The sequence below is a fragment of the Streptomyces sp. NPDC102514 genome (assembly GCF_055584525.1).
Window position 1 is genome coordinate 1 of sequence record NZ_JBVJLW010000021.1, and the last position, 115,343, is coordinate 115,343.

Consider the following 115,343-nt stretch of genomic DNA (forward strand, 5'->3'; position numbering starts at 1 on the left):
CGCTCCCACTCGGCATCACTCAGATCACCCCGCCCCATGTCCACAGCAACGACCCGGACATGAAGCGGTCACATGATCGGCCGGACGAGTCCTAGCCGAAAAGCATTGCGCACAGGCCCTCTTGATGCGGCGTCAGGCGGATCGTACTCTGCTTCCCGGCATCGTCGACCAGGGGAGCGGGGTTGGTCATGGGACCGCCGGATCCACCCGAAACCGCTGGATCATCCAATCCGTCCGACGAAGAAGTGCTTCAGGCGGTCGAGCTCCATCTCGGCGGGAGCGGTGAAGCCGCCCGGCTGATTGCGCCCGGTACGGCGGAGCTGTCGGCGCGGCCGTTGCTCAACTTTCGTATCGATCGGCGATACGAGAAGCGGCGTGAGGGAATTCAGCGGAGTGCGCCGGGAAAGAGGCTGAAGCACATTTCCAAGCAGCCGTCCTATATTCACCTTGCCACCCATCATGTCCCGGTGCCCTCGGGCTTCGCCCCCACGCAGCCGGTGGAGCTGGTGTTGCAGGGCTCGGTCGCTGAGGTTGTGTGCGCGGAGTGCAAGGGCGGCAGACAGAGTTGCGGGGTGTGTGGCGGCAGCGGCACGCAGACCTGCGCGGAGAACGTGAAGTGCAAAGCCTGTGGCGGTGGCAGCGACGCGTGCTGGTCATGCGCAGGCACAGGAAAGCGGGGCAGCCGACGGCCGTCCGGGAACGCTCAGGGCAAGTCGCGGACCGACTGGTGCAGGCGTTGCGGGGCGCACGACGTGGCCTGCCCCAAGTGCGTCGGCAACGGGACGATGGCCTGCACTGTGTGCAAGGGCACGGGGCGCCGCGCTTGCGATGCCTGCAAGGGCTCAAAACGTTTCCGGCATGAGGCATGCAACGGCACCGGCTTTGTCACCACTTGGACCGCGGCAGTGATCTCCCACCCTGTCGGCGCGGACCGTGAGCGAGACCGGGCCCCGGCCCACCTCTGGTGGCCGACGTACCGGACGGACGGGTGGCGCGAGGTGTCGTTGAAGGATGTCACCGACAAACTCCCCGCCGACTTGCCGGAACCTCATCGCGTGCGCATCGCACCCCATTTGCCGCGCAAAGAGGTCGAGGTGCGACGCCTGGCGGTCCTTCGCTATCTGCCCGTGGCCCGCGTCACGGTGGCCGCCGACCCGGATTGGGTGTACTTCGCCTTCCCTGATGGGCCGGAGGCCGACGGCGGCATCAAGGTCGTCCGGCGCCCGGCGAGGCCGAGGGTGGTCCGACTCGGAGGCATTGCCGCGGCGGCGATCCTGATTGCAGGACTGGTCATGGTTCTCGCACTGCAGATGCTCGACTGAAGCGCCACCACCGCTCGGCGTCGTGATTGCTGTCTCGCTTCAGGAGGCGCATTGCGCGGCCATCGTACGAGTGGCCGATGACGGGCCGGAGGTCGCTGCGGAGGAAGCAGTGTGTTCGACCGCTTCTGCCGGGCCGAGGCTGGCTGCGGTCGGCCGTGGTCGTGTCCGGCGGCACCTTCTGAGCGGCCTCGCCGTGCCCTGGGAAGGGTGAACGATTCACAGGTGGTTGGAGTAGAAGGTGGTGAGCCGGTCGACGGCAGCATCGACGTACTCGGGCTCGTCGTACATCTCGTAGTGGCCGGCGCCGTCGACCACCATGAGATCGACCGGGTTGGGGGCCAGGTTCCACAACTGCATGCCGGATTCGTAGGAGCCGGTGTTGCCGATGCGTCCGGCGAGAATGACCTGCAGTGGCTGGGTCATGAGCTGGTCGACCAGGTGGTACGCGTCGTAGCCCAGCAGCAGTGAGTCGCCGCGCGCGAGACGGCGGTTGGTGGAGTACGCGTTGCCGCCTCGTGCGGTGCGGTAATAGGTGATCGCCTGTGTCGTGTCGATGTCGGTCGCACCGACTGCCTTGGCCTCCTCCAAGGTGTCGGGCAACCAGTTCACGCGGGCCGGTTCTCCGGAGCGGGACTCCTCGGTGCGTGCGTCGGCCAGGGCGTCCAGGGCGGCGGCCGGACCGTCCGGCTGGAAACTGCGGAACGACGTGCCCATGTTGCCGGGGACGACCGTTGCGACCGCTTTGATGCGGTGGTCGGTGCGAGCGGTGTGCACGGCGTACCCCCCGCCGGCGCAGATGCCGAGGACGCCGATGCGCTGCGCGTCGATCCAGGGAATGGTGGTGAGCGCGTCGATCGCGTAGGAGATGTCCTCACCGCGGCGGTAGGGGTCTTCGAGGTCGCGGGGTTCACCTCCGCTGCGGCCTTGATGGGCGGGGTCGAACACGAGCGCCGCGATACCGCGGGCGGCGAGACGAGAGGCGTAGTTCGCGCCGATCTGCTCTTTCACGCTGCTGCCGGGCGTAGAGAGTACGACGGCGCGTTGTGGGTGGGTGCGGTCCGGGTCGTCGGGCAAGTGGAGGTGGGCGGCGAGTTCGATGGGTCCGCGCGGGATCGTGATGTGTTCAAGCATGGACTGCACCCTTCGTGACATTGTTGTTCCATTTCTGCCCAGTACGAGTTCCCGAATGATACAGTTTGGAACTAGTTCGGAACGGTACCACTTGGGTGGAGGGTGCATGTCGGTCGACGGGGCGCAGCTGTGGACGCTGAACCAGCGGCTGCTGAGCGTCGTGATGGATGCCTGTACGCACGAGTTGGCTGAGCTGGGGCTGGAGACGAAGGAGTTCTTCGTCCTGGCCGAGGTGGCGGCTTCGCCGTACCCTGCCGAGATCGCGACGGCCCTGCTCCTCCCCAAGGCGAGCGTGACGGTCTACGTCCGCAACCTCGTCGCCAAGGCGTTCATCCGGCGTGAGATCGACGACGCGGACCTGCGGCGGCACCGGCTCGTACTGACCGCTGAAGGTGTACAGGCCCGGGATCGCGCGCTTGCGGCCCTCGCGGCGGAGTACGACCGCAGGCTGGCGAGAGTCACGCCGCAGGACCGCAGCGAGCTGCAGCGCATTCTTCTCACGATGCTCGGGTTGCCGAAATGAGGCCTTGACGACCGGCGTTGGCGTCGTGCGGGTGCGGGTGCGGGTGGGTCCGGCTCTGCGTCGGTATGGGGGCAGCGGAACGGCCGGCGCCATGGGGCGGAGACACCCGTCGCTGTTCTCCGAGGGCTGCGTGACGAGGCTGGCATAGAGGCTGTTGAGGAGCCGGGGTGTCTAATCCGGTGCGCGGCGCAGATCGCGCCCTGGGTGAACTGGCCGGTGTCGCCCAGGCGGATGTCGGCGAGCGGCAAGGCGGCCGCGTACCCCTTCGGTGCGGCCGGGATCCAGGTGCCGCAGTGGGGCATTCGCGCCAACACGCGCACGGCAGTGACAGCGCGGCGGCATGGAGGCCCCCGTCAGACTCGTCGAGCTGTCAAAGCTCCGGAACGGTTCCAGGGAAAGTACGGACGGTGCCGCCTTGCGTGGCCGGTTCACTCCTGTCTCGAAATGACGCGCTCATGCCATTCTGGGGCGCAATCGGTGACCGTTCAACGTCCCGCTCACGGCAGCGGGCACGGTCACTGGGCGGACAGGGGGAACCACATGTTACGAAGAGCCAGAGCCGTCGTCGGACTGGCAGCAGCAGCACTGATCGTCGCCCTCGCCGCTCCGGCCGGGTACGCCGAGTCGACCACCTCGCCGGCACCCGCTGCGGCAGCGGCCGCAACAGACGACCACGGCGTCTACGTCGTTCAGCCGCAGGCCGACGGGACGACATACACCGCGATCTACACGCCGGCACCTGGTGTGACGGCCGAGCAACTGAGGACCACCTTGCGTCAGCAGGGCGTCCGCGGCGTACAGAATGCGGACTCCAAGAACGCCACCATCCTCGCCCGCTGCGCGCCGTTCGTCGGCACCGCTGCCGCATGGTGCAACCACAAGTGGGACTACGGACCGTTCAACGACCCGCAGGTGTACTTCCTGGACCACAGCGGGGACACCTGGCCGGTGACCGACGCCCGGGTCGACTGGTACCAGGCCCCGGGGATCGATGCCTACTACCGCTGGTACACCGCCGGGTGTCCTGGAGGCGGACGCCACTGCGTCCATGTGTACAGCGGCAGTTACGGCACGGACTGGTATGGCGTGACCGAAGCGTCAACCTCCAACGGCTACTTCGTCGATGGAACCGTCACGGTGAAACTCAACGACCAGATCACTCCGAACACCTACGCGGCCCGGCGCAGCGTCGCCTGCCACGAAATGGGACACGCTCTCGGTCTCGAAGCGAACAACTCGACCAACAGCTGCATGTCCGACCCGGAGTTCCCCCAGCATCCGTCGTCGGATGACTTCGCGGTCCTGAACCAGCTGTACCCCAAACCCGGCACCTGACAGCACTTCGCGGTCGGCGTCGCAGGGAACGCACGTTCCGTTCTTCACGGAAGCGGGACCGTCGCGGGCCGCAGCCCGCTGACCGGCCGTGGCCGTTCGCTGAACGGGCTGCCGACCCCGCAGCGGTGATCGCCGTCTCACTGGCGCTGCCCTCCTGGGGGCAGGAGGGCAGCGCCCGCGCTCCTGGCCTTGGCGGTCCGCAGAGTGAGGCCCCTACCCGCCCGGGTCGCCCGTCGCGCTGTCGCCCCGCGTCCCGTGTCGGAACGGCTCAGGAATTCCCAGTGGGGGAGACCAGCGGGGCGCGTGTGGCGGTGACTCTGAGGAAGTCGAGTTGTTCCGCGGAGGGTGTTCCGGTGGCCGCGGTGTAGGCGACGATCCTGAGGTCCGATCCGGGAACGGTGAGGATGTCGCAGTCGAGGGTGATGTCTCCCACGGAGGGATGGGTGACGGTCTTGCGGTCATGGCCGAGTGAGCCCGCGACACCTTGTGACCAGAGCTGCGCGAAGCGGGGACTGCGGGTGGTGCATTCCTGGATGAGTCCGCGCAGGCGGGGGTCGTCCGGGAAGGCGCCCTGTGCGGTACGCAGGTCGGCGACGAGGGCGGCCTCCAGGGCTTCCCGGCCACGTTCGGACCGAGGCAGAGGGCCGGAAACGGGCGTGGGCAGGAACGTTTCGAGCACCAGGTTGCGCTGGTCCGCGGGGGGCTGCGCGGGCTCTCCGAACAGTGCGGCCCACAGCCCGGTGCACGTGATGAGTGTCCAGTCCGCGGCGAAGACGCCCAGTGCCTGATCGGTGAGGGCGGCGAGCAGGCGCTGCACGCTGGGCGGGATGTGGGTGGAGATGCGCCCGGATCCCGGCAGCGGAAGGTGTGCGAGGCGGTAGAGGTGATCCCGCTCGGACACCTCCAGGTGCAGTGCGCGGGCCAGTGCGGCAGCGACCTGTTCGGAGGGACGGCTGGCGCGTCCCTGTTCCAGGCGGACGAGGTAGTCCACGGAGAGTCCGGCGAGTGCGGCTAGCTCCTCGCGGCGCAGGCCCGTGGCCCGGCGTCGGCCCGTGGCGGGCAGACCCACGTCGGCAGGTGCGAGCCGGTCGCGCCAACGACGCAGTGCTGTGCCCAGCTGATTCTGTTCCTCGGTCACCGTTCCAGTATCACCGCCCGGCTCGTGGTGAGGGTGGTACTGCCATTCCTACCGTTGTCCGTTGCACTGGTTGGGGCCCTCACGCCGGTCGACAGTGGTCGCAGCAGGCACCGCACCTGAACCTCGCAGGTTCGAGCGGGCGGTTGCCTGGCAGTCCACTACGAGAGGCCGAGGCCAATGTCCGAAAACACGCTCGCCCGGAACCTGATCAACGGAGGGTGGAGTGAGTCCGGCTCCGTACAGGAGTCGGTCAACCCCTCCACCGGCGAGGTCGTCGGCACGTACGTCTCGGCGGGCCGCGCGGAGGCCGAGGCCGCGATCGCCGCGGCACGTGCCGCCTTCGACACCACCGGCTGGTCCCGTGATCCGGCGCTGCGCTCCCGGGCCCTGTTCGAGCTGGCCGACCGGATCGCCGAACGCATCCCCGCTCTGAGCCGGACCCTGACCCGGGAGAACGGCAAGCGACTGGACGAAACGGCCTGGGAGGCCGCGATCTCCGTCGACTGGCTGCGCTACAGCGCCGCGTCCGCACTCACCCAGGTAGCCGGCCGGGCCGCCGAGCCGACACCGGGCCAGTACTTCTACTCGTCGCCCGAGGCGATGGGGGTCGCCGGCATCATCTCGCCGTGGAACTCCCCGATATGCCTGACGGTGCGAGCTCTCGGTCCGGCGATCGGCGCGGGCTGCACCACCGTGGTGAAGCTGCCCGGACAGACCGCCCTGACCAACTCCCTGCTCGCCGAGGCCGTCGCCGCCACCGAATCCCTGCCCCCGGGTGTGGTCAACATCCTCACCGAGGCGGGCAACGAGGTGGCACCGGCGCTGGTCGAATCGGCGGACGTGGATGTGCTCAGCTACACCGGCAGCACCCACGTCGGCCGCCTCATCGCCGCCGCTGCCGCGCCGACCCTCAAGCGGCTCAACCTCGAACTGGGCGGGAAGACCCCGCTGATCGTCTTTGAGGACGCCGAACTCGACACCGTCGTCCCGCAGTTGGTGATGGCATCCATCCTGATGAACGGGCAGTTCTGCTGTACCGGCTCGCGCGTGCTCGTACAGCGGGGCATCGCCGATGAACTGCGCACGCGGCTGGGCGCGGCACTGGAAGCGGTCAGGGTCGGGCCCGCCGAGGATCCCTCCACCCAGCTCGGACCACTGATCGACAGGGCCGCCGTCGTACGGGTCGACAGCATCATCGAGGACGCCTCCTCCTATGCCAAGGTCATCGTCAGGGGCGGGCCCGTCACCGACCCCGCTCTGGCGGGCGGCGCGTTCTTCCGTCCGGCGCTGCTGGAGGTGGAGCGGCTCGATGTCCCCCTTGTACAGCAGGAAGTCTTCGGCCCGGTCCAGACCTTCGAGATCTTCGAGAACGAGGCCGAGGCGATCCAGCGGGCGAACGCCACCGACTTCGGCCTGGCCGCCGCGCTGTACACCCACGACGACTTCCGGGCCCGCCGCGTCGGACGCGAGCTCCGGTTCGGCGGGATGTGGGTCAACACCTGGGGCTCGATGTCCGAGCACTTCGAGCAGGGCGGTTTCAAGCAGAGCGGAATCGGTGTGCTGTGCGGTCCCTCGGCCATCGGCGAGTTCCAGAACATCAAGACCTACGCCACCGCCGTGCCGCGACAGCACTGAGGGCCGCGGTGGGCAGGACCGCCCACATCCCGGCTCGATGCGGAGGCCAGGACCGCGGAGTTCCCGCCGACGGCCCGACCGGCATGAGCCACTGTTCGTACCAGTTCTCCCAGGAGCACAGCATGTCCAAGAAGTCACCGCAAACTCAGGAAATCGTCGTCGTGACCGGGGCGTCGACCGGGATGGGCGCGGCCACCGCGAGGGAGATGGCCCGGCGCGGATTCCATGTCCTTGCCGGCGTACGCCGGGACAGCGACGGCGAGGCACTCCTGGCCGCCGGCGTCGAACCGGTGATCCTCGACATCACCGACCAGGAGCACATCGCGGCGCTGGTGGCACGCATCGACGGCGACCCGCACCACCGCGCCGTGCGGGCACTCATCAACAACGCCGGCCTCCCCTGCGCGGGACCGGTCGAGGTGGTGCCGCTCGACGAATGGCGGCGCGTGTTCGAGGTGAACGTCTTCGGGACCGTCGCTCTCACCCAGGCCCTGCTGCCAGCCCTGGTGCGCAGCAAGGGCCGCGTCGTCAACATCAGCTCGATGAACGGCAAGGTGTCCATGGCCGGTTACGGCGTGTATGGCAGCAGCAAGCACGCGGTGGAGGCGCTGAGCGACGCCCTGCGCAACGAACTGGCCCCGCACGGCGTGCAGGTGGTGATCGTGGAGCCGGGCGGCGTCAAGACCGAGATGGCCCGCGTCGGACTTTCGGGCCTGAGTGACCTCACCACCCGGATGACCGCGGAGCAGAACGAGCGATACGGCGCCTTGATGCAGGCGATTCCCTCCCACGTGGCCGCGTTCACCGAGGCCGGTGCGACCTCCGACACCGCGGCTCGAAAGATCGCCAAGGCGGCGACGGACCGCAGGCCCCGCACTCGCTACACCATCGGCGCGTTGACCACCTTCCTCATCCGTGCCTCCAGCCTCCTCCCCGACCGGGTGTTCGACCGGATGACCATGTCCGATCTGCGCAAGCACTACCCGGACAAGGCCAAGTCCGCCCCGGCCACCGCGGGACGACACGCGTAGCTGATTGGATCGGGCGCGCACAGCGGCCCGTCATCAGCCTCGGTACCAACCAGCCTCCGCTGTCGTACGCCCGGCAGCATCTGGAGATCGGCCATGCCGGCGGGTTCAGTCATCGGGGCTGGTCGAGGGCGGCGATCAGGTGGCCGAGGTCCGGGCGGTGGGAGCCTGCGTTCCAGACGGCCCAGGTGCGCCGGACGATGGGGTGGCCGGCGAGCGGGAACCAGGTGATGGTGTCGGGCAGGGGCTGGGACCAGCTCGGCGGTGCCAGGGTGAAGGCGCGGCCGGCACTGACGGAAGCGAGTTTGACCTCGGCGATCAGTGGCTGCCCGTCGGGGACCGGCGGGCCCGGGTCGATACCGTGGCTGCGCAGGACGGCGGTGAGCTCGTCGTACCAGGCCGGGCTGCCCGAGCGCGGGAAACCGACCCAGCCGAGTTCGTTCAGCGCATCCAGGGGAATGCCGTCGGGGCCGGTCAGGTCGGCGCCACGCTCCGCCGCGACCAGGACTCCCAGCTGTTCCTTGACGACCAGCATCGCGTCGAACTCCTGCCCCTAGGGGCGTTCGCGCAGCAGTCCCAGCTCAAGGTCACCGCTGTGAAGCAGTGCGACCTGCGCGGAGGTGGACAGGTGCCGGACGGTGACGCGCGTGCCGGGATGGGCGGCGGACAGGTCGAGCAGGGCCTTGGACAGCAGGTCGGCGGGCAGCTCCAGAGGGATACCGATCCGGAGCGTGGTGGCACGCTGCCCCGTCCGCGCGGTCATGACCGCGAGTGCCTGGTCGTAGCGGGCGAGTACGGCACGTGCCTCGGAGAGCAGTGTCAGGCCGGTCTCGGTGGCCTGCACGCCGGTGGAGGAACGGATGAGCAGTTGCTGGCCGAACTCGCGCTCCAGGGCTCCCACCGTCTGGGAGAGGGCGGGCTGGCTGATGTGCAGCCGTCGTGCCGCCGCCGACAGGCCGCCTTCTTCCACCACCGCCACGAACGCACGCATCGCTCTGATCTCCATGCGCCTATCGCATCACGCTTCGCCGACGGCGCGCCCTCGCGCCTGCGTATGCGCCTCCGTGTGGACGACGTGTATGACTCGTACGTCCACGGTGTAGCTGTCCGTGAGGCGTGCTCCCTTCGGCTCCCGGTGTGGGCGCACCTGCTGTCACCGCCGCGGCGACAGGGCTCAGCAAGGTGCCGGGGTCTGACGCGCACGGTGTCGGAGCCACGTCCGACCCCCATTCGCGGTGCTTATGGCGACCCTCGGCAAGTGCTCTGGCCTGGCGCTATGCGGAGTGCCGGGACAGGAGTTGAGTAGAGGACACAGGGCGGAACGACCGCCCACCCCTCTACCGAGGAGCTTTCCGTGTCCGAGCAGTTCCCGTCCTATTTCACCGCGTTCAAGAACCTGGCGATGACCCGTACGGCGTCGGGTGTGCTCACGCTGCGTTTCCACACCGATGACGGTCCGGCCACCTTCACCGGCGAGACGCACTCCGACTTCCCGCGGGCGCTGTTCGAGATCGGTGAGGACCGCGACAACCGGGTCCTGGTGCTGACCGGTACCGGTGACCGGTTCATGACCGACATCGACGGTGCGAGCCTGGGCGACATCACCAAGCCCGCCCAGTGGGACCGCACCCTCGCCGAGGGCCGCCGCGTGCTCCAGCGCCTGGTCGACCTGGAGATGCCCATCATCGCGGCGGTCAACGGCCCCGCGTCCGTCCACAGCGAGTACGCCCTGCTCGCGGACATCGTCCTCGCCGCCGACACCACCGTCTTCTCGGATTTCCCTCATCTGACCTTCGGCATCGTCCCCGGCGACGGCATCCAGATCGCCTGGGAGGAAGCACTGGGTGTCAACCGCGCCCGCTACTTGACCCTCACCCAGGGTTCCTTCACCGCGGAGCAGGCCGAACGCTGGGGCGCCGTCGCCGAGGTGCTGCCCCTGGAGGAGGTCCTGCCCCGCGCCCAGCAACTCGCTGAAGACCTGGCCGCCAAACCCCAGCTCCTCACCCGCTACCTGGCTGTCACCCTGCGTCAGCGCATCAGCCGCCGCATGGCCGAGGGCCTCCAGGTCGGCATGGCCCTCGAAGGGCTCACCGCCGCCGACCTCGCCTACCAGCTGCAGTGAGCGGGCCCCCGATGCAACAGAGTCCCGCCACCGGCCAGGGTCGACAGCCTGCGCCTCTGGCTCGAAGCAGCTCACTCTGGCCCTGACCGACCCTCCGGACCGCACCGTGCTGCTGGACCTCGGCGCAGAACTGGACCTGTATCCGTGCGAGCCGGCCGCCATCGTCACGGGCACTGCGGAGACCGTCCTACGGCCTCGTCTACGGCCGCAACCAGTCCGAGGACGACGTCCAGATGACTGGGACAGTCACCCTGGCGAACCTGGTAGCCCTCTTCCCAGGCTTCTGACCTCGCGGCGCCACAAGCGCCAACACACCGCACCGCGCAGCTGGCCACTTCCCAAGGACACGATCACGGCTGGTCTGCCACGGCGGCGCTGAAACGCGCCGCAAGCGCCGCAACCGAGGCACGCAGTTCCTCCCCGCCCTCGACGCGGAAGGCGAACGGGATCCCCGCCAGCCAATCCTGCGCGTACATGTCCGGGTTGCGGGTGCTGCCGACCAGTACGCATCCGTCCTTCAGGGGCTCAAGCCGTCCCATGGGCGGGCGGATCCACGGGGCCACCTCGGTCAGGGGAGCGTCGAACACCACACGGGTGGAGAACTCCCATCCGAGACCCAGGTTCTCCTCAAGCACCGCTACCGGGTCGAGGCCCTCGGGCGGCTCGAACCCGTACTCGGTCGGCCGGACCGCGCGGACCCGGTCGACCCGGTAGGTGCGGATCGCGTCCGCGCGATGGGAGTGGCACAGCAAGTACCAGCGCCCGTAGCGGATGACGATGGACCAGGGATCCACCTCCGCCTCCCACTCGTCGCCCGCCTCGCTGCCGTACGTGACCGACACGCGACGCCGGGCCGCGATGGCGTCGACGAGTTCGCTGGTGATGGCCGGATCGGGGTGGGCCGCGTACTGGTCCGCTGCGCCAGACGCGTACTCCCGCAGCATGGCTGCCTGTTGGCCGACGTTCTCCGGGAGTGCCTTGACGACCTTGCCCAGTGCGGTGCCGATCAGGTCGTCGGTGTCGGCCGCGGTGGGCTGGCCGCTGAGTACCGCCATCACCAGGCCGATGGCCTCGGACTGCGTGAAGTGCACGGGGGGCAGCCTCGTCCCGCGCCCCAGCCGGTACCCGCCGTGCGGCCCCCGGGCCGACTCCACCGGGATGCCGGCCTCACGGAGGATCTCGACGTATCGGCGCGCGGCCCGCTCGGTGACGCCCAGTCGCACGGCGAGTTCGCCGGCTGTCGTACCGGGGCGGGTCTGGAGAATTTCCAGGGCGCGCAGGGCACGCGCGGTGGGGCTGAGATCGTTCGGCACAGGAGCAGGCTAATCCGCTCCGCTGGGCTTCGTCGGGCTCCGCGGTTGAAGGAGTCCTTCGCTCGGGGCGCTTGGGCAGTCACGCGATAAACCGGCAGTGGATTGTCCGGATCACCTCCTACGGTGACATCCATGAAGTCGGAGAAGGGGAACTGACCATGGACATTCTGCTCATCGGTGGCCTGTGGCTGAACGGATCCGTATGGGACCGCGTCGCGTCCGCGCTGGAGCCGCTCGGCCATCGCCCCGTGCCGCTCACCCTCCCTGGCCAGGGGGACGGCTCCGTGTCGGCCACGCTCGACGATCAGTTGGCGACGGTGCTCGCCGCGGTGGACGCGGCGCCCGGCAGGTCCATGGTGGTGGGACATTCCGCCGCCTGCACGCTGGCTTGGCTGGCCGCCGACAGGCGGCCGGAGCGGCTGGCGAAGGTCGCCCTCATCGGTGGTTTTCCCACCGCCGACGGTCAGCCGTACGCTGACTTCTTCGAGGTGAGTGACGGCGTCATGCCCTTCCCTGGCTGGGGCCCGTTCGAGGGGCCGGATGCGGCCGACCTCGACGACGAGGCCAGGCGGGAGTTTGCGGCTGCCGCGATTTCCGTGCCCGCAGGAGCGACCAAGGGAGTGGTGAGACTGTCGGACGAACGGCGGTTCGACGTTCCGGTCGTGGTCGTTTGTCCGGAGTTCACGCCCGAGCAGGCGCAGGAATGTATCAGCGACGGCGATGCCCCGGAACTCGCTCGGGCCAAGCACGTCGACTTCGCCGACATCGACTCAGGCCACTGGCCCATGGTCACGCAGCCGGCCGAACTGGCCCGGATCCTGGCCGCGGCAGCCGACGCGGCTTGACGGGGGGAGTTCCGGGCATGGGCCAAGCCTTGGGCGAGCTGATCACAGCCGCTCGTTGATGGCCACAACAAGCGGCTGTGATCAGGTCGCACAGCGCGGCCTCTGCTGCCCGGCTCTTCCCGGCGGAACAACCCATCGTGGTGACACGCACGCGGTCGACGTGACGGCGGGTCACGAGCACGGTCATGCGCCCGGATATCCGCAACACGGGCTGCGAGCACCAGCACGGCATGGGTGTCTCACGGGTCAGGACGCGTGGTGGACGCACCTTCCCGCGTGTGCTTTGATCCGGGCCATGGAGACCGCTGGCAGGGCACACCCGGTGCTGCTCGACCCGTTCTGGGCGAGCCGCCGCGCCGACCAGTTCGACCAGGTCTGTTGCTGATCGCCGCTCTGCGGCCCGCGACCTTCTCACCCTCTCCGTCCGACGCCTTCGGCGCACCGCCTGCTGCCGATCAGCCGTGTGAATACGGCAGTTGTGCCCGGCGGCGGCCGATGTCAGTTGGCGCCACGAAGGAACTCTCATGGCTCAGCACACAACCCTGCACGTTCTCGACATCCCACGCTCCCACGCCCACCGCGCCGGCGAACCCAAGTCGGGTGAATGCCTTGGCCTTTCGGGGCCGCCCCGGCGCCGGTGATGCTTCCGGGACAGGACCGTGCGGCACGGCGGGTGCTGTGGGTGTGCATGGCCGCGGGCGCGACGACCCTGCTGGACCAGGCAGTTCTGAACATCGCCGTGCCGAGCATGCGTCAGTCGCTCGACGCGTCCGCGGCGGACGTTCAGTGGATCGTGGCCGGTTACTCGTTGACGTTCGGGCTGGCGCTCGTTCCCGGCGGCAGCCTCGGTGACCTGTACGGACGTAAACGTCTCTTCCTGGCAGGGATGGCCGTCTTTCTCCTTGCCGGGGTGACGGCGGCGACCGGCGGGGGACCCGGGACCCTCATCGGCGCCCGGCTGGTGCAGGGCGCCGCGGCCGGGCTCGTCAACTCCCAGGTGATCGGCACCATTCAGGACGTCTTCCACGGTCCGGACCGCGGGCGTGCACTGGGCCTGTACGCGGTCACGGCCGGCGTCGCCGCGGCACTCGGCCCGCCGCTCGGCGGTGCGCTCGTCGCCGGACTCGGCGCTGGAGCGGGCTGGCGGTCCTGCCTCTTGCTGAGCGCCCCCTGCGCGGTGGCCACCCTGGCCTTCGCAGCCCACTGGCTGCCACCGCCCCGGCGCACCGCCCGCGACTCCCGGCTGGACGTCCTCGGCCTCGCTCTGGCCTGTGGGTGCACACTGACGCTGATGGTGCCCTTCATCCGCACGCCGGACAGTGGGGAGAGGGGTTCGTATGGGGCGCCGCGGTGTGCGCCCTGGCCGTCCTCCTCGCCGGGCATCAGCGACTACGTGTTCGCGGTGGCCGTCAGCCGCTGGTACATCCGGCGCTGACGTCCTCGAAGCCGTACGTGCTGGGCACGGCCGTCGCCATGGCCCAGTTCGGTTCCTCGCTCGCCGCGTCTCTCGTGCTCACCGTCTTTCTGCAGGACGGGCTGGGGCTGTCCGCTCTCCTCACAGCGGCGGTCACGCTCCCCTCGGCGGTCGCTATGGGCCTCTCCTCGGCGTTCGCCTGGCGTCTGGTACGGCGGATCGGACCACGCACGGTGACCGTCGGCCTCGCCCTGGGAATCGTCGCCACGCTGGCCGGGGCCGCGGTCGCGCTCTTCGTGCCGAGTGCGGTACTGCCGGTGGCACTCGCCGGCACGCAACTGCTGGCCGGCACCGCTTCGGGACTCGCCGTCTCGCCCAACCAGACCCCGGTGCTACAGCATGCCCCAGCAGAGGCCGCCGGAGTGGGCGGCGGCATCCTGCAGATGGCCCAACGCATCGCGGCGGCCGTCTGCCTCAGCGCGGTCTCGGCGGTCTACCTGCACGCCGCGCCCGGTCCATCAGGAGGCGACCATGCCCGGGCGGGCTACGCGCTCGCTTCCTGCGTCTGCGCCGCCCTGCTCGGCGCGGCTCTGGTGCTGTCACTGCTGCGCCGCACCGGTACGCGAACCCGTCCGTCACCACCCACGTCACCCACGTCGCCCAAGTCGGCCGGATTCGGCGCAGCGCCCAGGACCGGGCCCCGATGATGAGGCGGTTCGCAATGCGATGCAACGTACTGCGATGCAATGCGGGTCGCGTCGCCGTCGTATGCACGTACATCTAGTGGTCTTGACACGTTCCGGGGCCGAAGACGTAGGTTCGAAGGCGTTGGTTCGAAGACGTAGGTTCAAGTGACCGATTCCGAATGGGGGGAGGCATCGATGCGCACACGTCGTGTTGCGCCGCACGCTGCCTCCGCAGGGACGCGGCTGATCACCCGACGGCACGTGGACTACTGCCGCACCGCCTCCGCCGCCTGTCCTTCCGCACGTATCTGACCTCTGTCGGCCCGTCGGGCCGACAGACTTCCCGTGCCCCTCGGAAGGAACACCATGTCCGGCCCCGCCCTGCGGCTCGCCGTAGAACTCGACGGTGACGGCGCGCATCCCGCGGCCTGGCGCCGCGCCGCCCATGCACCTGATCACCTGCTGACACCACGCCGGGTGTCCCGAGTAGCCGCCGCCGCGGAGAACGCCGGGTTCACCCTGATCACCCTGGACGACGGCACACTCCCGCCCGGCGCCACGCCCGATGTGGTCGGCCGTATCGGCGCGGTGGAGCGGGCCGCGTTCCTCGCCGCCTCGACGAGCGTCATCGGGATCGCGCCGGTCGTCCCGGTGACGTACGCCGAACCCTTCCACGTCTCCAGTCAGTTGGCGTCACTGGACCACATCTCGATCGGGCGCGCCGGATGGCTGGTGAGCGAGGAGACGCGTCCGGAGGCGGCCCGACTCTGGGGCCGCCGGCTCATCGACGGCGCCGCCGCCCGGGCCCGTGAGTCCCGCGACGGGGTCGAGGTGGTCCGTGCTCTGTGGGACTCGTGGGAGGACGACGCGGTCATCCGTTCCGTGGCCACCAGCCGCTACCTGGACCGAGAACGACTCCACTACGTCGACTTCACCGGCGACACCTACGCCGTGAAGGGCCCGGCGATCGTGCCGCGCCCGCCGCAGGGGCAACTCGTCGTGCTCGGCCGGCCCGACCTCGTACCGGCCGGACACCTCGACGTAGGCCTCGTCGCGGGCCGTGACCTCGCAGCGCTCGAAGCGGCCGCGGCTGCCGCCGGAACGCCGCGTACCTTCGCCGAGGTCGAAGTCGCCCTCGACACCCCGCACGCCACAGCCGAGGAGCGCGTCGCCGACCTTGAGCGTCACGCGCCTTGGGCCGACAGCGGACGGCTGCGCCATGTCGGTTCCGCCACCGGACTCGCGGCCCTGCTGGCGCGGTTGAGGGGTGTCGTGGACGGCGTGCGCCTGCACCCGCTCGTCGTCGACGAGGACCTGAACGTGCTGTCCGGCCTGGTCCTGCCCCACCTCTTCGAGCGCCGCCACGCCGTTCGCCCGCTGCCCGGCACGTCCCTGCGGACCCATCTGGGACTGGAACGACCCGCCAACCGTTACGCCACCCCGGCGACTTCGGCTCGGGAGGAGACCCGATGACCCGCACCGACCCCCTCGACGTCCCCCGGCCCGACGCACAGCTCCACCTCGGCGTCTTCTTCCAGGGCGTCAACCACTGGACCATCTGGTCCGACCAGGCCAGCGGCTCCCAGATCGACCCCGCCAGCTACCGGCGCGTCGCCCGGACCGCCGAACGGGGCCTGTTCGACGCGTTCTTCCTGGGGGAGGGGCTGCGGCTGCGCGAGGTCGACGGCCGCATCCACGACCTGGACATCGCTGGACGACCCGACGCCATCACCCAACTCGCCGCGCTGGCCGCCGTCACCGAGCGGATCGGCCTCGTGAGTACGTCCAACACCACCTTCAACGAGCCCGCCGACCTCGCCCACCGCCTCTCCGGTCTCGACCTGCTCTCAGAAGGGCGCGCAGGCTGGAACGTGGTGACCGCCGACAACGCCTGGACGGGCGCCAACTTCCGGCGCGGCGGCTACCTCGACCACGCCGACCGCTACCGGCGCGCCGAGGAGTTCCTGACCGTGGCCCGGGCGATCTGGGACGCCTGGGACGACCGGGCCGTCTCCGGCTCCGCCGGTGCTCCCGACTGGGCGGCCCCCGGCGGCGTACGTCAAGTCCGCCACCAGGGAGCCCAGTTCGACGTGGACCTCGTCCCCACACTGCCGAGGAGCGCCCAGGGACACCCCGTGATCTTCCAGGCTGGGGATTCCGGCGAGGGGCGCGACTTCGCCGCGCGCAACGCCGACGTCGTCTTCTCCGCGCACGGCAACGACTTCGACGACGCGCTCGCTTTCGCCGACGACCTCCGGCACCGCCTGCGTGCCGTCGGCCGACCCGACGACGACCTGCGCATTCTCCCGGGCACGGAGATCATCATCGGGGCCACCGAGGAGGAGGCGCTGGAGAAGAAGCGGTGGATCCGCCTGCAACAGGTCACTCCGGCGACGGCATTGGGCATCGCCGGGCTCCTGTGGGGTCTGGACCTCTCCGACCGCGACGCCGACGGGCCGTTGCCCGAGGAGGACCCGGTCGTCGCAGAGAACGACGGCTCCTTCGGCGCCCGGCGCGTCGCCGATCCGCGCGAGGTGGTCGCCGAGTGGCGGGGTAAGGCGGAGGCGCACGGCTGGTCGCTGCGCGAGACCGTCATCGCGCTCGGTCCCCAGCGCGGTCACGTCGGCACTCCGGCCGGCCTAGGTCCTGTCGTCAAATTCCCGGCGTCCGCCCGGAGGGCGGGCCGGGCGGCGTCTGGTGCGTGCTCTGGGGGTCCCCCCGGCCGAAGGCTGGGGGAGTGCCGGGCGGAAGTCCTCGTACTGGACGTACTTGGGCTTTCGCCCGGTGCGGCGCGAGTGCGTGCCAGGCGTCGGCCGGCAGGCGGGAATTTGACGACAGGGCCTAGCGGACAAGTTCGCCCACTACGTCCGGCACGGTGCCGTGGACGGCTTCAATGTCATGCCGTACCTGATCCCCGACGGTCTGGACGACATCGTCGACCTGCTCGTCCCCGCCCTGCAGGAGCGTGGCGTGTACCGCACCGAGTACACGGGTACGACCCTGCGCGACCACCTGGGCCTGCGGGAACCGCTCACCCACCGAGCCACGACCGGCCGCCGGCAGGCCGGCTGAACCGTTCCCGCACCGCACCGCATCGGCATCGCACCGCACCACATCGCCCCGCACCGCCCTCGCGCCAGTTGCCGGCGACGGGCGGCGGTGCGGGCGCCCCGGCACTGCCCGGAAGGCGGGCTCGTCCGGATCAGAACGCGTACGGCCCGAACCGGCCCCACGCCATTGTCGCGGCCAGGATCAGAAGGACTCCGCTGGGTGCCAGCGCGGGGAACTCTCGGCGTCGCAGGTGCATCGCCACGGCGCCGGTCATCACCAGGGCCAGTCCGGTCGCGGCGATAGGGACCAGGATCACCGCGATGTCGACCATGGCGGGCAGAACCACGCCGATCGCGCCCACCACCTCCAACGCGCCGATCACGTGAGGGGCCCAGCGCGGTGCGTCCTTGGCCCAGTCCTGCGCGGCGACGTACTTCTCGTGCGACAGCGCGAGCTTGAACAGGCCGGAGAAGAGGAATGCCGCGGCGAGCAGTGCGGCGATGACCCACAGAACAATGTTCATGATTTCCCATACGGAGAAGGCATACGGAGAGGGAATGTGCACAACCAGGGGCGGTCGGACGTCATATGAGGAACGCGGTGACCGCTTTGGTGAACCAGTCAGGGTCTTCCTCGGCGACGAAGTGCCCGGTCGGAGCGACCAGGCCCCGGACCTTGTCGGCGTGGGGGGCCAGGGCCAGCGCGGTGGAAGTTCCGGATTGGGCGGAGCCGATGGCGAGTACGGGCATCGGCAGTTTCCGCTCGGCGAGCAGAACGCGGTTCTCGCGGCCGTCGTCCAGAAGGGTGCGGTAGTGCTCGAAGCCGCCGCGCAGCCGCTCGCGACCGGTGTACGCCCGGGCGTAGGCGGCGAGGTCGTGATTGTCGAAGGTGCCGGGGTTGGACAGGGCGGTGAACGTGGCGGTGAAGAACTCCAGTTCGTGACCGTCGAAGAGCATCTCGGGAATGTGTGGGGTCATGAAGAGGCCGAAGTGCCACATGCCGCCCTCGGCGACGTTCATCGCCTCTTCCAGGCCGAGGCCGGGCAGGAGGGAGTCGACCAGGATGAGACGGGAGATGTCCTCGGGGTGGCTGGCGGCCCAGGCGAAGGCGACCATGGAGCCGATGTCGTGTCCGGCCACGGCGACGGGGCCGGTGAGGTTCAGGGCGTTGAGGATTCCGCGTATGTCGTCGGCCTGATGGGTCTTGGCGTAGCCGCCCTGGGGCCGGTCACTGTCGCCGGTTCCACGCAGGTCGGGCACGACGACAGTGTGGTCATGGGCGAGGTCCGGCATGACGCGGGCCCAGGCGCGGGAGGTCTGGGGCCAGCCGTGGAGCAGGACCAGGACGGGACCGCTGCCGCCGACCGCGACCGACAGGCGGGTGCGGTTGGTGTCGATCCGCTGTACGGAGAAGCCGTCGGGAAGCCAGTCGCCAGAGTTCATGGCAGGGGCCTTTCATCGAGGACAAAGGGTCAACGGGCGTGCTGAGTTGAGGGCCGTGGCGAGGAACTGCGGGATGGGCGGCCCGCCACCGCAGGCGACGCGTGTGGGGCGGAGGCGAATCCGTCCTCACCCTGAGGGGATGGCCAGTCGGCGCAGACGTTCCTCGCCGATCATGGTCAGCATGTCGGTGTGCCGGGGCTGCCAGCCCAGGTCCTGCTGTGCGCGGACAGCGCGGATGCGGCCGGAGACGGACATGATGAGGGCGCCGAATTCGCCCCACACACCTGTGGCCTCCTCGGAGGTGAGGCTGTGTGGCTTGACGCCGAGGTCGGCGGCGACGCGTTCGGCGATCCAGCGGTTGGGGATCTCTCCGGCCACCGCGTGATACAGCCCGCCGTGCCGGCCCTTCGCCAGGGCGAGGGAGAACAGGCGGGTCACGTCGTCGATGTGGACGTGACTGTAGGTGTTCAGTCCTTCCCCGATGTAGCAGGCCGCCCCGGTCGCGGCCACCGACCGGTAGACCATCGGCACATGGCCATGGTCGCCGGGACCCCAGATCAGACCGGGCCGGATGACCATCGAGCGCAGCCCGTGGTCGGCTGCGGCCATGACGGTGTCCTCGGCCGCCTTGCGGTAGGCGGCCAGGGGTTCGGGCGTGAACGGATCGTCCTCAGCGAAGACGTCCGGACTCCAGGCGCCGGCAGTGCGCTGCACCAGCACTCCGGTGCCGGACAGGAAGACGAACGTCTTGCGCGTGCCGCTCAGGGCTCGGACGAGGTCCTGAACGGTTGCGCTCTCCTGCTCCGGTCCGGCCTGGGCGGCATAGATGACCACGTCGGCAGTCTGAGCCGCCTTCAGGACGGCGCCACGATGCTCGTTCAGGTCGCCTGCCACGGGAGTGATGCCCTGGGAGCCGAGGGTGGCGGCAGCGCTCCTGGTGCGGGCCAGACCGGAGACCGCGTGGCCTTCGGCGGACAGGTGCCGGGCCAGGGCGCCGCCGACGAACCCGGTCGCGCCGATGATGAAGAGGTTCATGTCGAGCAGCCTCAGGAGGGCAGGGCACTGAGCTCGCCGCCGTCGGCGAACAGCACGGCGCCGTTGACGTAGGAACTGGCGTCACTGACCAGGAAGGAGACGACGTCGGCGATCTCGCCGGGATCTCCCGCGCGGCCACGGGCGTTGGTCCTGTCCAGCATCGCGATGTGCTCGCCGAGCATGGCCTTGGTGCCCTCGGTGCGTACGGGGCCGGGGGAGACGGTGTTGACACGCACGCCGGACGGACCGAACTCGGTCGCCCAGTAACGGGTGAGGATCTCCGCGCCTGCCTTGGAGGCGCCGTAGGCGGCGCCGACGGGGGCGGGCATACGGGCCGCACTGGAGCCGACGATCACGATCGCCCCCCGTCCCCGCGCGGCCATGCCCGGCGCCAACGCGCCGACCAGCAGGAACGGGGCGCGCGTGTTGACCGCGACCTGCCGGTCGAAGCTCGCTGCATCGCTCACAGCGGTCGGAGCGAACTCGTACAGACCCGCGCTGTTGACCAGGATGTCCACAGCTCCGGCCTCGGCGGCCAGGCGCAGCGTGCTGTCGGCGTCGGTGAGATCGGCGGCGATGAAACGGGCACGGCCGCCCTCGGTCTCGATCTCCTTGACCAGAGCCTCACCACGACCCTGGTCGCGACCGTGCAGGACAAGGTCCGCGCCCTGGGCGGCGAGGTTGTGCGCGATGGCTTTCCCGATGCCGGACGTCGCTCCGGTGACGAGTGCGAGACGGCCCTGCAAAGCGGAGTCGGCGCTCATGGTGATCTTCCTTGCTGTGGTGCTCTCAGCACGCGGCACGGATGACGGCCGGCGCTCTTCCGCAAACCACTATGCCTACAAGATGTTCTGTTCGCAAGAACATCTGTCGGAGAGCGCATGCGGTACGATGTGGGGGTGAGCGCATCCACGTCCGAGAACAAGAAGCCGCGTGCCGACACCGAATCCCTGGCGCTGGACACCGACCTGGGCTGGGCGATCCGCATGGTGTCCGCGGCGTTCCGCCGCGTCGCCACCGACTCCGTCGCGGGTCTGCCCGGCGGAGCCCGTGGCTACCTGGTCCTGGTGGCACTGGCCGGCGGCAGCGAGCCGCCCTCCCAGCTCGCCCTGGCCAAAGAAGTCAGTCTCGATCGCACCGTGATGACCTACCTCCTCGACGACCTCGAAGCCCACGATCTGGTGACCCGCAAGCCGGATCCACGCGACCGGCGCGCCCGCCAGGTCCTCATCACCGACACCGGACGCGACCGACTCACCGAAGTACGGCACAGCCTCGGTGCCGCCGAAGCACGCCTCCTGACCGACCTCGGGCCCAAGGACACCGAGCAGCTGCGGACACTGCTCGCGCGCGTCGCACAGACCGCGCAGCGCGAAGTCATCGCGCCCGACGAAGCTGCGTGCTAGCTACACGCACGGCCTTGAGGTGCAAGGGAGCCAGACGCGCGGCTGTGTGGCGCAAGGGAGCCACTCGCGCGGCCATGAGGCGCAAGAACCGGGCAGAGGACTGAGCGGGACATCAGGCTGCAAGGTCGTTCGCCGGTTCAGAGATAGCTGACGCCGGTCAGTTCTTCGGCCGCCGCCCAGAGCTGCTTGCCCACAGCGGGGTCGGCCGCCTCCCGGCTGAGCCGGGCGTCGGTGACCCGGCCCCTCGTCTCCCCGAGCGCGGACGGTCCGAAGAACTGGCCGCCCCTCAGGCCGGGTTCGGTCGCGGCACGCAGCTGCGGCAAGGCGCCCTGCTCCACGGACTGGGTGGCCAGGAGGCCGACCCACGCGATCAGTTGCCCGAACCGGCCACGGTGCTCCCAGGCGCGTGGGGTCAGGTTGGTTCGGGTGAGACCGGGGTGGGCCAGCGTGCTGACGATCGGCGATCCTGCAGCACGCAGGCGGCGGTCCAGTTCAAGGCCGAAGACCGTCGTCGCGAGCTTGGACCGGCCGTAGGCGGGAGCCGCCCGGTAGTCACGCTCGAACATCAGGTCGTCGAAGTCGAGGTGCGCGTTCTTGTGGGTGATCGAGCTGAGGCTGACCACCCGAGGTTCCCGCGCCGCGGCCAGCCTGTCGAGCAGCAGGCCGGTCAGCGCGAAGTGGCCCAGCATGTTGGTGCCGAGCTGCAACTCGAAGCCGTCGACGGAGGTGCGGCGCGGGCCGAGCAGTACCAAGCCGGCATTGTTGACCAGCAGGTCGATCTCCGGGTGGTCGGCGGCCAGCCCCGCTGCGAACGCCCGTACCGAACCCAGGGAGGCCAGGTCCAGCTCCCGTACCTCGACGTCGCCGCCGATCCGGCGGGCGGCCTCCTCACCGGCGTCGGTGTTGCGGACGGCGAGTACGACGTGGGCGCCGCGGCGTGCCAGCTCGGTGGCGGTGACCCGGCCGAGGCCCGAGTTCGCGCCGGTGACGACGGCGATCCGGCCGTGCTGGTCGGGAATGCGGTCGGCGGTCCATCCGGTCATCCGCTGCTCCTTGAGGGTGTCGGTGCGGTACGCCGACGACGCTAGGAGCAGTGCGCACGGGATCGGTCGTTCTCGGTTGCCTAGGTCTGCGAGACCTACCTTGCCTGCCCGGCGACGCGGCACACTGGGGGCATGAGCCATCCCTACGCTCGTGAGCTGGGAGATTTCCTGCGCGCCCGGCGCGGCAGACTGCGCCCGCACGACGTTGGTCTGGAACCCGGCGGCCGACGCAAGGTCACCGGGCTACGCCGCGAAGAGCTGGCGCTTCTGGCCGGGCTGAGCACCGACTACTACCAGCGGATGGAACAGGGCCGGGAGGTACACCCGTCCGACGACGTCCTGGACGCGCTCGCCCACGCACTCGGACTCGACGACGAGGAGCGCCGGCACCTGTTCACCCTGGCCCAGGCCGCCCGCCGACCCATACCCGTCCGGACGCACCACGGTCCGGAAAAGGTGCCCGACAGCACCCGGCGACTGCTGCAGGTGATGGACACCCCGGCGCTCGTACTCGGCCGGCACCTCGATCTGCTCGCCTGGAACCCGATGGCGGAGGCACTGCTCGGCAGCCCGGACGACCACCCGTCCGACCGGCTCAACATGCTCCTGCTGATGTTCGACGACACGCTGACCGGCGAACGGAGCTGCCCGGACTGGGAACGGCAGGCACTGGACTACATCGGCATGATGCGCGCCGCCGTCGCCACTGATCCCACCCATCCGCGCGCCACCGCCGTCGTGGGTGAACTGAGCATCCGCAGCGCCGAGTTCCGGCGGTTGTGGGCCCGGCACGACGTACGCGCGTCGGTCAGTGGCTCCAAGACCTTCCGGGTCCCCGAGGTCGGTGACATCGTCCTGGACTGGGACACCTATCCGCTGCCCGGCAGACCCGGCCCTTTCATACTGGCCTTCACCGTCGAACCGGGCAGCCCCGACGCGGAGCGGCTCCAGCTTCTGGCGTCCTTGCACGCGACCCGCTCGGCACGCGCCGACAAGCGCTCCTTCTAGGAGACGGGCGTTCGCCGTTGAGCGGCGCTCGCTCGCCCAGCCGGTCGACGCGAAGTCTTCAGGGCAGTTCCGCGATCGATGTCAAAGGATTTGGGCGTCACTGAAAGGTGTTGTCGGACTGTCGGAACCGCGGAAAGACTGGCAGCCAGTCGTGACGGCCTGACCGAGAACGACGCAGGCCGCCGCACCTCACTTGCCGATCATCGATCGAGGAGTCCCCATGCGTCTGCGTAAGCGCGCGGTAGCCGCCGTGTTCGTGACCACCGCAGTCTTCACTGCCCTCGCCCCCCAGGCCATGGCTGCCCCCATGCCCTGGGAGACCAGCAAGACCCCCACGTCCACCCACCACGGTCCCGCCACGTCAGCCACCAGCAGCGGCACGCTCACCGTGCTGTGCGGAAACCCCTGCTACCAGTAGGCAGTCGCCGCAGGAACCCGGGCGGATGGCGCGCACTCTGAAGCAGGCGAACGAGGGCGCGGCGGTCGCCCGGGCCGGTCGACCAGTTCCATAACCTATGAATATAAAAAGGCTATGCTTCGGGCATGAGTCGTCAAGACGCCGCTCCTGGCGCGTCCGCCGCTATCGGGGCAGCCCTCTACGGCCTGGCCACCAGGGCCGCGAGACGGCTGCCCAGGGACATGAGCCTGACGTCCGCCGCCACCCTGGCGACCCTGGACCGGACCGGCCCGCGGCGCATCACCGATCTGGCCGCGGTCGAGGGCGTCACCCAGCCCGCGATGACCGCACTCGTCCGGGTGTTGGAGGAGTCCGGCCTGGTCGAGCGGCGGGGCGACGCGTCCGACAAACGGGTCACGCTGGTGTGCCTGACCGAGGCAGGCGCCTCCTATGTCCGGACGCGGCGCCAGGCGGGCGTCCACGCGTTTGAGCGGTTGATCGGCGACCTCACCGGCGACGAGGTCGATGCGCTGGTGGCGGCCCTCCCGGCGCTGAAACGTCTGGCAGAGCTCGAAAGCCAGGACCGCGAAGGGCCGAAGCAGTGACCGGGCAACCGGTCGGCGGTGGCGCGGCGAAGGCACTTCCCGTGGCGCGTTCCGAGGCACGGCTGCTGGTCCCCGCCCTGATGTTCATCGCACTGGTCGTGGCAGCGGTCGCCAGCCTCGGGACGCCGCTCATCACCAGCGTGGCGACCTCGTTCGACGTCTCGCTCGGCAGCGCGCAGTGGACGCTGACCGTCGCCCTGCTCAGCGGCGCCGTCGCCACGCCGGTCCTGGGCCGGCTCGGAGCCGGCCCGCACCGGCGGACCACGATCCTCGCCACACTGGCGGTCGTCGTCGCCGGCAGTGCGCTCACCGTGCTGCCGCTGCCGTTCGCGTGGCTGCTGGCCGGGAGGGCGGCCCAGGGCGTCGGGCTCGGGCTGACGGCGCTGATGATGGGCGTGGCCCGGGACCACCTCCCCGAGGAGCGCAGCGCGGCCGTGATCGCACTGATCTCGGTGGTCTCGATCATCGGGGCCGGCGTCGGCTACCCGCTGGCCGCACTGCTCGCCGAACTCGGCGGGGTACGGGCCGCGTACGGCCTCGGCCTGGTCGTCACCGCCGCCGCACTCCTGACCGCCTGGCGCTCCATGCCCGAAGCTCCCGAAGGCCGCTCGGCCCACGTGGACGTGGCAGGCGCGGTCGTTCTGGCCGCCGCGCTGATCCTGGTGCTGTTCCTCGCCGGCGAACGGAATCTGTGGAGCCGGCACCTCGCCGTGGCGGGGGCCCTAGCCGTCGCCGCGGTGGTGCTGCTCTGCGTCTGGGCCGTCATCGAGCTGCGCAGCACGACGCCCCTGATCGATGTACGGGCGGTGCGGCACCCGGCGGTCGCCGGGGCGAACCTCGCCATGTTCGTCGGCGGGATCGGCATGTACCTCCTGCTCACGCTCATCACCCGGTACGCGCAGACGCCGCCCGGCGCCGGATACGGCTTCGGGCTGACGACCTTCGTCGCCGGGCTGGTCCTCATCCCGTTCTCGGTGCTGGGGTTCGTCGCCGGCAAGCTCACGCCGCGGGTCCGGACGCGGGTCGCCGACCCCCTGCTCCTGGCCGGCAGCGCCGTTGTGGTCGGCGGCGGGTTCGCCCTGTTCGCGGCGGCCCGGTCGGACCTGGTCGAACTGTTCGTGGCGATGGGCGTACTCGGCTTCGGTGTGGGCGGCTTCTCGGCCGCGATGCCCGGCGTCATCCTGGCCGTCACCCCCAAGAGCGAGACGTCGAGCGCCATGAGTTTCAACTACGTCGTCCGCAGCGTCGGGTTCTCTTTGGGCAGCGCCATCGGCGGCCTTATCCTCGCCGCAGGCACCGGCGCCGGCCACCTCTTCCCCGACGACAGCGCTTACACCACCGCGGCGCTGGTCGGCATCGGCGCCATGGCGATCGCGACGCTGACAAGCCTCGCGCTCGCCCGCCGACGTTCGTCCGAGACCAACCCGTAAGTCAGATGCACTCATCCTCGCACTGGCATCCCAACACTGGAGGTTCCATGCCCAAGGGCTACTGGATCAGCGCCTACCGCACCATTTCAGACCCTGAGAAGCTGGCTGCCTACGGCAAGCTGGCCCCTGCGGCCGTCGAGGCCGCGGGCGGTCGGGTCCTCGCCCGTGGCGGTCGGGTCGTGGCGCACGACGACGGAATCGCCGAGCGCACCGTCCTGATCGAGTTCGACAGCTTCGAGCAGGCCGTCGCGGCGCACGAGAGCGAGGCCTACCAGGAGGCGCTGGCCGCCCTCTCCGACGGCGTCGAGCGCGACTTCCGCATCATCGAAGGCCTCGACTGACCGAGACCGAGACCAGGCCGGACCTTCACTGAACTTCACCGAGCACATGTCGTCCTCTTCGGGCAGGAACCACACCTGCTCGATCCGCCCGAAGAGGCCGAAGGCGCCGGATCGGCCTGGGCATGGGGCCCGCCAGAGCACTCGGCCGCTACCGGCGGTGCCCCTGAAACCGCGCGGGTCGCACCAGGTGGACCAGAACGCGAGTGCCTGACCTGCAGGGACGCCGTAGCTCAGGCCTGCCCACGTGGACGGCGTTCCGCTGCTGCCCGGTTCTCCGCTCTCCCTCGGCCAGGGCCGCGAGAACTGCCCCTGTGGGCCGAGCCGGACGAGGGCCTGATGCTCCTCGGCGTCGAGCCGGATGGTGCCGTCGTCGCCCGTCGCCCGTCGCCCGTCGCCCGTCGCCCGTCGTCCGCCGTCCGCCGTCGGCCTGGCCGGCGCCGTCTTCATGGCGGTCTGCCGCAACGGGCTACTGGACGTGCGCTGGTACGAGGCCGGAGCGGCCCGGCGTGCTCACCGCACCGGCGCTGACCGCCGCCCACGTCTGCGGACTGCTTGCTCCTGCTGGACACCCGGCGGGGGCGGCGAATGGGCGGTGTCCAGGCCCCGGCCGGCCGTACGGCGCTGACCAACTACCTGACCCGGTCGCCGCTCATGGCCCTGGTCTTCACCGGCTACGGGCAGGCCGGGGACGGCCGCTGGGGCACCACGGCGATCCTGACCGGCTGCCTCGTCCCGTACGCGGTCCAGCTCGTCGTATGTCGGTCGCTGCTGCGGCGCGTCCGATCCGGCCCGGTCGAATGGGCGCTGTGTACGGTGGCGTCGGCGCGGAGGCCATGAACGTACCGGTGTCGCCGTCGTGGTCCTCGACCCGAGCCCGGGGAGGAGCCGGCGGCTGCCGAATTGGCCCCGGCCGGTTCCAGGAACGTCTCAGGACTGTCACCGGGTGACCCTGAGCGCAGGAGTATCCCGTGTCTCAGGTGTCGGACCGCGGACCCACCCGCGGTGACACCCACGGGGAGGCAGAACCTCATGAACAGCAAGCGTTTCGCACTGATCGCCACATCCGCCCTGACCGGCGCCCTGATGCTGACCGCCTGCAACGGCGACGACATCGACGCGGGCGGGGCGGCCCATGAGTCGGCGGGCGGGCACGCGTCGGCGGACTCCGCGCAGGCCGCGGGGGCGATCGGCCGCTACGGCAAGGACGCGGCCGGAGCCACGTTCTTCGCCTCGGTCCTCACCGGCGACAACGAGGTGCCGGTGGAGGGCAAGCCGGCGGTCGGTGACAAGGACGGCCGCGCCGTGGCGCTCATGCGCGTCCAGGGCCAGGACGTGTCCTTCGCGCTGGCGTGGAGCGGTACGGACACGCCGACCCTGGCGCACCTGCACCAGGGCGGGCGGGGAGTCAACGGCGATGTGAAGATCCCGTTCTTCACCGAGAAGCTCAAGGACGGCAGCAAGCACGTCTACGGCACCGTGAAGGTGAAGGACGCCGCGCTGCTGCGTGACATCAAGGCCCACCCCGAGAAGTTCTACTTCAACCTGCACACCGGCGAGTTCCCCGGTGGTGCCGTCCGCGGCCAGGCGTTCACCCTCCCCGGCAGCGTCAACCTGCCGGACACGATCCGGGACTCGGCCCTGCGCGGAGTCGTCAAGGGGTCCCAGGTCTACGCCTGCACCAAGCAGCCCGACGGCACCTACGCGTTCACCCAGGACAACGTCGAAGCCACCCTCCAGGGCGACATCGACCACACCTTCGCCAAGCCCGGCCCCACGGGGCCCCCGCAGTGGATCGCGCCCGACGGTTCCTCCGTCACCGGCAGCGTCCTCAACAAGTTCGACAACGGCGAGGGCAACATCCCCGAGCTCATCCTGAAGGCGACACAGACGGGTGCGGACAAGGGGCTCCTGGCCAAGACGCGGACCGTCCTGCGGCTCAACACCGAAGGCGGGGTGGCCCCGGCCGGCAGCTGCGACGCCGGTGCCCACCCCACGGCCAAGGTGCCCTACAGCGCCGACTACCTCTTCCTCGCCACCCAGTAGCACCCCGGCACCTCGGCACCTCGGGGTGGGGTGCCGCGTACGGACGAAGCGAGGAAGGGTATGAACACGTACAGCCACACGCACAACACCATGCACCGGCACCGGCACCGGCACAGGAACCACCGGAGGACCGTTTTCGCCGCGGGGGCCGTGGTGCTCGCCCTGGCCCTGTCCGCCTGCGGCGCCGACCGGCCCGGCGAGGGGGGTGCGACGCAGGCCGGGGAGAAGCCGTCGGGGAAGTTCAAGCTGGAGGTGGTCGAGGAGTCGGCGGTGCCCCTGAGCTCCGAGGGCATCTCCGTCCGCCGGGACGAGGAACTCGGCCCCGTCGTGGTCGACTCGAAGGGCAGCACCGTGTACGTCTCCAGGGCGGACGAAAGCCGTCCCGGCAAGTCGAGTTGCACGGACGCGTGCGCGACGACCTGGCTGCCGGTCCCCGCGCGGGAACCGGCAGCCGCCCAGGGGGTGGCGCAGGCTCTGCTGGGTTCGATCACCCGTGCCGACGGGGTCGAGCAGATGACCATCGCCGGCAGGCCTCTCTACACCTACGCTCCCGGCAAGAAGGGTGACACGGCCGGGCAGGGCATCAAGGACACCTGGTACGCCGCGGCTCCGGACGGCACGAGAACGGGCGCCGAGCGGCCCGCCCTGGGCGTCCTGAACAGCCCCGGACTCGGCCGGGTGCTGCAGGACAGGAACGGCCGGACGCTGTACCTGTTCACGAAGGACACGCCCTGGCCGATGAAGACGGCCTGTGACGCGAAGTGCCTGGAGAAGTGGACACCCAGCGAGCCCGTCACGGCGGCGGACGCGAAGGCCGCGGGGCTCGACCCCAAGGTTCTGTTCCCGTTCACCACTCCGGGCGGCGGCCGGCAGGAGTCCTTCAACTGCTGGCCCGCGTACACCTTCAAGGGCGACAAGAAGCCCGGGGACACCAACGGGCAGGGCGTGGGAGGGGTGTGGTTCGCGATCAAGGCGGACATCCCGCAGAGCGACCGCGGAAGGACCGTGCCCGCGGCGAAGGGGTGAGGACGCGGGACGACGGTGGAAAGTGACGGCCGCGGTGGCCCGACCGTCACTCTTTCGGCACTGGCCCTTGCCTACGGTCGGTCCCGAAACCAGATCCCTCCCCGTGTGCTTCCGCGTCCGGACAGTCCCCCGCCTGTCCGGACGCAGCACCGGTGCGACAGAGAACCAGGAACAAGCCACCATGACGCTACTCGCGGGCATCGCTCCATCGACGACCTCGCCGGCTCCCGACCTCGTGGACGGCCTGGTGGAGCAGCACAGGGACGCACTCCTCGCCTACGCGCACAGACTGCTCTCGGACCACCATCTCGCCGAGGACATCGTCCAGGAGACGTTCGTCAAGGCGTGGCATCACGCCGACAGACTCCTCAACCGGGAAGGGTCCGTACGCGGCTGGCTGTTCAAAGTCGCGCGGAACCTGATCATCGACCGGTCGCGAAGTGCCTACGCCAGGTACGAGACGGTGACCACCGAGAGCGGGGACCCGGCGCAGGAGGACCACACCGAACCGGCGCTCGCGGCCATGGAGGCCGTTTCCCTGCTGCGGGGCGTTTCGGCGGACCACCGGAAGGTGCTCGTCTACCTCTACATCTACGGATGCAGCGTGGAGGAGACCGCACGCATCCTGGACGTGCCGGCGGGCACGGTGAGGTCACGTCGTCACCTGGCACTGCGCGCTCTGCGCAACCGGCGCTCGTCCACGGGGAACTGAACCCGCACCGCTCCCGAACACCCGCTGATACGTACCGAAGGGCCCCACTCGCACGAGTGGGGCCCTTCGGCGTACGGGCCCACGCAGAGCCGGACTTGACCGCCGAGCGCGTTTTCTTCTCGACTGGCCGCAAATGGCCGAGTCTGGCGTCCACCCGGCCGGGTCGCGCAGAGTGTGGGGCGCGGTCGCCCGTCGGCGGCCCACGGTGTCGGGGAGGCCGCCCGATGTCGGGATCACGTACGGAGTGTCTCCGGTCCGTCGCCGCCGTGTCACGGGGCGGCAACCGGGTGAGGGCTTGAGGATCTTGCTCCGTACTTGCGCATGAGCGGCGCACTTCGCGCCCTCGGCAGGGCCAGTAACCACCGGACGACCATCTGCAGGGAGAACCAGAAGTGAGCCCCCAGAACCAGCCCACGGCGGACGTCGCACTGCGCTTTTCGGTGCTCGGGCCTCTCAGGGCCTGGCGGCACGCGACGGAGCTCAGCCTGGGCCCACCGAAGCAGCGGTCGTTGCTGGCACTGCTTCTGGTGCAGGCGGACCGGCCGGTCCGCCTGCACCAGATAGTCGACGCCTTATGGGACGAGGATCCGCCGGAGCACGCGGTCAACGTCGTCCACCGGCACATCGGTGCGCTGAGGAGACTGCTCGAACCGGAGCTGACCCGCAGAACCGAGGCCAGTGTCCTGGTGCGCGCGGCCGGCGGCTACCGGCTGAACACCGAGGACGAGGCACTGGACCTGCTGAGGTTCCGGAGACTGCGGGACGCGGCGCAGGACGCCTCGGCCGCGGGGCGGCCCGCGGAAGCCACCGGCCTGTTCGTCCGGGCGCTCTCCCTGTGGCTGGGGCGAACCGCGGAAGGGCTTCCCCGTACGGTGCATTCCCACGCGGTCTTCGCCGGAGTCGACGCCGAGTATCTGCACGCGGTCAGGGACGCCGCCGACGCGGCGCTGGCCTCGGGAGACACGTCCAGGGTGCTCCCGCTGGTCAGACGGGCGGCCGAGAGCGAACCGTTGAACGAGTGCCTCCAGGCGCGGCTCGTCCTCGTCCTCGCCGCCGAGGGTCTTGTGGCCCAGGCCCTGGACCACTACCAGGTCGTCCGGTCCCGGCTCACGAGCGAGCTGGGCGTCGATCCCGGTTCCGAACTGCGCGAAGCCCAGATCCGCGTGCTGCGCGGCACCGTCGTGCCGACGAGGACGTCCCCCTCCGGCGACCCGAAATCCGCTGACACCAGCGGCGGATCCTTCCCGGGTGGGAGCCCGGGTGGGAGCCCGGGTGGGAGCCGGGGCGTGAGTCAGGGGGCCGGCCAGGGGACGAGCCCCGGGGTGCGTCCCGCCCAACTCCCCGCAGACCTGCACGCGTTCACCGGAAGGAGAGCCGAACTCGACTGGATGCGTGACCTGCTGCCGGCCGACGGCGGCACGCCGGCCGCCGTCGTCATCAGCGCGATCGGCGGCGCGCCGGGCGTGGGGAAGACCACGCTCGCCCTTCACTGGGCCCACCGCAACACCCGGCACTTTCCCGACGGACAGCTGTACGTCAACCTGCGCGGCTACGACCCGGCGGGAGTCGCGCTCACGCCGTCGGCCGCGATCTGCTACTTCCTGGAAGCACTCGGCGTACCGGCCGAGGACGTCCCGCCGAGCCTCGACGGCCAGGCCGCCCTGTACCGCAGCATGCTGGCCGGACGGCGCGTGCTGGTCGTCCTGGACAACGCCCGCAGCGCCGAACAGGTACGTCCTCTCCTGCCGGGGACACCGACGTGCGTCACGGTGATCACCAGCCGGGAGCAGTTGCACGGACTCGTCGCCGCCAACGGCGCGCGTTCCCTGCGCCTGGACATCCTGACCGTCACCGAATCCATCGAGTTCATGGCGAAGCGGCTGGGCGCGTCGCGCGTCGCCGCCGACCGGCAGGCGGCGATCGGCATCGCCGAGCAGTGCGGCCGGCTGCCCCTCGCCCTGGCGATCGTGTGCGCGCGGGCGGAGGGCCACCCGGCCGCGCCGCTCGCGGACATCGCCGCGGAACTGGCGGAGAGCCGCGACGACCTCGGCGTCTTCGCCGTCGGGGACCCGGCCACCGACACCCGGTCGGTCTTCTCCTGGTCGTACCGCACGCTGAGTCCGGAGGCGGCCGGGCTCTTCCGGCTGCTGTGGATGTGTCCGCCCCACGGCGTCTCCGTGCAGGCCGTGGCGAGCCTCGCGGGGCTGACGACCGCACAGACGCGGCCCGTGCTGTCCGAGCTCACCCGGGCCAGCCTGTGGACCGAGCCCGCGCCCGGTCTCTACGGCTCGCACGAACTCCTGCGGACCTTCAGCCAGGAGCTCTCCCTGGCCGAGGACCCGCCCGAAGCCCGTGAGGACGCCCGCCGCCGGCTCTTCGACCACTACCTGCACAGCGCGCGCGGCGCGGCCACCCAGCTGTACACGCACCGGGAACCTCTCCCGCTGCCCGACGCCGCCCCCGGCACGCAGGTCCTGTCGTTCACCGACACGGACCGCGCGGCGAAATGGCTCGTGCGGGAAATGCCGGCGCTGGAGGCGGTGATCACCCGGGACAGCGGTCACGGCACGGGCGCGCACGCCTGGCGCATGGCGGCGACCCTGGAACTCGTCCTCGACCGGCGAGGACGCCGAGAGGAGCAGATCGAGCTGCACACCACGGCACTCGCGGGCGCGCAGCGGCTCGGGGAGACCCTGGGCGAGGCCCACATGCATCGTGTCCTCGGCTTCGCCCACGTCCGCACGAACGACCACGCGCGGGGAGCCGCGCACCTGGAACGGGCGCTGGAACTGTTCACCGACATGGGAGACGTCCCCTTCACGGCACTGACCCACCGGTACCTGGCATTCCTGGCGAACGTCCGGCAGGACCACCGCGAGGCCCTGGCGCAGTACAAGATCGCCTGCGCCCTGTACACGAGGACGCGGGCCTACGTCGGCATCGCGAGCGTCACCAACGAAGTGGCCTGGACCCGCCTGCTCCTGCACGAGTATGAGGAGGCGCTGGGGGACTGTCGCCGCGCGGTCCGTATCGCGAACAGGTCCGGGAACAGGAACATCGAGGCGGCGGCCTGGGACACCATGGGTGTCGCGCACCACCGCCTCGGACAGCACGACGAGGCGCTGGAGGCCTTCGACCACGCGCTCACCCACTACCGCGCCCTCAACGACGCCTCGCTGATCGCCGACACCCTCGTCCACCGGGGCGAAGCACTCGCCGTCACGTCCCCACAGGAGGCCCGCCTGGCGTGGAACGAGGCACTCGCGATACTCGACGTCCTCGGCCACACCGAGGCCGACAGGCTGCGCGAGCTGCTGGAGGAACACGACGAGGTTCCCTCAAGGAGCGGGCCGGTCATCATCAACATCTGAGAACGGGCGGGCCGGCCCCCATCACCCCCGGCTCCACACCCGCGGCCGGGCACCCGCACCGCCGTCCTGGGGTGCTCCCGGCTTATCTGGTCAAGCCTCAAGCACCTATACGCGCGAGGCGGAAGGCCGGCCTCTCGTCGTCACCCGGGCTGCTGCCGCTGCCGCGCCTCGCCCCGCGGTGTGGTGACGATGAGACGGGCCCGGGGTGCGGTGATCACCTCGCGGAAGGCCGGGTCGGTGAGGAGCACGACCGGGGCTATGCGGTGCGGCGACTCGGAGTGCCAGTGGGGCAGAGCGGTCTCGATGACGGTCCAGGCGTCGTCGGTGGCGCCGGACAGGGCGATCGTCCGGGCCGCGTCCAGGGCCTCCTGGAAGACCGGGGATTCGGGAAGCGTCGGCGGGGCGGACGCCGCGGCGTGGGGAATCCAGTCCGTGACGGGCTTGCCCTCGGACATACGGAGCTCCGGCACGAGCACCGACGAGAAGTCCCGCCCAGGTCCGTACTCCTCCACCGTGCGACGCAGATACAGCGGCACAGCCTCCGCACGTACGTGTTCGAGGCCGACCGCCTCGATGACATGCGGACGCCCGAGGATGCCATTGCGGACCTGGTGATGCGCGTAGGCCAGGTCGAGGAAGGCGCCCAGCATGACAGCCAGGTAGGCACCGGCCCCCGAGCCCTTGACGGCGGCCTGCTCGAAGGTGGCCGCCGCCCGCTCCACCTCGCCCCGCAGAGCCTGCGTACGGCCCTCGGCCACCAACTGCTCGGCACCATCTGGATGAACGGCCCTGCCTTCGTGGCCCTTGAGTTCCTCGAACGAGTTGCGCTCCGCCTCGACCAGCTCGGCGAAGGACCCGTACCGGTCACTCAGCCCCGGTTGCCAACTCGACCAGGTGTACGCGGCCCACTCCCCGTCCTGCGACACGTCCCCGGAGTCCAGCAGCCACGACTGGGCGTCGCCCTCGTCCGCGATGAGCAGGACGGGGGCTCTGACGTCCTCGCTCGCGTCGTCCGGCTCATCGTCATAGGTGTCCATGTACATGTCGGCGTCGTCATCGTCGAGCCAGTCGACGGCGCCGGTCGTACGCATCTCATACATGAACGGGCCGAGATGCGACCAGCCGTCGGAGGCGCCCAGGAACGAGCGATAGCTGGGCGGGAGTCGGGTGCCGAGCCGGTCCTCCAGAGCCACGATCCGCTGCTCGTCCGCGCCCTCGTAGCCCAGCCACCCGGTGGCCCGCTGCTCGTCGCCGACGTTGAACAACTCGCCCTCGGCAGACACCCGCAGAACATCGGCGCCGTACGCAGCCAGGTAGGAGCGCCACTGTTCGACGGTCCTGAGCCGTCCCGCGACTGTCCCGGTTTCCGGGTCTGCGGCGGAATCCCCGAAGCTTGATCGCACAGCACTCCTGACCTTCTGATGTCCCAACACCCTGGCATCGTCCATGCTAGAGACGCCCACTGACATCGCGGCCGGGGCCGTCGGCCCACCGGTTCAGGTCGCCGTCGGTCAGCCGGTGAGGTGGTACGTCCCCGATCCGGTGGCGAAGGTCGCGCAAGTGTCCTTCCTCCGCGGGAACATGACGGTTGCGTACGCGAAGTCGGCGCGTTCTGCCGCCTCGTCGGCGGGGACCCCACCTCCACGCCGATGTCGGGGGAGCGGACGCGCCGTCTCCGGCACGGGTTGCCTTTCGCCATCACTCACCCCGATCGGGGTGGTGCGACGCCGTGATCTGAGTACCTGTACTCATGAGGGCGGTCGCGGATGGGCCCGATAGTGAGGGCCCGCCCTGCATATGAGGAGCAGTCCATGACCGCCACCCATCCCACCCCCGCCCCGACGCTGGACGCGAGGTTGTCGCCCCGGCGCCGTCTGCCGGCCGTCCTCGCCGTCGTGGTGGCCGCGGCGCTCGTGGTGTCGAGGTTCGGCGCGGCCGATCCGACGACCTGGCTGCTGGAGACGGTGTGGGTGATGGCGGGCCTGCCGCTGGCGATCCTGCTGCGCCACCGCTTCCCGCTGAGCGGTCTGCTGTGCGCTCTGCTGGCGGTGCACGCCCTGGTCCTCATCGCGGGCGGCCACTGGACCTACGCGGAGGTGCCCGCAGGGGACTGGGTACGTGACTGGCTCGGATGGGACCGCAACCCCTACGACCGCTTCGGCCACCTCGTGCAGGGCTTCGTCCCGGCCATCCTGGTACGCGAACTCCTCGTCCGCACCTCCCCGTTGCGCGGCAGCCGCTGGCTGGCCCCGCTCACGGCCTGCGCCTGCCTCGCCTTCAGCGCCGTCTTCGAGATGCTTGAGTGGCTCGCGGCGGTCACCGGAGGAGAGGCCGCGGACGCTTTCCTGGGCACCCAGGGAGACGTCTGGGACACCCAGTGGGACATGTTCTGCGCCCTGATCGGCGCCACCTGCGCCCTGCTGCTCCTGAGCCGCGTCCACGACCGTGCCCTCGCCCGGCTGGGCCGGGACAGGCCGACCGCCACCTCGTAAGGGGAACACGCCGAGGTGGCGCTGGAGGCGAGGCGCAGGGTCTCTCCGACCTGCACGCCTCGGACTGAGCGGGACCGGACAGGCGCAGTTCAGTCCGTCCGGTCCAGGGCGAACGGTCACTCTTCGCCGGTCGGGCTGCCGCGCCCGCGTCCGTCCCCCGGCCCGGGGCGGCCGTCACCCCGCTCATCCGGATCGCTCCGGCCGGGCCGCGAAGCTCGCACACGTCACCGCGCAGCCCCGGCTCGCGCCACCGGCCGAGCAGGGCGGGTCCGAGCGAAGGCCGACGGCCTGCTGGACGCGCACCCGCCTCGTGCGGCCGCTACGGGGATTGGCCGAGGAGCTACTGAAGGACGCGATGGACGCCGAGCACGCTGGCCACCTGCGCCTGCGCGCAGTGGGGGAGCGCGCGCACGCCGTCCGGGACTCCACGCCGACCGCCTGCCCGGTGACGATGTAGTGGGCCCACTGCGGGAGTTGGCCGCGACCGTCCACAGCGCCGCTACAGGTGGCGACCCGTTCCGGTAGGCTGGCGCCGTGCCCGGGGCACAGCCTGGCCCGCTGCGCCGCGACGTCGTGGCGAACCGCACCCGCCGCGCGGCACCTGATCCTCGACTTCGACCTCACCGAGGTCTACCTCGCCGGTCCGGCCGCCTTCGCCGGGCCGCCACCGGCCCGCACAGTCCGCTCTGCCGGCCCGCCCCTCATCATGGCCAGCCTGCAAAACCTCGCCATCCCCGCAGCCCTCCGTCAGGCCGCCCGCGACCGCCCTCGGCCTCACCGGACGAACCCGCACAGGATCACTTCACGCAAAGACCCTGGTAAGGCCACGCGGGCGTGAAAAGGAAATCATCTTGGACATAATGAGGGTAAATGTGTCTCCCGTCCTCTCTTCCGCGCTTGCTCCACCTCCCCTACGGTATTTCGAGAAGCGCTGCCGAAAAGATCGGGGGATGACGGAAGTCAGGAGGAGACCGAGGAATTCATAATTCCCGTCCGCCGTATCAACGGCGTGCTTCGGCATGGATTCGATCACATCGGTAGTACGGGAAGCAGGAAAAGGAATGGCTGACTTCAAGAACCTCGTCGTCCTTGGCGACAGCATGTCGGACATCGGTAACAAGTGGACGTGGCCCACCGGGGAACTGGGCCGCCTCCTCAACGCGCTGGGTCTCGGCGGGATGCGCGTGAACGAGACCGGCCGCTTCAGCGACGGCAAGAACTGGACGGACTTCCTGGTGGAGTGGGCCACCGGCGAGTCGATCATGTGGGGCAACAAGGACGTCACCCTCGCCGCGTCGTCCCAGCACCGCGCCCTGACGGGCGGCGCGGAGATGTGGGTGAGCGACTGGGACGCGCCGCAGAAAGAGAAGTTCGACGCCAAGGCCTACCTTGCGGAGCTGGAGGAACGTGCCAAATCCGGGCTCTCCGGCTCCGCCGCGGCGAAGCCGGCCAAGGACAAGCCCGCCAAGGTCTTCCGCTACGTCAACTACTCCATGGGCGGAGCCATCGCCACCCGCGACTGGACGCCCAAGGCCGGGGCCCTGACCACGCTGGACGAGCAGGTCGAGAGCTACCTCTGGCAGCGCAAGAACTACACCGGCCGCTTCGACGGGCCCACCCTGCACGTCATCTGGATCGGCCTCAACGACTTCGTCACCGCCAAGCGTCCGGACTACCCTCCGAGCCCGACCCTGCCCGCCACTGGCGTCTACGCGGACTGGCTGGCCTGGCGGCAGAACCACCCGGGCGAGGTCAAGGGCCTGAGCGGCAAGGGTGCCTTCCCTGCCGTGGCGGAGATCCAGGCGAGTGTCGAGAAGATCAACGCCGCCTTCCCGGACCGGGTGCAGGACCACCACTTCATGGTGATCGACCTGCCGAGCGTCTACAACGCCTGCCGCTTCATGGAGAACATGCGCAAGGACACGGCGGCGAAGGTCGAGGAGGCGAAGACCATCGAACCCGTCGTCGTCTCCTACAACACGCTGCTGGCGGACCTGCTGGACAACTGGCCGGCCGGTCCGCACGCACCGCAGCCGGACCACGCACGGTACGTGCGGATGAACCGCTGGATGCAGGAGATCAGCACCGACCTGGCGGGCTGGGGTCTGAAGAAGGACTTCCAGGACCCCGGAGTCCCCGTGTTCTACACGCCTCCCCTCCCGGGCGAACCGCAGGAGGACCCCGCGAGCGCTCACCGCAACCGGATCACCACCAGTGACCTCGGGCATCCCAGCGAGATGGTGTATCGGCTGATCGCCCGCTACTTCGCGACCCAGGTCGTCAAGGCGGGGCACACCCTCGGCCGTATCGACGCACCTTCCTGGTGGACCCACGCCCCCATCCAGGGACGGCCGTTCGGACTCGCGGGCGACTGACGTACTTCGATCAGTGCCGCCGAATCGCCCGGAACTCCGGACGGCTCGGCGGCACGCTCATGTGTTCTTTTGTCCTGAGGAATCGAAGGCCGACGACCGGCGACCGGAATTACTGTTCCACCGGCCCGTCCGGAGTATCGAATTCCCGATCTGAGATTCATTTGAGATTCCGTGCCAGTTTCACGCGCCCCTTCTTCGGGGATCTTCGGAGAACTCGTCCAAAGCCTCGGCCCCGGGCGGAAACCTCATGATGAATACATTCCAGCTCACCCGCACAACCCACGCGCGGGCACTGACACTCATTCGCGGCCCTGTGGCGACCGCCCGATTGAAGGAAAAGCTCAGGCTTTCGCGGGGTCTGTGCCCAGGAAGTGGAAGCGGCCGTTCGTCACCCGGTAGAGGAAGACGCCCTCGTCGCCTGTGTACCAGCCGTTCTCCTTGTTGAAGGCGTACGGCTTGGACACCCCTTTGAACGTGGTGGTTCGCAGTACCGGCACCAGGTCCTGGCGGGACACGCTCTTCCTGTCCAGGCCCTCTATACAGGCGGTGATCAACCGGACCGCGTCGTACGCCTCGGCGGCGAACAGCGGCGGAGCGGTATCGAAGCGGGCGCGGAACGCCTTCGCGAAGGCGCCCGCCGAGCGTACGGCCGACGGGTCGACCGCCGTGGACACGATCAGCCAGTCGTCGCCCGCGGCGCCCGCCTCGCGCAGGAATCGTGGGTCGTGGGCGGCCTGGGTGGCGAACTTCGGGCCCCGGTAACCGGTCTTCGCGAGGGCGCGGGCGAAGCGGGCGGCGTCCTGCCAGTCTCCGCCGTGGACCACGGCTCCGGGCCGCTTCGCCACCATCTGCCGGGCGCGGGCCGCGTGGTTGTCGCTGTCCAGCGGCAAGGTCTCGGCGAGGACGGTCCGGTTGCCGCCGGTGCGCAGGCCCTCGCTGAGGAAGCGGGTGACTTGGCGGCTGTACTCGGTCTCGTTGTCGACGAGGGCGATGTCGTCGAGATCGTGGATCCCGAGGTAGCTGGAGACGGCGACCATCTGCATGGCGTCGTTCGGCCGGGCGCACTGGAAGACCCGGTTGATGTGCCGGGTGTCCCCGTCCGTCACGCTGACCACTGACAGTGCGGCCTCGTCGTACGCGCTCAGCACCGCGCCAGCCGCCCGCGTGCTCGTCGCACCCAGGACGGCGACCACGGAGGCGTCCTCCGTGAATCGGCGGGCGGCGGTCAGTGCCCGCGCTTCGTCACCCCTGTCGTCGACCGTGGTCAGCTTCAGGGTGAAGGGGGCGTCCGGACGGGCGTTGTGCGCCTCGACCGCCAGCTGAGCTCCCTGTTGTTGTGCCTTGCCTCGGATGCTCTGCGTGCCGCTCAGGTCCGCTTGGATGCCGATCCCCAGCACCGGGCGGGTCTTCGACCGGTCGCCGTTGCCGTCCGAGCCGGTGCCTCTGTCACCGTCCGAACCGGTTTCGCCGTCGTTCCCCGATCCGGTGAGCCATGCTGTCGTCGCCCCGCCCGCTGCGAGGACCGCGCCGCCCGCGGCCAGGTAGGTCAGGAAGCGGCGCCTGCCAGGTGCGGGGGCTTCGGAGCGTGCGGGACGGGTGTCCGCGTCGTCCCGGGGCGTGACGAACTGCGTCGACTCGATGTCCGGCAGGTTCAGCATCTGCGTGGAACGCGACGCGATCAGATGGGTCACCGGCGCGGGCAGCCAGCTCTGCCCGGCCGTGTCCTGCGTCCACCGCGTCCGGATCTGCGCGGCCGTCGGCCGGGACTCCGCGTCCTTGGACACACATGCCTGGACGACGGGCAGCAGAGCCGGGGGTACGCCGTCCAGGTCCGGCGGGTCGTAGACCGTACGGAACAGCATCGCGTCGACCGGACCGCTGCCGAACGGGCGGCGGCCGGTCGCCGCGTAGGCCAGGACACAGCCCAGCGAGAAGATGTCGCTGGGCGGGCCGATCCGGCGGCCCTGGGCCTGCTCGGGGGAGAGGAAGCCGGGGGAACCGACGACCGTGCCCGTTGCGGTGAGGACGGTGTCGTCCAGGGCGCGGGCGATACCGAAGTCGATCAGGCGGGGCCCGTCCAGAGCGAGCAGGACGTTGCCCGGCTTGACGTCCCGGTGCACCATCCCCGCCGCGTGTACCGCCTCCAGTGCCTCGGCGAGCATCGCGCCGAGGGCCCGCACGCTGTGCTCCGGGAGCGGCGGCCCGGCTCCGACCGCGTCGCTCAGCGCGGGGCCGGGCACGAACTCGGTCGCCAGCCATGGCGCCGCCGCCTCCGCGTCAGCGTCCACCACCGGCACCGCCCAGCGGTTGCGCACCTGCCGGGCGATCGACACCTCGCGGCGGAAACGGGTACGGAAGGCGGCGTCGTCGGCGTACTCGGCCCGGATCAGCTTGATCGCGACGAGCGCGCCGCCCTGGGAGCGGCCCAGCAGGACCACGCCCATTCCGCCGACGCCGAGCCGGCCGAGGATGCGGTAGCCGGCGATGTGGGCCGGATCGGAGGAGTGGAGTGGTTCCATCAGCGGTGACGTCCCGGAGATCTGAGCGTGGTCATCTGGCGGCGGTCATCCGGTGGGAGAGTGGTTCATGGCGGTGGCCGGCCTCACCGGGTGCCGGGTGCCCGCCGGGAACGGTCACTTCAGCTCCGTCTCGACCCGGTAGAGGAGCTTGGCGCCCGCCTCGGCCGCCAGCCGGATGAGGTCCGTGGTCTCGTACCCCTGGGCCCCCTTGACCGAGACGGCCGTCGTCACCGGTCCGATACGGGACTTCGTCCACACGTACTCCCGTTTCCCGCCCGAACCGGCTCCGGTGTACTTGCCCGCCTCGAACAGGGTGGCGTCCGCGTTCTTGATGTCCTTCTGGTCCAGGTGCATCGACATCAGGCCGTCGAGCCGCTGTCCGCCGCCCAGGTCCTGCCCCGGGCAGCGGAAGCTCTCCTGGACCGTGTCCTTCATCTCCCGGTCGGCGTCCTCGGCCGTCCGGTGGACCGTCACCGTCACCGAACCCTGCACACGGCCCTTGCCGTCCTTCGCCGGTACGTCGATCCGGCGGATGTAGCTGTCCAGGACGTGCTGCGGCAGGCCGCCGCGCGACCAGACGCAGGAATCAGCGAGAACCGGCCAGGTACCCGCCGTCTCGTACGGGTCGTGCTTCACCATGCCGGGCGTCCAGTCAGCCGGTGCCAGCGAGGCGTTCCGGGTCAGCTTGCGCGCCTGCGCGGTGTTCTTCGGGACCTTTTTGGGGTCGGGCGTGAAGTCGTAGGCGTCGTCGCTCTGTTGCGGGTCCGCCGTGGAGCCTGTGCTCGGCTCGCCGCTCGCATCCGCGTCCGGGCTCGGGCCTCCCGACGGGGTGCTCTTGACCGGCTCCCCGGCGCCGGTAGTTGCCGAGCCCTTACTGTCCCTGTCCGTCTTCCCCGAAGCGGAACCGTCCCCGCCGCAGGCGGCAAGGGCGGCGACAGCCAACGCAACGACCGTCCCCATCCCGACAGTTCGACGTGTTTCATGGATATTTGCCATGGTTTACCCCCGGTCGTTTTACGCCTCGGGGCTCGTGCAAACCACGCCCGATCTTCCCGGTGCGTGGCGATATTAGGCACAGGATCGCCTCCACGTCCCGGGTCGGATACTCAGATCCCGGTGTGAGATATACCCAAGTCGGCCCGGGTGCCGCACTCATGCGCCGCAGTATCGCCCGGTGCCTGAAGGCGTTCCTGCCGCCAGGGGCCATGCCCGACTTGATCCTGGCCGGAAAACAGCGCATGAGGACCGCGTACGCCCGGAGGTGTCGTAGCCCACGTCATGCACCGCGTCCTCTCGCTGAACACCGTCGGCCACGGCGGCTGCGGACCCCGGTCGGCGAGCCGCTGCGATCCTGCCACCGGGCCACCGGGCTGGCTGTGGAAACGAGTTGATGAAGCGGGGACCGAGGTCGGGAAGTCACGATCCTCCGGGCGGAGGCTACGGCTGCGGTTTGCCCAGCATGAGGCAGATGGCGGCCTGGGTGAGCTTCTTGTTCGCGGCGGCCGCCCGCTCCTCCTTGATGCCGAAGTTGGTGCTCGTCAGGACGGCGACACTGCGGCGGCCGCTCGTGTCGGTGTAGATCTCGCTGGAGTAGCCGGGCAGGCCGCCCGTGTGGCCCCAGACGGTGCCGCAGGCAGTGTTGATCCGCATCAGACCGAGTCCGTAGCGTCCGCCCTCCTCGGGGGCGTCGACCGTGGTGCGCATCTCCTTCATCTGGGCCGGGGGCAGCAGCTCGCCGGACATCAGCGCGGTGAGGAAACGCTGCCAGTCCTGCGCGGTGGAGACCATGCCTCCCTCCGCCCAGGACCAAGCCGGGTCGATGGCGGACGTCTCGACGTTGCCCTCGGGACGCTCGGGACCGGCGAACCCGAAACCGTCGGGCAGATCCACGACTCCGGCCAGGATGGCCTTGAGACGCTCGGCGTCCGGCTCGTAGCCCGTCACGTGGCGGTCCGAGGTCCAGTCCGCGTTCTTGGCCAGGTACGAGTCCTTCATGCCCAGCGGTTCGGTGATCCGCTGCTCTATCAGCCGGGCCAGACCCGTACCGGTGGCCTTCTCCAGGATCATCCCGAGGGCTACGTAGTTGGTGTTGCTGTAGGAGTACTTCTCTCCGGGTGCGGTCGGCGGGTCCTGGTCGGGGGTGATCGCGAGGAGTTCCTGCGGAGTCCAGGTCCGCTCTTCCTGGCCCGTCAGGGAACCGAGGAACTGCGGCGTGAGGAAGAAGTCGCCGAGACCGCTGGTGTGGTTGAGCAGCATCCGTACGGTGATGTCCTCGCCGCCCCTGACCGCTCCGGGCAGCCACTTGTCCACCGTGTCGTCGAGGCCGATGCGGTGCTCGGCGACCTGTTGCAGGACGAGGGTGGCGGTGAGTGTCTTCGTGTTGGAACCGACCCTGAACTGGTCGCCGGGAGCGAGGTGGTGGTCGGCCTTCGTCCAGGCGGCCTGGCGGGCCGTCTCCAGCGCCTTCCCCCGGCCGGTGCCGACGCGGACGATCACGCCCAGCGAGCCGGTGTCCGCAGCCTTCTGTGCCAGGCCGCCCAGAGTCCTCGCGGCCGACGCGTCCACCATCCCCTCGCCCTTCCCGCCCGAGAGGTGTGCGGCTCCGTCCGAGAGACGTGCGGCCTCCGCCGATGGCTGGGAGCAGCTCATGAGTAAGGCGCCGGTGCACGTCGCCAGTCCCACGGCCAGTGTCCTGCGCAGGACACGGTGGCGACGAGAGGGGCGATGGGAGGACGCTTGAATGGGCATGGAAGTTCCTTCGACGGATGCCGGATGACGGATGACGGTTGCCTCGTGCGCCGGGACCCGGGGTGTTCACCCTGTCCGGCCGTCTGCCGGCCGGGCCCTGCGCACAAGGACCATTCAGCCAGCGGCGCAGGACCGGCACATCGCTCCATGGCGCGGCTGTAGCGGGCGCCGCCTCATTCCAAAGAGCGACCCCGGACGCCGGGTTGCGGCGTCGCCGCGTCCTCGGGGGCGGGAGACGACAACGCGTTCCTGGCCAGGACCGCCGCCTGGGCGCGGCTTCGGCAGCCCGTCTTCGTGAGCACCCGGCTGACGTGCGTCTTCACCGTGTGCAGGCTCACGACGAGCCGCTCGGCGATCTCGGCGTTGCTCAGTCCTTCCCCGATCAGTCCCAGGACGTCGCGTTCCCGCTCGGTGAGGTGTTCCAGCCGGGCCAGTTCCTGGCCGCTGGGCCGCTGCCGGCCGTTGAGGTGGCCCTCGATGATCCGGCGGGTCACCAGGGGGCTCAGTGCGCTGTGGCCCGCCGCCGCGGCCCGGACGGCCCCGGCCAGTTCCTCGTACGAACTGTTCTTCAGCAGGAATCCCGACGCCCCCGCGGCCAGCGCGTCGTCGACGAACTCGTCCAGGTCGAACGTCGTCACCATGAGGACACGGCAGCGGCCGGGACCGACCAGTCCCCGGCGGCCCAGCTCGGTGAGCGCCCACAGTCCGTTGCGGCGCGGCATGTTGATGTCCATCAGCAGCACGTCCGGCCGGAGCCGTGCGCACGCTTCGACGGCTTCCTCGCCGTCGCCCGCGGTGCCGACCACCGTGAGGTCCGCCTGACTGTCCAGGATCGCGCTCAGGCCGGCGCGGATGACCGGCTCGTCGTCCACCACGAGCACACTGATCCGCTCAGCCACCGAGGCCCTCCAGCGGCATCGTGACCAGGACGCGGAAGCCGCCGTCGCCGGTCGGCCCCGCGGTGAACTCGCCGCCCAGGGCGCCGACTCGTTCGCGCATGCCGATCAGGCCGTGGCCGACGCCCGCACCGGCCGTGGCGCGCCGTGTCCCGCGGTCGTTCACGACCTCGCACCGCAGGTGCGTCGGTCTCTGGTCGAGGGACAGCCGGACCGGCGCGCCGGGCGCGTGCCGGCGGGCGTTGACCAGTGCTTCCTGCAGGACGCGGTATGCGGCCAGTTGTACCGGCCCCGGTAACGACTCCAGTGTGTCCGCCTTGCGCACCTCGACGGTTCCACCCGCGGCACGGTGACTGTCCAGCAGGGCGTCCAGCTCGCCGAACCCGGGCGCCGGCTGCGGAGCGGTCGCGTCCGCGGGGTCACGCAGCATCCGCAGCAGGCCCCGCAGATCGCCGCTGCTCTGCCGGCCGGCCGCAGCCAGGGCGTCGACCCGGGGACGGGCCCAGCCGGGCAGCTCGTCACCGTGGGAACGCAAAATCTCCGCGTGCATGACCAGCAGAGTGAGCGAATGCGCGACCACGTCGTGCATCTCGCGCGCGATCCGCTCCCGCTCCCGCCGTGCGGCATCCTCGGCCTCCATGGCCCGTGCCCGGCTCGCGTCGGCCGCCCGCTGCTCGGCCGCGGCGAGGAGTGTCTGCCGGGTCCGCGCGGCGAACCCCATCGCCCAGGCCAGCGGCATCGGAGCGAGCACGGCGAGGATGTCCACGCCGCCCCTGAACTCGGGGGAGGCGGCCGTCGCCCGGTTCACCCAGATACCGGCCGCGAACAACGCGGCGCTGCCGGCCGCCGCCGGCACGGCTCGCGCCCAACGTGTGCAGCGGCTGCCCAGGTTGTAGAGCAGCACGGCGAGCGGCAGAAAGGCCAGCGGGGACAGCCTCGCCCCCTGCGCCGCGCCCGCGACCAGCGCCGCCACGAGCGCCCCGGAGCCCACGACGAGGGCAGTGGCAGGCAGCCGCCGTCGCACCACCAGGACCACGGCGGCCACCGCCTCGTACGCGGTCAGCGCCACCCACGACGGCCCGGACGGGTCCGCGTACGGCTGCGACAGCAGCGGCGGAACAAGTGTCAGTACGACCAGCCCTACATCGCCGTCCCACCCCGGCCACCTACCGTCAACGATTCCCATCCGGTCAACCCTAGGAGCTCACGCACCGGCCTTCGTCAATCCAAAGAGCTACTTCCCGCTGGGCAGTTGAGCCGCCGGCACGGCAACCGCGCAACAGGTCGTGCGCCGCCGGGGACGGGCGCCGAACGCCGCGGCTGCGCGTGATGGGGGATTCAGCTGCGCCCAGGGGTCAGGTGACGATGCTGTGGGAAGCCATGTCGGCCAGGGTCCATTCCTCGACCTCGGCGAGATGGACGGCGGCGGCCTCCTGGGCGGCCGGCACATTGCGTGCCGCCATGGCGTCCAGGATCTCCAAGTGCCGTTTGGTGGAGCCGGCGAGGCGGTGCGGGCCGGTCGCGCCGAGGACCCGCAGCCAGTACACGAAGGGTTCGACCGAATCACGGGCGGAGATGAGCCTGCTGTTGCCGGTGCTGGCGATGATCTCGCCGTGGATACGGGTGTCGCTGGCGAAGAACGGTTCGTAGTCGCCGCGTTCGGCGGCCGTGAGGGCGGCCACGGCCTCCTCGCGGAGGTCGGCGATCTGTTTCAGCGGCATGGCCGCCGCGGCGACACCCGTGGCGAGCCACTCGAGTCCTTTGCGCAACTGGCAGACCTCGTGCACGTCCTGACGGCTCGGCCGCGTCACGAACGTACCCGAGCGGGGACGCGTCTCGACGAGCCTGTCGTGTTCGAGGCGCACCAGCGTGTCGCGTACCGGTGTGCGCGACACGCCGAACTCGGTGGCGATGGCCCCCGGGTCGAGGCGTGAACCGGGGGCGTACTCGCCGGAGGTGATGCGTGCGCAGAGGATCGAGTACAGCTGCTCGGAGATCGACTCGACGACGAGGGGCTGGGGTCCGCGACGGTTGCGGACCGGTGTGGTGGCCATGATCGCCCCTCTGGTCGGGTCTGGTGCGACGGTCACCCACGAGGATGTGGGACGTGACATCTAATCGATCAGATTAGCCGTTCGGAGCGCGGCGCGGATGCGGGCGCGGTCGGATTCGGTGGCCGGCTGGAAGGGGCGGCGGGGAAGTCCGGGGGAGCGGCCCTGGAGTTCGAGCGCCGCCTTCAGCGTGGCGGGGAGGTTGGGCGCGTCGATCGCCCGCCACACGGTGAGGATGCGCTCGTGCAGGCTCAGGGCCTTCGCGTGGTCACCGTTCTGGACCGCGTCCCAGAGTTCGACGCTCAGCGCGGGGGTGACGGTGGGGATCGCGGCGAGCGCGCCGTGGGCGCCCATGACGAACGCCGGGTAGTGCAGGTCGTCGAGTGCGGCGAGGATGACGAACCGCTCGCGCATGCGGTGCAGCAGGTCGGCGAGCAGGTGCATGTCGCCGCCGGACTGCTTGATCGCCACGACCTGCGGAACGTCGCGCAGCAGCTCGATGGTGTCGACGGGGACCAGGGCCCAGGGCACCACGTTGTACAGGACGATGGGCAGGTCGGTCGCCTCGCCGATCTCCCGGTAGTGCGCCACGGTCTCCTCGGGCGAGGGCGAGAAGACGTAGTGCACGGGCGTCACCTGGAGGGCGTCGACGCCGACGTCCTTGAGGGCGAGCGAGTAGCGCTTGGCCTGGGCGGTCGAGTTCTGGATGACGCCGCCGATCACCGGCACCCGGCCGGCGACCTCGTCGACGACGGTGGCGCAGATCGCCGCGCTCTCCTCCAGGGAGAGGGTCTGTCCCTCACCGGTGCTGCCGCAGGCGCAGATGGCGGTGACGCCCTGGCCGAGGAGGTACTTCACCTCGCCGCGCAGCAGATCCAGGTCGACCTCGTCGTTCTCGTCGAACGGTGTGACGACGGTGGAAATCATCCCGCCGAGCTGGATGTCCTTCACGTGTCCTCCTGCGTATTGCCGCGCTCAGGATGCGGATGTAATGTCTGATGCATTAGATGCTAGCACGGGTCCTTGAAACCGGAACCGCAGTTTCCGGTCACCGTCGGCCTGCACGCATGATGAGGACGGCACCGACCGCGTCTTCGAGTCGCCATCGCATTCGAGCCGCCATCGCAATGGAGCGAGCATGTCCACACCAGCCACGGCACCTGCCGCCGCGCCGGCCTCCCGGTCGTCCCTGCGCAAGGTCGTCACCGCCAGCGCCCTGGGCACCACCGTCGAGTACTACGACTTCACCCTCTACGCGACGACCGCGGCCCTGGTCTTCGACAAGATCTTCTTCCCCGACGCCTCACCCCTGGTGGGTACGCTCGCCGCCTTCGCCACCTACTTCGTCGGCTACGCGGCCCGTCCGCTCGGCGGCATCCTCTTCGGCCACTTCGGCGACCGCCTCGGCCGCAAGAACGTACTGATCATCACCATGCTGATGATGGGCCTGGGCACCTTCGCCATCGGACTGTTGCCCTCCTACGACAGCATCGGCATCGCCGCCCCGATCCTGCTCGTCGTCATCCGCCTCGTCCAAGGCCTCGGCATGGGCGGCGAATACGGCGGCGGCGTCCTCATGGCACTGGAATACAGCCCCAGGACCCGACAGGGGTTCTTCACCTCCCTCGTGCACATCGGCACCCCGGCGGGAGTGCTGATCCCCGTCGGACTCGTCACCGCCCTGGACGCGGCGCTGCCCGGCGGGGCCTACGACGACTGGGCCTGGCGACTGCCGTTCCTCGCCAGCATCCTGCTCGTCGGCGTCGGCATGTGGATGCGCTTCCACATCACCGAGAGTCCCGAGTTCGTCAAGATGCGCGCCGACCGCGAGGTGCAGAGCCTGCCCGTACGGGAAGTGCTCACCAGGCGCCCGGCCACCGTCGTCTTCTCGATCCTCGCCAAGATCGCGGAGAGCGGTCTGTTCAACATCTACTACGTGGTGGCCATCACCTACGTCACCACCGAACTCGACCGCGACAAGACGCCCGTACTGCTCGCCGTCCTGGTCGCGTGCGCCGTCGAATGCTGCACCCTGCCCCTGTTCGGGGCGCTCTCCGACCGCATCGGCCGCCGCAAGGTGTACATCGCCGGCGCCCTCTTCCAGGCCGTTCTCGCCGTGCCGTTCTTCCTGCTCATCGAGACCGGCCAGTTCTGGGCGTACGTCCTCGGCATGACCCTCGGCCTCGGCGTGGGCCACGCGGCGATGTACGGCGCGCAGGGCGCGCTGTTCTCCAACCTGTATCCCGTCAACGTCCGCTACACCGGGCTCTCCGTCACCCAGCAGTTCGGCGCCACCCTCGGCGGCGGCCTGTCCCCGCTCATCGGAACGGCCCTGCTGGCCACCGCGGGAGGCCACTGGGGCTGGCTGATCCTCTACTGCGTCGGCGTGGCGGTCCTGTCCGCGCTCGCCACCACCCGGCTCGGCGCGGGGGAGGCCGAATCCGGCACCCCGGCTCCGCTGCCGACGCCCGTCCCCGAAAGGACCGCGACCCCGTGAACCGCCTCTTCCTCCCCGACACGGCACCCGTGGAGGCCGCACTGCGCGGTCTCGCCCTGGCCCACCCCGACCTGCTTGACCTCCACCATGACCCGCTCTACGTGACCGCCCGCGACCGCGACCCCCGTCGCCGCGTCGGACTCCTCTCCGGCGGCGGCTCCGGGCACGAACCCCTGCACACCGGGTTCGTCGGCCGCGGCATGCTCGACGCCTCCGTCCCCGGCCGGGTCTTCGCCTCACCGCACAACCGCCAGGTCTACGAGGCCTCACGGGCCGTCGCGGGCGAGGACGGCGTCCTGCACATCGTGAAGAACTACACGGGGGACCGCATCAACTTCGGCATCGCCGCGGAACGGCTGCGGGCCGACGGCATCCGGGTGCGCCGCGTCCTGGTCGACGACGACCTCGCCACCGAGGACGAGACGACGGCGACGGGCCGGCGCGGTACGGGGGCCACCGTCATCGTCGAGAAACTCCTCGGCGGGGCCGCGGACACCGGACTCGGCCTCGACGAACTCGCGGACCTCGGCGCCGAGATCGCCGCCGCCTCGCGCAGCGTGGCCGTCGCCTCCCGCGCCCACACCTCGCCCGCCCGGGGCGGTCGCGCCTTCGAACTCGGCGACGACGAGCTGGAGTACGGCGTGGGCATCCACGGTGAGCGCGCCGCGCGGACCGTGGCCCGTCCGCCGCTGGAGGAACTCGTCGACCGCATGACACGGCAGGTGCTCGACGGCCTGCCCCGGCGCCCCGAGGACGTCCTCCTCCTCGTGGGCGGCCTCGGCGCGACCACCCTGCTGGAGCTGTACGCCGTCCACGACCGGGTCCGCCACTTCCTGGACGCCCATGGTGTGCGCGTCGCCGGACAACTCGTCGGCACGTTCGTCCCCGCCCTCGACATGAGCGGTTTCTCCCTCACCCTCACCACGCCCGGAGAGCGCTGGCTCGACTGGTGGCACGCGCCCGCCTGGACCCCGGCCTTCCCCGTCACCCAGCCCCTCGCCGGTACGGAGCCCACACGATGACCCTCGACCACCGCCTCGACCACCGCGTCGTCCTGCGCACCTACGCGCAGACCGCGCGCACCGCGCACGACACGCTGACCGCACTCGACCAGCTCTCCGGGGACGGCGACTTCGGCGACAACCTCCGTGAAGGCCTCGACCGGGTGGAGACCGCACTTGGCGAACGCCCCGACGACGCTGCCTTCGCGGTCGCCGCCTCGGTCTTCCTCGACGAGGTCGGCGGCACCAGCGGCCCCCTGATCGGCCTGCTCTTCCAGGAGATCGCCCGCGCCCTGGCCCTCTCTGAAGACGCCCGCGAAGGGTGGCGTACGGGCGTCACCGAGGGCCTGGCCGCGATCCAGCGCGTGGGCGAGGCGGAGCCGGGGGACCGCACCATGGTCGACGCGCTCGTCCCGGCCCGGGACGCCCTGACCGCGGGGGAGGACTTCGCGGGCACAGCCCGTGCCGCCCTCTCCGGCGCACAGGCCACCGCCGGCATCAAGGCCCGCCGGGGCCGCGCCGCCTACGTGGGTGACCGAGCCCTCGGAGCCCCCGACCCCGGAGCCATCGGCGTGGCCCTGCTCTTCTGGTCGCTGGCCGGGGTGGCCGAACCTGACGCGGCCTTGGACACCCTGGAGGAGTTGCTCGGGCGGGCACGCGACGGCGGGTGACAACCCCACCTCGTCCCCCTCAGGGCTCCTGGTCCGTCCACGGACACGGGATCCGACCCGACAGGCGACCTTCACAGGGACGAGGAATCAAAGGCGGGCCCGCGCCCTCACGCCTCGCGAAGAAAGGCTGAGCGAGGCATGAGCGCAGGAAACGCAGGCACATGCCGAGCTCTCCGTCCTGAACGCACCTTGCCGGAGCAGCCCTATCGACGAGCCGATGGTTCTGCCTCCTCCAGGTCCGGTGATGCGACCGGCGCGGCGGGACGCTTGCGGAGCAGGACGAGCACCAGGATTCCGGCGGCCAGGGCGGTTGCGGAGGCGATGCGCAGGGTTGCGTTGAGCCCGTCGGCGAATGCGGCCGGTGTGCCGTGTCCGTCGGCGACCCGGTCGGTGAAGACGGTCCCGAAGACCGCCACGCCGAGTGCGAGTCCGAGCTGGCGGAACGTGTTGAGTGCCCCGCCGGCCATCCCGCTGCGCTCGCGTGGCACCTCGGCCAGCAGTGCCGAGGCGTTCGTGGGCAGTACGCTGCCGACGCCCAGTCCGGCCACGATCAGTCCGGGGACCAGGACCGTGCCGGTGCTGTCCGCGCCGATCCTGGCCTGGAGCAGGTTGCCGGCGGCTATCAGGAGCAGGCCGATGCCGACGGTCCAGCGCGGGGCGATCCTCTGCAGGACCCGGCCGGCGCCCGCGCCGACGACCAGGGAGGCGGCGGCCATCGGGAGGGCGCCGTACAGGCCGGCGTCGACGGGGCCGTTGCCGAGCACCTGCTGCAGCCAGACGGTGCTGAACGGCAGGTAGCCGAAGGCGGCGGCCTGGGTGAGGAACGCGGCGACGATCAGTACGGTGAACGGCGCTCGGCGGAACAGGGCCAGATCGAGCATCGGGTGGTCCGAGCGGGCTTCGGCGACCAGGAACAGGGCAAGGGCTGCCAGGCCGGCGGCGAACGCGGCCAGCGCCACGCCGTCGGTCCAGCCTGCTTCACCGGCGCGGATCAGGCCGTACGTCACGGCAGCCGCCGCCACGGTGAAGCTGATCGTGCCGGGCAGGTCGAGACGGCCGCCGCGCGGCGCCCGGGACTCGCTCACCCCGCGGATCGTGAACCAGACCGCGACCAGGCAGACCGGCAGGTTGACGAGGAACACCCAGCGCCAGCCGAGGTGTTCGGTCAGCAGGCCGCCGGCGAGCGGGCCTGCCGCGGCGGCGGCGCCGTTGACCGCGCCCCAGATGCCGAACGCGACGCCCCGGTCGTGGCCCTGGTAGGTGAAGTTGAGCAGGGCGGCGGTGCACGCGAACATGGCCGCGCCGCCGATGCCCTGGAGGATCCGGGCGGCGATCAGGGCCTGTTCGTTCGGGGCGAGCGCGCACAGCAGCGAGGAGAGGGCGAAGACGCCGATGCCGATCAGGTAGATACGACGGCGGCCGAACCGGTCGGCGAGCGAGCCGGCGCCGAGCACCAGCGCGGCCAGGGACAGGGCGTACCCGTCGATGACCCACTGGAGGTCGGTGTAGTCCGTCCGGAAGTCGTCGGAGATCGCCGGCAGGGCGACGACGACGATGAGGACGTCCACGAGCAGCAGGAAGGTGCCGAGACAGACGGCGATCAGTGGAGACCATTTACGCATGCACCGCAGAATGCTGGTAACCGCACCGCTTTCCCCAGCCTTCTTCGCCATTCCTGCGGATCTCGACAATCGCTAGGCTGACGTGGTGGAAATCGATGAGCTCGACCGGCAGGTGACGCACGCGCTGCGGATCAACGGCCGGGCCGGGTACCGGGAGATCGGCACGGTGCTCGGCGTCTCCGACCAGACCGTCGCCCGGCGCTACCGCCGGCTGCACGCCGAAGCAGGCATGCGCGTGGTCAGCGTGCCCAACCCCATCCGACTGGGCTACGAAACCTGGCTGATCCGCCTGCGCACCGCCCCGGAGTCGGCGCCGCGGATCGCCGGCGCGCTGGCCCGCCGCCCGGACACCGGCTGGGTGTCGATCACCTCCGGCGGTACCCAGGTCGCCTGCCTCGCGCGGGTGCCGGCCTCGGCCGACCGGGAGACCCTGCTGCTGCAGAAGCTGCCCCGGACCCCGCGGGTGACCTCGGTCAGCGCGCACTGCGTCATCCACCAGTACGTCGGCGGGGCGGTCGGCCCGGACCTGCACGACGACGCACTGACCGCCGAACAGATCACCGCGCTGACCCCGGCCCGGCCGCCGCAGGACAGCGACCGGCCGGCGGCGCGCCTCACCCCCGCGGACGCGCCCCTGCTGGACGCGCTCGCCCGGGACGGGCGGCTCAGCTACGCGGAGCTGGCGACCGCCGCCGGGTGGCCGGAGTCGACCACCCGACGCCGGGTGCAGGAACTGTTCGAGTCCGGGGCGCTCTACACCGACGTGGAGGTCGACGTGGAGCTGTACGGGTTCCGCGCCCCCGTCCTGCTCTGGCTGACGGTGACCCCGTCCCGGCTGGCGGCTGTCGGCGCGGCACTCCGCGAGCACGAGGAGGTCGTCTTCGCGGCGGCCACCACCGGCCCGACGAACGTACAGGCCACCGTCGTCTGCCGGGACATGCCGGAGCTCTACCGGTACCTGACCGGGAAACTGGGCCCGCTGGACGGCGTGGAGCGGATCGAGTCGGAGCCGCTGCTGCACAACGTCAAGCAACTCGGCTCGGTGAGCTGACCTTGCGCCGTCACTGAACGCAAGGCACACCGACGGCAGGGGACCGGCAGCGGCTGCAAGTGCCGCTTGTGCGGGAGTTCACCGGGTGTTGACCTGCTCCGTGAGCTTGCCCTTGCGGAGGCTGAGGACGCGGTCGGACTGGGACGCCAGTTGCTGGGAGTGGGTGACGACGACGACACAGGTGCCCTGCTCGTGGGCGAGGTCGCGGAAGGTGCCGATGATGCCCTGGGCGGTGTCCTCGTCGAGGTTTCCGGTGGGTTCGTCGGCGAAGAGGATGTCGACGTCGCAGGCGAGGGCGCGGGCGATGGCGACGCGCTGCTGCTGGCCGCCGGAGAGGCGCAGGACGTTGCGGGTGGCCGTCGTCCTGTCGAGGCCGATGTCCTCCAGGAGCCGCAGGGCGCGAGCCTTGCGGGTTTCGGTGACGGGTTTCGTGCCGGTGATCTCCATGGCGGTGGTGACGTTCTGGAGGGCGGTCATGTAGGTGAGGAGGTTGTACTGCTGGAAGACGGTGGCGGCGTGCTTGTTGCGGTAGCGGCCGAGACCGAGGGCGGTGAGGTCCTGCCCGTTGAAGCTGATGGTGCCCTTGGTGGGGGTGTCGAGGCCGCTGGCGAGGGAGAGCAGGGTGGTCTTGCCGCTGCCGGAGGGGCCCAGGACGGTGTAGAAGGTGCCTCGTTCGAAGGTGTGGTCGACATCCTTCAAGACGGTGGTCCTGCGGCGCTGGCCCACGTAGGTGTGGCTGACACCTGCCAGGCGCAGGAGGGGCGGAGCCGTGGCGGCGGGGGGCGTGGTCATGGCGGGTCACTTGCCCTTCGTGAGGATGGTGCGGGGGCTCAGCCGCAGGACGGACGCGGCCGGGACGGCGGTGGCGAGGAGGCCGATGGCGAGGCCGACGCCGCCGACCTCGGCGAGGTCCGCCGGGCCGAGCGCGACGGTGATCTCGTCGATGGGGTCGGCGTTCTCCACGGGCCGGTCGCCGGGGTCGATGCCCTGGTCGATTCCGGTGCTGCCGGGGGCCGGAGGCTGCCAGGAGTCGAGTGTGCGCTCGGCGGCGGAGGCTTCCCTGCCGAGCAGCGCCTGGCCGGCGCTCTGGGTCAGTGCGGGGGTGAACAGGGCGCTGAGGCCCACGGCCAGCGCGGCGACGGCGACGATTTCCAGGGCCTGTTGGGCGATGAGCTTGTTCTTCCTCTCGCCCATCGCCAGCAGGACGCCGTACTCCGTGCGGCGCTGTTTGACGGCCAGGTTGACCAGGAGGGCGAGTACGGCGGCGCCCGCGAGGCCCATCAGCCACATGGCGAGGGTGGCCGTGGAGCGGATGCTTCCCAGCGGCCCGGTCATCTGCTGGACGGCCTTGTCGTTGGTGTCGAGCTTGAAGCCGGTCAGTGCCGAGCCGGCGATCCGCTTCGCCCCGCTCTTGAACGAGTCCTGCAGGTCCGCGTCCCGGAGGAGGAACGTGGCCTTGCCGACCTTCTGCGGGCCGTCCTCTTCGGGGTCGAGCGCGGAGAGGCCGCCCACCGATCCGTAGATCATGTTGGCCGGACTGATGCCGTACTCGGCGTCGGCTTCGGTGGTGGGGCGTGGGTCGCGGTAGATGCCGCCCACGGTGAACTCGCCCGTGGTCTTCTCGTCGTTGCCGGTGAGCGTGATCTTGTCGCCGGTCCTGAGGCCGTTCTGTCGGGCCAGGCGCTCCTCGATCAGGAGTGGCTTGTCGTCCTGGTCGGCTGCGGTGATGTGTTCACCGGACAGGAGGGTGGACCTGCCGCTGCGGAAGTCGGGCAGGAGTGAGGAGTCCAGGACACCTATGGCCATGGTTCCGCCGAGGCCCATGGGGTCCTTGGGCCCGCCGTCGACGAGTTTGTTGCTGCCCGTGAGCAGGGCACGGTCCCAGATCGTGTAGGTGTATCTCTGCACCTCGGGCAGGGCGCCGATCTTGTCGACGGTCGCGGCGTCGATGCGCGGAGCCTGGAGCTGTCCTGTGTCGGCCAGTTGGCTCATGTCCACGTCGAGAGTGACCTCGGCACCGACCGAGCGTTTGGCGGCCTGTTCGGCCCGGGCCGTCGCGTCGTTGATGAGGACACCGGCCAGCACCATGACGGAGATGGCGAGGAAGGTGACGAGGGTCATCAGGGTGCGACTCCTGCGGGCCCAAAGACTGAGCCCTGCGCGTTTGACGAAGTTCATGGGGATCGGCTTTCTCGGTCCGTGCGGGCGGTTGGATGCCGGGGGAGGGGGTGTCAGGGGAAGGGAGTGGCGAGGGAGGAGGGCGTCGGTTACGCGGGGTCGGTGAGGACGGAGCGGGGATGCAGACGCAGGATCCCGATGCCCGGGACGACGGTGGAGACAAGGGAGATCCCCAGCGCGATGCCGGCGACCCTGCCGACATCGGCTGGCTCGACCCGCACCCTGGGCGGAGCGGTCCCGGCATCCGGTACGCGCCCCGCCGACGCCGGTCGGCTCTGGTGACCGAGCAACGCCTCACCGCTGCTCTGCCCGCCCAGCGAACCGGCCAGAGCGGCGAGCGCGACGGCGGGCAGCGCCACGGCCGCCACCTCCACGGCGTGCTGGCCGATGAGCTTCCACTTCTTCTCGCCCATCGCGAGCAGCACCCCGAGCTCAAAGCGCCGCTCGCGGATCTGCAGCATCACGACGAGGCCGAGGATCAGCGCTCCGGCCAGCGCGATCACCCAGACGATCAGCCCCGCGAAGGCGCCCACCCGCTGGATGGGCCGGACCTGGTCCCTGTACGCCTTGTCGTTGACGCGGAACTCCAGGCCGTCCCCGCCCAGCAACTTCTCCGCCGCGGCGTGCACTTGGCGGGCCTGGTCCGGCGAGCCGATCCTGAGGACTGCCTCGCTGACCGTCGCGGCGCCACCACCGAGCTTTTGCGCGGTGTCCACCGGGACGTACAGGGTGTTGCCGGGCAGCCGGTGCGCAGGTGCCCATGTCGCCGGGTCCTGCGCCGGGTCCTGGAAGACGCCGACGACCGTCACGGCCGCGGTGCGCTCGTCGTCCGCCGACCGCACCCGGAGGGTGTCGCCCACCTTCAGGTGGTTCTCGTCGGCCAGGCGCTGCTCGATCACCGCGACACTGCGGCCCGCGTCCCCGGGGGTGATGTTGCGGCCTGCTGTGATCTTCGCCGATCCGTACGAGAAGGGCAGCAGCATGGCTGTATCCCGTACGCCGTGTACGGACAGCGCGCCCCTGTCGGCATCGGAATCAGCGTCGCCGTCGCCGTCGCCGTCGCCATTGTCATCGTCCTTGGTCGAGGTGCCGCGCGGCTTCGGGACCCTCGACGCCAGTGGCGTGAAGGCCCGCGCGTCGGCCCGCACGGGAACCTCCGTGTTGTAGCGGTGCACGGGGCCCAGTGCACCGAGCCGGTCGGCCTGGGCGGGGGTGAGACCGTCCTTCCTGACTGTCACGTCGACGCCGATGGTGCGCTGCGCGTCGGCTTCCTGCCGGGCCGCGGCGGCCTCCAGCAGGAAACCGCCCAGGAGCAGGGTGCAGACGACCAGGAAGATCGCGAGCAGGGCGGCGGTCCTGGACCTTCTGGCACCCAGGCTCATCCCGGCGCGTTTGACGAAGTTCATGCCCAGACAGAAGCAGCCCGCTGTTTGCAGGCAGATAAGCGTGTTACGGCGGCATAAGGACTCGCCCCGCGCACCGGCTGCTCGGCGCACCGGCCGTAAGGAAGCCGGTCGGCCCGCAGCCCGCCCTTCCGCGCCTTTATCCGCCTGCAATCACGATGTTGGTTTCCTGGTGCCATGAGAGTTCTGGTAGCCGAAGATCACCGCGTCCTCGCCCGCACCGTCGCCACCGGTCTCCGCCGTCAGGCGATGGCCGTGGACATCGCCGCGACGGGCGACGAGGCCGAGCGGATGTGTCTGCTCACCGCCTACGACGTACTGGTCCTCGACCGCGACCTGCCCGTCATGAGCGGCGACGAGGTCTGCAGACGGCTGCGCGAACTCACCGATCCGCCCCGCATCCTGATGCTCACCGCGGCGGGCGGGCTCACCGACAGGATCTACGGCCTGACCGAACTCGGCGCCGACGACTATCTCGCCAAGCCCTTCGACTTCGCCGAACTCGTCGCCCGTATCAGGGCACTGAGCCGCCGCATCCCCAAACCGGCCCCGGCCCTGCTGCGCTTCGGCAGCCTCACCCTCGACGAGACGCGTCGCGAAGCATCCGTGGACGGAAACCCACTGGAGCTCTCCCTGAAAGAGACCGCGGTCCTGCGCCTGCTGATGCGGGCCGGCGGAGCGCCGGTGACCCATGACGACATCGTCCGCACCGTCTGGGACGAACACCTCGACACCCGCACCAGCGTGGTCCGCACCACCATCAGCCGCCTGCGCGGCAAACTCGGCGACCCCGGCCTGATTCGCACCGACAAGGGCGAGGGATACCGGCTGTGCGACTGAACCCCCGGGCTCTGCTGACCAGACTGCCCTTCCGCACCCGCCTGGCCCTGGCCTTCTCCGGACTCTTCCTCGTCGCCGGCATTCTTCTCCTCGCCTTCGTGGTGCTGCTCGCACGCTACGGAACAGCCCAGCAGGCCCAGGGAATCGCCGTCACGTACGGCGACGCCGAGACCGCCCGTGAGACACCGTCCGGCACCAGCACGCCGTTCGGCCGCACACAGCCCGTCGGACCCATGCTCCCCACCCGGCCGGAGTACCTCCCCGAACCCCCGAGTGATGTCGCCCTGATCCAGAAGATCGACCAGACCGTTCAGGCTGTCCAGGACACTGCCCTGCGCCAGATGGTGCTCTGGTCCGCCACCGGCCTTCTGGCCATGGCACTCCTCGCCGGACTGCTAGGCCGGTGGCTCGCCGGGCGTGCCCTGCGCCCCGTCACCTCCACGACCGAGGCCGCCCGCCGCATCAGCGAGCAGAACCTGCACCAGCGCCTCGCACTCACCGGTCCCGACGACGAACTCCACCGCCTCGCCGACACATTCGACACCATGCTCGACCGGCTTGAGCGGTCCTTCGAGAGTCAGCGCCGTTTCGTCGCGAACGCCTCCCACGAACTCAAGACACCCCTCGCCGTCCAGCGCGCCACCCTGCAGGTCGGCCTCGCCGACCCCCTACCCGACGACCTCACCGGCGTCCGTGAGGACCTGCTCACCGCCAACCGGGAAGCGGAACAGCTCATCGACGCACTTTTGCTACTGGCCCGCAGCGACCGCGGCCTGGAGAAGACCGAACCCGTGGACCTCGCGACCACCGCCCGGCTCGCGACAGCCGAACTGGCCCCTCAGGCAGCGCGGGACGGCATCCGCGTCGACCTCCGCGCCGGCATCCCCGCGGTCGTCCCCGGCGACCCCGTCCTGCTGCGGCACCTGCTGACGAACCTCATCCGCAACGCCATCCAGTACAACCACCCCGATGGCCACGTCCTCGTACGACTCGACGCCTCCGCCGTGACGGTGACCAACAGCGGACCCCGCATCCCCGCAGACCGCATCCCCGACCTCTTCGAACCCTTCCGCCGCCTTGACGCAGACCGCACCGCGACCACCGGCCACGGCCTGGGACTCTCCATCGCGGCCTCCATCGCCCAGGCCCACCACGCTTCCCTGACAGCACGCCCCGGCCCGGAGAACGGACTCACACTCACCCTGCGCTTCCCCTGAGACGGCATCACACGCAGGCGCAGTGCTCTCTATCCCCTAGTGGGTTCTTCGTCAGGCGGGTGTGGTCTCGTCCGTAATGGGTCCGGACTGCTAAGCGCCCAGCTTCCGGTTTCCTGATCGGTTGTATTGCTGCCAGTTGCTCTGGGTCATCATCTGCGGGCCTCGCCGTAGATCATGGATGACTTCCTCCCAGCCCGGGTCGTCCGTCGGCTCGTAGCCGGCGCGGATGTGCTCGACGAAGGTCCACCAGCTCTCGAAGTTCGGTGGGCTGGGGTCCAACGCGCTGTCGTGGTTGGTCAGCAGGTCGGAGGGCCGGGTCGGATCGGGCCTCTGCCGACTCGACGTCACGGGGTCCTCCCAGCGCAACGCGGCCAGACGATAAGGCACGTCGCCCATGCTGAAGCTGTGCGGATGGAGTTGCAGCGCCGGCCGAACCGCCCGGAGAAGCTCCGCCTCAGAATGCGGACCGAGTCCAATGGTGTTGGTGAAGACACGGCGCAGCCGCTCGCAGATCGCCTCGCTGAGGTACTTGGCGAACCAGTAGGCGTCGCCGTCGTAGTACTGCCGGTTGATGCCGATCAGCACCGTGTCGGTGTCGTACACCAGAGAGAAACTGAGACTTTCGATGTCGTGGCTCTCCGACGTGCGGAGATAGCAGGCACGGAGCCGGGAGAGCGGCAGGTGTTCGACCCGTTTGCTGCGCCAGGGCATCCCACGTCGGGTGATGGTCAACGCCCGGCCGTCGAAAGCGAAGGTCCACCCCGAGTACCGCATGACCATCGAGTCAGACATCTGTTCAATTTACCGAAGTCACCGGCATGCGACAACGGACGCGTCTTGGTGCGGTGGGGATCTGTTGGTGTGTAGGTCGCTGGATTATCCGAACCACCCTGGGCTCGCGGGGATGGTCCGAGGAAGGCCTTCATGAGGGGCGTCCTGACGCTGTCAGCCCCACCTCTGCGGGGACCCTGCGTCGATGTCCGCGCATGTACCGGCAGGTGGAGGCCGCAGGGGTCGGTCCGGTTGGGCAGCCGCTTCCTGGCAAATTTTTATGCGGAGGTGCGTGGATTTCGTGTTGCCGGGCACTCGGTCTATCGAACGGAGGTCCTGGTGTAATCCGGGGCCAGGGACCTACCAGTCGAGCGGACTTTGGGCCGTTGTGAAGCTCGGACGCACATGCGTCTGAGTGTGACCTGACGACAGGAACTTGAAATGATCATTCTTGGGCTTATTCTGCTGCTCATCGGCCTGCTTGTCGGCATGGGGCTGCTCACGACCATCGGCGGCATCCTCATTCTGGTGGGCGTCATCCTGTGGGTCCTGGGTGCGACGGGCCGCGCGGTCGGTGGACGCAAGCACTTCTTCTAGAGGCAGGGCGTGTCACCAGATCGCTGCGACGGGTGATTGTCCATGACTTTCTCCTCACTGGAGCGCCCACATCGTGAGGAACTCCTGGACCACGTGTTTGCTGTGCCTCGATGCCTCGATGCCTCGATGCCCCGGATCGCCTCGTGGTCGGGCGGGGCGGGCAGGAGGCCAGCGGTGGGCAAGCAGGCGCCGACGGTGACATCCCTACTGCCTGCGCTGCCTAGCCGGCTGGGGCCCTGCAGCCCCAGCCGGCAAAACAGCTGCGAGCGGCCGTTTCATGATCAGCGGCCCGGCCGTCAAGCTCAACCGAGACAAGCCGGAAAGATCGGCCGTGCCCAGGGGCCACTTCGGTCACACTGAGTCGGCGGCCGCCCTCGTGGCCTTCCTGCTCTCGGAGCAAAGCCGAGGCGTCGTCGGCGTGGACCATGCGTACGGAGCGCGAACCACGTCCCGTCGAAGTGTCCCGTGGTCGCAATTGCCTCGTCCAGCCTGTTCTGCACGCCGTGGCCAGGAGCCGAGCCGACGAGGCCCGCTTGCCGGGTAATGCCTGGCTCAGGGCCTCGACGTGGCGGCGGTTGCCTTCGCCCTGCAAGCCGAGCACTTCCCGGACCTCCTCGCGACGAACAGATGCCGATATACCGTCACCTGGCGCTGAGGGATGCCGCAGAGCGTCGCCCTGTCCGCCAGGGCGTGCTCCAACGCAGGGTGACCTGTCTCCCGGCACGCAGCGAAGCCCGTCGGGGCAAGCCCGAACGTGAACCTGAGGGATCGGAGACGGTGACCAAGCTGCGGCATGGCCACAACCTTCGCACGTGGGCCGAGCGCCGCGAAGTCAAAGAGAGACAGGCTCTTCTAGGTGATTCGGCGGTACTGGGCGGGCTCGGCATGCTTGTCGGCGAACTGAAGAAGGTCGATGGTGTGCTGTACCGCAGGTCGGGCCTGCGGTACAGCACACCAAGTGCTGTTCAGCGTCCTACGGTCTGCCAGACCGTCTTTGTTTCCAGGAACGGTGTGATGCGGGTGAGGCCCGGCAGCACGTTCCAGTCGGGGGACGGTTCCGGGCGCAGTACCCGGGTGAGGGTGGCCGCCGCCGCGGTCTCCAGCTCTGTGGAGAGGTCCCCCGCTCCGGCCAGGTCGAGCGCGTTGACATCGGCGTGGGCGGCCAGGGTCGGGGCGATCTCGGCGGTGCGGCCGGTGAGGATGTTGACGACCCCGCCGGGCAGGTCGGAGGTGGCGAGTGCTTCGGCGAGGGTGACGGCCGGGAGCGGGGCGCGTTCGCTCGCCACCACGACCGCGGTGTTGCCCGCGGCGATCACCGGGGCGACGACCGAGACCAGCCCGAGCAGGGGTGAGTCCCGGGGGGCGAGGATCGCGACGACGCCCGTGGGTTCGGGGGACGAGTTGTTCTCGTAGGGTCCCGACACCGGGTTGCCCCCGCCCAGTACCTGAGTGATCTTGTCGGTCCAGCCCGCGTAGTAGACCCAGCGGTCGATCGCGGCGGAGACGACGTCCTGGGCCGCTGCCTCGTCGATGCCCTGCGCGTCGATGACATCCTGGACGAAGTGGACGCGGCGGCCCTCCATCATTTCGGCGATCCGGTAGAGGATCTGGCCCCTGAGCTGGGCCGTCCGCGAGGCCCAGGGGCCGGACGCGGAGCGTGCCGCGACGACGGCGTCGCGTGCGTCCTTGCGTGAGGCGAGCGCGGCGTTGGCCAGGTGGGCGCCGTCCGACGAGGTCACGGGGATGCTCCTGCCCGATTCGGAGCGGGGGAAGGCGCCGCCCAGGTAGAGCTTGTAGGTCTTGTGCACAGGCATCCGCCGGAGCGCCGGAGCCGCCGGTGCGGGTTCGGGTGCCGTGGCCGTGTCAGCCATTGAGGTACGCCTCCAGTCCGTGCCGTCCGCCCTCGCGCCCGTAGCCGGACTCGCGGTAGCCCCCGAAAGGGCTCGTGGGATCGAATTTGTTGAAGGTGTTCGACCAGATCACTCCGGCGCGCAGCCGGTTCGCGGTCCAGGGGATCCTGCTGGCCTTCTCCGTCCATATGCCCGCGGAGAGACCGTAGGGAGTGTTGTTGGCCTTTTCGACGGCCTCTTCCGGGGTGCGGAAGGTCAGGACGGAAAGGACCGGGCCGAAGATCTCCTCGCGGGCGATCCGGTGCGCCTGGGTGATCCCGGTGAAGACGGTGGGCGCGAACCAGTAGCCCCGGGAGGGCAGTTCGCAGGACGGCGACCACTGCTCGCCTCCTTCGTCCCGGCCGGCCTCGGCGAGGTTCTGGATACGGGCGAGCTGGGCGGCGGAGTTGATGGCGCCGATGTCGGTGTTCTTGTCCAGCGGGTCGCCGAGCCTCAGCCGCGCCACCCGCTCCTTGAGCCGGTGCAGCACTTCTTCCGCGACGGACTCCTGGACCAGCAACCGGGATCCGGCACAGCACACGTGTCCCTGGTTGAAGAAGATCCCCGTGACGATTCCTTCCACCGCCTGGTCGAGCGCCGCGTCGGCGTAGACGATGTTGGCGCCCTTGCCGCCGAGTTCCAGCGTGACCCGCTTGGATGTGCTGGCGACGGTCCTGGCGATCTCCCGGCCCACGTCGGTGGAGCCGGTGAACGCCACCTTGTCCACGCCGGGGTGGGCGACGAGCGCCCGGCCGGTGGCCCCCGCGCCGGTGACGATGTTGACCACGCCGGGCGGCAGTTCGGCCTCCTGGCAGATCTCGGCGAAAGCCAGAGCGGTCAGCGGGGTGGTCTCCGCGGGTTTGAGGACCACGGTGTTGCCTGCCGCGAGCGCCGGGGCGATCTTCCAGGCGAGCATCAGCAGGGGGAAGTTCCACGGGATGACCTGGGCCGCGACGCCGAGCGGCCGTGGGGCAGGGACGCCGGGGGAGACGAAGGGCAGTTTGTCGGCCCAGCCCGCGTAGTAGAAGAAGTGCGCGGCGGCGAGGGGGATGTCGACGTCCCGGGTCTCCTTGATGGGTTTGCCGTTGTCGAGGGATTCCAGCACGGCGAGTTCGCGGGCGCGGTCCTGGATGATCCGGCTGATCCGGTAGAGGTACTTGCCGCGCTCGGAGGGGCTGGTCCGCGACCACACGCCGTCGTAGGCACGGCGTGCCGCGGCGACGGCGCGGTCCAGGTCCGCCTCGGTGGCCAGGGTCACCTCGGCGAGCTTCTCCTCGTCGGCCGGGTTGACGCTGACCAGGGTCTGTTCGCCCGGTTCGGTGAACTCGCCGTCGACGAAGAGTCCGTAGGCGGGCCGCAGTGAGACGACGGCCCTGGATTCGGGTGCGGGAGCGTAGAGGAGGGCGCCGGACCCGGAGGATTCCTGCGGGGTGGAGGCGGTGTGGGGCGTGGGGCGGTCTGACATGTGCGCTTGATCCCTTTCAGTCCGCGGAGTAGTAGTCGGGACCGGGGTACGTGCCGGTCGTCAGCTTCGCCCGCTGCATCAGCAGATCGTTGAGCAGGCTGGAGGCACCGATGCGGAACCAGTGGGGATCGAGCCAGTCGGGTCCTGCCGTCTCGTTGACCATCACGAGGTTGCGCAGGGCGTCCTTGGTGGTGCGGATGCCGCCGGCCGGTTTGACGCCGACCTGGCGGCCGGTCGCGGCGCGGAAGTCGCGGACCGCCTGGAGCATGATCAGGGTGACGGCGGGCGTCGCGGCGGGCGCGACCTTGCCTGTGGACGTCTTGATGAAGTCGGCCCCGGCGTGCATGGCCAGCCAGGACGCACGGCGTACGGCGTCGTGCGTGGCCAGTTCACCGGTTTCGAGGATGACCTTCAGATGGGCCGGCGGGCCGTCGGACCGGTCGCAGGCTTCCTTGACGGCGACGATCTCCTCGTACACCTTGCGGTAGTCCCCGGCGAGGAAGGCCCCCCGGTCGATCACCATGTCGATCTCGGTGGCGCCGTCGGCGACCGCGTACCGGGTGTCGAGAAGGCGGACCTCCAGCGGTGCGCGTCCCGCGGGAAAGGCGGAGGCGACGGATGCGACGCCCACGTTCGTGGACTCCAGGGCGCGTGCCGCGACGCCGACGAGGTCGGGGTAGACGCAGACGGCGGCCACCGGCGGAACCGTGCGGTCGGTGGGGTCCGGCAGCAGGGCCTTCGTGCACAGGGCGCGTACCTTGCCGGGGGTGTCGGCGCCTTCGAGGGTCGTCAGGTCGATCATGCGGATCGCCAGGTCGATGGCGCGTGCCTTGGTGGTCGTCTTGACCGAGCGGGTCGCCAGGTCGGCCACGCGGGCGTGGACGCCCGCCTCGTCGACGCCGGGGGTCGCGTCCATGAGGGCACGCAGTGCGGCGTTGCTGTGTGCGGGGGCCAGGGGTGCCTGGGGGGCGGGACTGGCGGTGTCAGGCACGGGAACCTCGCTTCTCTATGAGCATGTTGAGGATGAGCGCGACCACGAGGATCAGTCCGGTGACGACCATCTGGAAGAACGAACCGAGACCCATCAGATTGCACAGGTTGCGCAGCACGGACAGCAGCAGCACGGCGACGAAGGTGCCCATGACGCCGCCGCGTCCGCCGAAGAGGTTGGTGCCGCCGAGGACGACGGCGGCGATGGCATCCAGTTCGAGGCCGTTGAACGCGGTGGGCTGACCGATGGTGAGCCGTGAGGTGAGCAGCACCCCGGCGAGCGCGGAGAGCGCGCCGGAGATGGCGAAGACCGCGGTGATCACGCCGCGTACCGGCAGTCCGGAGAGGCGGGCCGCCTCCTTGTTGCTGCCCACGGCGTAGATGTACTCGCCGAACGTCGTCCCGCGCAGCAGGAGCCCGGCGGCGACGGCGACCGCGACGAAGATCAGGCCGACGATGGGCACGTAACCGACGAATCCGCCGCCGAGGAGCTGGAAGGCGTGCGGGATCTCGCCTCCGGCCGGCTCGCCGTCGGTCAGCAGGTAGGTCAGACCGCGGATGGCGGTGAGTCCGGCGAGGGTGGTCATGAACGCGGGCAGCGAGAGGTAGGCGGAGAGTCCGCCCATGACCGCGCCGAAGGCGGCGCCGGCGGCCAGGCTCACCACGATGGCCAGCAGGAAGTTGATGTCGTGGTCGATCAGCAGGGCGACGGTCATACCGCCGAAGGCGGCGACACTGCCGACGGACAGGTCGATCCCGGCGGTGAGGATGACGAGCGTCATCCCGACGGCGACGATGCCCGTGAGCGCGGACTGCTGCAGCAGGTTGGACATGTTGCGGACGGTGAGGAACTCGGGGGCGAGCAGGCTCGCGACCACGCACAGGGCCAGGAAGACGAGTACCAGGTTGAACCTGACGATGAGGTCGGCGCCCCGCCACCGGGGCGAGGGGGGCCGCGGGCTCCTGTCGCCGGGGGCCGATTTCGGGTCGACCACCGTGGTGGATGTGCTCATGAGGGTGCTCCAGGGGATATCGCTCTGGTGGGTGTCGCACCGGTGATGACGGTGTGCGCGATCGTGCTCTCGTCGGTGGTGCGGGGGTCGAAGCAGGCCACGTTGCGGCCTTCGTGCAGTACCCAGACGCGGTCGGCGTTGGCGGTCAGTTCGCTCAGTTCGCTGCTGGCCAGCAGGACGGCCACGCCCTGGTCGGCGAGGTGGCGGACCTGACGGTAGAGGTCGGCCTTGGCGCCCACGTCCAGGCCGCGGGTCGGCTCGTCGAGCAGCAGGACCCGGATGTCGCCCCTGGTGATCCACTTGGCCAGCACGACCTTCTGCTGGTTGCCGCCCGAGAGCTTGCCGACCGGCTGGTCCGGTGAGGAGCAGCGCACGCCGAGATCGGTGATGACCGGGGACGCGAGCCGACGGCCACGGCGTAGGGGGAACAGCCAGGGCCTGCGGTTGATCGCGGTGACGGCGGCGTTGCGGGCGACGGACAGCTCCAGCATCAGCCCCTGCTCCTTGCGGCTCTCCGGGACGAGCGCCAGACCGGCCCGTACAGCGGCGGCGGGGCTGCGCAACCGCAGGTCCTTGCCGTCGACGGCCGCGGATACGGTGGCGCGGGTGTCCGCGAACAGGGCTTTGAGGAGGGTGGTGCGGCCTGCGCCGCCGAGCCCCGCGAGGCCGACGATCTCGCCCGCCCGGACCTCGATGTCCTTGATGTCGATCAGCCCGGGGATCCGTGCGGAGCGGATCTCCAGGAGGGGCGGGCCCTCCGGCCGGGGCCGGTGGGTGGTCCGGACGAGTTCCCGGTTCTCGCCGATCATGTCGGCGACCAGCTCGTCGGCCGTCGTGGTGGCCAGGTCCCGGACGGCGACCGAGCGGCCGTCGCGCATCACGGTGGCGCGGTCGCCGATCTCCATGACCTCGTCGAGGCGGTGCGAGATGTAGATGACGGAGCGGCCCTGCGCGGTGAGGGAGCGGATCACTTCGAACACCGTGCGCAGATCGCTCTCGCCGAGAGTGGCGGAGGGCTCGTCCATGACGATGAGACGGGCGTCGGCCGTGAGCGCCCTGGCGATCGCGGTGAGCTGCTGCGCCGCGATGGGCAGCGCGCGGACGGGCGTGTGGACGGAGAAGTCCCCGCCTACCCGGGCGATGGCGGCCCTGGCCAGCTCGGCGCGCTCCTTGCGGCGTACGACGGGGCCCCATGACGGGGTGTGGCCGAGCAGCAGGTTCTGGGCGACCGTCAGGTCCGGTACGAGATCCAGTTCCTGGTAGATCACGGCGATGCCGGCGGCCAGTCCGGCCTGCGGACCGGCGAGGGCGACCGGCGCGCCGTCGAGCAGGATCTCGCCCGCGTCCGGCTGGTAGGAGCCGGCCAGGATCTTCATCAGGGTGCTCTTGCCCGCCCCGTTCTCACCGAGGAGGCAGTGGACCTCGCCGGGGCGCACGACCAGTTCGGCACCGTCGTTGGCGAGGGTGCCGGGGAAGCGTTTGACGATGCCGCGCATGACCAGCCGCGGGGTGTCCTCGCCGGCCGGGGCAGCGGTGTCGTGAGGGTGCACGGATCCTCCTTTCTGGCTCTTGGCGCTCACAGTTCCTCCCGCTGGTGCATGGCGAGCAGGTGGGCCGCGGTGTGCTGATCGGTGACGAGGGTGTTGCACAGGCCGCTGGAGACCACGGCCGCGCACACGGCGTGTTTCGCGGTGCCCGAGACGACGGCCACGGAGACGGCGCTGTTGCGCAGGTGCTCCAGCGGGAGCCCGAGGGTGCGGTCGTCGAGCGGCTGGTCGACGATGGCTCCCCGGGCGTCGATGAAGCGGCCCGCGACATCGCCGACGGCTCCGGCGGCGGCCAGGGACGCCAGGTCGTCGGCGGTCAGGTATCCGGAGCTGACCAGCACCGAGTCGGCTCCTATGCCGCCGGGGCTGAAGAGCACGGTGTCCGCGGCGGCGGCCTGGTCGAGGACGTCGGAGACCGCGCTGTCCTGCTCCAGGAGCCGGCGGGTGGTCTCCTGTTCCACGATGGACGGCACCGGCAGGACGCTGAGGGTGCCCTGCGCGAGGTGCGCGATCCGGCCCGCCATGTCCTGGGCGGAGGTGGGGGTGCGGGAGCGGCTGAGGCCCCCGTTGATCTGGACGACGTGCACCCCGCTGGCCCAGCCGGGAAGCAGGCGGGCGGCGAGCAGGTCGAGGGTGCGGCCCCAGGAGACGCCCAGCTGGCGGGGCGTCGGGTTCAGCCGCGTGAGGTAGTCGGCCCCTGCCTCGGCGACCCTGGCGCGCAGCCGCTCGTCGTCCACGCGGTCGGCGGCGACCACGACGGCGTCGCGCAGCCCGAAGGCGTCGCGCAGCCGTTCCTCCAGGCTGCGCATACGGGCCTTGGGGTGGACGACCTCGATCCGTACGATCCCCGCGTCCCGGGCCTCGGCGAGCAGCCGGCCCACCTTCCAGCGGGTGAAGTGGAGTTCCTCCCCGATCTGTTCCTGCGTTCGGTTCTGTTCGTAGTACAGGGAGGCGACCTGGTAGAGCAGGGCCTCGTCCTCGATGTTGGTCATCCGGACCTCCTTGTCCGACGGCCGGGTCAGCCCGGGTGGCGGTCGGGCGCGCTGAGCCGGTGGGCGATCGCGCGCGTGGCATCGGTCGCGGCCCGGTAGTCCGCGTATCCCTGTTCGAAGGCCGCGCGGTGGGACGAGTCCGGTTCGATGACCGTCACGCGCGGGGCGAAGCCCGCGGCGGCCTCGGCGAGGGAGGCGGCCTGACCGGCTCCGGCGGCTGCGGCGACCGCGCAGGCCCGCAGGGTGAGGTTGCTCTCGGCGACCAGCAGCAGCGGGCGGCCGAGGACGTCCGCGGTGGTGCGCAGCCACAACGGGTTGTGCCGGATACCTCCGGAGACGAACACTTCCTCGACCGGTACGCCGCCTTCGACGAACGAGTCGAGGACCTGACGGGTGCCGTAGGCGACGCCTTCGACGGCGGCCCGGTAGACCTCCGCGGGACGGCTGCCGAGAGTCAGGCCGAGGACTGCGCCGCGCAGCCGGGGGTCGCGCAGCGGTGTGCGGTTGCCCATGAAGTAGTCGAGGACCATCAGCCCGTGCGCGCCGGGCGGCAGCGCCGCGGCCTCCTTGATCAGACCGGGCAGCTCCGCGCGGGGCCGGCCGAGGAGTTGTTCACCGGCCCAGGTGAGCACGGACCCCGAGGTGACCTGCCCTCCCTCGACCAGCCACCGGCCGGTGTTCAGGGCATCCGGATAGGGGCCCCAGACGGTGGGCGGGAAGACCGGCTCGTCGATCTCCGTGACGAAGGCGGTGGAGGTGCCGCAGACGACCGAAACCCGGCCCGTCCGCGCGCCGCCGACGGCGAGCAGGGACAGATGGGCGTCGATGCCGCCTGCGCTGACCACGGCCCCGCCGGTGAGGCCGAGCTCGTCGCGGGCACCGGGCTGCACGGGCGCGACGGGGTTGCCGACCGGGACGATACGGCTGGGAAGCTTGTCCCGGAGGTCGGGTACACCCAACTCCGCGTAGAGGTCGTCGGGGAGGCCGGCGCCGCGCGGGTCGTAGTTCCACTTGCAGACGGCGTTCATCCGCGATCCCGTCCACTCGCCGGTGAGGCGCCAGACGAGGTAGTCGACCGCCTCGACGATGTGGCCGGCGGCACGGTAGACGTCCGGCTGGTGCCGGGCCAGCCACATGGCCTTGGGCACGAGCCACTCGACCGCGTCGGAGCCGCCCGCGTACCGCAGGACCGGATGGTCCAGGGTGGCTGTCAGCGCGGACTCCGCACTGGCCCGGCTGTCCATCCAGAGCAGTGCGGGACGCAGCGGCCGTCCGGCCCCGTCCAGTACGGCGACGGTGGACGCGGTGGTCGCGACGGCGACGCCGGCCACCGGGGGCGAGCCCGCCTCGGCGAGGGCCGCGCGGGTGGCGGTGACCACGGCGTGCCACCAGTCCTCGGGGTTCTGCTCGGCCCAGCCGGGGTGCGGGAAGGAGGTGGGGTAGCCGCTCTGGCTCAGCCCGAGTTCCGCACCGTCGGCGCTGTACACGGCCACCCGGGCGCTCTCGGTACCCAGGTCGATGGCGAGAAGAGCGCTCATGGACGGTCTCCGTTCGGCAGGAAGAGGACCTTGGAGCTGAAGATGGACCGCTCGCCCAGCTGACGCAGGGTCGCGGAGACGTCGTCGAGCCCCAGTTCGTGAGTGATCATGAACTTCCAGCGGAGGCTACCGTCCCCCATGGCACGGGCGGCGGTGCGCCATTCGTCACCGGGAAACGGGGCGGAGAAAGAGTTCCAGGCGCCGTGAAGGGTGACCTCCCGGCGCAGGAAATTACTGAAGGTGGCCTTCGGCAGGACGACGGGATCGTGCGGGATGCCGATGAAGACGGCCTGTCCGTGCCGGGCGGCGAGGGAGACGGCCTGGTCAGCGGTGGCCGGCACACCGGCGGACTCGATGATGACGTCGTAGCCCTGGCCCGCGAGTTCGGTCGCCCGCTCGGCGGTGGTGGCGGTGTGGGTGGCGCCGGCCTCCATGGCCATCGCGGCCTTCTCCTCGCTGACGTCGATGGAGAGCACCTCGTGCGCGCCGGCGAGCAGCGCCCACTGGATGGCGAACAGGCCGATGGGCCCCGCGCCGACGACCGCGACCCGGTGACCGGTGCGCAGCTTGGTGCGCCAGATGGCGTGGAGGGCGATGGCGGCCGGGTCGAGCATCGCGGCGGCGCGCGGGTCGAGGTCCGGGGGCAGCACCATCAGATTGCCCTCGGGGACGGTCACGTACTCGGCGTAGGCGCCGGCACGCCGACTGCCGAAGTAGTCGTAGTCCTCGCAGAGGCTGAAGTGCCCCTGGGTGCAGGGGGTGCAGCGGCGGCAGGGAATCAGCGGCGGGACCGCCACCAGGTCACCCTCCTTGACCGTGCCTGCCGCCGCGAGCTCCGCGCCGAGCGCCACCACGTGCCCGGAGAACTCGTGGCCGCAGATCAGCGGGAGGTGGTAGGCCCCTCCGGGGCGCAGCATCCTGGGTATGTCGGAGCCGCAGACCCCGCACGCCGCGACACGGACGAGCGCCTCCCGGGGCGCGGGCACCGGTACGGGCACCTCCTCGACGCGGATGTCGCCCGGGGCGTGCAGCAGGGCGGCTCGCATGGTTTGCGGCATTTTCGTATCGCTCTCTCGGGTGGGGGCGGGGCCGGATCCGGCCCGGCGCGTGCGGTGGGGCGTCGTGTCTCGCCCACGCGGGCGAAGGGCGGCGAAACGTTACTTCTTGTCCGCCAGGGCGAAGGTGGTGGAGCCGCTGTACGAGGCGGCGTTGCCGGTGTCGATCAGACCGGTCCCGGCGTCGACCTCGGCGGAGACCTTCTTGCCCTCCTGGGCGTCCAGCGCGGTCTGTACGGCGGTGGCGCCGAGCGAGATCGGGTCGTTGAGCGAGGTCGCGATGTAGGGTCCGTCGGCGGCGATGGACTTCACGGCCTCCATCAGCCCGTCGACACCGGCGACCTTGACGTCGGTGCGGTTGTTCTCCTTGAGCACCTGGAGCGCGCCGAGGGCCATGTCGTCGTTGTGCGCGTAGACGGCCTTGACGTCGGGGTTCGTCTGCACGAGGTCCTGCATGGCCGTGACGGCCTTGGCGCGGATGTAGTCGCAGTAGGGCCCCGCCACGATCTTGATCTTGCTGTTGGCCGCCACGGCCTCGTGGAACCCCGCACTGCGGTCGCGGGCGACGGCACCGCCCGCGTCGCCCTTGATCTCGATGACCTTGCCGCCCTTGGCACCCAGGGACTTGACGACCTCGGCGCCGACGAGCCGGCCCATCTCCTTGTTGTCGCGCCCGACATGGGCGACGGCACCGGCGGGCACCGGGCGGTCGACGGTGACGACCGGGATCCCCGCAGCCTTCGCGGCGGCCAGTCCCGCCTTCACACCCTTGGGATCGACGGGGTTGACCAGCAGTACGTCGACACCGCGCGTGATGAGGTCCTGGATGTCGTTGTTCTGCTTCGTCACGTCGTCACCCGCGTCGGCGAAGTTGAGCTTGGCCCCGGCCTTCTTCGCGGCCTGCTCGGCGCCGGTGCGCAACTGCACGTAGAACGGGGACTGCTGAGTCGCCTGACTGAAGCCGATCGACAGGCTGTCCGAGGCCGCCTTCTTGCCGCCGTCGCCGTCCGAGCCGCCCGGGGTGGTCGAGACGGAGCACGCACTGAGCGATACAAGAGTGGATGCCGTGATAAAGATCCCGAAGATGCGCTTGGTACGCATATGGGCCTCCTGATGTGGTCCTGGCGACGGACAGTAGGTCCAGAATTAACTTCACGGCAACACATGCTGATTTTTTTGCTCTCATGAGCACGGCGTGCGCGGGAGGGCAGGAGGGAGCGACTGGTCGATCGCTCGGTGGGGCGGGGGTGCTGTGGCGGTGGCTGGTCGGCGACTGCCCGCTGAATCGGTGGGGGAGTACGTGAACTCGCTCCGACCCGACCTCGGAGACCAGAGCTGTCGGCATCTGGGACAGTTCGGCGCAGGTCGCAGGGTGGCCCCGTCCGAGGAGGTCGCGGCTGCCCTGGCGCACGGGTGCACTGGAACACGGCTTCGGCGGCGATCGCATACGCTTCGAACGCTCGCCGCTCCCGTCGCGTGACCGGCGCACGCCGCCCGCTGAGCCCGCTCGGGGGAGGGGACTCGACGTTGTGCCGATGCGGTCGGCCCTGTCGCGGCCGGAGCGCAATACAAACACCGCGTGTAGCGCGCCGTACGGCCCGCTATCATTCGCGTATGGAGCAGAAGCAGATCAACGTGCGGGTCGATGCGGAGACGCACGCCGGCATCGAGGCGCGGGCGAAGGCGGCCGGCATGTCCGTGCAGGCGTACGCCAAGCAGGTACTCGCCGATGAGGGCAACGACCTGCGACACCGCTTCCTCGCCGCGGGCGCGCACTTTGCCGACGCCTGGGCCGAGAGCTTCGCCGACGAGTTCGGACACCCGGCCAAGGCCAAGGCCGATGGCAAGTCGGTAGCCGCCGCGTGATCGTACGGATCGACCGCGCCTGGCTCCTCGACCTCGCGCACCGCCACCTCCCCTCCGATCCCGACGTCACCGACTTCGGCACGCTGCAGGCCGCGGCCTGCAGGCACGCCGACGAGGTGCTGGACACGCCCGTCTACAGCGAGCCCCATCACCGCGCGGCAGCCCTCATGCACCAGTTGATCCGCTGCCCGGGGCTGGAGCACTCGAACGAACTGTTCGCCGCGGTCGTGGCCGCCTCCTACCTGACGGTCAGTGGCGTCATCGTCGACGTGCAGCCCAAGCAGGCGGCTGCTCTCGCGGGGCGTATCAACCGTGACGCGTTGAGCGTGCGGCAGGTCGGCGACGAGATCAGGACGTGGATCGCCCGCTGACGACCGTCCCGGTCAGCGCTTCCCGTGATCGGCGACTTCGTGGTAGCCGAGTTTCGGAGGTCCTGGCCGTCAACTGCGCTGCGCTTGGGCGCTCATGGGTCGTGCACTGCCGACGGCAGCGCAGAGCGCCGTCTGACGTCTTGGCGAGTGGGGGATCGGCGGGCGTACGGCCATCTCGTTCTGTGCGCGCATGGCCTGGCGTACAGCGATGACGAGGACGGCATTGAGCACAGCGGCTCAGCCGCTCGGGCCCGCCTGGTGGTACTTGGTCTGCATGGTCTGTGTGAAGCCTTTCCGGCAAAGGTCTGGCTGTGTCTCTCGGCGCACGGCCGCAGTGTCACACCGCGGCCCCGACCAGCGGGAGAGCCCTCCAGCGACCTTGTAAGCCCATTCCGGTTCGATCAGCGGCACCAGCCAGTCCGGATCGGCCTCGGCGGTCGACCGCATCCATCCGGTCCCGCATCAGCATCACCGAGGTCCCCTTCGGACATGCCACCCACGCCGTGCGGACCGTCATCGGAAGAATCCACTTCTGAGTAACCCTGCAACCCATGGGATGTCGCACACAGCCCGGACACCCGCCGGTGGTGACGCCGACGCCTGCAGGATTCCGGAGCGCCCGATTCCCGTCATCACGTGAAAAGCCTCCGTGACGCATATCCGGCCATTCCTGTGTATCACCTTGTTGCCTTCTGCGGCGCGAGTGCAAGTTGTTCCCGTAAAGGGAGTTGCGTCGCTGGTGTGGGAAACGCGGGAGAAACGGGGGGCCCCGCTGCCCTCCGCGCCCGACGCGGGTCTCGTTCCATCTCTCACCGAGGGGAAGTGCATGAGACAGCGGGCACGAGATATTCGAGTGAGATCACGAAGGCAGCTCAGGCTCAAATTAGGGCTGCTCGCCGCGTTCAGCGCGCTGACACTGATCGGCGCATCCGGCACGGCGTCGGCTCTTCCGACCACGCCCCACTCCGCCCCGGCCGTGCCACCCGTGGCCCTGTCGGCCGAGACGCCGCCGACTGGAACTCCATCGGCCGAAACGCCGCCTCAGCAGGCCGACGAGCAGGCAATCACCTCCGACACCTGCTCGCCCGCGTCGCTGAAGGCCAAGGCCGAGAAGGCCGAGCCGATGTCGAGCCGCGCACCGGACGGCCTGGCCGGCAGGACGATCATCACCTGTACGAAGGTGAACGCGCCCGGATCCGCGGCGAGCCTGGCCGCACGCGCCGACGTGATCAGAAAAGCGCGATCCGCATCGGGGAATACTGACGCAGAGCGTTCCGTATCCCTGAAAAATGCGAAAACGTCTGGTCCGGCAGCGGATGACGTCGGAGTACTGGACTATGTCGATCCGCCGTCCTGGTGTTTCGATCACGCCTTCAGCGGCTGGTGGTACACACGCTCGCAGGAATGCCAGATCCGCGACATCACCGTCGTCTACCTTGAGATCGTCAACGGTAGACCGATCGAGGTGGGAACCGCCAAACACATCGAGACTTCCTACATTTACATGAGCGGCGACATCGACAACATCATCAACCAGATCCGGATCAACAAGTATTTCGCTGAGCGGGCCGGAACGATCGATTTCTGGGGACTTCAGCAGATCCGCGGATGGGCCACCTGCTCGGGCGACTGCAAACCGATCTCCGACACCGGGCTCAGGACCGGTAACTACACGCGAAACCGCAACAACGACGGCGAGGCCGCCTGGGAGCCGAGCCACGACGAAGTGGGGGCGATCACGCACTTGGCCCCCACGTGGAACTACTACGTCACCGCCGCCGGATTCGAGCCGTCGGAAACCGTCACCGTCCCGCCCCCGCCCCAGATCCGCTGCGACAACGCCTTCTCCACCGACGGCAACGACATGGGCGACTACGTCCCGGGAACATCGGTGAACTCCGTGTTCGGTGCCGGATGTGCGGTACCGGTCTACGTACCGACGTGGATCATCTACAAGAACGGTTTGTACCCGACGGTCGGCTGGCATGTGGAAGCGGCCCAGAAGTCCGGGCTGCCCGGCCTGTACCCGTCCGGCGACCCGCTGCACCGACTGACCGACTCGACCAAGAAGCGTCAGAACGGTGACCGGGCCTGTCCGCCCACGCCGACGTGGGTACGGCCGGCGAACAAACAGTGCGACGAGTACCCCATGCGGTCCACGTACGAAGGGGCGTCGACGGCCAACCCCGCGGGGACGGCACGGACGTTCGCTCCCCCCACCCAGACGATGCCGACCGGCGAGGAGTGGTGCGAGATGGACGCCACGTGGGCTGTGCCCACCGGGGTGACCGGCCCGCTCGGCTGGTCCTCCTGCATGCTCCCGAGCACAGACAACTCCCACCAGGGCGCGTTCCTGGGAGGCTTCTACAAGACCAACCGGGTGCTGGACAACGATCCCTTCCGGGTCTGGGTCCAGTAGTAGCGTTCCGGTCGTCAGTGACGAGGCCGCTGTCCAGGGCGAGTTCGCGGGCTCTCCCGGACGGCGGCCCCGCCTGGCCCGGCTGAAAGGCACCCCAGATGACCGACCCAGCAGCGCCCCGTACACGCGTCACCGGCCTCCTCGTCGTGGAGTACAACCGATTCACCCTGGCCATGGCCGGAGCGCCACCCGGCTGCCTGGATCTGCCCCGCAACGGGCTGCTCGGGATCCCGGCCGAGACGCGGCCGTTCGAGGAGGGGACCGTGGCCGTGATCGCCACGGGAGTCTCCTCCGACCCGGTGCACCTCACTGCCGAGACCTGGACGGCTGAGCCGCCGTTGGACCTCGACGACTGGCAGGACGCGGGGGTGATCACCGTCGACTGGCCGGGCGGACCGCCGTCGCTGCTCGGCGAGGATGCCTCCCCACCGGCCGAACTGCCGCTGGGCACGGATCTGCCGGCCGGGCGGTACGCCTTGCTGGTCGCCGCCACCCACCGCGACGACGGGGAGGCGCGCACCGCTGAACTGCCGGTGGAGACCTACCTCGTCCGGCTGTGGCCGGCGTCGCCCGACCAGCCGGACGAAGTGATCCTGAAAGCGACCAGCGCCACCACGGCCATGTGGCGCAAGGGCTGACGGAGCTCCTCCAAAGCCCTTAACGAGGACACCCAGGCTGATCTTCTGGAACGGACACCCTGATAATGGACCTTGATGGTCCAGGGAGGGATGTCCCGGTGGGGGTGCGTCTCTGTTTGCGGAGGATTTCCGGAGGGACGCCGTCGCGCTGCACCACGCGTCGGCCGCCTCAGCGCAGCACGGTACCGCCCTCAACGCCCCCGATCACATCTGTTGACCGGGCAGTCCCGATGTGAGGTCCTTCGCGGGCGGGAGGATGTTTCAGGTGTTCGTTTCCAGGCCGTTGACGAGCCTGATGAACTGCGCCGCGGTCGAGTTGTCGTAGAACTCCCTGACCGACGGTTTCGGTAGGTGCCTTCTCTGCATCTCGGAGAGCGCGCGCACCACCAGGAGGGAGTTTCCTCCCAACTCGAAGAAGTTGTCGTCGGGGCCTACCTCCGTCTTCAGGAGTCGGCTCCAGATGCGCAGGATGTCCTCGGTGATGGCGCCGGACACCGGCCGCGGTGCTGCCAGGTCGCTCTCCGCACCGGACGGGTGGTGCTGCCGGACCTGCGGCAGGGGTATCGGAAGCCGTGACGCGTCCAGTTTGCCGTTGGCGGTCAGGGGCATCGACGGCACCGGTGTCAAGGTGGTCGGGATCATGTAGGAGGGCAGGAACCGGGCCGCCTCGGCGAGCACCTGCCGAGGATCGGCGGACTCCGTCAGTAGTCCGTAGGCGTCGATCCTGCTGCTCGCGGGGTCGCCGGGGATCTCCTGCCGCACCACCACGGCCGCCTCGTGGACCGAGGGGTCGGCGAGCAGCACGGAGCGGATCTCCTCCAGTTCGATCCGGTGCCCCCGCAGTTTCACCTGCTGGTCGGACCGGCCGAGATGGTCGAGGCTCCCGTCGGGGCGAAGCCGTCCCAAGTCGCCGCTGCGGTAGGCGCGTTCACCGGTGAGCGGGTCCGCACCGAACCGTTCGGCCGTGAGGCCGGGCTGTCCGAGATAGCGGTCGGCCAGCCCGGCCCCCGCCACCCAGATCTCGCCGGTCGGCCCCGGGGGGAGGAGTCGTCCCGAGCGGTCGCGGACCGAAACGGACCAGCCGGGCAGTGCGTGGCCGACCGACTGGGAGTCGTCCAGGACGGCACGGGGCGTCATCGTCTGCGCTGTCGTATGCACCGTGGTCTCGGTGATGCCGTACATGTTCACCACCCGGCAGCTGGTGGGGGAATGCTGGGCGAACCAGGCTGCCAGCACTCGTGCGGGCAGCGTCTCCCCGCCCAGGACGACCAGCCGCAGGGCGAGCCGGTCGGCCGATCGCAGGTCTGCGCGGATGAGCGGAGCGAAGGCCGACGGCGTCTGGTTCAGCACGGTGACGTGCCGTGAGGCTAGCAGCGAGTGGAACTCGTCGGTGTCGCGGGTGACCCAGTACGGCGCGACCACCAGACGGCCCCCGGTGAGCAGACAGCCCCAGATCTCCCAGACGGAGAAGTCGAAGGCGCTGGAGTGGAAAAGACTCCACACGTCGGCGGGGCACAGCCCGAAGTCCGCCTCCGTCGCCCGCACCAGGGCACCGACGGCGCTGTGCGGCACGACCACACCCTTGGGACGGCCGGTCGAACCGGAGGTGTAGATCGCGTAGGCGGCCGAGCCCGCACCCGCACCCGCCTCCGAGCCCGAGCCCGAGTTCGTTCCTTCCGTGCCGGGAGGCGGAGCGGTGGCCGTCGTACCGGTGGCGAGCAACTCGTCGGGAGTCACGGTCCGTACGTCGTCGACGGCCGGAAACCGTTCCGTGGTGGTGACGACGACCGGCAGCTCCGCATCCTCGACGATGTGACGCAGGCGTTCCGGCGGATACCGCACGTCCATGGGCACATAGGCGCAGCCGGCCTTGAGCACGGCGAGCAGGGTGGGTACGAGGGAGATTCCCGGATCGAGGCAGACACCCACCCGGCGCCCCGGGGGCACTCCGAGGGCGCGCAATCCCGCCGCCATGCGGGCGGCCCGTTCGTCGAGCCGGCGATACGTCAGTTCCGTCCCGTCCGCCTCCAGTGCGATGTTGTCCGGTTGCCGGCGCGCCACCGCTTCGAAGAGGCGGTCGATCCGTTCGGCCGTGCCTTCCGCGATCCCGGCCCCGCCCAGTCGGAGGGTCTTCTGTGCCTCGTCCGGTGTCATGAGGGGGATCCGCGACACCGTTTCCTCGGAGGACAGCCTGGTGAACCGGTCGGCGAGGCGGGTGACGTGGGCGCAGAACTGCTCGGCGATCTCCGGGGTGATCTCGCCCTCGTCGAACCAGCACGTCCCCGCGAGTGAACCGTCCGGCCGCGGGGTCGTGTACAGGGTGAGCGGGAAGAGCGGTGCCAGACAGGGCTGATAGCGGGCCGCCTCCTCCGTGTCGCCGAACACGACACCGACGGCCGGTGTGCTGGGCGCTGTCACGGGGCCCGCGGAGAACTGCGCGAGGAGCGTGGACAGGTCCGCTCGCTCGTCGACGGTTCCGCGGTACACGAAGCCGTCTTCCTCCCCATCGTGCTTCCCGTGATCGAGTTCGCTGTTCACGTGGCCGGGTTCACCACTCCTGCGGTCGACGTAACCGCTCGGGTGCGCGAGAGAGTCGTCGCCCAGAGGTCCGCGGTACGGGCCGCCGTCCCGTGCGAGGGCGCCGATCTCCACCGTGTCGCGCTGGTCGTAGCGGGCCAGCGTGAGCGCCACCGCGCCGAGCAGCAGCCGTCGGTCGGAACCGGCCAGGGGAGGCAGAGCGAACGGCACGCTGCCGGTCGTCCCCGTCTGCCGCGGGTTGCCGAGCCCCCACTCGACGGCCCGCCGAGACAGGGCGGACCCGGTGGCGGCGGTCGGGGCGAACGCGGGGATCTTCGCCGCCGAGGGTCCCTCCAGAAGCAGCGCCGCCAGCGGGCCCAGCACCGGGTACGGCACCGCCGACCGGACGGCCACCAGGACGAGATCGGCCACCCCGTCGGCGTACGACACCACCACGGCACGGACCGGGTGGCGGCTGGGACCGATGGGTCGCAGCGCCTCGCCGCGTACCAGGTCTCGTGCCCGGGCGTCCGCGTGGCCCATCGGTACGGGAGTGATCCACACACGCAGCGGGGTCGCCGCGGGGTGGCGGGCGGCGCCGGCCGCGAGGCGGTGTCGCAGCGCTGCCTCGTCGAGCGGGCCGGGCACGCGGACCACCAGGCTGTGGCAGGCCCGTGCGTGCTCGCGGGGCCGGTGTCCGAAGGGGGGCCGTGGCCCGGTCGCACGCGCCCCGTCGATCGGACCGCGCGTACGGGTGACGGTCGTCATGGGACATCTCCGGTCGGTCGTTGCGGGTCGGTTGAGGATCGGAGGGGGGCGGACGGCCCGGCGGAGTGTGCCGCTCAGCGGGCCGTGAAGCCGCCGTCGACGGTGAGTGCGCTGCCCGTGACCTGCCGAGAGTCGTCACCGGCCAGCCAGAGGGCCGCCCCGGCGATCGCGGAGGGGTCGATCAGCGTGTTCATCGGCTGTCCCTGGAGGAAGGTCTCGGCGTGGTCCTCGGCCGGTACGTCGAGGGAGCGGGCGATCTCCGAGAGCATGCGTCCCTCGACCACGGGGTCGTCACGGACCGAACCCGGACACAGCGCGTTGACCCGCACCTGGAACGGCGCGTAGTCGAGGGCAGCGGCCTTGGTCAGCCCGATCAGGCCGTGCTTGGCGGCCACGTATCCGGCGAAGTGCCGGTACCCGACCAGGCCGGCGGTCGAGGACACGTTGATGATGCTGCCCGACCGCTGAGCCACCATCGCCGGTGCCACCGCCTTGATCATGCGCCAGGCGCCGGACAGGTCGACGTCCAGCATGAGTGACCACTCGGCCTCCTCGATCTCGTGCACCGCTCTGCCCGAGGGGGCGGCGATGCCCGCGTTGTTGAGGAGTACGTCCACCGCGCCGAACCTGTCGAGTGCTCCTTCCACCACGGCCCGTACCCGTTCGGCATCGCGTACGTCGACGTGTTCGGCCACGACGGCGCTGCCGTGCAGTCGGCACAATTCGGCGGTGTGCTCCAACTGGGTGGGTGAGCCGAGCGGATAGGGCACGCCGTCCAGGTCCTGGGCGATGTCGACAAGCAGTAGATCGGCGCCCTCCCGGGCGAACCGGACGGCGCACTCCCGCCCCAGCCCCCGTGCCGCGCCCGTGACCAGGGCCGTTCTGCCCTTCAGCGTCATGGCGTGCCCTCTGCTGCCGGGTGACCCGCCACGGCACGCAGTACCGGCTCCGGTGAGTCCGTGAGGTACATGTGCCCGCCGGGCAGCTCCGTATAGGTGAAGGGGCCCGTGGTGACGTGCCTCCACTCCTGGGCCTGCGTGCATGACACGAGGGTGTCCTGGGTGCCGCGCAGCGCGGTGACGGGGACGGTCAGCGGCTGCCGGGAGGACGGCCGGTAGCTCTCGTGCATCATCACGTCGGCACGCAGCGTGGGCAGGAGCAGTTCACGCAGGTCGGGATCGTCGAACGCTTCGTGCCGGTAACCGGCGAAGTCCTGCACCCGCCGCAGGAACTCGTCGTCGTCGATCGCGACGGTCTGTTCGCGGGGTCCCGCCCAGGGAAGCGGGGAGCCGCTGACGAAGAGGTGATCCAGTGCCGGGTGGGTGATCCGTTCGAGTTCCCGTGCCACCTCGTAAGCGAGGATCGCGCCGAGGCTGTGTCCGAACAGGGCGATCCGTGTGCTGTGCGCGGTCTGTTCGAGTGCCTGGGGTGTCAGGTGCTTCACGGCGTCGGCGACGTCGGTGAACGGGCTCCGATGGAACTGCTCCTCGCGGCCCGGCAGTTGAAGCGGCACCACCTCGATGCCGGGCGGCGGCGGCTTTCTCCAGCCGCGGAAGAAGCTGGCTCCGCCGCCGGCGAAGGGCAGGCAGACGAGTGAGAGGTGATCGGACGGCATGGTTCCTCGCAATTCGTTGGCCGGTCGTGGCATGCCGGGCGCTGGCGGTGCGGAGTTTCGGCGGGGGCGGTCGAGGAACCGGTCAGTCATGGCCGGGCGCCCCCTTGCCCGGGGACAGCTGACCGGCGGCGTCCGCCACCAGTCCGGCGACCACGGTGCTGTGGGTGTTCACGAACAGATGACCGCCGCTGACGGGCACATGGGCGAAGGCGCCGGTGGTGAACCGCTGCCAGGACGCCGTCCGGTCCGCGTCCGCCAGCGGATCGTCCGTCCCGTAGAGGGCCAGCACCGGGCAGTCGACAGCCCGTTCACGCAGGAACTGCTGGTCTCCGGCGAGCATCGCGTCGGCGCGCAGGACGGGCATGAACACCTCCCGCAGCTCCATGTCGTCGAGCAGCGCGTCGTCGATGCCTCCGGCCCAGCGGAACGAGGCCAGGATCTCGTCGTCCGTCCACGCGTCGGTCGGCCGCTCGTCGGCGGCGAAGGGCGCGGGAGCCGCCCACGGAGGTGTGCGGGCGGCCACGACGAGGAGCGACGGCGCGGACATGGAGGGGGAAACCTCCTGGGCGACGTGCGCGGCCAGGGTCGCCCCCAGACTGTGTCCGTACAGGATCAGCGGGCCGTGCGCCAACGCCCCTACCGCCTCCGCAAGTTCGGCGACCTGCTCCTTCAGCTCGGTGTTCGGCGGTACGTGGAAGCGGCCCTCCCTGCCGCCGAGATGGGCCGACCACACGGTGCCGGCCGTGGACAGCACGGCGGGCCATTGCCTGAAGACGCTCGGCCCGCCTCCCGCGTACGGGAAGCAGACGATGTCGGCGCCCGTCCGGCGGCGGTCGGACAGGAGCCTGAGAGGCGGCAGGCTCACGTCGCCTCCCGGTGCCGGGAGCGGGTTCGGCCCTCGGGCGCGGCCAGTGAGCCGAACGCGGTGTCCAGCGTACGCAGTTGATCGGCGATCCAGGGCAGCCGCAGCGGGTCGGGCGAGTCGAGTGCGACCGTCTGCTGTCGCGCGTTCTCCCCGTAGAGCATGCTCGTGGCCGCCCGGAACCGCAGGGCTCCGGCGGAGTCACCGAAGTGGTGTCCCCCCAGCACGGCCACACCCGCCTGCTTCAGCAGGTGTTCCGCCAGGGACGCCGAGTCCCGGATGCCGTGTCGGGCGAGGTCCTCGCGCAACGGCTCGAGGTCCGGGTACACGTAGAAGCCGGCGCTGGGAGCACGGCACCGGGCACCGTGCGCCACCATGATGTCGTGCACCGCGGCGGCGACGACGCCGTGCAGCCGGGCGGAGGCCGCCATCCGCTCGCGCACCGGCGGCGGCTCGGCCAGGGCGTACGCGGCCACCTCCTGCATCGGGCCGGACGGCGTCGACCACACCTCGCTCGCCACCGAGAGCACCCGGTCGCGAAGACGTCGCCCCCGGGCACTGTCCGGGAACCGGGCCAGCCCTATCCGCCAGCCGCCCAGTGCCAGGCTCTTGCTGAGCCCGGTCAGGACCACGGTGTGATCCGGCGCCACCGAGGCGGGGCTGAGGAAGGGCAGGCCGGGGGAGTGCGGCAGATCGCGGTAGATCTCGTCGGAGAGGACGGTCACCCCCTCGGCCCGAGCCACCTTGCACACCTCGCGCACGAGGTCCGGCGGGGCGGTGGTGCCCGTCGGATTGTCGGGCACGGTCAGCACCAGCGTGCCCACCCGCCGGCGTCCGTCCGCACGGCGAAGGTCCCGCAACACCGCCCGCAGCGCCTCGGGTTCGGGCACACCGCCCCACCGGTCGGGGATCGGCACCCGGTGCACCCGGCGGCCGAACAGCTCGGCCTGGGGCGCGTACGTCACCCAGCTCGGGTTCGGCAGCAGGACATCGCCGTCGACCGCGGCGAAGAGCGCCATCAGCAGCGGCTTCGAACCCGGGGCGAGAACCACTTGCTCGGGCCCGGTCGGCAGCCCCCGGCGCGCGAAGTAGGCGGCCCCGCTGCGGCGGACGGCCGCATCGCCCGCCACCTCGCCGTAGGCGGTGCGTCCGGCGCCGGACGTCAGCCGCTCCACCAGCTCGGGCAGCACGGGCAGCCGCGCCTCGCCGAACCCGAGGTGCACCAGCGGCTCCCCGGCCGCCCGCCGCTCGGCCACGAGCCGGTCCAGGGCCAGGTTGGGGGAGACCCGCCAGGACCGCACGGGCCGCCCGCCCGCCGGCGCCGCACGGGTGGCATCGTCGCTCATCGGCCCTCCAGCTGTTCGGCTGTGACGGAAAGTGCGTCCGGTCCGGCGGCGAGATCGGCGGGCTCCGGGTGGTCCGGCGGCCCTGCCACGTCGTCGAGCAGGGCCGCGGCGATGTCCGCCGGCACGGTGGCCTCGTCCGGGCGCAGAGCGTCGATCCACGCGGCGCTGTCGTCGTGATGCATCAGGAACGGGCGGCCCACCAAAGCGGGATCACGGGCCTGCACCAGCCTGCACTGGAAGAACCGGCCGTGCGGCAGGGACAGTTCGCCGTCCACCACGATCTTGCCCGCGGAGGCCGACATGACCGGCCCGCGCACCGTTCTGGCCAGGCCCGGCAGCCGCTGGTAGGCCTGCTGGAAGAGGTGCACGGCCCGCGACAGCGGAACTTCGAAGTAACGGTGCGGGCCGGTGTCCCGGGCGACGAACATGTAGTACGGCACCGCGCCCGCCGCGCTCTCCTGCCGCCACAACTGTGTCCACGCGTCCACGGTGTCGTTGACGTGTGCGACGAGCGGCGCCTGGCAGTAGACGACCGCCCCGGTGGACCGGATCCGCGCGAGAGCGCGGCGTGCGAGATCGGTCGTCAGCTCCCTGCCGTGGCTGAAGTGTGCCATCACGGCCAGCGTCCGGCCGGTGCCTGTCACCTGTTCGAAGAACCGCAGGACGTCGTCGCTGTCCCGGTCGGTGACGAAGCGCGCGGGCCAGTACGCCACCGCCTTGGTCCCGATCCGCAGGGTGCGTACGGTCTCGATGTCCAGGAGCGGCGTCAGATGACGGCGCAGCAGTGCGGCCGACATCATCATCGGATCGCCGCCGGTCACCAGGACGTCGCTGACCTCGGGCCGCTGCCGCAGATAGGAGACCAGCTGTTCCGGTCCGTGGGCGGCGAAGCGCAGCTCCGCGTCGTCCACGAACTGCGCCCACCGGAAGCAGTACGTGCAGTAGGCGTGGCAGCTCTGTCCCTGAGCCGGGAAGTACAGCACCGTCTCGCGGTACTTGTGCTGGACGCCCGGCAGCCGCGCACTGTCCGCGAGCGGGACGTTGAGCTCCCGCTGGCCCCCGGGATGAGGGTTGAGGCTCGCCCGGATGCGGCGGACGGTGTCGATGCGCAGCCGGTCCGACGGCGCACGTGATGCCACCCTCCCCAGTGCGCGTTCATGGGCGGCCGGCAGCATCCCCGGCTGGGGGAAGACCAGTTGGAAGACGGGATCGGCGGGAATGTCGGACCAGTCGATCAGCTCGGACAGGACATAGTCGTTGACCCGGAAGGGCAGCACCATCGAAAAGCGCTCGACGGTCGCGCGCACGCCGTCGGAGAGTCCGTAGCGGGCGGCCACCCGGTCGAGGTTCCTCGGCCCGTACGCGCGGTACGACGCGGGGCCGGCCAGGTGGCTGGCTGCGGCTTCCATGTGCCCTTCCTTCCCACAAGGGGGCGCCGGCGGTTCCGGCCGGTCAGTCTCCGGTGCTCTCGCGCACACTGCGCGGCCGCATGTCCGTCCACACCTCGTCGATGTGGTCGACGCACTCCTGCCGGTGTCCCTCGAAGCCGGTCGGCGTCCAGCCCGCCGGCAGGTTCTTCGTGGTGGGCCACAGGGAGTACTGCTGCTCGTCGTTGACCACCACGGCGTAGCGGTCGAAGGGGTCATCGTCGGCTCGTTCGCTCACGTGGATCCACTGCTCCTTCCGTTCCTTCGTCGAGCATTGAGGTCGGCGCCTTCCACCGGCCGGTTCTCTCGTGTCTCCTCGATCCGGGCGGCGATCCCCGCGACGGTGGGCTCCTCGAACAGCAGGCGCAGCGCAACCTCCGCGCCCAGCGCCTCGCGCATCGTGGCCACCACGTGGGGAGCCATCAGCGAGTGGCCGCCCAACTGGAAGAAGTCGTCCCGCACACCCACGGCGGCGAGCCCCAGCACGTCCGCCCAGATCCGCGCGACCGTCTCCTGGACGAAGCCGCGCGGAGCGACCTGTCCGGTGCCGTGCGCGGTGGGCGCGGTGTCGGGCTCCGGCAGCGCGGACCGGTCGAGTTTCCCGTTCGCGTTCACGGGCAGGGCGTCCAGCGCCACGTACGCCGACGGCACCGAGTGTTCCGGCAGCAGGGTCCGCAGATGCCCGCGCAACTCCGCCGGGCCGGGTACGGGGGTATCCGCCGGCGCGGTGACGTAGGCGACGAGCCGGGCGGCGGGCCCCTCCCCGCTCGCGACCACCACCGCGCCCCGCACCGCCGGGTGTGCCAGCAGCGCGGCCTCGACCTCCCCGCACTCGATGCGCACACCACGGACCTTGACCTGGTGGTCGCCGCGCCCGACGAACTCCAGCACCCCTCGCGTCGACCAGCGGGCACGGTCCCCGGTCCGGTACATCCGGTCCCCGGGCGCCCCGAACGGATCAGGGACGAAGCGATCGGCGGTTAACCCCGGACGCCCCAGATAGCCCCGCGCCACACCGATGCCCGCCAGATACAGCTCCCCCTCGGCGCCGGGCGGCAGTTCACGCAGCAGGCGGTCCAGCACATGGACGCGGGTGTTGTCCATGGGACGGCCGATGGGCACGGCACGCTCGTACGGCCCGGTCACCGGCATGAACACACTGTCGCCGCTGACCTCGGTCGCCCCGTAGAAGTTGACGAGCCGGGCGCCGGGCAGGGTCCACGCGAACCGCTCGGCCAGCGCGGGCGACAGGACCTCGCCGTCGGCGATCCAGAGCGTGCACGCGGACAGGCTCTCGGCCGACGGCCCGGCGTCGAGCAGGGCGGCGAGCATGCTCGGCACCATCATGACCCGCCCCACCCGGTGTGCGGCGAGAAGCCCGGCCAACTGCGCGACGTCGCCTGCCTGTTCGGCGTCGGCCAGCACGACCTGGCCCCCGTGCACCAGCATGCACAGGATCTCCGTCGAGCCGTCCACGAAGTTCATCGACGACTTCGCGCACATGAGGTCGCCGGGCCGGACCGGGAAGGCGCGCCCGAACCACAGCAGCCGGTTGACCATCCCCAGGTGGGTGCCGGCGACGCCCTTGGGTGTTCCCGTCGAGCCCGACGTGTAGAGGACGTAGGCCAGTTCCTGCGGGGCGAGAGAGGAGTGGTCCGGATCGGCCGACGGGGCACGGGCGGTCAGGGCGGACTCGCCGGGATCGTCCAGTACGACCGTGACGGCGGGGGAGCCCGCGTCGCCCGCCGGGACCGCGTCACGCCGGGCACGAACGGTGAGCAGCAGGGACGGGCGGGCGTCGGCGAGCATGTGGGCGAGGCGCGCGGGCGGATAGTCCGGATCGAGGGGCAGACAGGCGGCGCCGGACTTCAGTACGGCGAGCAGGGCGACGACCGTGTCCAGGGAACGGGGCAGGGCGAGCGCCACGAGACGGCCGGGCCCCGCGCCCCGTTCGCGCAGCCGATGAGCGAGCCGGTTGGCGGATGCGTTCAGCTGTGCGTATGTCAGTGTGGTGTCGTGGAAGGTGACCGCGGCGGCGTCCGGGGTGCTCGCGGCCTGCCGTTCGAACAACTCGGGCAGCGTCGTACGGGGGAGGGGGGCGTCGGTGCCGTTCCAGCGGCGCAGCTGCTCCCGCTCGGCGGGCAGGGACAGTTGAAGGTCCGCCAAGCGCTGATCGGGCCGCCGGGTGATCGAGACGAGCAGTTGCTGGAAGCGTCGGGCCATCGATTCGATGCGCTCGGGTGCGAACAGGTCGGTGCGGTGGACGAGATGCCCGGTGAGCCGGCCGTCCTGGTCGACCATGTGGCATTCGAGGTCGAACCGGGTGGTGGCCGAGGTGATGGGCAGCCTCTGCGCGTCGAGCCCCTTCAGCCGCACCTTCTCCACGGGGGTGTTCAGCAGCTGGAACATGACCTGGGCGAGGGGGATGCGGCTGAGGTCGCGCTGCGGCGCCAGCTCCTCCACCAGCCGCGCGTAGGGCAGGTCCTGGTGGGCGTACGCGTCCAGCGCGCACTCCCGGGTGCGGCGCAGCAGCTCGGTGAAGGTGGGGTTGCCCGAGCAGTCGGCCCGCAGGACCAGCGTGTTGACGAAGAACCCTATGAGGTGTTCGAGTTCGGGGCTGGTGCGCCCGGCGATCGGGGTGCCGATCGGGACGATGTCGCTCTGGGCCGTGTGCGACAGGAGCACGCCCACGGCGGCCAGCAGGGTCATGAACAGGGTCGCGTCGTGTGCGCGGCCCAGTTCGCGCAACCGGTCCGCGACCTCGGCCGGTACCTCGAAGGTGACCGTGGCGCCGTGCTGTCCGGCGAGCGCGGGACGGGCGTGATCGGTCGGCAGGTCCAGGGAGGGCGGCAGGTCCGCCAGCCGGGAGCGCCAGTACGCGGTCTGTTCCCGCAGGGGCCCGCTCTCCAGCCACTGCCGCTGCTGGACGGCGAAGTCCGCGTACTGGAGCGGCAAATCCCTCAGGTCGGATCGGCCACCCGTGGTGAACGCCTCGTACAGGGTGTTGAGTTCACGCCACAGGACGCTGTCGGACCAGGCGTCGAAGACGATGTGGTGCACCACCAGCCCCAGCACGTGATCGTCCGGTCCGAGCCGGTACAGCGACGCCCGCATCAGCGGTCCCGACCGCAGGCTGAACGGGCGTGCGCCGTCGGCGGTCACGGCGTCCTGGGCGGCGCGCACCGGATCGGCTGCCGTCGACAGGTCGGTCACGGGGAGGTTCACCGGCGCGGGCGCTCGGACCTCCTGGCGGGGGCGCCCTCCGGTGGTGGGAAAGACCGTGCGCAGGACCTCGTGCCGGGCGACCAGCGCGCTGAGCGCCCCGCGCAGCGCCGCCGCATCGAGCCGACCGCGCAGTCGCACCGCACTGGGGATGTTGTACGTGGGGCGGCAGGGCGTGAGCTGGTCGAGGAACCACAGGCGCTGCTGTGCGAAGGACAGCGGCACGTTCTCGGTGCGCGGACCGGCGGTGAGGGTGCGCGGGACGGTGGTGAGGGCGGCTCGCCGCACGGCGGGGGCGAGAGCGCCGACCGTGGCGTGTTCGAACAGCACGCGGAGGGGGAGGCCGGTGCCGAAGGCCCTGTTGACGCGGGACATCAGCCGGGTGGCCAGCAAGGAGTGGCCGCCCAGGACGAAGAAGTCGTCGTCCCGGCCGACCGACGGCGTGTCGAGGACGGCGGCGAAGAGGTCGGCCAGGACCTGCTCGTCCTCGGTCAGGGCAGTCTCCTGCCCCCCTTCCGGACCGGGCGACGGAACCGACGGGCCGGGCAGTCCTCCCGCGGAGGCACCGGCCCGCTCCGCCGCACCGCGCCGCTGAGCCGGCCGCTCGCGCGCTTCGCGTGGGAGGTCCAGCTGCCCCAGCCGAAGGCCGGGATCGGCGACCGCCTGGGTCAGGAGGCGCTGAAAGCAGTCCGCCAGCAGGAGTGCGGTCGGCCGGTCGAAGAGATCGCAGGAGTACTGCAGCGTGCCCTCCATGCCGGCCGGGTCCCCCACGGTTCCGCGCTCCCGCACGTACAGCGCCAGGTCGAACTTGGCTTCCTCCAGTTCCACCGGCTCGGCTTCGTCCCGCAGCCCGGGCAGATCCAGGCCGCCCTCGATACCGTCGTTGAGCGTCACCATGGTCTGGAACAGCGGATGTCGGCCGAGTACGCGCGGCGGGTTCAGTGCTTCGACCAACCGCTCGAACGGAAGCTCCTGATGGTCCATGGCGTCCAGGGACACCTCGCGCGCCCGCCCCAGCAGGTCGCGGAACGTGGGATCCCCGGAGGTGTCCACGCGCAGGACCAGGGTGTTGACGAAGAAGCCCACGACCTCGTCGAGCGCGATGTCGCTCCGGCCGGTCACCGGGGTGCCGATCGGCACGTCCGGGCCCGCGCCCAGCCCGCTCAGTGTCCCCGCCCACGCGGCGAGGGCGACCGCGAAGACACTCGTGCGGCACTGCCGGGCCAGCGCCACGGCCTGCCGGTGCGTCGTCGCGTCGACCGTCACGGTCACCGTCCCGCACCGCGCGGGCGCCCGGCCCGACCGCGGCCGGTCCGCCGGCAGCGGGATCTCCTCCGGCAGACCGCGCAGAGTCTTTCCCCAGAAGGCCAGTTCGCGGGCGGCCGTACTCGCAGGGTCCGACTCCTCGCCCAGGGAGGCATGCTGCCACAGGGCGTAGTCCCGGTAGCGCACCGGGACGGCCGCCCAGCCGGGACCTCTGCCGTCGCACCGGGCCCGGTAGGCGTGGCGCAGGTCCCGCAGCAACGGCCCCAGGGACCAGCGGTCCACCGCGATGTGGTGGAAGGACAGGGCCAGTACGCTCTCGGCCGGAGTCACGGTGAACAGCCGCACCCGCAGGGGCAGATCGGCCGACAGGTCGAAGGGGATCCGGACGAACTCCCCGACCTCCGCGGGCAGCCGGTCCCTCGTAGTGTCGGACGCGGAGAACACGACCGCGGGCGGCAGCACCTTCTGCCGCGGCAGACCGTCCACGGACGGGAAGACGGTGCGCAGACTCTCGTGCCGCTCCACGATGTCGCCCACGGCACAGGCCAGCGCGGCCACGTCCACCTCGCCGTGCAGCCGCCAGACGAACGGCGAGTGATAGGCGCCGCCCTCACCGATCTCACCGGCGAACCACAGGCGCCGCTGCTGGTGGGAGAGCGGGGCCGTGTCCGGGCGCGGGCGCCGGGCGAACTCGGCCAGTGAGGGGGGAGAGGGTAGGTGCGCCATGGGAGCTCCCGCTGTCAGCCGGTGGGCTTCTGATAGACGGACACATGGAATCCGGAGCCGGTGAACCGCTCGCTCTGCCAGCCGCCCCAGCGGCAGGACAGCGGCAGGCCCGCCAGTTCGCCCATCAGGTCCAGCTCCGAGGGCCAGACATAGCGGTAGGCGAGCGGATAGAGACGGTTGCCCGCCTCGGTCATCACGACCTGCTGACGGTCGACCCGCTGGAGCACCGGGTCATGGGTGGCCGCGAGCATGACCATCCGGTCCATGCCCACGCTCAGCGTGTGCATCGACTGACGATCCGACAGGAGGTAGGCCTGCGGCGCCGACAGCTGCAGCACGAACACCCCGCCGGGAGCGAGCACTTCGGCGACCCGCCGGAAGCACCGCACCTGCTCCTCCTGCGTGAGCAGCAGCAGGAAGGTGTTGAAGACGCAGTAGACCAGGTCGAAGGGCCCCTCCACCGCCACGTCCGCGAAGTCGCCGACGACGACACGCACCTCGTCCCCGGACAGCTTGCGTTCGAGTTGCCCCGCCATGGCCTGCGACCCCTCGATGCCCATGGTGCGCACGCCCTGGCGCGCCAGGGGGATGGCCACCCGCCCTGTCCCCACGCCGAGTTCGAGCGCACAGCCGTCCTTGGCGTATGCGGCGAGGAACTCGGTGGCTTCCGCCTCGTCCGTCGCGACAGCCCAGTCCTGGAGGTCGTAGTCCGGCATGGTGTCGCCGAACGTGGCCGCGTTCCAACCCCGCACTGTGTTCTCCCCTCACTTCGGCGGGTGCTCCCCGCCGGCCCCCTCCCCGGTGGAAGGGGCATGCTTCAGCTTTTCGGTGCCGGTACGGCAGGCCGATCGCGCAGGCGGGCTCCGGCCAGCGGCACCAGCGCGAGGGTGAGCAGCGTCGAGACCAGCAGGGCGCCCCTGGTCCCGGCCGACACGACCAGAGGGCCGGCCAGCAGCAGCCCGACAGGCCCGGCCAGCGCCGAGCCCGCCGCCCACAGCGTGAGTACGGGCTGCTGCTGGTCCGGTTCCAGCACGGACTGCACGAACGTGTAGACCACCGGAACGAACGGGGCGTAGACGAAACCCCCGACGAAGAAGACGCCCACGGCGACCGGTACCGAAGGCGCGAGCGCCAGCAGTGCGGGCACCAGGGCCCAGATCGCGATGATGCCGACGAGCAGCCGCTGCTGCGGGAGGGCCCGCAGCGCGTTGGTCGTCAGGGCGCCCAGCAGCGCGCCGACACCGAAGCCGCCCCAGATCGCGCCGAGAGCCGTGCCTCCGCCGCCGAGCCGGCCGTCCACCAGCAGCGGTAGCGCCACCTCCACCGGCATGTAGAACAGGTTGAAGCAGAACACCACGACGAACAGCCGGGCCGCGACGGGCACCTGGCCCAGAATGCTCCAGCCGGACGCCGGAAGCGTCGTCCCCTCGACGGTCCCGGCACGTGGCGGTACGGCCAGACACACCGTTCCCAGCAGAACGAGGAAACTGACCCCGTCGAAGACGAGCGCCCAGCCCGGATCGGTCAGTGCGGCCAGCACGCCTCCCAGGAGGGGACCGGCGGCATACAGCGCGAGATTGCTCGTCGTGCCCAGCAGGGCGTTCACCGCCAGCCGCCCCGCCGGGTCCACCTGGGCCGTGGCGATCAGGCGGCGGCTGCTCAGTGCCGTCATCCGCAGCACCGAGCCGAACAGCAGGGCGAGGACGAGTGGCACGAGCGTCAGCCGGTCGAGCAGGGCCAGGACACCGAGGCCGGTGAACAGCGCCGCGCGCAGCAGACAGTCACAGACGACGAGGGCTCGCGGCGGGATCCGTACCTTGCTGAGCCCGACGGCGAAGGCGAACGCGGTGCCCAGCACGTACGGGGCGCTCTCGACGAGCGAGACGGCCACAGCCGGTGAGGTGTCGCCGTGCACGCGCAGCGCCAGCAGCGGCAGCGCGGTCAGCAGCATGCCGTCGCCGAGGTTCGACACCAGGTCACCGGCTAGGAACGCCGTCAGCCGCGTACTGCGCAGGACACGCCGGTACGTCCAGGTCTCCTGCGACTCCTGTGTCGCCCGCTTCGCCGTCACCGTCACACCTCGGCGGTTCGCACGTCGTGGATCTCCCGGCCCTGCGACGGCCGGAAGGACTGGTCCTTGACGTCCAGGCTCCGTGGAGTCAGCCGCGCCCAGCGGATCCCCCGCGTGTTCGGGTCGCCTGCCATGCTGAACCGCGGATCCCACGACGCCTCGTCCGGTCCCAGATAACGTCGGAGTTTGCGTCGCCCGCGCGCGGTGTCGAACGGCAGCACCTCCCCGGCGCCGTACGCGATGACCTGCCTGACCGTGCCGGTCACCAGGTCGCAGGTGTCGACGACGAGAGCGAACGACGGGTCGGCCGCCAGTCGGTGTTCCAGGCGCGACCAGGGTCCGGTCAGCACCCAGAACGCCTCCTCTTCCCACAGGAACCACACCGGGCGGATCACCGGGCCGGCCGTCGCCAGTCGCGCCACCAGCGGCCGCGCCAGGAACTCCGGCACGTGGAAGGGTGCCTCGTCGAGCGACTGGAGCCCCTCGCCGAGGCGGAGCACCCTCATCGCGGAATCCGTTCCAGCGCCCGTGCCAGCCGGGGTCCGGCCGTGGCCATCTGGTCGGGAACGGCACACGAGAACGACAGCCGCAGGGTCGAGTCGTCCGGGTCCTGCGCGAAGAACGTTCGGCCCGGGACGAACGAGACGTTCTCCCGGAGCGCCTCGGGCAACAGCGCGGTGGCACTGCTGCCGTCGGTGAGCCGGGCCCACAGGAAGAACCCGCCGTCCGGCACGGCGAAGTGCAGCCGCCCGCCCAACGCGTCGCGCAGCGAGCCGACCAGGATGTCCCGCCGACCGCGGTAGACCTCCCTGGTCGCGGCCAGCCGCTCCGCCAGGGCACCGGGCGGCCGGACCAGTTCGTGCACGATGCGTTCGAGGAAGGTGGAATTGCCCAGGTCCGCAGCCTGCTTGATCTTGTTCAGTACGACGGTCAGCGGCGGCGGCGCGGTCAGATGGCCCAGCCGTGCGGCGGGGAAGAGAGTCTTCGAGAAGCTCCCGATACGGACCGCTTCGGGGGACAGCGCGGCCAGCGACGGCAGGGCGGGCCCGGTCCGGTCGTAGGCGAGTTCGGCGTACGGGTCGTCCTCGACGAGCAGGAAGCCGTACCGGGAGGCCAGCACGACCAGCCGCTCGCGTTGCCCCGCGGAGAGGCTGAGCCCGGTCGGATTGGCGAAGTTCGGCACGACGTACAGCATTTTGGGACGCAGCCCCTCACGCAGGGCGCTCTCCAGGGCCGTGAGGCCTTCGTCGGCGGCCAGTGGCACCGCCACGACGTCGGCCTCGAAAAGCCGGAACACCTGAAGCGCGCCCACATAGCTGGGCCGGTCCACGACCACCACGTCACCGGGATCGAGGATGGCCTTGCACACCAGGTCGAGCGCCTGCTGCGAACCGTGGGCGAGCACGGTCGCGGCCGGTGCGACCGGACGGCCGAGCAGCCGGCTCAGGTCGTCGGCGATCCACTCCCGCAGGGGCCACAGCCCTTCGGTGTCCCCGTACTGCAGCGCGTCGGGCCGGGACAGGATCCTGCCCACGGCCTGAGCGACCTCGGCGGCGGGAAAGGTCTCGGGGGCGGGGCTGCCGGCGGCCAGTGCGGTCATACCGGGTGCGTCGGACAGGCGCAGGACCGTACCGACGGCCGAGGCCGCCAGCCGGCCCGTGCGTACGGCGAGCCCCGCCACGGCGGGGTCCGGTGCCGGCGCGTCGGATGTCGTCGTGGATCGGGGGCGCAGGGTCGCGCGTTCGGACACGGGCTGCTCCTCATCCCTGGGCGGGTGGTTGGCCGAGGTGGTCCTGCCGCAGCCGCAGTACGAAGGCGGCGAGAGTGTCGGTGTCGAAGACGAGGCGGACCGGTACGCGTACCGAGAGCTGTGAGCGCAGCACGACGACGAGGCGCGCGGCGGCCATCGAACTCCCGCCCAGTTCGAAGAAGTTGTCGTCCGCGGCCACGGCGTCGACCCCGAGCACACCGGCCCACGCTTCCGCCACCTGCCGTTCCAACTCGGAGAGTGGCTCGGTCCGCGGCGGGCTGTCGCTGAGCTCCCCGGCGTCGGTGCGCTTGGCAGCCGGACGCGAGGTCGCGGGGAACGGCCCGAGGACGCGGTCCGGCAGCGTGACCAAAGGCGCGTCCGGATCCTCGGCCAGCGTCCGCAAGGCGTCGAGCACGTCCTCGGACAGCCGGGCCGCGGCGGCCGGTGCCAGCCGCGCTCGGTCGTACTCGACGCGCTGGACCCACCCGGCGGGACTCTCGTTCCAGTACACCAGCAGATCGCACTTCGGCGCCCGGCTCGGCAACTGGTCGATCAGCCAGCGCACCCCGTCCGCGGCGGTCGCCTCTCCTGGGAGCCGGTTGTGCAGGAACATGACCTGGGTGTACGGCGGATACGCCGCCGAGCGCCGCGCGGCCCGGGTCGTATGTCCGACGATGACCTGGAAGGGCACCGACCGGTGCGGCCAGGTATCCAGCGCGATCTGCCGCACCGACGCCAGCAGGGTGCGTCCGCTCGTCGTCGCGTGCAGCGGGATGCTCAGGGGCAGGAGGTTGACGAAGAACCCCATCCGGTCGGCGTCCTCGTCCGTGCGGACGGAGACAGGTGCGGCGATCGTCAGTTCGTCGTTGGAGTGCAGCGGTCGCAGGGCCACGGTGAGGCAGGCCGTACCGATGACGAACGGGGTGACGCCCTGCGATCCGGCGAGAGCGCGTATCCCGGTGACGAGCCGGTCTGGCACATCGCGCTCGATGACGCCGAGACGGTCCGCGCCGCCGGGCGCGAGAACCGGATCGGTCCAGACTTGGGGCCGTGCCTGCGCGAGACCGTCGAGCCACTTCTGTGTCGACGGACCGATCGCGGACGCGCGGCTCCCGGCCGCGACGGAGGGCGGTCCCGGCGCGGGTGGTGCGAGCGCTGAGGGTTCCGCCGCCGCGTCGTAGAGCGTGACGAGATCGTGCAGGAAGATCTCCGCGGACCGTCCGTCCCACACGATGTGATGCACGGCCAGGGCCAGCACCGAAGGCGTCTGCGCGTCCCGGCTCTCGTACAGCCGCCAGCGCATCAGCGGCGCCCGCGAGAGGTCGAAGGGCGCCAGCAGCCCGTTCGCCGCCAGGTCTGCGAGGAGTTCCTCGTCGGAGGCGACGGTCGGGCCGGCCCTCTGGAGTTCGACGCCCGCGTCGCGAAGCACGACTTGTACGGGGCCGGTGTCCTCGACGCGGAAGACCGTGCGCAGGGCGGGAGTCCGGGCGACGAGATCCCGCAAGGCGGTCTGCAGCCGGGGCACGTCGACGGGCCCGCTCAGCCGCAGCGTCAGCACCTCCACGTAGGGGGCTCCGGTGGGGTCGAGCTGTTCGAGGAACCACATCCGTTCCTGCGTACTCGTCATCGGCAGACGCAGCGGAGAACCGGGCACGGCGGGCCGCGCCCCGGGGTTGCCGTCGTCGTCCTCGCGCACGGTGTCGAGGCCGTCGTCCCGCCTGTCGCGGTGCTCGCCGTCCCGCAGCGCGGCCGCTATCGCGATCGGTGTCCGCTTCTCGAACAGCAGCTTCATGGGCAGGGCGACGCCGAGGCGCCGGATCAGCAGGGCCCGGACCCGGGACAGCCCCTGGGAATCGCCGCCCAGTGCCAGGAAGTCGTCGTGCCCCGCCACCGGGCTGTCCTGACCGAGCACCGTCGCGAAGGCCCGGGCCACTTCCAGCTCCGTCGCGTCCAGCGACCGGGCAGTGCTCTCCGGCATACGGTTTCCGGGCGTCGGCACGGGCAGTCGCGCCCGGTCCAGCTTTCCGCTGGACAGCATCGGCAGCTTCTCCGCCCGGAGGAAGACGGTCGGCACCATGGCCCTGGGCAGCCGCTCCGCCAGGTGGGAGCGGAGTTCGTGGGGGAACACCCCGGCGCCCGCGCGTACCACCACGTGGCAGACCAGCCGGGCGCGCGCCGAGGCGTCCCGCCACACCGAGACTGCGGTGGCGGCGACCGCGGGGTGGGTCAGCACGACCGCCTCGACCTCGCTCACGTCGACGCGAACCCCGTCGATCTTCAGCTCCTGGTCGCGCCGGCCCAGCGGGACCAGATTGCCCTCCGGGTCGAGGCGGACGAGATCACCGGTGCGGTACATGCGCCCGCCGTCACCGGCGAACGGATCGGGCAGGAAACGCTCGGCCGTGAGCCCCGGCCTGCCGAGGTAGCCGTGCGCGAGACCGGACCCGCCCACGTACAGCTCCCCCTCGTCGCCAGGCGCGACCGGGGCGAAACGGTCGTCCAGCACATGCAGTCGGGTCCGCGCGATCGCTGTGCCGCACGACGGCAGGCCCGACGGGGGAGGGGTACGGGGCAGCCGGGCCACCGAACGGACGCCTGTCGTCTCGGTGACGCCGTAGGAGTTGACGACGTCGAAAGGGAGCCCACGGGGCCAGGTACGAAGCTGTTCGCCGCCGGTGACCAGCAGACGAAGGGCGCCGGCGGCGGGCCACCGCACGCCGAACAGCCGCTCGCCCAGGGAGGTCACGACGATGCTCCAGCTGACGCCCTGTTCCAGCAGCCAGTCCCGGGTCGTCTTCGCGCTCCATTCGGTGCCCTCCGGTGCCACCCGGACACAGGCCCCGGCCGCCAGGGACGACCACAGCTCCCAGCGTGTCAGCGCGAAGCCGGGAGACGAGAGCCAGCTGCCCCGGTCGTGCTCGGTCAGTCGGAAGGCTTCCGCCGTCCACCTGGCTTCGTTGACGATTCCCGAGTGCGGTGAGCCGACGGCCTTCGGCTCACCGGTGGAGCCGGAGGTGAAGAAGACGTACGCGAGCCCCCGGTCGGCGCCGGCCCGTCGGCCCCCGAGTGTCTCGATCCGCTCATCGGGACCGATCAGGAGGTCGCAGCGGGCCGCCTCCATCATGCGCTCGGCCCGCAGCCGGGGCAGCGCGGGGTCGACGGGTACACAGACGGCGCCGGCCTTCCAGCAGGCCAGGACAGTCACCACCTGCTCCACCGAGCGGGGCATCCGCACCGCGACCCGGTGGCCGCCCGCGCTGTCGGGGCGCAGCCGGCCGGCGAGAGCCGAGGCCCGCCGCTCCAGGCCGGCGAAGTCCAGGTCGCCGTCGGGCCCGGACAGTGCCGGCCGGTGCGGATGCCGGGCACTCATCCGGCCGACCAGCTCCTCGACGCGGGACGGGCCGGTCACGACGCGCTCAGCTCCGCCGCCACCAGACGGGGCAGGACTTCGGTGCCCAGCAGGGTCACCGAACGCAGTGCCTCCTCGTGCCCGATGTCGCCGTAGCGGATGTGGAGACTGGCCTCGGCGTCCGGATAGAGCTTCGCCACGTGTCGCAGGGCCTCCGTCACCTCGTCCACGTCTCCCGCTATCGCGGTGCCCGCCGCCAGCAGATCGGCGAAGCGGGTGTCGCGGGCCGAGGCCTCCATCTGTTCGTAACCGGGGTACTGGTCCGAGGTGACGCCCCGCCAGGCGGAGTACGCGGCGAGTTGCTTGCTCCTGTAGTGCTCGAAGTGCTCCTCCGCACGCTGCCTGGCCTCCGTCGCGTCCGGGGCGACATAGCACTGGTAGCTGACGTGCAGGCGGGCCGTTCCGGGATGGCCCGCCTGCTGCCAGGCGGCCCGGTGGATCCCCAGGAGCTCGACGAGCCGTTCGTGACGCGCCACAACCGGAATGATCATCAAGTGGTATCCGCGCTCGCCCGCCCAGCGGAAGGACTCCTCGGACACCGTCGCGGCGACGAAGACGGGCGGGCCCGGCTGCTGCACAGGCAGCGGCAGCAACCGCGGCAGCGGCCCGAACCGGTGGAACGTGCCGTCCCAGCGGAAGGACTCCTCCCGCCACAGCCGTTCCACCGCGGCCACGCCCTCCTGCATCCGCGCGCGGCTCTCCGCCATCGGTACCCCGAACGCCTCGAACTCCGAGGGCAGGAAGGCCCGGCCGAAACCCGCGTCCAGACGTCCGCCGGAGAGGTTGTCCAGCATCGACAGCGAGGCCGCCAGCTTGACCGGATGCTGGAAGGCGGGCACCACGGCCCCCGTGACCAGCCGCACCCGGCGCGTCCTCGCGGCGACCGCGCCGAGGAACAGCACAGGGTCCGGGCTGTAGCCACCCCACTCGTGGAAGTAGTGCTCCACGGCCCTGACATGGCTGAAGCCCAGCGCGTCCGCCGTCTCGCACAACTCCAGACACGACCCGTAGTAGTGGTGCGCGGGTTCCTCCGACGGGCCCACCGTGGGCAGGAAGGTCAACCCCACCTTCATGGCCGGTGCCCCCCGGCCGCCAACTCGAACAGATTGCGGTACTGCAGCTCGGCGTACTCCAGCCCGGCCAGCGTCGCCGCAGTCGGCTCGGCGACGTGGTGCGATATCACCACCGGCTTTCCCGTGGTCTCCGCGAGCAGCTGCACCTGCGCTGCCCGCTCCATCACCACGAACAGCCAGGCGGCCTCCGCGACGGAGCGCCCACCGGTGAGGAAGCCGTGATTCTGCAGGATCACGGCGGTGCCCGAACCCAGCGTGGCGGCCACGGCCTTGCCTTCCTGACGGTCGTTGACCAGGCCGTCGAACTGCTCGTACACGTGATGCCGGCCGTACAGGGCGCAGGCGTCCTGGGTGATCGGGTCGAGCACCCGTCCCAGAGCCGACCACGCCTTGCCGTACAGGGAGTGGGTGTGGGCGAAGGCCGTCAAGTCCGGGCGGGCGCGGTGCAGTTCGCCATGGAGCGGATCGACGGAAGGGTTGAGGGCGCCGCGTCCCGAGCCGACCCTGCCGTCCGGATCGATCAGCAGCAGATCCTTCGGCCGCACCCTGTGGAAGTCCAGCCCGAAGGGATTGACCCAGTAGTGCCCCGGCCTGCCGGGGTCGGTGACGCTGATGTGGCCGGCGATGCCCTCGCTGTACCCGAGCGCGGCGAAGAGGTGGATCGCCTCGACGAGTTCCTGTTTGAGATCCTCGGTCCGTACGGCCACCTCGTCCGCCAGATGCTCATCCATGACGCCGCGCCTCCTCCTCGGTCGCGTCGTACGCGCACCGGAATCCGACTTCGTTGTGCCGATCGGTCAACAGGTCCTTGCCGCGGTAGAACGTGGTCAGGCAGACGGGCGGCGAGGTCCAGGTCCCCCCGCGCAGCACATGGAACGCTTCTGGGCGGTTCATGAACTCGCTGCTCCTGCGGCCCTTGAAGAAGGGGGCCATGTCCGACCGGGTGAAGAAGTTCGTCCGGGTCATCTCCCAGACGTTGCCGGCCATGTTGAGCGTGCCGTAGGGGCCTGCTCCGGCGGGCAGCGCGTCGGCGGCGACGACCGGATGACTCGGCCGGTCCAGGGTCGTTCGGATCAGGAGGTCTTCCAGGGCCTCCAGGTCCGGCGGAGTGTCGCATTCATAGGCCGAGGAGACGAACTGGGCCCTCTTGGGATCCCATTCGTCGCCCCAGGGATAGCGGCGGCCGTCGGTGCCGCGGGCGGCCTTCTCCCATTCGTCCTCGGACGGCAGTCGGCCCCCCGCCCATTTGGCGAACGACCAGGCGTCGTACCAGTCGATACCCACCACGGGAAAGGACGGATCATTGAAACGAGGATCACGCCGGTGAGCGGATGTGTGATCCTTGTTCTCCGGCTGGTCGGGGTGCGCGAACTCTTTTGTCCCGCGCGTATCGGACAGGAACTCGCTGTAACGGGCGTTTGTCACTGCCGTACGGTCGATCCAGAACGGCGGAAGTTCCACGGCGCGCAGTGGATTGTCGGTGCTGTCCATCTGGAAGGGGCCGACCTCGGTGGCGTTCGCGCCGGCGACGAAGGGGCCGGAAGGCACGAGCACCGCGTCGCGCAGATCCCGTTCGCGAACGGCCGCGGCGACACTCGCGTGCTTGTCCGCGAAGTGTGCGTCCTCAAGGGCGCGCAGCTCGCCGGGGTCCTTCGATTCGAAGAAGTCCAGCAGCGCCCTTTTGGTGAAGGCCGCGCCGCAGCCGACAGGTTTACGGGCGTATCCGGGGCGCGTGAAATTACTGGGCCACCCGGAGATACGGATCATGTGTTCCACGGCTTCGGGCAGCCGGTGACGGCCTGCCGCCTTGATGGCGGTGAACGCGACCCAGTCGACGTCGTCATGGGTGGCGGAACAGATCGCCTCGCGGGACGGCGCGGAGTCGGGGAACCGCTCGGCGAGTGTCTCCACGGCGATCCTGCGAATGTTCCAGTCGCTGTGATCGGTGGTCCAGCGGACCAGGCCGTGCAGGAGTTCCTCGGAGGCGGGCTGTTGGCCGAGCGCCTTCTCCAGGTCGCGCAGACGGGCCGCGTAGTCACTGTCCTCAAGGCCGTTGAGGTCCGTCTCGCCCGCCAGATCCTCGAACACGCGCGTTTCCCCTCTCTCGTCTCTCTCCTGCGGCAGTACCGGGTGGCTGCGTGCCCGCCACCCGGTACCGCGGGCTCTTCATGCGGTACTCACCACTTGGTCGCGGCCTCGCCCGCTTCGCGGGAGCCGAGGAAGTCCTCGTTCGTCATGAGCTGCCTCCTTTCCGTAGATCGCCGTTTTGTCCGACCGCTCAGCGCGGTGGCTCATGGGTGAGGGAACGGCAGAGTCCACTCCGTGCATCCCGATTTCCTCAGGCATGCTCGGAATATCGGAATCCGCTCGCATTCGCCTTTGCGGCGCGACAGACCCGTCGGCTCGGCGAAAGTCAGTGGGTGAGCGGGTGGGCGTGGTAATGCCTCGCACCGGTCGTCGAATCAAGACGTGACGAAGTGAGGATTCCAGGAAATAACTCTGAGATCGGTCATGCCGCTTCCGGACATCGCGTCGCCCCCGTAGGTCACGCTGAAGTATTGGGCCGTTACGAACACACGGGCTCTGCTGGTCAACGCAGGGAGCCAAGTCGTGCAGGAAGTCTGACAACGGTTCCAGAACTGACTTGATCGTGTCGAGCGTATTCGTACGTGCCATACGGATCCGACGGTCCCGTCGAGTGATCTCCGTGGATCCAATATTTGCTGGACCTTACCCGGGGGGAAGTTCAGCTGTCAATAAACGTCTTGGTTGTGTCCGGATCTGAACGGAAGCGCCAATTTAACATGTCTCACACTTGCATCAGTGGTTGCAGTGCACCCGTCGCTTTGGTTGCGTTGATCATTCTTTCCCCTTTCAGCACTTCGAATGGGGTGGGCGACGGCAAGGGGAAAGATAAGTTAAAGAAACGAGCGGCAATAAATCCAGGCAGGTCAGACCATGTGTCAACGGTATTTCCCTCTCACGGGATCGAGCAGGCCTGCGGTCAGGACACCCCCTCCGAACGGGGTGCGGAATCCCCTGACACGGCCCGCGCCGCACCGCCGCTATCGGCTGACTTCAGCCGGTGGCCGGAGGGTAGGAGGCCTGTGCCTGTGGCTCGGGCCGCTGCCCGTGGAAGCTCTGCACGGTGTGGGTCCGAATCAGGCGGTCGTGCTGCGCGAGTACGGCGTGCACGGCGTCGGCCTGCTCGCCGGCATTCCGTCGGCCACCGCGCAGCGCCTGCTGGGCGGCAAGGCCGGTCGGAAAGCCGTCGACCGTGCCCGGGGTTTCGATCTCCGCCGCATGCCGGAGGCGTCTGCGCACGAGGACCGATGGTGTACCGGCTCATCGATGCCGCGTGCTGCAGCGCGGTCGCCTGACCGGTCTCGCTTGAGGGGCGAGGACCCGGCCTGGTTGACGCCGACGAGATCAGCCTGGACCAGGTAGGTGAGGATCGGCTGGTCGCGGAGGTGGTCAGTGATCGCATCCGAAGCAAGTTCGAGCCCGGCGCGATTGGTCCCGCCGCCACCTTCCGTCGCGCCTCCTGACCACCCCTCACCCATCGGCCACACCGGCCTGATCTCTTCTGGAAGCGAGAACTGGCGCTGCTCAACCCGACCGGAATGCTGGAACCCGCCTCACTGCCGCACTGGCCCTACGCCCAAGCCGTCGACCAGGAACTCGCCGGCCGCGGCATCCCGCCCGGCGCCGCCCGCATGGAACGCGAGTACCGGTACGAGGCCACGATGCGCCTGGTCTTCAGCTGGGGCCCCTCCCGCTGCGCGGGCCCGGGCGGTGGGGGCTTGTTTTGGGCGGTGAGCTGCCTCTAGCGGTCAGGCCCGAACCAGCGGGCGGCGGCCTGTTGCAGTGCGTTGCGGTCGGGGTCGTAGTCGTCCGCCCAGGCGATGACGCCGTCGGGGCGGATCAGTAGGGCGCCGAGGCCCAGGTCGTTGATGACGGGTCCGGCCTTGTAGCGGATCAGGTCTGCACGGCCGTCGGTTGTGCCGTGCAGCTGCCGGCCGGTGCTGAATTCGAGGACGACGCCGCGCCCGTCGTGCAGGAGGTCGCTCAAGCGTGTCCCGTCGTGGAAGCAGAAGTCGGGGGCGTTGCGTCCCACCAGCGGGTGGCTGCTACCGAGGTCGTAGTGGGTGGATGAGCCGGAGGTCCGGTTGTGGACGTAGGTGGTGCCGTCGCGGGTTTCGAGCAGATCGCGGATCAGGGCCTGTAGGGCCTGGGCATGCGGGTCCGGCTTCATGGCGGCGGTCTGGGCGCGCGTCCACTGCAGTGTCCGGGCGCCGACGGGGTGGCGCTCGCTGGTGTAGGTGTCCAGCAGTCCGGTGTGAGCGTGGCCGCGCACGGTCGCGGCGAGCTTCCAGCCGAGATTGACGGCGTCGCCGATACCGGTGTTGAGGCCCTGCGCGCCCAGCGGGGAGTGAATGTGGGCGGCGTCTCCGGCGAGCAGGACCCGGCCCTGACGGTAGGAGGTGGTCTGCCTCGCGCGGTCGGTGAAGGTGGAGACGAGCTGGACGTCGTCGAGGGTGACGGCGGTGCCGGAGACGCGGCGCAGCACGCCTTGCAGGTGTGCGACGGATGGCCGGCGGGTGCGGTCGAAGGCGCCGCCGTCGAAGTCCATCATGCCGATGTGACCGGGTGTGGGCATCGTCAGATACATGCCGGTGGGGGTGAGGGTGAAGCCAGGCTCAAGAGGGTTGGGCTCGGCGACGGCGGCGAGCATGGTGTAGCCGGTGAACTGCGGTTCGGTACCAACGAATTCGAAGTCCGCGAGGCCGCGCACGGTGCTGCGGCCGCCGTCGCAGCCCACCAGCCAGGTGGCCTGGTAGGCGTCGTCGCCGGCCTGCACGGTCACCGTCCGGTCGTCCTGCTGCAGGGCGGTGGCCCTGATGCCGCGGCGGATCTCGACGCCGAGCTCGGCCGCCCGCTCTGACAGCACCGTCTCAACTGCTTCGAGGCTGGTCATGACGCCTTCGAGTACGGGGCTGGGCAGCCGGTAGGGCAGCGTGTCGGTGTTGATGTCGGCGGGGTTGAGCATCATGCCGGCGAAGTGGGCCACGCTGCGCGGCGCCGGTGCGGGCGCGGTGTCGGGCACGGGCGTGGCGTAGTTGCTCACCCCGGAGGCGGTCAGCAGCGGCTGCAGCATCCCGCGGCGGTGGAAGATTTCGACGGAGGCCGGGGACAGGCCGCGCATGCCCAGCGGCATCGCCTTGTAGGGGGTGGCCATCTCGGGTTCCTGCTCCAGAACCAGGACCTGGCAGTTGGCCAGAGCCAGCTCGCAGGCCAGGAGCAGTCCGACCGGACCGGCACCCACAATGATGACGTCACGCATGAGACATGTCCCTTCTCGAAAAGATCAACGGGTTGAGGTGGTCGCGGGGCGAGGTCAGCGGAACAGCGACAGGTCGATGGAGTTGCCGAGGGCACGGCAGCCCGCGTCGCTGCCGTGCAGGTGGTCACCGGCGTGGAAGTCGTCCTTGATCCGGGCCGGGTGGGCCGGATCGCGCCAGACGGCGTCGAAGTCGAGGACCGCGTCGAAGGCGCCGCTGGTGCGGATCCACTCGTTCACCGCTTGACGCACCCGCTCGCCTTCGGGCGTGAACACGTCGTCGCCTTCAAAGGGGGTGAGGGTGGCGACGTAGACGCGTACACCGCGGGCGCGGGCCCGAGCGATCAGCTGGACGTAGCCCGCGATGAGGTCGTCGACCGTCACCGCAGCGCCGGGGAACATCGCCAGGAAGTCCGGGGCGGGGCCGCTGCCGTCCTTGGGCGCGTACGAGATGCAGATGTCGCCGAGCCCGATGGCGATCACCACGTGGCCCAGGCCGGGTGTGGCGAGCACGTCGCGGTCGAAGCGGGCCAGCACAGCCTCACCCAGGCCGGGGTTGAGCATCCGGTTTCCGCTGATGCCCTGGTTGGAGACACCCTGCACGGGCCCGTCCTGCTCGGCCAGACGCTCGGCCAGGCGGTCGGTCCAGCGCCGGTTGGCATCGGGGGTGGTGCCGGAGCAGTCGGTGTTGGAGTCCCCGATGACCGCGATGGCCGTGGCCGGGGCGTCGGGGAGTACGTCGATCGCCGAGAGGAGGGCCTGCAGCGGCAGGTTCGTGGCCGTCTCGGGCACGGTCGGCGCGTCGACGGTGTTGCCGGGGATGCTCCAGGCGGTCTGCACGCCCATGGCATGGCAGGTGGCGCTCTTGATCGCTTCGGGCAGGTAGAGGCTGATGGCCAGCTGCGTGAGGGCTGGTACGGGCAGCTCGATCGGGTCGCTGAGCATCGGCGCGCCGACCGGCACGGTGACGCCCGCCCGGCCGGCGAAGGTCAGCACCTGAGCACTGCCGGGCCGGATCCCGCCGTCGGGTGCGGCGAGGGCGATCTGCGCCGCCCCGATGGTCAGGGGTTCGGTGCCGTACTCGTTGGTGAGCCGCACGCGTACCCGACTGCCGCCGCCGCTGATCCGCACCACCTGGCGCAGGGTCGTGTCGGCAAAGGTCGGCAGCGGACCGAACTCCTCGATCGGGGCGTGCGGGGCGGCCCCCCACGTCCGCACCCAGGCCTCCTCCGCGGTGGTGGTGGGGGTGGTCGGGGTGGTGCCTGTGGGCGTGGTGCTGGTGGTGTGCGTCATCGGAGTACTCCCTGCTTGTGCGAGTCCGTGCCGTCCTGGCGTCATCGGCGGCGATCGTCGTGTTCACCGCGGCACATCGCCACACTCGCCCGGACCGCGCACACGGAGCGCACAGCGCGCTGACACGCGTACCCTCACCCGGGGCGCAGCGGCCGGGGCCCGTGTCAGGGCGGTGCGGTGCGCTGCCGGGCGCGGCATCGGGCTCGACGGCTCGTACGGCGCGGCGGACTTCGTGTCCTGGTACGACGGGCACCCGGACGTGCCGCGCACCGGGGACGGCGTCCGGGACTCGGGCTGACACCCGTCGGTGTGCCAGGGCGGTGTCCTTGTGCGGATTTGGTCATCTCGGTGCGGCACGCGAAGATCGGCCCATGGATGGGGACGCACGGCTGCGCATCACGTTGCTGGGCGAATTCGCGGCCGCTCGCGGCGATCGTGCCCTGCCCGTGCCCGGACTGCGGCTGCGCGCTCTCCTGGTCCAGCTCGCGCTGGCGGGCGGACGCACGGTCGGCCAGGGAGCCCTGATCGACGCGATCTGGCCCGAGGATCCCCCGGGCGACCCCGCCCGCGCCCTGCAGGCACTCGTCTCCCGTCTGCGCCGGTCCCTCGGCTCGCCCCACACGATCACCTCAAGCCAGAGCGGCTACCGCCTGGACGTGGCCCCTGCTGAAGTAGACGCGCTGCACTTCGAGGAGCTCGCCGCTGCCGGACGGGAGCGGCTTCGCGCCCACGACGCGCACGGCGCGCACACCCGGCTCACCGAGGCCGTCGCACGGTGGGAGGACCAGAGCGGTACGGAGCCCGCCGTCCTTGCCGGCCTGGCGCCCGCCGCCGCGACCCGGCTGGCCCACACCTTCACCGAGACCGTCGCCGACCTTGCCGAAACCGACCTCGCCCTGGGCAACGCCGCGCAGGCCACGACCCGCCTGACCGCCCTGCTCACCGGCCACCGGATGTATGAGCGCGGAGTCGCGCTGCTCATGGACGCGCTCGCCGCGCAGGGACGCCAGGCCGAAGCCCTCGCCCGCTACGAGCAGTTCCGCGAAACACTGGCCGACGAGCTGGGAACCGAGCCGGGCGCCGCCCTGCGCGAACGTCACCTGCGCCTGCTGCGCGACGAACCACCCGCCACCACCCCCTCTGCTTCCCCAGCCGGCCGGAGGCAGGAGGTGCGGGGGAATCTGCCCGCGCCGCTGACCAGCTTCATCGGCCGCGACGACGACCTCGCCCGGATCGAGTCCCTGCTCACCTCCGGGCGCCTGGTCACCGTGCTCGGCCCCGGCGGCGCCGGAAAGACCCGCCTGGCCATCGAGGCCGCCCGCCGCCGGCGTCCCCAACACCGCGACGGCACCTGGCTGATCGACCTCGCCTCCGTCACCGACGCGGGCAAGATCGGCGGGGCCCTGCTCGTCGCGATCGGCCTGCGCGGCTCCGCGCTCTTCGACGCCTCGGTGAAGCTGCGCACCGACCCCGCCGACGAACTCGACGCGCTCAGTGATGAGTTGGACGGCCGCGAAACCCTCCTCGTCGTGGACAACTGCGAGCATCTGATCGACGCCGTGGCGCATCTGCTGGCCGCCCTGCTGGAACGCTGCAGCGACCTGCGCGTCCTGGCCACCAGCCGAGAAGCCCTCGCCATCCCCGGCGAGGCCCTCGTTCCGCTGGGCCCGCTGCCGCTGCCCGCCCCGGACGCGGACCTGGAACAGACGCGGCGCACGCCGTCGGTGCGCCTGTTCACCGAACGCGCCGCCGCCGTCGTGCCCGGCTTCGACGTCGACGAGCACAACCAGGCCGAGATCCTGCGCATCGTGCGCAGCCTGGACGGCCTGCCGCTGGCCCTCGAACTGGCCGCGGCCCGCCTGCGCACCTTGTCCCTGACCGGCCTGGCCGACGGCTTGCCCGACCGGTTCCGGCTGCTGACCACCGGCAGCCGCACTGCCTTCCCCCGCCACCGCACCCTGCGCGGCGTCATCGCCTGGAGCTGGGACCTGCTCACCGACCAGGCCCGCACCCTCGCCGAACGCATCGCCGTCCTGCCCGGCGGCGTCACCCCCGCATCAGCCGCAGCGCTCTGCACCGACACCACCACCGTCGCCGAGTACGACGTCCCCGAACTCCTCTCCCACCTCGTCGACCGCTCCCTGCTGCAGCTCGCCCCTGACAGCGGCCGCTACCGCATGCTGGAGACGATCCGCGAGTACGGCCTGGAAAAACTGGCCGAGCACCGCACCCTCACCCATGTGCGAGACCTGGCCGCCCGGTACGGCGCCGAACTGGTCGCCGAGCACGACCCGCTCACCCGAGGCCCCCAGCAACTGCACGCCCTGCACGTCCTGCGCGCCGAACACGACAACGTCCTGGCCGCCCTGCGCTACCTGTGCGACAGCCGAAACGCCGACGGCGCTCTGTGCCTCGCGCTCGGCATGATCTGGTACTGGCGCATGCGTGGCCAGGACGACGAAGCCGCCTACTGGCTCGGCCAGGCCACCGCGATCCCCACCGGCCACCGCGGCGTGCAGCACGACATCGCCACCGCCCTGCACCTGCTCGACGCCCCCTACAGCGCACTGTTCAACGACGTGCCACCGGACGCGGACGAAACGGTCCGGGTGCTGACCGAGCGGCTGCTGAACCACCCCGGACTGCCCGGCTTTACTGGGCAGTTGATGACCGTTGCGCTGGCCTGCCTGCACCTGAACGACGGCGGTCGGGCCACGCTCCAGCGTCTGGCGGACGGGCCGGATGTGTGGCTGGCCGGCCATGCCCTCATCTCCCGTGCCCACGCCGCCGAGAACGAAGGCGACCTCGACCGCGCCCGCACCGACGTGAGCGCAGCGTTGGACCGCTTTGCCGAGGCCGGTGACCGGTGGGCCACCGCCACCGCCCTTCCCTTGCGTGCACTGTTGCGCCAGTACGACGGCGAACTCGACGGCGCCGTAAAGGACTTGCGGGCGGCGAAGGAGACGGCCCGCGCGTTCGGAGCGCTCAGCATCCAGGACGAGATCTACATCGCCCTGCGCCTGACGGACCTGCACACGCGCACCGACCAGCCCGCACGGGCACTGGAGTTGATCACCACGACCCGGCAGCGGGTGCTGGCCTCGCCCTCACCCGGAATGGCGATCATTCTGGACGCGTGCCAGGCGCGACTGCACCTGCAGACCGGCGACCTGGCTAAGGCGGGCGAGCTGCTCGATACGACCGAAACCGCCCTGTCCCGCCGGCGTCCGCTGCGCGGCGACCACGAACACGCACTGATCGCCACCGTGCGCGCCGAACTCTGCCTCCACCTCACCGACCGGTCCGCCGCCGCACACGCCCTGCACCTCGCCTACACGGCGGCGGTGAACAGTCACGATCTGCCGATCGTGGCCACCGTGGCCGTCAGCGTCGCCCACCTGGCAGCACTGGACGAGCGATACCACGACGTGGCCGCCGTCCTCGGCGCAGCCGCCCGGCTGCGCGGCGCCCACGACCCCACCGAACCCCGCATCCGAACCCTGAGCGCGCGAGCCCGGACGGAGATCGGCGACCAGCCGTTCGAGGAGGCGTACACAACGGGCTGGGACCTGAAGGTGAACGCCGCCCTGCAACGCGCAGACCCCGCCCTCCAACTCGCTGCCCGACCGCCTGGGTGAGCGGCACGGAGCGGCAAGATTCCCAGGCGGGCATCTGCGGCCCGGCATGGCCCGTCACGCGGCGGGTGATCAACTGGGCAGTAGGTTACCTCGGGCGGTGGGGACTGCGGATCCATCGGTGTGTACGCGGCAAGGCCTGGCCGGCTTCTACGATGATCGAATGCGCCAGCCCGCCCCAGAGCCGTACTGGAACACCAACGTTGCCCGGCATCCCGGCATCCTCCGGTCTGTTCCCGAGGGGTGCGGCGATGCCCTGGAAGTGGGCTGCGGGGACGGGCTGCTGGCACGGAAGCTTGCTGGGCGGGCGAAACGCGTCACTGGGATCGACAGGTCGCCGGACATGATCGCCTGCGCACGCGAGTTGGCTGCCGGCCACTCGCAACTCACTTTCATCGAGGGCGACTTCCTCACCACGGAACTTCCCGGTGCGCAGTACGACTTTGTCTGCTCGGTGACCACGATCCATCACATGGACTTCGAGGCAGCACTCGTCCGCGGTTTGATGCAGCCATATGACACACCGGGCCGGATGAGCCTGCCTCACTGCTCGATTGGCAGAAGCGCCGCGAAACGTGAGACGCCGGTGCGGGCTCGGGGCGTTCGGGTGAGGGGACGCCGACTCCGCCGTACTCAATGAGGGTGGTCCGGCCAGGTCGTGGCAGACGGGGCATGCGACCATCGCGGCTACCTGCGTGCCGAAGCTTCATCGCAGGGCCGCGCCGTCGAGGCGCGCACCACGAGTTCGGTGGCGAGTTCGATGTGGTGGGACTCGACCTTCTCGCCGTTGGCCAGCCGGAGAGCGGTGCGCAGGGCGGCGCTGCCCATCTCTCGTAGGGGCTGGCGCACGGTGGTCAGCGGCGGTGAGGTGATCTGGGCGAGGCTCGTGTCGTCGAAGCCGACGACGCTGAGGTCTTCGGGGATGCGCAGGCCGCGGGTGCGGGCGGTCTCGATGACGCCGACGGCGATCTCGTCGTTGCCCGCGAAGATCGCCGTCGGCGGTTCGGGCAGGTCCAGCAGCGCCGCGGCGCCGAGCAACCCGGCCTCGTACGTGAATTCTCCGGGCAGGACGTAGGCATCGGGCACCCGCGCTCCTTCCGCCTCCATGGCGGCGCGATACCCGTGCACGCGTGCCTGGTTGCACACGGCCATCGTCGGTCCGCCGAGGTAGGCGACGCGACGGTGGCCCAGAGAGAGCAGGTGCCGGGTCGCGGCCAGACCGCCCGCGAAGTTGGTCGCGCCGACACTGTTGACCCGGCTGTCGGGCAGGTGCAGCGGGTCCAGCACGACCAACGGCAGCCCGGACCGGGCCAGTTCGTTCAGATGCGCCGTGGAGTACACGCTGGTGACCGCGATGACGGCGCGGCGCCCGGCCGAGACCAGGTCCCGAGCCCAGTGCGGGGCGTGGGACGCCTTGCTGATCACCACCGAGGCCCCCAGCTCGGCGGCGGCGTCGATGATGCCTTCCAGTGTCTCGGCCACGTACGACTTGAGGCCGCCCTGGAACTGCACCTCGATGGTCGGGCTCTGGACGGCCCCGGTGTGGCGGAAGACGGGTGCGAGGTAGTGGTGTTGGTGCAGCAGTTGCTGCACCCGGGTGCGGGTGTGCGGTGCCACGTCACCGCGGCCGTTGACCACTTTGGAGACGGTGGCGATGGAGACCCCGGCCACCTGGGCGATGTCAGCCAAGGTGGTGCGTCTGGCGTTCGGCCGCATCGATTCCTCCCCGCTGTGCGTCCACCGGTGTGGTGAGCTGCCGGTGGGGCAGCCCCCGCACCGACGGTGTGTCTGCCGCAGGCATTGCACCACCCTCGCCCGATCATTCGATTTCGAAAACTTTTCGGACTGTGCCGACGTCCATTGAGGATCGTTCGTACCGGATAGTACGCAGCGGTTTACAGCCTTGCAACGGCGCTGCACGCACCTTGACACAGTGTCAGGTCGAAATCTAATTTGCACTAACAGAGTTCCAAAAAGGCAATTTCGAAAACTTTTCGGTACGGCTCCTGAGAATCCGACAGCTCTCGATTCGAGTGCGGAGAACAGACATGGAGATCCATCTCTCTCGGCGTACCCTTCTCGGTCTGGCCGCCGGCGTTCCGGTCTCCGCGGCGCTGGCGGCCTGCGGCTCCTCCGGTCCCGGCTCCGGCGGGGAAACCACCTACTGGTACCTGAACGGCCAGCCTCAGGAAGGTGTCAGAGCGGGCGCGGTGGACGCCTTCAACAAGGCCCATCCCGATGAGCAGATCAAGGACACCACCTTCCAGAACGACGCGTACAAGACGAAGATCAAGACCGCCATCGGTGCCGGGCGGGCGCCCACCATCATCTGGGGCTGGGGCGGCGGGACGCTGCGCAGCTATGTGAAGGCGGGCCAGGTCGAGGACCTCACCCCGTGGTTCGACGAGCACCCCGAGGTCAAGAAGCGGCTGCTGCCGTCCTCGTTCGACGCGGCGACCGTCGACGGCAAGATCTACGCGATGCCGGGTGAGACGGTGCAGCCGATCATCCTCTACTACAACCGGAAGGTCTTCGACCAGGTCGGCGTGGAACCGCCGAATTCCTGGGACGACATCATGGCGCTGGTGCCCAGGTTCAACGCCAAGGGCATCGCACCGTTCTCCCTCGGCGGCCAGTCCCGGTGGACGAACATGATGTGGCTGGAGTTCCTGTTCGACCGCATCGGAGGTCCGGAGGTCTTCCAGGCCGTCGTCGAGGGCGAGAAGAACGCCTGGTCCGACCCGCGCGCCATCACCGCGCTGACCAAGGTGCAGGAACTGGTCAAGGCCGACGGATTCATCAAGGGCTTCTCGTCGATCACCGCGGACTCCAACGCCGACCAGGCGCTGCTGTACACCGGCAGGGCCGCGATGATGCTGCACGGCGCCTGGTCGTACGGCATCCAGCAGGCCAGGGGAGGGGACTTCGTCCCCGGCGGCGGACTGGGCTACATGAACTTCCCGCCCGTCGAGGGCGGCAAGGGCGATCCGGGCAACACCGTCGGCAACCCCGCCCAGTACCTGTCCCTGTCCTCCAAGGCCGACTCCGACCAGAAGAAGACCGCCAAGGAATTCTTCGCCCGGGGCGTCCTCCAGCAGGAAGAGGTGCAGAAATGGATCGACAACGGATCGGTTCCGATCCGGCTGGGCACCGAGAAACTGCTGGCAGCCGCCAAGAACGCCGATTTCCTGCAGTTCACCTACGACATCGCCACCAAGGCCAAGGAATTCGGCCAGTCCTGGGACCAGGCGCTCAGTCCGACGGCCGCCGAGACCCTATTGGACAACATCGTCAAGCTGTTCCAACTGTCCATATCACCGCAGCAGTTCGCCCGTAACCTCAACGCGGTCACCGGCACATGAGCTCGCTGGCCGGCCGTCAGCCGCGCCACGGACCGCGCAGCATCCTGCCGTGGCTGGCGGCGCCGGCGCTGGTGGTCTTCGTGGGTTTCGCCGTGATTCCGCTCGTCGGCGTCTTCGCGCTGAGCTTCACCACGTGGGACGGAATCGGCGCCATCCACCCGTCGGGGCTGACCAGTTGGCGTGCGGTACTCACCGATCCCGGGCTGCCGCACGCCCTCGGGGTGACATTTCTGGTGATGGCCGTCTCCTGGGCCGTCCAGACACCGCTGAGTATTCTGCTCGGCACGTTCATGGCGGGCCGCCACCGCTACCGTGCCGTGCTGGGAGTGGTGTACTTCGTCCCGCTGATGCTCAGCTCCGCGGCGATCGCGCTCGCGTACAAGGCGCTGCTGGATCCGAACTTCGGGCTCGGCGCCGGGCTGAAGATCCAGGTACTCAGCCAGGACTGGCTGGGGCGGCCCGGGCTCGCGTTCGGAGTCGTCGTGTTCGTCGTCTCCTGGCAGTTCATCCCGTTCCACTCCCTGATCTACCAGGGTGGAGTGCAGCAGATCCCGAAGTCCCTCTACGAGGCGGCGCAGTTGGACGGCGCCGGGCGGATCCGGCAGTTCTTCAGCATCACGCTGCCCCAGCTGAAATACACCATCATCACCTCGTCCACGCTGATGGTGGTCGGGTCGCTGACCTTCTTCGACCTCATCTTCATCCTGACCGAGGGCGGCCCCGGCGACGCCACCCGGGTCCTTGCCCTGGACATGTACAAGCGGGGATTCCAGGCCAGCCTGATGGGACCGGCCAGCGCCATCGCGGTCATCCTGGTCCTGGTGGGCCTGGCCCTGGCCCTGCTGCTGCGCCGGCTCGGGGGCCGCGACGCCGGCGCGAGCCAACTTGAGGGGGCCTGAGGTGACCGACACGCTGACCGAACCGCGGCGACCGCGGCAGGCCGGCCACCCCGAGCGACAGGGTCCAACCCGTCCGGCGGCCCGCAGGCGCAACTGGGCCGGCGGCCTGGCCGGCTGGCTCTGGCTCGTCGTCGTGGCCGTACCTCTGTACTGGACCCTCATCACCAGCTTCAAAGCCCAGAACCGCTACTACGCGAGCAACCCGCTCGTGCCTTCGGGCGACCCGACGCTGGACAACTACCGGCTGGTCATCGAGTCCGACTTCCTTCGCTACTTCGTGAACAGCGTCGTGGTCACCGCCGGCGCCGTGGTGCCGGCGGTCCTGTTCTCCTTCATGGCCGCGTACGCGATCGTTCGCGGCTGGCGCATGCGGATCCTGCGGGCCATGAACGGGCTGTTCCTCATGGGTCTGGCCATCCCCTTGCAGGCGACGGTGATCCCGGTCTACCTGATCATCATCAAGCTGCAGCTGTACGACAGCCTGGTGGCGCTGATCCTCCCGTCGATCGCCTTCGCCATCCCGCTGTCGGTACTGGTGCTCTCCAACTTCATCCGCGACGTGCCCAAAGAGCTGTTCGACTCGATGCGGGTCGACGGCGCCACCGAATGGACGACGCTGTGGCGACTGGCGGCACCGCTCACCCGTCCGGCGATCCTCACCGTCAGCATCTTCAACGCACTGACCATCTGGAACGGATTCCTGCTGCCGCTCATCCTGACGCAAAGCCCTGACCGCCGGACCCTGCCGCTCGCACTGTGGACCTTCCAGGGCCAGTACGGGGTCAACGTCCCCGCCGTCGTTGCCGCCGTCGTCCTGACCACCCTGCCCGTCCTGGTGCTGTACGCGTTCGGCAGGCGCCAGCTGCTGAGCGGTCTGACCGCTGGATTCAGCCGTTGACCGGCGCCGCAGCCAGGACGCGATCTGCCCCGTACCGAGTCCTGTTCGTCTACCTGTTGATCCGTCGCGCCTTCGTCGAGGTTCTGACGGGCCTGGGAGGAAAATGAACGCCACCGTGGCTGCAGAGGACACCCCCGGAGTCTTCCTCTGGAACGACCCCACCGTTCCTGTCACCGCGAGAGTCGATGCCCTGATCGACGCGATGACCCTGCAGGAGAAGACCGCCCAGCTGTACGGAGTGTGGGTGGGTGCCTCCGATCAGGGCGACGAGGTGGCTCCTCATCAGCACGACATGGAGGAGGCCGTCGATCTCGACACACTCCTGCCCTTCGGGCTGGGGCAGCTGACCCGGCCCTTCGGCACGGTCCCGGTCGACCCCGCTCTGGGTGCACTCTCCCTGGCCCGCACCCAGACCCGCATCGCCGCCACGAACCGGTTCAACATCCCCGCTCTCGCGCATGACGAGTGTCTGGCCGGCTTCGCCGCCTGGGGGGCGACGGTCTACCCCGTTCCGCTGTCCTGGGGCGCCACCTTCGATCCGGACACGGTGCGGCGCATGGCCGCCGCGATCGGCCGCGACATGCGTGCCGTCGGTATCCACCAAGGTCTCGCGCCCGTCCTGGACGTGGTGCGCGACGCCCGCTGGGGCCGGGTCGAGGAGGCCATCGGCGAGGACCCGTACCTCGTCGGCACCCTGGGAACGGCATACGTGCAGGGGCTTGAGTCCGCCGGGATCGTCGCGACGCTCAAGCACTTCGTCGGCTACTCGGCCTCCCGGGCCGGCCGCAACCTCGCTCCCGCCTCCGTGGGCCCGCGCGAGCGCGCCGACGTTCTGCTGCCTCCCTTCGAGATGGCCGTCCGCGAAGGCCGCCCCCGGTCGGTGATGAGCGCCTACACCGACACCGACGGCATGCCCTCGGCGGCCGACGAGGAACTGCTCACCGGGCTGCTGCGCGACACATGGGGCTTCGACGGCACCGTCGTCGCCGACTACTTCGCCATCGCCTTCCTCAAGACCCTGCACGGCATCGCAGCGGACTGGGCCGGAGCCGCCGTCACGGCGCTGCGCGCGGGAGTCGACGTCGAACTGCCCAGCGTCAAGACGTACGGTGCGCCCCTGGCCGACGCGGTTGCCGACGGCCGCGTACCGGAGGCCGACGTCGACCGCGCCCTGCGCCGGATACTCACCCAGAAAGCGGTGCTCGGCCTGCTCGACCCGGACTGGAACCCCGTGCCGGCCGCGCTCGACGGAGCGGACCTGGACGATCCGGGCGCCCTGCGCGGCCGGATCGATCTGGACGGTCCGGACAACCGCGCGCTGGCCCGCACAGTCGCCGAGGAGGCGGTCGTACTGCTGAGCAACGACGGCACCCTGCCGCTCGGGCGGCCTCGCCGCATCGCCCTGCTCGGTCCCAATGCCGACGAGCCCACCGCCGTACTGGGCTGCTACTCCTTCCCCCAGCACATCGGTGTCCGGCACCCCGGCACCCCGCTCGGCATCGAGCTGCCCACGTTGCGGGACACGCTCGCCGCCGAGTTCCCCGACTGCGAGATCACCGTCGCCCGCGGCACCGGAATCGACGACGGAGATCTCTCCGGTCTCCACGAGGCCGTTCAGGCGGCACGCGAGGCCGATGTCGCCCTGGTCGTGCTCGGCGACCGCGCCGGACTCTTCGGGCGGGGCACCAGCGGAGAGGGGTGCGACGTCGGGACGCTGGCGCTGCCCGGCGCACAGCAGCAACTGCTCGA

The 115,343-nt window shown here is 70.2% G+C and carries 92 protein-coding genes and 4 pseudogenes (1 of these 96 running past the window's edge); 45 read left to right on the forward strand and 51 right to left on the reverse strand.

Annotated features, from left to right (window positions below):
* Positions 1–188: 188 nt before the first annotated feature.
* A complete protein-coding gene (locus ACZ60E_RS38410) occupies positions 189–1,322 on the forward strand; it encodes a hypothetical protein (protein WP_469446589.1) in 1,134 nt (377 codons plus the stop codon).
* Between the two features lie 216 nt (positions 1,323–1,538).
* On the opposite strand, the gene ACZ60E_RS38415 is transcribed toward ACZ60E_RS38410, so the two are convergent.
* On the reverse strand, positions 1,539–2,453 hold the full coding sequence (locus tag ACZ60E_RS38415; protein ID WP_469446591.1) for an alpha/beta hydrolase: 915 nt from the start codon (positions 2,451–2,453) through the stop codon (positions 1,539–1,541).
* A gap of 106 nt (positions 2,454–2,559) precedes the next feature.
* On the opposite strand from ACZ60E_RS38415, the gene ACZ60E_RS38420 reads away from it, so the two are divergent.
* Entirely contained in the window at positions 2,560–2,976 is a 417-nt protein-coding gene (locus ACZ60E_RS38420) for a MarR family winged helix-turn-helix transcriptional regulator (protein ID WP_469446593.1), read from the forward strand.
* Between the two features lie 540 nt (positions 2,977–3,516).
* Entirely contained in the window at positions 3,517–4,311 is a 795-nt protein-coding gene (locus ACZ60E_RS38425; RefSeq protein ID WP_469446595.1) for a hypothetical protein, read from the forward strand.
* A gap of 268 nt (positions 4,312–4,579) precedes the next feature.
* Here the strand turns inward: ACZ60E_RS38425 and ACZ60E_RS38430 are convergent, their stop codons facing one another.
* Positions 4,580–5,449, reverse strand: a complete 870-nt coding sequence (locus ACZ60E_RS38430) for a helix-turn-helix domain-containing protein (protein WP_469446597.1) — start codon at positions 5,447–5,449, stop codon at positions 4,580–4,582.
* A 177-nt stretch (positions 5,450–5,626) separates the two neighbouring features.
* On the opposite strand from ACZ60E_RS38430, the gene ACZ60E_RS38435 reads away from it, so the two are divergent.
* Entirely contained in the window at positions 5,627–7,084 is a 1,458-nt protein-coding gene (locus ACZ60E_RS38435; protein WP_469446599.1) for an aldehyde dehydrogenase family protein, read from the forward strand.
* Positions 7,085–7,206: 122 nt separating this feature from the next.
* Positions 7,207–8,115 carry an SDR family NAD(P)-dependent oxidoreductase gene (locus ACZ60E_RS38440; protein WP_469446601.1) on the forward strand — a complete coding sequence of 303 codons (909 nt, stop codon included), beginning with the start codon at positions 7,207–7,209 and terminating at the stop codon, positions 8,113–8,115.
* Positions 8,116–8,224: 109 nt separating this feature from the next.
* On the opposite strand, the pseudogene ACZ60E_RS38445 reads toward ACZ60E_RS38440, so the two are convergent.
* Positions 8,225–9,118 (reverse strand): annotated as a pseudogene (locus tag ACZ60E_RS38445) (LysR family transcriptional regulator).
* A 348-nt stretch (positions 9,119–9,466) separates the two neighbouring features.
* On the opposite strand from ACZ60E_RS38445, the gene ACZ60E_RS38450 reads away from it, so the two are divergent.
* Complete coding sequence (locus ACZ60E_RS38450) at positions 9,467–10,234, forward strand: enoyl-CoA hydratase/isomerase family protein (RefSeq protein ID WP_469446603.1); 768 nt, start codon at positions 9,467–9,469, stop codon at positions 10,232–10,234.
* A 350-nt stretch (positions 10,235–10,584) separates the two neighbouring features.
* On the opposite strand, the gene ACZ60E_RS38455 is transcribed toward ACZ60E_RS38450, so the two are convergent.
* Positions 10,585–11,547 carry a helix-turn-helix transcriptional regulator gene (locus ACZ60E_RS38455; protein ID WP_469446605.1) on the reverse strand — a complete coding sequence of 321 codons (963 nt, stop codon included), beginning with the start codon at positions 11,545–11,547 and terminating at the stop codon, positions 10,585–10,587.
* Between the two features lie 158 nt (positions 11,548–11,705).
* On the opposite strand from ACZ60E_RS38455, the gene ACZ60E_RS38460 reads away from it, so the two are divergent.
* From ACZ60E_RS38460 to ACZ60E_RS38485, 6 genes and pseudogenes are all read left to right on the forward strand, one after another.
* A complete protein-coding gene (locus ACZ60E_RS38460) occupies positions 11,706–12,392 on the forward strand; it encodes an alpha/beta fold hydrolase (RefSeq protein ID WP_469446607.1) in 687 nt (228 codons plus the stop codon).
* 604 nt (positions 12,393–12,996) lie between these two features.
* On the forward strand, positions 12,997–13,827 hold the full coding sequence (locus tag ACZ60E_RS38465) for an MFS transporter (protein ID WP_469446609.1): 831 nt from the start codon (positions 12,997–12,999) through the stop codon (positions 13,825–13,827).
* Entirely contained in the window at positions 13,743–14,513 is a 771-nt protein-coding gene (locus ACZ60E_RS38470) for an MFS transporter (RefSeq protein ID WP_469446611.1), read from the forward strand. Before ACZ60E_RS38465 ends, ACZ60E_RS38470 begins: the two co-directional genes overlap by 85 nt.
* A 345-nt stretch (positions 14,514–14,858) precedes the next feature.
* Entirely contained in the window at positions 14,859–15,965 is a 1,107-nt protein-coding gene (locus ACZ60E_RS38475) for an LLM class flavin-dependent oxidoreductase (protein ID WP_469446613.1), read from the forward strand.
* Positions 15,962–17,050: pseudogene (locus ACZ60E_RS38480) on the forward strand (NtaA/DmoA family FMN-dependent monooxygenase); the annotation flags it as partial. The gene ACZ60E_RS38475 and the pseudogene ACZ60E_RS38480, both read left to right, overlap by 4 nt.
* Positions 17,051–17,330: 280 nt before the next feature.
* Positions 17,331–17,564, forward strand: a pseudogene (locus ACZ60E_RS38485) (F420-dependent methylene-tetrahydromethanopterin reductase); the annotation flags it as partial.
* Between the two features lie 130 nt (positions 17,565–17,694).
* Here the strand turns inward: ACZ60E_RS38485 and ACZ60E_RS38490 are convergent.
* The 4 genes from ACZ60E_RS38490 to ACZ60E_RS38505 form a co-directional block, all read right to left on the reverse strand.
* Entirely contained in the window at positions 17,695–18,066 is a 372-nt protein-coding gene (locus ACZ60E_RS38490; RefSeq protein WP_469446615.1) for a DoxX family protein, read from the reverse strand.
* Between the two features lie 61 nt (positions 18,067–18,127).
* Complete coding sequence (locus ACZ60E_RS38495; RefSeq protein WP_469446616.1) at positions 18,128–18,985, reverse strand: alpha/beta fold hydrolase; 858 nt, start codon at positions 18,983–18,985, stop codon at positions 18,128–18,130.
* A gap of 126 nt (positions 18,986–19,111) precedes the next feature.
* Positions 19,112–20,020, reverse strand: coding sequence for an NAD-dependent epimerase/dehydratase family protein (locus ACZ60E_RS38500; RefSeq protein WP_469446618.1), 909 nt, complete (start codon positions 20,018–20,020; stop codon positions 19,112–19,114).
* A gap of 11 nt (positions 20,021–20,031) precedes the next feature.
* Entirely contained in the window at positions 20,032–20,784 is a 753-nt protein-coding gene (locus tag ACZ60E_RS38505) for an SDR family NAD(P)-dependent oxidoreductase (protein WP_469446620.1), read from the reverse strand.
* A 135-nt stretch (positions 20,785–20,919) separates the two neighbouring features.
* Here ACZ60E_RS38505 and ACZ60E_RS38510 point away from each other — a divergent pair, with 135 nt between their 5' ends.
* A complete protein-coding gene (locus tag ACZ60E_RS38510) occupies positions 20,920–21,426 on the forward strand; it encodes a MarR family winged helix-turn-helix transcriptional regulator (protein WP_469446621.1) in 507 nt (168 codons plus the stop codon).
* 137 nt (positions 21,427–21,563) lie between these two features.
* Here ACZ60E_RS38510 and ACZ60E_RS38515 read toward each other — a convergent pair whose 3' ends face one another.
* Positions 21,564–22,469: an oxidoreductase gene (locus tag ACZ60E_RS38515; protein ID WP_469446622.1), complete on the reverse strand. Its 906-nt coding sequence runs from the start codon at positions 22,467–22,469 to the stop codon at positions 21,564–21,566.
* A 132-nt stretch (positions 22,470–22,601) separates the two neighbouring features.
* On the opposite strand from ACZ60E_RS38515, the gene ACZ60E_RS38520 reads away from it, so the two are divergent.
* The 11 genes and pseudogenes from ACZ60E_RS38520 to ACZ60E_RS38570 all read left to right on the forward strand — a co-directional run bounded on the left by ACZ60E_RS38520 (position 22,602) and on the right by ACZ60E_RS38570 (position 33,402).
* Entirely contained in the window at positions 22,602–23,477 is an 876-nt protein-coding gene (locus ACZ60E_RS38520) for a helix-turn-helix transcriptional regulator (protein WP_469446624.1), read from the forward strand.
* Positions 23,478–23,697: 220 nt separating this feature from the next.
* Entirely contained in the window at positions 23,698–23,895 is a 198-nt protein-coding gene (locus ACZ60E_RS38525) for a hypothetical protein (protein WP_469446625.1), read from the forward strand.
* A gap of 221 nt (positions 23,896–24,116) precedes the next feature.
* Positions 24,117–24,479 (forward strand): MarR family winged helix-turn-helix transcriptional regulator, encoded by a 363-nt coding sequence (locus ACZ60E_RS38530; protein WP_469446802.1) that lies wholly within the window; start codon positions 24,117–24,119, stop codon positions 24,477–24,479.
* Positions 24,476–25,909 carry an MFS transporter gene (locus tag ACZ60E_RS38535; protein ID WP_469446626.1) on the forward strand — a complete coding sequence of 478 codons (1,434 nt, stop codon included), beginning with the start codon at positions 24,476–24,478 and terminating at the stop codon, positions 25,907–25,909. Before ACZ60E_RS38530 ends, ACZ60E_RS38535 begins: the two co-directional genes overlap by 4 nt.
* A gap of 47 nt (positions 25,910–25,956) precedes the next feature.
* Positions 25,957–26,250, forward strand: a complete 294-nt coding sequence (locus tag ACZ60E_RS38540; RefSeq protein WP_384800748.1) for a DUF1330 domain-containing protein — start codon at positions 25,957–25,959, stop codon at positions 26,248–26,250.
* A gap of 238 nt (positions 26,251–26,488) precedes the next feature.
* Positions 26,489–26,607: pseudogene (locus ACZ60E_RS38545) on the forward strand (pirin family protein); the annotation flags it as partial.
* A gap of 195 nt (positions 26,608–26,802) precedes the next feature.
* A complete protein-coding gene (locus ACZ60E_RS38550; RefSeq protein WP_469446628.1) occupies positions 26,803–27,087 on the forward strand; it encodes a DUF418 domain-containing protein in 285 nt (94 codons plus the stop codon).
* Positions 27,088–27,279: 192 nt separating this feature from the next.
* On the forward strand, positions 27,280–28,293 hold the full coding sequence (locus ACZ60E_RS38555) for a CHRD domain-containing protein (protein WP_469446629.1): 1,014 nt from the start codon (positions 27,280–27,282) through the stop codon (positions 28,291–28,293).
* A 60-nt stretch (positions 28,294–28,353) separates the two neighbouring features.
* On the forward strand, positions 28,354–29,319 hold the full coding sequence (locus ACZ60E_RS38560) for an SCO0930 family lipoprotein (RefSeq protein WP_469446630.1): 966 nt from the start codon (positions 28,354–28,356) through the stop codon (positions 29,317–29,319).
* Between the two features lie 181 nt (positions 29,320–29,500).
* Positions 29,501–30,031 carry a sigma-70 family RNA polymerase sigma factor gene (locus ACZ60E_RS38565; RefSeq protein WP_384800757.1) on the forward strand — a complete coding sequence of 177 codons (531 nt, stop codon included), beginning with the start codon at positions 29,501–29,503 and terminating at the stop codon, positions 30,029–30,031.
* 392 nt (positions 30,032–30,423) lie between these two features.
* Positions 30,424–33,402, forward strand: a complete 2,979-nt coding sequence (locus ACZ60E_RS38570; RefSeq protein ID WP_469446632.1) for an AfsR/SARP family transcriptional regulator — start codon at positions 30,424–30,426, stop codon at positions 33,400–33,402.
* Between the two features lie 140 nt (positions 33,403–33,542).
* On the opposite strand, the gene ACZ60E_RS38575 is transcribed toward ACZ60E_RS38570, so the two are convergent.
* Positions 33,543–34,685 carry an SMI1/KNR4 family protein gene (locus tag ACZ60E_RS38575; RefSeq protein ID WP_469446634.1) on the reverse strand — a complete coding sequence of 381 codons (1,143 nt, stop codon included), beginning with the start codon at positions 34,683–34,685 and terminating at the stop codon, positions 33,543–33,545.
* Between the two features lie 528 nt (positions 34,686–35,213).
* Between ACZ60E_RS38575 and ACZ60E_RS38580 the strand changes: the two genes are divergently transcribed.
* Together ACZ60E_RS38580 and ACZ60E_RS38585 are read left to right on the forward strand one after the other, a co-directional pair.
* Positions 35,214–35,894, forward strand: coding sequence for a DUF2238 domain-containing protein (locus tag ACZ60E_RS38580; RefSeq protein WP_469446636.1), 681 nt, complete (start codon positions 35,214–35,216; stop codon positions 35,892–35,894).
* Positions 35,895–36,955: 1,061 nt separating this feature from the next.
* Complete coding sequence (locus ACZ60E_RS38585) at positions 36,956–38,269, forward strand: SGNH/GDSL hydrolase family protein (protein WP_469446638.1); 1,314 nt, start codon at positions 36,956–36,958, stop codon at positions 38,267–38,269.
* A gap of 341 nt (positions 38,270–38,610) precedes the next feature.
* On the opposite strand, the gene ACZ60E_RS38590 is transcribed toward ACZ60E_RS38585, so the two are convergent.
* From ACZ60E_RS38590 to ACZ60E_RS38620, 7 genes are all read right to left on the reverse strand, one after another.
* On the reverse strand, positions 38,611–40,788 hold the full coding sequence (locus tag ACZ60E_RS38590) for a bifunctional serine/threonine-protein kinase/ABC transporter substrate-binding protein (RefSeq protein WP_469446640.1): 2,178 nt from the start codon (positions 40,786–40,788) through the stop codon (positions 38,611–38,613).
* Positions 40,789–40,902: 114 nt separating this feature from the next.
* Complete coding sequence (locus ACZ60E_RS38595) at positions 40,903–41,730, reverse strand: hypothetical protein (protein ID WP_469446641.1); 828 nt, start codon at positions 41,728–41,730, stop codon at positions 40,903–40,905.
* 495 nt (positions 41,731–42,225) lie between these two features.
* Positions 42,226–43,470: a serine hydrolase domain-containing protein gene (locus ACZ60E_RS38600; protein WP_469446804.1), complete on the reverse strand. Its 1,245-nt coding sequence runs from the start codon at positions 43,468–43,470 to the stop codon at positions 42,226–42,228.
* Positions 43,471–43,709: 239 nt separating this feature from the next.
* Positions 43,710–44,435, reverse strand: a complete 726-nt coding sequence (locus tag ACZ60E_RS38605; protein WP_469446643.1) for a response regulator — start codon at positions 44,433–44,435, stop codon at positions 43,710–43,712.
* The gene (locus tag ACZ60E_RS38610) at positions 44,428–45,618 is read right to left on the reverse strand and encodes a sensor histidine kinase (RefSeq protein WP_469446645.1); all 1,191 of its coding nucleotides are present in this window, start codon (positions 45,616–45,618) and stop codon (positions 44,428–44,430) included. Before ACZ60E_RS38610 ends, ACZ60E_RS38605 begins: the two co-directional genes overlap by 8 nt.
* Before the next feature lie 169 nt (positions 45,619–45,787).
* Entirely contained in the window at positions 45,788–46,486 is a 699-nt protein-coding gene (locus ACZ60E_RS38615; protein ID WP_385833524.1) for a GntR family transcriptional regulator, read from the reverse strand.
* Positions 46,487–46,546: 60 nt separating this feature from the next.
* A complete protein-coding gene (locus ACZ60E_RS38620; protein ID WP_384800786.1) occupies positions 46,547–47,434 on the reverse strand; it encodes a dihydrodipicolinate synthase family protein in 888 nt (295 codons plus the stop codon).
* A 187-nt stretch (positions 47,435–47,621) separates the two neighbouring features.
* Between ACZ60E_RS38620 and ACZ60E_RS38625 the strand changes: the two genes are divergently transcribed.
* Genes ACZ60E_RS38625 through ACZ60E_RS38635 form a run of 3 tightly spaced genes read left to right on the forward strand, consistent with a single transcriptional unit; the run spans position 47,622 to position 50,652 of the window.
* Positions 47,622–48,980: an MFS transporter gene (locus ACZ60E_RS38625; protein WP_384800789.1), complete on the forward strand. Its 1,359-nt coding sequence runs from the start codon at positions 47,622–47,624 to the stop codon at positions 48,978–48,980.
* Positions 48,977–50,002 carry a dihydroxyacetone kinase subunit DhaK gene (locus tag ACZ60E_RS38630; RefSeq protein WP_469446647.1) on the forward strand — a complete coding sequence of 342 codons (1,026 nt, stop codon included), beginning with the start codon at positions 48,977–48,979 and terminating at the stop codon, positions 50,000–50,002. The genes ACZ60E_RS38625 and ACZ60E_RS38630 overlap by 4 nt, the downstream gene beginning before the upstream one ends.
* Positions 49,999–50,652: a DAK2 domain-containing protein gene (locus ACZ60E_RS38635; RefSeq protein WP_469446649.1), complete on the forward strand. Its 654-nt coding sequence runs from the start codon at positions 49,999–50,001 to the stop codon at positions 50,650–50,652. The genes ACZ60E_RS38630 and ACZ60E_RS38635 overlap by 4 nt, the downstream gene beginning before the upstream one ends.
* Positions 50,653–50,855: 203 nt before the next feature.
* On the opposite strand, the gene ACZ60E_RS38640 is transcribed toward ACZ60E_RS38635, so the two are convergent.
* On the reverse strand, positions 50,856–52,274 hold the full coding sequence (locus ACZ60E_RS38640; protein ID WP_469446650.1) for an MFS transporter: 1,419 nt from the start codon (positions 52,272–52,274) through the stop codon (positions 50,856–50,858).
* Positions 52,275–52,359: 85 nt separating this feature from the next.
* Between ACZ60E_RS38640 and ACZ60E_RS38645 the strand changes: the two genes are divergently transcribed.
* Positions 52,360–53,325 (forward strand): Lrp/AsnC family transcriptional regulator, encoded by a 966-nt coding sequence (locus ACZ60E_RS38645; RefSeq protein WP_469446652.1) that lies wholly within the window; start codon positions 52,360–52,362, stop codon positions 53,323–53,325.
* A 78-nt stretch (positions 53,326–53,403) separates the two neighbouring features.
* Here the strand turns inward: ACZ60E_RS38645 and ACZ60E_RS38650 are convergent, their stop codons facing one another.
* The 3 genes from ACZ60E_RS38650 to ACZ60E_RS38660 form a co-directional block, all read right to left on the reverse strand.
* Positions 53,404–54,117, reverse strand: a complete 714-nt coding sequence (locus ACZ60E_RS38650; protein ID WP_469446654.1) for an ABC transporter ATP-binding protein — start codon at positions 54,115–54,117, stop codon at positions 53,404–53,406.
* A 6-nt stretch (positions 54,118–54,123) separates the two neighbouring features.
* A complete protein-coding gene (locus ACZ60E_RS38655; RefSeq protein WP_469446656.1) occupies positions 54,124–55,446 on the reverse strand; it encodes an ABC transporter permease in 1,323 nt (440 codons plus the stop codon).
* Between the two features lie 146 nt (positions 55,447–55,592).
* On the reverse strand, positions 55,593–56,909 hold the full coding sequence (locus ACZ60E_RS38660) for an ABC transporter permease (protein ID WP_469446658.1): 1,317 nt from the start codon (positions 56,907–56,909) through the stop codon (positions 55,593–55,595).
* Between the two features lie 174 nt (positions 56,910–57,083).
* Here ACZ60E_RS38660 and ACZ60E_RS38665 point away from each other — a divergent pair, with 174 nt between their 5' ends.
* Together ACZ60E_RS38665 and ACZ60E_RS38670 are read left to right on the forward strand one after the other, a co-directional pair.
* The gene (locus ACZ60E_RS38665; protein ID WP_453790439.1) at positions 57,084–57,746 is read left to right on the forward strand and encodes a response regulator transcription factor; all 663 of its coding nucleotides are present in this window, start codon (positions 57,084–57,086) and stop codon (positions 57,744–57,746) included.
* Complete coding sequence (locus ACZ60E_RS38670; RefSeq protein ID WP_469446660.1) at positions 57,737–58,963, forward strand: sensor histidine kinase; 1,227 nt, start codon at positions 57,737–57,739, stop codon at positions 58,961–58,963. The genes ACZ60E_RS38665 and ACZ60E_RS38670 overlap by 10 nt, the downstream gene beginning before the upstream one ends.
* Positions 58,964–59,053: 90 nt before the next feature.
* On the opposite strand, the gene ACZ60E_RS38675 is transcribed toward ACZ60E_RS38670, so the two are convergent.
* Positions 59,054–59,755 carry a hypothetical protein gene (locus tag ACZ60E_RS38675; protein ID WP_469446662.1) on the reverse strand — a complete coding sequence of 234 codons (702 nt, stop codon included), beginning with the start codon at positions 59,753–59,755 and terminating at the stop codon, positions 59,054–59,056.
* 420 nt (positions 59,756–60,175) lie between these two features.
* Here ACZ60E_RS38675 and ACZ60E_RS38680 point away from each other — a divergent pair, with 420 nt between their 5' ends.
* Complete coding sequence (locus ACZ60E_RS38680; protein WP_384800826.1) at positions 60,176–60,331, forward strand: hypothetical protein; 156 nt, start codon at positions 60,176–60,178, stop codon at positions 60,329–60,331.
* 965 nt (positions 60,332–61,296) lie between these two features.
* Here the strand turns inward: ACZ60E_RS38680 and ACZ60E_RS38685 are convergent.
* The 9 genes from ACZ60E_RS38685 to ACZ60E_RS38725 all read right to left on the reverse strand — a co-directional run bounded on the left by ACZ60E_RS38685 (position 61,297) and on the right by ACZ60E_RS38725 (position 71,921).
* A complete protein-coding gene (locus ACZ60E_RS38685) occupies positions 61,297–62,202 on the reverse strand; it encodes an aldehyde dehydrogenase family protein (protein WP_469446664.1) in 906 nt (301 codons plus the stop codon).
* Complete coding sequence (locus ACZ60E_RS38690) at positions 62,195–63,685, reverse strand: aldehyde dehydrogenase family protein (protein WP_469446666.1); 1,491 nt, start codon at positions 63,683–63,685, stop codon at positions 62,195–62,197. The genes ACZ60E_RS38685 and ACZ60E_RS38690 overlap by 8 nt, the downstream gene beginning before the upstream one ends.
* 16 nt (positions 63,686–63,701) lie before the next feature.
* Complete coding sequence (gene deoC / locus ACZ60E_RS38695; RefSeq protein ID WP_469446668.1) at positions 63,702–64,676, reverse strand: deoxyribose-phosphate aldolase; 975 nt, start codon at positions 64,674–64,676, stop codon at positions 63,702–63,704.
* The gene (locus ACZ60E_RS38700; RefSeq protein WP_384800835.1) at positions 64,669–65,688 is read right to left on the reverse strand and encodes an ABC transporter permease; all 1,020 of its coding nucleotides are present in this window, start codon (positions 65,686–65,688) and stop codon (positions 64,669–64,671) included. Before ACZ60E_RS38700 ends, deoC begins: the two co-directional genes overlap by 8 nt.
* Positions 65,685–67,238 carry a sugar ABC transporter ATP-binding protein gene (locus tag ACZ60E_RS38705; protein WP_469446669.1) on the reverse strand — a complete coding sequence of 518 codons (1,554 nt, stop codon included), beginning with the start codon at positions 67,236–67,238 and terminating at the stop codon, positions 65,685–65,687. The genes ACZ60E_RS38700 and ACZ60E_RS38705 overlap by 4 nt, the downstream gene beginning before the upstream one ends.
* A 26-nt stretch (positions 67,239–67,264) precedes the next feature.
* The gene (locus ACZ60E_RS38710; protein WP_385833484.1) at positions 67,265–68,227 is read right to left on the reverse strand and encodes a sugar-binding transcriptional regulator; all 963 of its coding nucleotides are present in this window, start codon (positions 68,225–68,227) and stop codon (positions 67,265–67,267) included.
* 26 nt (positions 68,228–68,253) lie between these two features.
* The gene (locus ACZ60E_RS38715; RefSeq protein ID WP_469446671.1) at positions 68,254–69,765 is read right to left on the reverse strand and encodes an FGGY-family carbohydrate kinase; all 1,512 of its coding nucleotides are present in this window, start codon (positions 69,763–69,765) and stop codon (positions 68,254–68,256) included.
* Complete coding sequence (locus ACZ60E_RS38720; protein WP_469446673.1) at positions 69,762–70,811, reverse strand: galactitol-1-phosphate 5-dehydrogenase; 1,050 nt, start codon at positions 70,809–70,811, stop codon at positions 69,762–69,764. Before ACZ60E_RS38720 ends, ACZ60E_RS38715 begins: the two co-directional genes overlap by 4 nt.
* A 111-nt stretch (positions 70,812–70,922) precedes the next feature.
* Positions 70,923–71,921 (reverse strand): substrate-binding domain-containing protein, encoded by a 999-nt coding sequence (locus ACZ60E_RS38725; RefSeq protein WP_469446674.1) that lies wholly within the window; start codon positions 71,919–71,921, stop codon positions 70,923–70,925.
* 513 nt (positions 71,922–72,434) lie between these two features.
* Here ACZ60E_RS38725 and ACZ60E_RS38730 point away from each other — a divergent pair.
* The 4 genes from ACZ60E_RS38730 to ACZ60E_RS38745 all read left to right on the forward strand — a co-directional run bounded on the left by ACZ60E_RS38730 (position 72,435) and on the right by ACZ60E_RS38745 (position 76,114).
* Positions 72,435–72,686, forward strand: a complete 252-nt coding sequence (locus tag ACZ60E_RS38730) for a plasmid mobilization protein (protein WP_469446676.1) — start codon at positions 72,435–72,437, stop codon at positions 72,684–72,686.
* A complete protein-coding gene (locus tag ACZ60E_RS38735; RefSeq protein WP_384800856.1) occupies positions 72,683–73,057 on the forward strand; it encodes a fic family toxin-antitoxin system, toxin component in 375 nt (124 codons plus the stop codon). Before ACZ60E_RS38730 ends, ACZ60E_RS38735 begins: the two co-directional genes overlap by 4 nt.
* Positions 73,058–73,883: 826 nt before the next feature.
* Positions 73,884–75,476: a hypothetical protein gene (locus tag ACZ60E_RS38740; RefSeq protein WP_469446677.1), complete on the forward strand. Its 1,593-nt coding sequence runs from the start codon at positions 73,884–73,886 to the stop codon at positions 75,474–75,476.
* A gap of 98 nt (positions 75,477–75,574) precedes the next feature.
* Positions 75,575–76,114 (forward strand): hypothetical protein, encoded by a 540-nt coding sequence (locus tag ACZ60E_RS38745; protein ID WP_469446678.1) that lies wholly within the window; start codon positions 75,575–75,577, stop codon positions 76,112–76,114.
* A 261-nt stretch (positions 76,115–76,375) separates the two neighbouring features.
* Here the strand turns inward: ACZ60E_RS38745 and ACZ60E_RS38750 are convergent, their stop codons facing one another.
* The 17 genes from ACZ60E_RS38750 to ACZ60E_RS38830 all read right to left on the reverse strand — a co-directional run bounded on the left by ACZ60E_RS38750 (position 76,376) and on the right by ACZ60E_RS38830 (position 101,490).
* Positions 76,376–79,399, reverse strand: a complete 3,024-nt coding sequence (locus ACZ60E_RS38750; RefSeq protein ID WP_469446679.1) for a non-ribosomal peptide synthetase — start codon at positions 79,397–79,399, stop codon at positions 76,376–76,378.
* Between the two features lie 74 nt (positions 79,400–79,473).
* Positions 79,474–80,298, reverse strand: a complete 825-nt coding sequence (locus tag ACZ60E_RS38755; RefSeq protein ID WP_469446680.1) for a mycofactocin-coupled SDR family oxidoreductase — start codon at positions 80,296–80,298, stop codon at positions 79,474–79,476.
* Entirely contained in the window at positions 80,295–81,014 is a 720-nt protein-coding gene (locus tag ACZ60E_RS38760; RefSeq protein WP_469446682.1) for a thioesterase II family protein, read from the reverse strand. Before ACZ60E_RS38760 ends, ACZ60E_RS38755 begins: the two co-directional genes overlap by 4 nt.
* 82 nt (positions 81,015–81,096) lie before the next feature.
* Positions 81,097–81,879 carry a thioesterase II family protein gene (locus tag ACZ60E_RS38765; RefSeq protein ID WP_469446684.1) on the reverse strand — a complete coding sequence of 261 codons (783 nt, stop codon included), beginning with the start codon at positions 81,877–81,879 and terminating at the stop codon, positions 81,097–81,099.
* Positions 81,876–83,222, reverse strand: a complete 1,347-nt coding sequence (locus tag ACZ60E_RS38770; RefSeq protein ID WP_469446686.1) for a pyridoxal phosphate-dependent aminotransferase — start codon at positions 83,220–83,222, stop codon at positions 81,876–81,878. The genes ACZ60E_RS38765 and ACZ60E_RS38770 overlap by 4 nt, the downstream gene beginning before the upstream one ends.
* Positions 83,219–84,631, reverse strand: a complete 1,413-nt coding sequence (locus ACZ60E_RS38775; RefSeq protein ID WP_469446687.1) for a KamA family radical SAM protein — start codon at positions 84,629–84,631, stop codon at positions 83,219–83,221. The genes ACZ60E_RS38770 and ACZ60E_RS38775 overlap by 4 nt, the downstream gene beginning before the upstream one ends.
* A gap of 43 nt (positions 84,632–84,674) precedes the next feature.
* Positions 84,675–84,887, reverse strand: a complete 213-nt coding sequence (locus tag ACZ60E_RS38780) for an MbtH family protein (RefSeq protein WP_385833470.1) — start codon at positions 84,885–84,887, stop codon at positions 84,675–84,677.
* Positions 84,884–89,863, reverse strand: a complete 4,980-nt coding sequence (locus ACZ60E_RS38785; protein ID WP_469446690.1) for an amino acid adenylation domain-containing protein — start codon at positions 89,861–89,863, stop codon at positions 84,884–84,886. The genes ACZ60E_RS38780 and ACZ60E_RS38785 overlap by 4 nt, the downstream gene beginning before the upstream one ends.
* Positions 89,864–89,877: 14 nt before the next feature.
* Positions 89,878–90,615, reverse strand: a complete 738-nt coding sequence (locus ACZ60E_RS38790) for a class I SAM-dependent methyltransferase (protein ID WP_469446692.1) — start codon at positions 90,613–90,615, stop codon at positions 89,878–89,880.
* A 65-nt stretch (positions 90,616–90,680) separates the two neighbouring features.
* Positions 90,681–91,934 (reverse strand): MFS transporter, encoded by a 1,254-nt coding sequence (locus ACZ60E_RS38795; protein ID WP_469446693.1) that lies wholly within the window; start codon positions 91,932–91,934, stop codon positions 90,681–90,683.
* Between the two features lie 2 nt (positions 91,935–91,936).
* Positions 91,937–92,440: a pyridoxamine 5'-phosphate oxidase family protein gene (locus tag ACZ60E_RS38800; RefSeq protein ID WP_469446695.1), complete on the reverse strand. Its 504-nt coding sequence runs from the start codon at positions 92,438–92,440 to the stop codon at positions 91,937–91,939.
* Entirely contained in the window at positions 92,437–93,684 is a 1,248-nt protein-coding gene (locus ACZ60E_RS38805) for an aminotransferase-like domain-containing protein (protein ID WP_469446696.1), read from the reverse strand. The genes ACZ60E_RS38800 and ACZ60E_RS38805 overlap by 4 nt, the downstream gene beginning before the upstream one ends.
* 10 nt (positions 93,685–93,694) lie before the next feature.
* Complete coding sequence (locus ACZ60E_RS38810) at positions 93,695–97,093, reverse strand: AMP-binding protein (RefSeq protein WP_469446698.1); 3,399 nt, start codon at positions 97,091–97,093, stop codon at positions 93,695–93,697.
* Positions 97,090–98,166, reverse strand: coding sequence for an LLM class flavin-dependent oxidoreductase (locus ACZ60E_RS38815; protein ID WP_469446700.1), 1,077 nt, complete (start codon positions 98,164–98,166; stop codon positions 97,090–97,092). Before ACZ60E_RS38815 ends, ACZ60E_RS38810 begins: the two co-directional genes overlap by 4 nt.
* The gene (locus tag ACZ60E_RS38820; protein ID WP_469446702.1) at positions 98,163–98,897 is read right to left on the reverse strand and encodes a class II aldolase/adducin family protein; all 735 of its coding nucleotides are present in this window, start codon (positions 98,895–98,897) and stop codon (positions 98,163–98,165) included. Before ACZ60E_RS38820 ends, ACZ60E_RS38815 begins: the two co-directional genes overlap by 4 nt.
* Positions 98,890–100,254: an SUMF1/EgtB/PvdO family nonheme iron enzyme gene (locus tag ACZ60E_RS38825; protein WP_469446704.1), complete on the reverse strand. Its 1,365-nt coding sequence runs from the start codon at positions 100,252–100,254 to the stop codon at positions 98,890–98,892. Before ACZ60E_RS38825 ends, ACZ60E_RS38820 begins: the two co-directional genes overlap by 8 nt.
* A 990-nt stretch (positions 100,255–101,244) precedes the next feature.
* Positions 101,245–101,490, reverse strand: coding sequence for a hypothetical protein (locus tag ACZ60E_RS38830; protein ID WP_469446706.1), 246 nt, complete (start codon positions 101,488–101,490; stop codon positions 101,245–101,247).
* Between the two features lie 299 nt (positions 101,491–101,789).
* Here ACZ60E_RS38830 and ACZ60E_RS38835 point away from each other — a divergent pair, with 299 nt between their 5' ends.
* Positions 101,790–101,996 carry a hypothetical protein gene (locus ACZ60E_RS38835; protein ID WP_469446708.1) on the forward strand — a complete coding sequence of 69 codons (207 nt, stop codon included), beginning with the start codon at positions 101,790–101,792 and terminating at the stop codon, positions 101,994–101,996.
* On the opposite strand, the gene ACZ60E_RS38840 is transcribed toward ACZ60E_RS38835, so the two are convergent.
* Together ACZ60E_RS38840 and ACZ60E_RS38845 are read right to left on the reverse strand one after the other, a co-directional pair.
* Positions 101,993–103,510: an FAD-dependent monooxygenase gene (locus ACZ60E_RS38840; RefSeq protein WP_469446709.1), complete on the reverse strand. Its 1,518-nt coding sequence runs from the start codon at positions 103,508–103,510 to the stop codon at positions 101,993–101,995. The genes ACZ60E_RS38835 and ACZ60E_RS38840 overlap by 4 nt on opposite strands.
* Before the next feature lie 54 nt (positions 103,511–103,564).
* Positions 103,565–104,800, reverse strand: coding sequence for an SGNH/GDSL hydrolase family protein (locus ACZ60E_RS38845; protein WP_469446710.1), 1,236 nt, complete (start codon positions 104,798–104,800; stop codon positions 103,565–103,567).
* A 172-nt stretch (positions 104,801–104,972) separates the two neighbouring features.
* Between ACZ60E_RS38845 and ACZ60E_RS38850 the strand changes: the two genes are divergently transcribed.
* The 3 genes from ACZ60E_RS38850 (at position 104,973) to ACZ60E_RS38860 (ending at position 109,075) form a co-directional block, all read left to right on the forward strand.
* Positions 104,973–105,098 (forward strand): hypothetical protein, encoded by a 126-nt coding sequence (locus tag ACZ60E_RS38850; RefSeq protein ID WP_469446811.1) that lies wholly within the window; start codon positions 104,973–104,975, stop codon positions 105,096–105,098.
* 73 nt (positions 105,099–105,171) lie between these two features.
* Positions 105,172–108,438 carry a BTAD domain-containing putative transcriptional regulator gene (locus tag ACZ60E_RS38855; RefSeq protein ID WP_469446712.1) on the forward strand — a complete coding sequence of 1,089 codons (3,267 nt, stop codon included), beginning with the start codon at positions 105,172–105,174 and terminating at the stop codon, positions 108,436–108,438.
* Positions 108,439–108,598: 160 nt separating this feature from the next.
* On the forward strand, positions 108,599–109,075 hold the full coding sequence (locus ACZ60E_RS38860; protein WP_469446714.1) for a class I SAM-dependent methyltransferase: 477 nt from the start codon (positions 108,599–108,601) through the stop codon (positions 109,073–109,075).
* Positions 109,076–109,122: 47 nt separating this feature from the next.
* Here the strand turns inward: ACZ60E_RS38860 and ACZ60E_RS38865 are convergent, their stop codons facing one another.
* Positions 109,123–110,151: a LacI family DNA-binding transcriptional regulator gene (locus ACZ60E_RS38865; RefSeq protein WP_469446716.1), complete on the reverse strand. Its 1,029-nt coding sequence runs from the start codon at positions 110,149–110,151 to the stop codon at positions 109,123–109,125.
* Positions 110,152–110,489: 338 nt separating this feature from the next.
* Between ACZ60E_RS38865 and ACZ60E_RS38870 the strand changes: the two genes are divergently transcribed.
* The 4 genes from ACZ60E_RS38870 to ACZ60E_RS38885 form a co-directional block, all read left to right on the forward strand.
* Entirely contained in the window at positions 110,490–111,797 is a 1,308-nt protein-coding gene (locus tag ACZ60E_RS38870) for an extracellular solute-binding protein (protein WP_469446807.1), read from the forward strand.
* The gene (locus tag ACZ60E_RS38875) at positions 111,794–112,696 is read left to right on the forward strand and encodes a carbohydrate ABC transporter permease (protein ID WP_384800877.1); all 903 of its coding nucleotides are present in this window, start codon (positions 111,794–111,796) and stop codon (positions 112,694–112,696) included. Before ACZ60E_RS38870 ends, ACZ60E_RS38875 begins: the two co-directional genes overlap by 4 nt.
* 1 nt (position 112,697) lies before the next feature.
* On the forward strand, positions 112,698–113,594 hold the full coding sequence (locus ACZ60E_RS38880) for a carbohydrate ABC transporter permease (protein WP_384800880.1): 897 nt from the start codon (positions 112,698–112,700) through the stop codon (positions 113,592–113,594).
* 103 nt (positions 113,595–113,697) lie between these two features.
* A protein-coding gene (locus tag ACZ60E_RS38885) for a beta-xylosidase/alpha-l-arabinosidase (RefSeq protein WP_469446720.1) crosses the window boundary here: on the forward strand, positions 113,698–115,343 show its 5' portion. The gene runs 736 nt beyond the window's last position; the window shows 1,646 of its 2,382 coding nt (coding positions 1–1,646); the start codon lies at positions 113,698–113,700; its stop codon lies off the right edge, out of view.

What these genes read in the sequence shown, in the direction of transcription:
- ACZ60E_RS38800 (WP_469446695.1), bottom strand. Translation starts at nt 92,440, where the DNA reads ATGAGGGTGCTCCGCCTCGGCGAGGGGCTCCAGTCGCTCGACGAGGCA.
- ACZ60E_RS38860 (WP_469446714.1), top strand. Translation starts at nt 108,599, where the DNA reads ATGCGCCAGCCCGCCCCAGAGCCGTACTGGAACACCAACGTTGCCCGG.
- ACZ60E_RS38465 (WP_469446609.1), top strand. Translation starts at nt 12,997, where the DNA reads ATGCCTTGGCCTTTCGGGGCCGCCCCGGCGCCGGTGATGCTTCCGGGA.
- ACZ60E_RS38505 (WP_469446620.1), bottom strand. Translation starts at nt 20,784, where the DNA reads ATGAGCGCCGACTCCGCTTTGCAGGGCCGTCTCGCACTCGTCACCGGA.
- ACZ60E_RS38540 (WP_384800748.1), top strand. Translation starts at nt 25,957, where the DNA reads ATGCCCAAGGGCTACTGGATCAGCGCCTACCGCACCATTTCAGACCCT.
- ACZ60E_RS38875 (WP_384800877.1), top strand. Translation starts at nt 111,794, where the DNA reads ATGAGCTCGCTGGCCGGCCGTCAGCCGCGCCACGGACCGCGCAGCATC.
- ACZ60E_RS38855 (WP_469446712.1), top strand. Translation starts at nt 105,172, where the DNA reads ATGGATGGGGACGCACGGCTGCGCATCACGTTGCTGGGCGAATTCGCG.
- ACZ60E_RS38650 (WP_469446654.1), bottom strand. Translation starts at nt 54,117, where the DNA reads ATGACCACGCCCCCCGCCGCCACGGCTCCGCCCCTCCTGCGCCTGGCA.
- ACZ60E_RS38740 (WP_469446677.1), top strand. Translation starts at nt 73,884, where the DNA reads ATGAGACAGCGGGCACGAGATATTCGAGTGAGATCACGAAGGCAGCTC.
- ACZ60E_RS38640 (WP_469446650.1), bottom strand. Translation starts at nt 52,274, where the DNA reads ATGCGTAAATGGTCTCCACTGATCGCCGTCTGTCTCGGCACCTTCCTG.
- ACZ60E_RS38490 (WP_469446615.1), bottom strand. Translation starts at nt 18,066, where the DNA reads ATGAACATTGTTCTGTGGGTCATCGCCGCACTGCTCGCCGCGGCATTC.
- ACZ60E_RS38415 (WP_469446591.1), bottom strand. Translation starts at nt 2,453, where the DNA reads ATGCTTGAACACATCACGATCCCGCGCGGACCCATCGAACTCGCCGCC.
- ACZ60E_RS38840 (WP_469446709.1), bottom strand. Translation starts at nt 103,510, where the DNA reads ATGCGTGACGTCATCATTGTGGGTGCCGGTCCGGTCGGACTGCTCCTG.
- ACZ60E_RS38665 (WP_453790439.1), top strand. Translation starts at nt 57,084, where the DNA reads ATGAGAGTTCTGGTAGCCGAAGATCACCGCGTCCTCGCCCGCACCGTC.
- ACZ60E_RS38660 (WP_469446658.1), bottom strand. Translation starts at nt 56,909, where the DNA reads ATGAACTTCGTCAAACGCGCCGGGATGAGCCTGGGTGCCAGAAGGTCC.
- ACZ60E_RS38615 (WP_385833524.1), bottom strand. Translation starts at nt 46,486, where the DNA reads ATGGCCACCACACCGGTCCGCAACCGTCGCGGACCCCAGCCCCTCGTC.
- ACZ60E_RS38770 (WP_469446686.1), bottom strand. Translation starts at nt 83,222, where the DNA reads ATGAGCGACGATGCCACCCGTGCGGCGCCGGCGGGCGGGCGGCCCGTG.
- ACZ60E_RS38555 (WP_469446629.1), top strand. Translation starts at nt 27,280, where the DNA reads ATGAACAGCAAGCGTTTCGCACTGATCGCCACATCCGCCCTGACCGGC.
- ACZ60E_RS38515 (WP_469446622.1), bottom strand. Translation starts at nt 22,469, where the DNA reads ATGACCGGATGGACCGCCGACCGCATTCCCGACCAGCACGGCCGGATC.
- ACZ60E_RS38495 (WP_469446616.1), bottom strand. Translation starts at nt 18,985, where the DNA reads ATGAACTCTGGCGACTGGCTTCCCGACGGCTTCTCCGTACAGCGGATC.
- ACZ60E_RS38835 (WP_469446708.1), top strand. Translation starts at nt 101,790, where the DNA reads ATGCTGGAACCCGCCTCACTGCCGCACTGGCCCTACGCCCAAGCCGTC.
- ACZ60E_RS38610 (WP_469446645.1), bottom strand. Translation starts at nt 45,618, where the DNA reads ATGGGAATCGTTGACGGTAGGTGGCCGGGGTGGGACGGCGATGTAGGG.
- ACZ60E_RS38440 (WP_469446601.1), top strand. Translation starts at nt 7,207, where the DNA reads ATGTCCAAGAAGTCACCGCAAACTCAGGAAATCGTCGTCGTGACCGGG.
- ACZ60E_RS38820 (WP_469446702.1), bottom strand. Translation starts at nt 98,897, where the DNA reads ATGGATGAGCATCTGGCGGACGAGGTGGCCGTACGGACCGAGGATCTC.
- ACZ60E_RS38785 (WP_469446690.1), bottom strand. Translation starts at nt 89,863, where the DNA reads ATGGCGCACCTACCCTCTCCCCCCTCACTGGCCGAGTTCGCCCGGCGC.
- ACZ60E_RS38845 (WP_469446710.1), bottom strand. Translation starts at nt 104,800, where the DNA reads ATGACGCACACCACCAGCACCACGCCCACAGGCACCACCCCGACCACC.
- ACZ60E_RS38635 (WP_469446649.1), top strand. Translation starts at nt 49,999, where the DNA reads ATGACCCTCGACCACCGCCTCGACCACCGCGTCGTCCTGCGCACCTAC.
- ACZ60E_RS38410 (WP_469446589.1), top strand. Translation starts at nt 189, where the DNA reads ATGGGACCGCCGGATCCACCCGAAACCGCTGGATCATCCAATCCGTCC.
- ACZ60E_RS38625 (WP_384800789.1), top strand. Translation starts at nt 47,622, where the DNA reads ATGTCCACACCAGCCACGGCACCTGCCGCCGCGCCGGCCTCCCGGTCG.
- ACZ60E_RS38585 (WP_469446638.1), top strand. Translation starts at nt 36,956, where the DNA reads ATGGCTGACTTCAAGAACCTCGTCGTCCTTGGCGACAGCATGTCGGAC.
- ACZ60E_RS38655 (WP_469446656.1), bottom strand. Translation starts at nt 55,446, where the DNA reads ATGACCCTCGTCACCTTCCTCGCCATCTCCGTCATGGTGCTGGCCGGT.
- ACZ60E_RS38520 (WP_469446624.1), top strand. Translation starts at nt 22,602, where the DNA reads ATGAGCCATCCCTACGCTCGTGAGCTGGGAGATTTCCTGCGCGCCCGG.
- ACZ60E_RS38775 (WP_469446687.1), bottom strand. Translation starts at nt 84,631, where the DNA reads ATGGAAGCCGCAGCCAGCCACCTGGCCGGCCCCGCGTCGTACCGCGCG.
- ACZ60E_RS38700 (WP_384800835.1), bottom strand. Translation starts at nt 65,688, where the DNA reads ATGAGCACATCCACCACGGTGGTCGACCCGAAATCGGCCCCCGGCGAC.
- ACZ60E_RS38525 (WP_469446625.1), top strand. Translation starts at nt 23,698, where the DNA reads ATGCGTCTGCGTAAGCGCGCGGTAGCCGCCGTGTTCGTGACCACCGCA.
- ACZ60E_RS38680 (WP_384800826.1), top strand. Translation starts at nt 60,176, where the DNA reads ATGATCATTCTTGGGCTTATTCTGCTGCTCATCGGCCTGCTTGTCGGC.
- ACZ60E_RS38730 (WP_469446676.1), top strand. Translation starts at nt 72,435, where the DNA reads ATGGAGCAGAAGCAGATCAACGTGCGGGTCGATGCGGAGACGCACGCC.
- ACZ60E_RS38475 (WP_469446613.1), top strand. Translation starts at nt 14,859, where the DNA reads ATGTCCGGCCCCGCCCTGCGGCTCGCCGTAGAACTCGACGGTGACGGC.
- ACZ60E_RS38755 (WP_469446680.1), bottom strand. Translation starts at nt 80,298, where the DNA reads ATGACGCTGAAGGGCAGAACGGCCCTGGTCACGGGCGCGGCACGGGGG.
- ACZ60E_RS38865 (WP_469446716.1), bottom strand. Translation starts at nt 110,151, where the DNA reads ATGCGGCCGAACGCCAGACGCACCACCTTGGCTGACATCGCCCAGGTG.
- ACZ60E_RS38815 (WP_469446700.1), bottom strand. Translation starts at nt 98,166, where the DNA reads ATGAAGGTGGGGTTGACCTTCCTGCCCACGGTGGGCCCGTCGGAGGAA.
- ACZ60E_RS38720 (WP_469446673.1), bottom strand. Translation starts at nt 70,811, where the DNA reads ATGCGAGCCGCCCTGCTGCACGCCCCGGGCGACATCCGCGTCGAGGAG.
- ACZ60E_RS38685 (WP_469446664.1), bottom strand. Translation starts at nt 62,202, where the DNA reads ATGGCTGACACGGCCACGGCACCCGAACCCGCACCGGCGGCTCCGGCG.
- ACZ60E_RS38760 (WP_469446682.1), bottom strand. Translation starts at nt 81,014, where the DNA reads ATGCCGTCCGATCACCTCTCACTCGTCTGCCTGCCCTTCGCCGGCGGC.
- ACZ60E_RS38725 (WP_469446674.1), bottom strand. Translation starts at nt 71,921, where the DNA reads ATGCGTACCAAGCGCATCTTCGGGATCTTTATCACGGCATCCACTCTT.
- ACZ60E_RS38435 (WP_469446599.1), top strand. Translation starts at nt 5,627, where the DNA reads ATGTCCGAAAACACGCTCGCCCGGAACCTGATCAACGGAGGGTGGAGT.
- ACZ60E_RS38565 (WP_384800757.1), top strand. Translation starts at nt 29,501, where the DNA reads ATGACGCTACTCGCGGGCATCGCTCCATCGACGACCTCGCCGGCTCCC.
- ACZ60E_RS38500 (WP_469446618.1), bottom strand. Translation starts at nt 20,020, where the DNA reads ATGAACCTCTTCATCATCGGCGCGACCGGGTTCGTCGGCGGCGCCCTG.
- ACZ60E_RS38745 (WP_469446678.1), top strand. Translation starts at nt 75,575, where the DNA reads ATGACCGACCCAGCAGCGCCCCGTACACGCGTCACCGGCCTCCTCGTC.
- ACZ60E_RS38715 (WP_469446671.1), bottom strand. Translation starts at nt 69,765, where the DNA reads ATGAGCGCTCTTCTCGCCATCGACCTGGGTACCGAGAGCGCCCGGGTG.
- ACZ60E_RS38420 (WP_469446593.1), top strand. Translation starts at nt 2,560, where the DNA reads ATGTCGGTCGACGGGGCGCAGCTGTGGACGCTGAACCAGCGGCTGCTG.
- ACZ60E_RS38560 (WP_469446630.1), top strand. Translation starts at nt 28,354, where the DNA reads ATGAACACGTACAGCCACACGCACAACACCATGCACCGGCACCGGCAC.
- ACZ60E_RS38750 (WP_469446679.1), bottom strand. Translation starts at nt 79,399, where the DNA reads ATGACGACCGTCACCCGTACGCGCGGTCCGATCGACGGGGCGCGTGCG.
- ACZ60E_RS38580 (WP_469446636.1), top strand. Translation starts at nt 35,214, where the DNA reads ATGACCGCCACCCATCCCACCCCCGCCCCGACGCTGGACGCGAGGTTG.
- ACZ60E_RS38590 (WP_469446640.1), bottom strand. Translation starts at nt 40,788, where the DNA reads ATGGAACCACTCCACTCCTCCGATCCGGCCCACATCGCCGGCTACCGC.
- ACZ60E_RS38425 (WP_469446595.1), top strand. Translation starts at nt 3,517, where the DNA reads ATGTTACGAAGAGCCAGAGCCGTCGTCGGACTGGCAGCAGCAGCACTG.
- ACZ60E_RS38710 (WP_385833484.1), bottom strand. Translation starts at nt 68,227, where the DNA reads ATGACCAACATCGAGGACGAGGCCCTGCTCTACCAGGTCGCCTCCCTG.
- ACZ60E_RS38675 (WP_469446662.1), bottom strand. Translation starts at nt 59,755, where the DNA reads ATGTCTGACTCGATGGTCATGCGGTACTCGGGGTGGACCTTCGCTTTC.
- ACZ60E_RS38460 (WP_469446607.1), top strand. Translation starts at nt 11,706, where the DNA reads ATGGACATTCTGCTCATCGGTGGCCTGTGGCTGAACGGATCCGTATGG.
- ACZ60E_RS38530 (WP_469446802.1), top strand. Translation starts at nt 24,117, where the DNA reads ATGAGCCTGACGTCCGCCGCCACCCTGGCGACCCTGGACCGGACCGGC.
- ACZ60E_RS38690 (WP_469446666.1), bottom strand. Translation starts at nt 63,685, where the DNA reads ATGTCAGACCGCCCCACGCCCCACACCGCCTCCACCCCGCAGGAATCC.